Below are 113,989 nucleotides of genomic sequence, written 5' to 3' on the forward strand. Positions count from 1 at the left end.
CCGCCGGCAAGGCAGCGATCTTGTTCTTCACGGGGGACTCCCTTGTTTTTGGTGCCGCGGACTGTAGTCGCGCCGGCAGCAAAAACAAACTCGTTTTTTGTCGCGCAAATCTTGCGAGTGCCTCCGTGACCATGATCCCGTGCAGGCGCCGCATGCGATCGAACGCGAAGCGCTCTTCATCCCGCCGGCCCGGACCGACAGGCAACAAGTCCGCTTGCATCAAGGAAGCAGCGCGTACCGCCCAGTTCACGCGTGTCGACGCCGCCGCCCTTTGCGCGTATGCTACAAAAGTTCCTGCTTGTTGATCGCAAGACGCTCACCATCCCTTGTCGGCCCAGAAGAGCCGACGCGGCTGGAGCGATCCTTGCGCTGGGAGGGCGACTGCCGGTTCAACGCTCATCGATACATCCAAAACGGAGGTGGCATGGAGCTAAGGACGGAGCAACTGGCTGAGGGCATCGAGAAGATCAGCCTGATCGGGCGCCTGGACAGCGCCGGCACCCAAGAGATCGACATGCGCTTCTCCGCGCTCGTCGCGACCCGCAAACTTTTCGCCGTCGTCGACATGTCCGAGGTGTCGTTCCTGGCATCCATCGGCATCCGCACGCTGATCACCAACGCGAGAGCCCAGAAGCAGCGCGGCGGCGAAATGGCCTTGGCGAGCCCCCAGCCGCTGGTGGAGGACGTGCTCAAGGTGGCGGGCATCGACACGATCATCCCGCTGTACCCCGACGTCGATACCGCCTTCAGCGCGCTGAAGGCGGGAGCGGAGTGAGGCCCGGATGTCCTCCAGCGACAGGGAGCGGCAGGCCTCCCTGATCGTCGGCTCCGAGTTGCGCGAGCTTTCGCGCGTGAGCGCGTGGGTGCGCGACTGGGCGCAGCGCCAAAGCCTTCCCACCCGGGTCGCGCAGCACCTCGATCTTTGCTCGACCGAGGCGGTGACCAACATCATGACCCATGGCAGCGGCGATGCGGCGACGCACGGCAGCATCTTCCTGCGCCTGGGCTGGCAAGGCGAGGACGTGGCGCTGGAAGTCGAGGACGAGGGATGTCCCTTCGACCCGTTGCAGACGCCGGGGCCGGTGCCTGCGGGCAGCCTCCAGGAGGCGCACGTCGGCGGCTGGGGCATTCCCATCGTTCGCCGCTTCTCCGACGGCATGCAATACCGCCGCGAAGACGGCCGCAATTGCCTGACCCTTCTTTTCCGGCCGACGGTGCCGCCCTGAACGAACGAGCCGCCCGACGCCAGCCTTCCCGCGGGCGCCGTCCCCACGGCGCCACCTTTCACAAGCATCACTACGAGGAAATCACGCCATGGGAACTGCAGCCAAAACCCTCCCCACCATCGACACCCAGAGCGCATTGGCCGCGCAGGCGGCCCTTGCGGCCCAGCCCAACGGCGCCAATGGCCCCAGCGAGGCCTCGGGGGTCGACAAGATGCGCGAGTTGCTGTTCGGCAACCAGATGCAGGACTACGACAAGCGCTTCTCCGTGCTCGAGGATCGTTTCCAGCAAAGATTGCGCGACCAGGAGTCGGAGTCCTCCCGCAGCCTGACCAGCCTCGAAGCGACCATCAAGAAACAGCTCGAGTCGGTCGCCGGCCAATTCCGCGAGGAGAAGGACCTGCGCAGCGACGCCGACAAGGAGCTGGAGCGAAACCTGCGTGAGCAGACCCAGACGCTGGAAAAGCGTCTCGCCCAGGTCTCCGACCAGCTCGCGCGCCAGGGCCGCGAATTCACCGACAGCCTGGGCCATGAGATCCAGGGCCTGCGCGACGAGATGCGCCGGCGCCAGGACGACACCCGCGCCACCATCGAGCGGATGTTCGCCGAGCTCAGCAACGTGAAGACCGATCGCAACCTGCTCGCGGGACTGTTCGTCGAGATCGCCAAATGCCTGAACCAGGACATGTCGCCCAAGGGCGGCGGCAACGGCGAGCGGGCTTGATCGCCGCGGGGCCGCGGCCGCACGCCGGGACGGGGGACGCGCCGTGACAGCGCGCCTGCCGCTGGCCGCGACGAGCGGGACCGGCGGTGCCGACGAAGAAAACCCAAGCCGCCGGCTCGCCGGCCTGCTTCTGGAACTGGCCCGCTGCGTCAACCCCGACGTGGTCGTGCCGCTGCCGCAGCCGCCGCGCCCCGAGGCCGATCGCCGGCTCGAGGCGCTGCGTGATGTGCTGCTCGAACGAGAGCAGGTGGCGCTGGCGCGGCTGCAGCGCAAGTTCGACGATCCGCGCGAGTTCGCCGATGCGGTAGGCGCGGTGTTGCCGGCCGCGTTCGAGCTGGCGGCGCAGGACGAGCGGCTCGGCCAGGTGATCGCCCCCACGGTCGAAAAGGCCACCCAGGCATCGATCCGGAAGAACCCGGACACCATGGTCGACATCCTGTATCCCGTCATGGGCCCGGCCATCCGCAAGGCCATCGCCGAGACCCTGGAAGGCAAGCTGCAGTCGCTGAATCAGGCGCTCAAGCACAGCCTGTCATGGCGCGGCCTCAAGTGGCGCCTGGAGGCCTGGCGCAGCGGCAGCCCCTTCGCCGAGGTGGTGCTGCGGCACACCGCCGTGTTCCGTGTCGAGCACCTGTTCCTCGTGCATCGAAAGACCGGCCTGCTGCTGGCGCACGAGGCCGCGGACGACGCGACCTCGCGCGACCCGCAGCTGGTGTCGGCCATGCTCTCCGCGATCCAGGATTTCGTGCGCGATTCCTTCGACGAATCCGCCGAGGGCGGCGCCAAGGGCCGCAGCATCGACAGCCTGCGGCTGGGCGATCTGCTGCTGTGGTGCGAGGAAGGTCCCTCGGCCTTTCTCGCGGCGGTGATCCATGGCAACCCGCCCCCGGCGCTGCGTGTGGCGCTCGGGGAGACGCTGGGCGCCATCCATGAGGACTGGCGCACGGCGCTCGATGAATTCCAAGGCGACACCGCGCCCTTCGAAGAGACCGCCCAGCAGCGGCTGCGGCCCACGCTGTGGTCCCAGGCGGCCGAGTCGAAGAGAAGGCTGTCGCCCCTGCTCTGGGCCGTTCCCCTGGTCCTGCTGCTGCTGCTCGCCGGATGGATCGCGCAGCGGCTCATCGAGGGTCAGCGTGTCGACGACTACGTGGAGGCGCTGCGCGAGCAGCCCGGCATCGTCGTGATGGGCGCCGACCGCCACGACGGCAAGTGGTGGGTGTCCGGCCTGCGCGACCCGCTGGCAGCGCAGCCGGAGACCCTGCTCGACCCGGCGAAGCTCGACCCGGCGCGCATCGTCGGCCGCTGGGAACCCTACCAGGCGCTGCATCCGGCCATCGTGCTGAAGCGCCTGCAAGCGACATTGAATCCACCGCCGACTGTCCGCCTCTCGGAGGATGCGAACGGCATCCGCGCCGACGGCAGCGCCCCGCAGCATTGGGTGGACAAGGCGCGCGCCTTCGCGAACAGCCTGCCCGCCGGCGCGCCGCGGGTGGATCTCAGCGCCCTGAAGGACGTGCAGGACCCGGATTACATCCGCCTGCGCGACGCCCTCCAGGCCCACGTCATCCCGTTCGAGAACAACGCGCCGCGGCCGACCGCCGAGCAAGGCCTCGAGCTCGACACCGTTGCCGAGGAACTGCGCGAGCTGGTGCGGGTGGCCCGCGGCCTGGGCTTTTCGGTGCGCGTCACGATCGTCGGCCATGCCGATGCCACCGGCAAGGACACGGCCAACCTCGCCCTCAGCCTGGGGCGCGCCGAGGTCGTGCGCTCCATGCTGCGGGCACGCGGTATCGACCCGGCCCTGCTCTCCGTACGTGGCGCCGGCCCGCTGGAGCCGCTGCGACCCGGCGCCAGCGAGGAAGAGCTGTCGATGAACCGGCGCGTGTCCTTCGTCGTCGGCACCAGCGATTAGGAAACCCTGCATGCTGCAAAAGAAGATCTGTCTGCTCGGCGCCTTCGGGGTCGGAAAGACCAGCCTGGTGCGCCGGTTCGTCGACACCATCTTCTCGGATGCCTACCTCACCACCGTCGGCGTCAAGATCGACAAGAAGGTACTGACCGTCGGCACCGAGCAGCAGGCGCTGATCCTCTGGGACATTGCCGGCGAGGACGAAATGTCGGCCGTCCGGCTGAGCTACCTGCGCGGTGCGGCCGGCTACTTGCTGGTGGTGGACGGCACGCGCCCCGAAACCCTGGAAACCGCGGCGTCGATCCAGACCCGGGTCGTCGCGCAAGCCGGCCGCGTTCCCTTCCTGGCCCTGCTCAACAAGGCGGACCTCCAGGAGGAGTGGGCCCTTCCGCCGCAGCGGCTGGAGGCACTGGAGGCAGGTGGATGGCTTTTCCGCCGCACCAGTGCCAAGACCGGCGAGGGCGTCGAGGCGAGCTTCCAGGACCTGGCGGCGCTTCTCGCGCGGTAGCCATGCTGGACCTGCCGGCGCAGATTTCCGACTCGCTCATGCTGCTGGTCCACGGCCAGCGCGTGCTCGCGCACCTGGCCGTCGACGACGCACAGACGCTGGTGCATGCCGGCGGCGATCTGGCGCACTACGGCCTGGACGGCATCCGGCCCGGCGACGCCGCGAGCGACCAGATCTCCTTCCTCGAGGGCCTGTTGCCGCTGCCGGAGAGTCCCTTTCTTCTACGCTCCATGGAGATGCCCAGCGGGCGGGTGGCGGACGTCCATTTCTTCGCCGATGGCGGCACCGTCTGGATCGTCCTGCTCGATGTGACGGCGGAGCACGACGAAGCGCAGCGGGTGCAGCAGAAGGCCTACGACATGACCCTGCTCAGCCAGCGCGAGGCCCGGCTGATCGAGCAGCTCGAGGCGGCCAACCAGGAACTGAGGCGCGCCCACAGCGAGCTCGCCGCATCGCGCGAAGCGCTGCAGCGTACCCACGACCGGCTGCAGCACGAACTGCGGGACGCCGAGCGCTACGTTCGCAGCATCCTGCCGGCCCCGCTGTCCGAACCCCTCGTGGTCGACTGGCGCTTCGTGCCCTCGACCGAGCTGGGCGGCGATTCCTTCGGCTACCACTGGGTGGACGACGAGCACTTCGCGCTCTACCTGATCGATGTCTGCGGCCACGGCGTGGGCGCCGCCCTGCTCTCCGTTGCCGTCGCCGACACTTTGCGTTCCGAGGCCCTGCCGCGGACCGACTTCCGCCGCCCCGCCGACGTGCTCGCCGCGCTCAACCAGGCCTACCAGATGGAGCGCCACGGCGAGCTGTTCTGCACCGTCTGGTACGGGGTCTATCACCGCGCCACGGGCGGGCTGCGCTATGCCTCGGCCGGCCATCCGCCGGCCATGCTGGTGAGCGGCGCGCCCGAAGCCGCGGGTGAATGCCGTGCCTTGAAGGCCAGCGGCCCCAGCATCGGCATCTCGCCGGCCGCCCGCTATGCCGAAGAGCACTGCAGCTTGCAATCGCCCGCCCGGCTGTTCGTGTTCAGCGACGGGACCTACGAGATCACCCGGCCGGACGGCTCCATGCTGGCGTTCTCCGACCTCGCCGAAGCGCTCGCGCGGCCTGTGCGCCACGGAGAGTCCGAACTCGACCGGCTGCTGGACTTCGCGCGGGAGATGCACGGGGCCGGGCCGCTCGAGGACGACTTCACGATCATCGAGATGGTGCTGTGAGCGCGGGCACTGTCTTGGGCGCCCTGGCCCCCGAGCTTCGCAGCGGGAGCTAGCTACTCACCCGCCCCAGCTGCAGCTCCCGCAGCCGCTTCACATCCCGCACCGGCGGCGATCCGAAGAAGCGGCTGTACTCGCGGTTGAACTGCGACTGGCTTTCATAGCCCACGCGATGCCCCGCCGTGGCGGCGTCCACGTGCTCGCTGATCATGATGCGCCGCGCCTCCTGGAGGCGCAGCTGCTTCTGGAACTGCAGCGGACTCATCGCGGTGACCGCCTTGAAGTGGTGGTGCAGCGAGGACACGCTCATGTGGACCTCTTCCGCCAGCGCTTCGACACGCAGCGGCTCCTGGAAGCGCCGCGCGAGCACGCTGATGGCCTGGGTGATGCGCTGGCTTTGGCTGTCCACCATGGCCATCTGGGCCAGGCGCCAGCCCTCGGGCGACTTCAGCAGGCGGTAGAGGATCTCGCGGACGATCAGCGGCGCCAGCGCGGGCACGTCCTCTGGCGAAGCCAGCAGCTTCACGAGGCGCAGCACCGGGTCCAGCACGGCCGTGGAGAGCTCGCCCGTGTAGATCCCGCGCGGCGAAGCCCGCGCAGGCCCGGCCTCGGCGTAGCTGAACTCCAGCGCCGCCGCGGCAATGTCCTTGACGTCGAAGCTCAGCTTGAGGCCGAGGTAGGGCGCCTCGGGCGAGGCGTCGATCACCTGGCCCGACACGGGCAAGTTCTGCGCGACCACCAGGTACTGGCCGCTGTCGTAGATGTAGACCTCGTCGGCCAGCAGCACCCGCTTGCTGCCCTGCGCGAGCACGCAGAAGGCCGGATCGTGGATCGCATGCACGGGATGCTGGGGCGCATGGGCGACCCGCGCGAGCGACAGGCGCGGGACGGCCGTGGGATGGATGCCGTCGGCCCCGCCGGTGAGCCGGTCGATCAGGGCGGCGAGCTCGGCTCGCAAGACGGTGACCTGCACTTGCTCCGATGAGCGGTCGTCCTGCGGGGCTTTCTGGAGGGATGTCAGCATGCGCCGAAGCTTAAGCAGCTTGGCGCCGCTTGTCTCGTCCCCGGCTCCCCGGTTGCAGGATCGTGCAAACATGCGCAAGGATCGCGCAAGGTGCCCCTTCCATCGCTCGACCCCAAGCGCCGGCGGGCACGGCGCAGCGACGACAATGCCGGAACCCGGCCGAAGCTTCCGCTCGCCCACAGGCCTGCTTCGCTGCTGCATCCGCATGAACATTCCGACATCCATCGCGAGGCGCCTGCGCACAGCCGCTTGGCATGCTTCGACATGAAGGCGCTCGACACCCTGCGGATCTTCGTGATCACGCTTCGCAAAGGCAGCCTCTCGGCGGCGGCGCGCAGCCTGAGCCTGTCCCCCGCCACCATCTCGCGCCGCATCAGCGCGCTGGAGGAGGAACTGGGGGCGCAGCTGGTGGACCGCACCAGCCGCAAGCTGAAGGCCACCGAGGCCGGGCGGGCCTTCCTGGAGCGCGCCGAGGTGGTGCTGGAGGCGATGGCCGAGGCGGAGGAAGCCGCGCGCAACTCCAAGCTGCGGCCCGAAGGGCGGCTGCGCATCCATTCGCGCACGCAGGTCGGCCTGCGCGTGATCGCGCCGCTGCTGCCGCGCTTCGCCGAGCAGTACCGCGACATCCAGGTGGAGATCGAGCTTTCCGAGCATCCGGTGAACCTGGTGGAGCAGGACTTCGACATCGACATCCGCACCGGCGAGTCCAACGATTCGAGCTTCGTGATCAAGCGGCTGCTCAGCAGCGACGAGGTGCTGGTGGCCAGCCCCGCCTTCGTCAAGGCGCACCCGCGCATCCGGCATCCGCGCGACCTGACGCAGGTGCGATGCCTCACCTACCGCCGCGAGCGGGAGACCACGACCTGGAAATACATTGACGAGCAGGGCGAGCCCCAGGAACTCGCGATTCAGGGCGTGCTGAGCTCGAACAACGGCGAGCTGCTGCGGCTGGCCGCGATCGGTGGCATGGGGATCGCACTGCTGTCCGAGCCCACCATCCGCAGCTGCATCGTGGACGGCTCGCTGGTGCGGCTCCTGCCCGAATACCGGTTCGCGGTGCGGGCCTTCTCCAACGGCATCTACGCGGTGTTCCGCCAGAGCCGCACGCTGCCGCTGAAGGTGCGCGCCTTCGTCGACTTCATCGCTGACGCGCTGCGGGAGAGCGGCGCGCGCTGAGGCCGTCCGCGACGCGTTGCCGCGCGCCTTGCAAAGCAGCTTTGCACGGGCCGCTGTCCGATCGCCGCCGCGCGCTCCTAGAGTCTGCGCATGAACGAACGAGCCGCTCCTCCCCCACCCCTGCAAGGCATCCGCGTCATCGAACTTGGCAACTACATCGCAGGGCCCGGCACCGCGATGACGCTCGGCGACCTCGGCGCCGAGGTGGTGAAGATCGAATCGATGGAAGGCGACATGGCGCGCCACACCGGCCACTTCGGCCACGCCATGCTGCGCGCCTACAACCGCAGCAAGAAGTCGATCGCGCTCGATCTGCGCCAGCCGCGCGGCAAGGAGATCGCGCGCCGCCTGATCGCGGGCGCCGACGTGCTGGTGCAGAACCTGCGGCCGGGCGCCGCCGAGGCGCTGGGCCTGGGCGCCGAGGCCTTGCGCGCGCAGCACCCCGGCCTGGTCCACGTGTCGATCGCCGGCTTCCCGGCCGAGGCGCCCTCCCGGGACCGGCCCGGCTACGACATCGCGGCGCAGGCGGAAAGCGGAATGATGTCGGTCACCGGCGAGCCCGGCGGGCTGCCGCAGAAGGTGGGCGCGACCATCATCGACGCCGCGACGGTGCAGGTGGGGGCCCAGGCCACCCTCGCGGCGCTGTTCCGGCGCGAGCGCACAGGCATCGGCGAGACCATCCGCGTCTCGCTGCTGGAGGTGGCGCTGAACCTGCAGTTGCCGAACTGGAGCGACTACATGGTGCGCGGCGTGGAGCCCAGCCGCAGCGGCGACGGCCAGCCGATGAACGCCCCCGCGGCGGACATCTTCCGCACTCGCGACGGCATGGTGGTGGTCTCGGCCTACGTGCAGTCGCACTGGGTGCGGCTGTGCGAGGCGATCGGCTCGCCGGCACTGGCGACGGACGCACGCTTCCTCACCAACGAGCTGCGCGTCGCCAACCGGCCCGCCATGAAGGAGGCGGTGAGCGCGCGGCTGTCGCAGTGCAGTACGCAGGCGTGCGTGGAACTGCTCACGCGCAACAGCATCGTGGTCGGCGTGGTGCGCAGCTACAGCGAGGCCCTGGCAGGCGAGGACTTCCGTTCGAGCCGCATGGTGATCGACGTGGCGCCGAACGGCGAGCGGCCCGGCTACCCCAGCTTCGGCCTGCCCTACGAGCTGGCCGACACGCCGCGCCGGCCGACCCAGGCTGCGCCGGCGCACGGCGCGCACACCGAGGAGGTGCTGCGCGAGGCGGGGTTCGGGCCGGAGGAAATCGCGGCGCTGAAGGCCGAGGGGGTCGTCAGGGCCGCGCCTGTCGACCCATCCGCGCGGCCAGGGTGAAGCGGGCGCGCCCGGCCCGCGTGCACGGCATACAAAGCTGCTTTTCATTCCTTGCACGTCGGCGTGGCCGGTCCCGTCCTAGACTGGCCCAGCGCGCCGGCTCGGTCGGACATCGCCGCCACGGCGCAGGCCAGGGCCAGCATCCAGAGGCCCTGTGAGCGTCAATCAGGAGACAAAAGTGAGCTTCAGCAAATTCATTTCCGGCGTGCTGTTCGGGCTGGTCGCGGCGCTGGGGCCGGCCCAGGCGCAGCAGCCCATCCGCATCGTCGTTCCCTTCGCCGCGGGCGGCGGCACCGACCAGTACGTGCGCCTCCTGGCGGCCGAGCTCGGCAAGCGGGGGACGCAGGTCATCGTCGACAACAAGCCCGGCGCGAGCGGCATCGTCGCCGCGGACTACGTGGCCCGGTCCCGCCCGGACGGGAACACGGTGCTCGTGTCGTCGCTGGGCACGCTCGCCAACAACACCATCCTGTTCGACAAGCTGCCCTACGATCCCAAGAAGGACTTCGCGCCGGTCTCGCAGATCGCCTACCAGCCCGCGATCGTCGTCGGTCGGGTCGACCTGCCCTACAAGAACATCCGCGAGATGGTCGCGTATGCCAAGGCCCATCCCGGCAAGATCAACCGGGGTTCGCCCGGCGCGGCCATCCTGACCAACCTGGCGCCCCTGAGCTTCGAGAAGAGCAACGGCTTCAGCACCACGCACATCCCTTTCAACGGCGATGCGCCCGCGATCCAGGCGCTGCTGAGCGGGGAGATCGACATCCACGGCACCTCCATCACCGGCTCGCTGCCCTTTGTCCGCAGCGGCAAGCTCCGGGTCCTGGGGGTGATGGACAGCAAGAGGATGCCGCAGGTGCCGGACGCACCGACCTTCAAGGAACAGGGCTACGACCTCGAGGCACTCCTGTGGTATTCGCTCTCGGTGCCCTCCGGCACGCCCAAGGAGGCGATCGAACGGCTGAACCGCGCCGTCAACCAGGTGATCGCCGATCCGGACTTCGTCGAGCGCGCACGGGCCGTCGGCATGGAGCCGCGTGGCGGCACGCCGGAGGAACTGGCGGCCTTCGTCAACACCGAGTTCAATCGCTGGGTGCCGATGCTGCAGAGCCTGAACCTGCCGAAGCAGACGCACTGAGGAAGGCGGCGATGCGCGCCGCGCGCGCCAACGGGCAGGGCCGACGCTTGTCCTTGAAAACGGCTTCAGTGGTGCGCATGCGCAGGTGCGGGTAGTCTCGCGCCATCCAAATTGCGTTGGAGGCGACCGACATGTACATGGAACAAGGCGGCGAAGGGCCGGACCTGCTGCTCATGCTGCATGGGTTGGGCGCGACCGGGGCGGTGTGGTCGCCCCTGTGCGCCGGGGCGGGCCGTCGATGGGCCGGCCGCTGGGTCGTCCTGGACCTGCCCGGCCACGGCCGGTCCGAAAGCCAGGACGCCTACGCCATCGGCCAGACGGCCGCGACGGTCGCACGCGCCGTCCTGCCGCATGTCGATCCGACGGGCCGGCTGGTGGTGCTGGGGCACTCGCTGGGCGGCGTGATCGGGCTCGCATTGGGGACGGGCTGGTTCGGCGTCATCCCGCACCAGGTCTTCGGTGCCGGCATCAAGGTCGCGTGGAGCGACGATGAACTGCGCCGCATGGACGCCCTGGCCGCCCAGCCCGCCAGGCGCTTCTCCACCGAGCAGGACGCGTGGGAGCGGTACCTGAAGGTCTCCGGCCTCGCCGGGATCGCCGGCGCGGCGGCACCTGTGGCCGCGCGAGGCATCCGGCGCAGCGATGACGGCTGGTGTCTCGCCATGGATCCTCGAGCCCATGGGGTCGGCAAGCCGCCGATGTCCGAGCTGATGGCACTGGCCCGTTGCCCGGTCCATCTGGGGCGCGGCCGCGACGACGCCCTGGTGACGACGGAGCAGCTTCGCGCACTCGATCCCGATGCCTCGGAGCTGGGGGCGCATGGCCACAACGTGATGGTCGAAGCGCCCGAGCGGGTCTGGGACTGGGTCGCCTCCTTCACATGAGGCCGGTGCGGCTGGCGAGTCCGCGGCCGGCATCTTCGCCACCCGATTTGCGCGCCAGGCACCTGTAGGTGAACGCTGGCAGATCCAAGGGGAAGCCCCTTGCATGGCGATGAGGGACGGCGCTACCGATGACCCCGGGGTGAGGGTTCAGCCTTTGCAGACCCTCAACCCTTCAACAGGAGACATCATGGACGAGCGCAATGTGCCCACGGGCAATGACAAGGATTCGCACCCCGTCGCCACGGGCGCCGGTGCCGTCATCGGCGGCGCGGCGGGCGGCGTGGCCGGCGGAGCGGCAGCGGGTGCGGCGGTGGGTGGCGTGACCGGCCCGGTCGGTGCAGCGATCGGCGCCGCCGCTGGTGCGGTGGTCGGCGCCCTGGCCGGAAAGGGCATTGCAAATGCCGTCGACCCCGCCGCCGAAGATGCGTACTGGCGCGACAACTACACGAGCCGTCCCTACGTGGCAGGCGGCTCTTATGACGACTACGGTCCGGCTTACATGTACGGCGTGGATGCGTACACGCGCTACCCGAACCGTCCGTTCGACGAGGTGGAACCCGACCTGAGCAACCGCTGGGCCAGCGCTCGAGGTCGCTCCTCCCTCGAATGGAGCCAGGCCAAGCATGCCAGTCGAGACGCATGGCAACGGGTGAGCGACACCGTGGAGCGTGCGATACCGGGGGACTCGGACCGGGACGGTCGATGAGCAGACCCGCGAGGCGCTTGCGGTGACGACCGCGAGCGCCTTGTCCGGTTCCCGGCCACCGACACGAATCCGCGGACAGGAGCCCGACGTGGCAGCGACAGCGCAATCCGACAGCCTCACTCCGCCACCGCGGGACGATGCGGATGGGCCGTCCACGATGGGCGTGGTCATCGATCGCAACATCGCCGCGCTCATCAAGCACAGACAGGACATGCGTGCCGTCACCGGCGTGCAGGACCGGGTCGCCGACGCGATCACAGGCTTCGCGGGCAGCATGAACTTCGTGTACCTGCATCTGGTCCTCTACGGCGGCTGGATCGTCGTGAACCTGGGCTGGATCGGCTTCATTCCAAAATTCGATCCGACCTTCGTGATCCTGGCGATGGTGGCCTCGGTCGAGGCCATCTTCATTTCCACCTTCGTGATGATCAGTCAGAACAGGATGGTCAAGGTGGCAGACGAGCGCGCCGATCTGGATCTGCAGATCAGCCTGCTGGCCGAGCACGAGATCACCCGCGTGGTGACCCTGGTCACGGAAATCGCAAGGCGCATGGACGTGCCCGAGGCGCACGACCCCGAGCTCGAGGAACTGTCCAAGGACATTGCGCCGGAGCGCGTGCTCGACCGCATTCAGGACACCGAGCGCAAGATGGAACAGGCCAGCGGGTGAGCGCGGTCCGCCCGGAGGGCTGCGCGGCCGCCACCCCATGGATGCCGTGCATCAAGGCGCCGATGCGAAGCCGATGACGACACCTTCGTACGGCGCGAGGAGCAGCGGTGCATTCTCCACGGACCCGGCGCGCGTGGGATGCGTCGATGCCAGCACGATCGATCCGGCCGGCAGCAGTGTGGGCTCCCATGCGGCCTCGCCCGCGCCGAAGTTCAACAGCACCACCACCCGCTGCGCCTCGAACCGGCGTGCGTACGCCAGCACGTCGCCCTCGCATTCGAGCGCCTCGTAGTCGCCCCGGTTCAGCGCCGGCTGCGCGCGGCGCAGCGCGATCAGCTGCCGGTAGAGCGTCAGCATCGATGCGGGGTCGCGCGCCTGCGCTTCGACGTTGCGCTCGGACCAGTCGTCCGCCAGCCGCAGCCACGGCGTGCCGGTCGTGAAGCCGGCCTGCGGCGCGTCGCTCCACTGCATCGGCGTGCGCTGCGGATCGCGGCCCAGGCCCCTGCCCGGCACGCGCTTCTCGAAGGGATCCTGGACTTCCTCTGGCGTGATGGCGACGTCGGTCATGCCGATCTCGTCGCCGTAGTAGAGCGTGGGCGTGCCGCGCAAGGTGAGCAGCAACATGGCCGCCAGCCGCGCCAGCTGCGGGCCGACGCGGCTCGCGATGCGGGGCTTGTCGTGGTTGCCCAGGACCCAGTTCGGCGCGGCACCCGCGGGCAAGGCGGCTTCGTAGTCGCGCACCAGGCGGTCGATGCTGCGCGCCTGCCACTGCGCCGCGATCAGTTGAAAGTTGAAGGGCAGCTGCACGCCTTCGAGCACGCCTGCGTCGTTGCGCCCGTAATAGGCGACCAGGCGCGAGAGCGGCAGGTAGAGCTCGCCGATCAGAACGCGCGAGGACGCCGCATCGCTGAAGGCGTCGACCACGCGCCGCATCTCGGCCACGACCTGCGGCATCTCGGGCCGGTCGGTGCTGTAGAGCGGCAGCCAGCGGTGCGCCGGGTCCTGGCCAGCGACGAAGGCCGGGTTGGGCGGGTTGTCGCGGAACTGCGCGTCCTTGATGAGGTCGGAGAGCACGTCGACGCGAAAGCCGTCCACGCCGCGCCGCAGCCAGAAGCGCAGCACCTCATGCATCGCGGCGCGCACCTCGGGGTTGCGCCAGTTGAGGTCGGGCTGCTCCTTCAGGAAGGAATGGCAGTAGTACTGTCCGGTTGCAGGATCGAGCGTCCAGGCCGGGCCGCCGAAGTTGCTGAGCCAGTTGTTGGGCGGACCGCCGTCGGGTGCCGGGTCGCGCCACAGGTACCAGTCGCGCCGCGGATTGCCGCGCGCGCTGCGGCTCTGCATGAACCAGGGATGCCGGTCAGAGGTGTGGTTGGGCACGAAGTCCAGGACCAGCTTGAGTCCGCGCGCATGCGCCTCGCTGACCAGGGTATCGAAACCCGCCAGCGTGCCGAAGCACGGATCGATGTCGCAATAGTCGGAAATGTCGTACCCGAAATCGGCCATCGGCGACGGATAGATCGGCGAGATCCAGACGGCGTCGACGCCGAGCGCGACCAGATGGTCGAGCCGCGCACGGATGCCGTCCAGGTCGCCGATGCCGTCGCCGTTGCTGTCCTGAAAAGACCTTGGGTAGATCTGATAGAAGATTCCGTGCCGCCACCAGTCGTCTGCTGACATCCGCATCCTTTCAGTTTTCGCCGACGCCGTGCTGCTCGGCGATGCCAGGGTTTCAACACAGCTCGATGGTCTGGCGCAGCAACCCTGTCGGGTCGGCGCTCGCCCCGACGAGGATCTCGACCTCGCCAGCCTCGAACAAGGGCTGCAGGTCCGGCCCGAGGTAGCGCAACTCGGCCGCCGGCAGCGCCAGCGTCACCGAGCCCGCTTGGCCGGGCTTCAATCGCAGCTTCGCGTAGCCCTTGAGCTCCAGCAGCGGCCGCGTGACGCGGCCCAGCTTGCCGCGAACGAACAGGAAGACGGTCTCTTCGGCCTCGCGCGTGCCGGCATTGCGCAGGCTGACGCCGATCTTCAGCGTGTCCTGCTCGCGCACGCGCCGAGGTTCGACCCGAAGCTCGTCGTACGAAAACCGGCCGTAGGTCAGGCCGTGGCCGAAGGCGAACAGCGGCGTGTTGTCGACGTCCTGGTACTTGCTCGTGAAGTAGTCGGCGGGATTCATCGGCCGGCCGGTGGGTCGCTGGCCGAACCAGATCGGCACCTGGCCGATGGCGCGCGGCCAGCTCATCGGCGTGCGCCCGCTGGGCGACACGCGGCCGGTGACGACGTCGGCAATCCCGTGGCCGGCCTCCACCCCGAGGAACCATGCAGCGAGCAAGGCATCGGCGTGCTCGGACAGCCAGGGCACGACGAGCGGGCGGCCCGAAAACAGGATCGCGACGACGGGGATGCCGAGCGCGCGTGCGCGGGCGGTGACAGCCTCGGCCAGCGCCTGCTGCCGTCCGGGAAGTGCGGGCGTGGCGCGGCTCGCCGCCTCGCCGCTCATCGTCGCGCGCTCGCCCAGGCACAGCAGGACGGCGTCGGCGCCCTCGCACAGCGCGACGGCCGCTTCGATGCCGCTGTCGTCGCCGCCCTCGATGGCGACGCCGGGCGCATGGCGCAGGTCGGTGTGCGGCAGCGCGGCGCGCAGGCCGGCGAGCACGCTGACCGCCGGCTCGTGTTCGCCGGCGCCCCACCACGGGCCTTTCATCTCGGTGCTCGCGTCCGCGAGCGGGCCGATGACGCACAGCGCCTTGGCCGCCGCAGGCAAGGGCAGCGCGTCGCGCTCGTTCTTCAGCAGGACGATGGCCTTGCCGGCCACCTCGCGCGCCAGCGCGCGCCGCTCGGCGACCGCTGCCGGGCGCTCCGGGGTCGCACCGCGGCGGTAGGGGTCGTCGAACAGGCCGAGCTGCTCCTTGAGCCGCAGCACGCGGCGCACGCACGCATCGATGTCTTCGATCGTCACCCGGCCACGCTCGAGCGCGATCGGCAGACCCTTGCGATACGCGTCCGCCATCATGTCGATGTCGACGCCAGCCTTCAGCGCCAGCGCCGCGGCATCGGCCAGGTCCGCGGCGACCCCGTGCTTGATCAACTCCGCGATCGCGTTGTAATCGCTCACGATGACGCCGTCGAAGCCCATCTCGCCGCGCAGCCAGTCGCGCAGCAAGGGGATGTGGGCCGTCATCGGCTCGCCGTTGAGGTCGGTGAAGGCCGGCATCAGCGTTGCGACCCCGGCGCGGACCGCGGCTGCGAAGCCGGGCAGGTAGACCTCGCGCAAGGTGCGCTCGGAGATGTCCACGGCGGCGTACTCCCGGCCCGCGGTGACGGCGCCGTAGGCGACGAAATGCTTCGCGCAGGCGGCCAATGCTTCGGCCGACGACAGATCGCTCCCCTGGAACCCACGCACCTTCGCCTGCGCGATGCGCGCGTTGAGCCACGCGTCTTCGCCCGGGCCCTCCGCCGTGCGGCCCCAGCGGGGATCGCGCGATACGTCGAGCATCGGCGCGAAGGTCATCGCCAGGCCGTCGGCCGCGCCTTCGCGCGCGGCCTCGCGCGCCGTGCGCTCCCACAGGCTTTCGTCGAACAGGCCCGCCTCCGCGAGCGGGATCGGAAAGAGCGTGCGATGGCCGTGGATGATGTCCAGGCCGATCAGCAGCGGAATGCCGAGCCGGGACTTCTCGATGGCCAGCCGCTGCACCTCGTGCGTGGGCCCGGCGCCGACCATGTTCAGCAGATTGCCCACGGTGCCGTCGATGATCGACTGCGTGGAGTCGCCCGCCAGCACCGGCCCGGTGACCGTGTAGCCGGAGGCAACCATCGTCAGCTGGCCCAGCTTTTCGGACAGCGTCATCCGGGCCATGAGGGTGTCGATACGACTCATCGAAGACTCCAAAGCGGAACCCAAGGGGGCTCAATAATGGCATGCTGCGGGGGACGATCGGCCGCGTGGCGCCGGCGACTCGATGAAACCAAACGTGACACACCCGTCGACGAGAGGAGCTGTTCGTGTTGAAGGATGACAGGAACCCGAGGGCACTGGCGGCCCTGCCCGATGACGCATTGATCGAGGCCGTGCAACGCCAGACCTTCCGCTATTTCTGGGACGGTGCGGACGCGGCCAGCGGCCTGGCGCTCGACCGCCGCACGCTCGTGGGCCCCACGCGCGAAGACAAGGCCGATGACAAGGTCGCGATCGGCGGCACGGGCTTCGGCATCATGGCCCTGATCGTCGCGGTCGAGCGCGGCTGGGTCACGCGCGACGAAGCCCTGGCTCGCCTGGGGCGCATGCGCGATGCCCTGTTGCGCGCCACGCGCTACCACGGCGCCTTCCCGCACTTCCTGGACGGCGCGAGCGGCGCGACGATCCCCATGAGCCCCAAGGACGACGCGGCCGATCTGGTCGAGACCGCCTACCTCATCATGGGCCTGCTGTGCGCGCGCCAGTACTTCAGCGAGGACACGCCCGACGCGCGCCGCCTGCGCGGCGACATCGACACGCTGTGGCACGAGGTCGAATGGGACTGGTTCACTCAGGGTGGCCGGGACGTGCTGTACTGGCACTGGAGCCCGAACCACGGCTGGGCGATGAACCATGAAGTGCGCGGCTGGAACGAGTGCCTCATCACCTATGTGCTGGCCGCGGCCGCGCCGCGCCACGCGGTCGATCCGCGGGTCTACCACCGCGGCTTCGCGGTCGGCCCCGACTTCGCCAATGGGCGCTCGTACCACGGCATCGAGCTGCCGCTCGGCCCGCCGTTCGGCGGACCGCTGTTCTTCGCGCACTACACGTTCTGCGGCCTCGATCCGCGCGGCCTGAAGGATCGCTATGCCGACTACTGGGATCTCAATTGCCGCCACGTGCAGATCAACCGCGCGCACTGCATCGCCAACCCCCAAGGCCATCCGGGCTACGGCGAATCGTGCTGGGGCCTGACCGCCAGCGACGACCCCGACGGCTACCTCGCGCATGCGCCCGACATCGACAACGGCACCATCTCGCCGACGGCCGCGCTTGCCAGCCTGCCGTATGCACCCGCCGAGGTCATGCAGGTGGCGCGGCATTTCCTCGCCGCGCATGGCGCGCGCGTGTGGCGGGACTACGGCTTCGTCGATGCGTTCTGCGAACGGCGCGGCTGGTTCGCCGACACCTTTCTCGCCATCGACCAGGGCCCGATCGTCGTGATGATGGAGAACCATCGGACGGGCCTCCTGTGGAAGCTGTTCATGAGCGTGCCCGAAGTGCAGGCCGGGCTGCGCCGCCTCGATTTCAGCAGCCCGCATCTCGCACCGTCCACGCATGACCTCTAGCGCGGGGAACGTGCAAGACCCGGCGTTCGAGTCCTGGCTCGAAAGACAGCTGCGCCATTCGGCGAGCGAGATGGTGCGCAGCATTTCGCCGGTGTCGATCGTCAAGCACCGGCCGGGCTTCGGTCAGACCGTGCGGCCGATCCCCGGCGCCATCGTCGCCTCGCCCGTGCTCGCGGGCTACGACCCGGACCCGGACTACTTCTTCCATTGGTTCCGCGATTCCGCCGTCATCGTCGATGCGCTGCGCCTGCTCTACGTCGACGGGCGCGTCGGCGACGAAGCCTTGCAGCATGTGCGCGATTTCACCCGCTTCAGCCTGGCCTTGAACCGGCTCGACGGGCGCGCGGCTGCCGCGGTGCAGGGCCGCAGCGCGTGCGTGGTCCCCGAGTTCCTCCAGTACCTGCGCGAGGATGACGACCTTGCGAGCGCCTACGGCGATGCAGTGGTCGCCGAGACGCGGGTGAACCCCGACGGCACGCTCGACATCTGCCGCTGGACGCGCCCCCAGCACGACGGGGCGCCGCTGCGCGCACTGGCGCTGCTGCGCTGGGTGGCGGGCGGGCACCTCGACGCCGGGCTGCTGGCAGAAGTCTCCGACCTGATCCGCTTCGACCTCGGCTTCACGCTGCGTCACTGGCGTGAGCCGTCGTACGACATCTGGGAGGAGGAAAGCGGCCATCACTACTACACCCTGCGCGTCTCCGCGGCCGCGCTGGCCGAAGGCGCGGCATGGCTGCATGGCCTGGGCGAGACGGCGCAGGCGCAGCACTGCCGCGAGGAATCGCAGGCCGTGCTCGGCCTGCTCGACGGCTACTGGGTCCACGAAGGAATGGACGATCGCCATGCGACGCGCGGCTACTACCGTTCACGCGTGCTGGCGGACGGCGAGCCCGGCCCCAAGGCGCTGGACATCGCGGTGATCCTGTCGGCGATCCATAGCCTCGGCATCGAAACCCCGCAGCGCGCGGCCGATGCACGCAAGCCTGCCGCGCACGGCCCCGGCGACCCACGCATGCAGGCGACGCTGGCGCGGCTCGACGCGCTGTTCGATGCGGCCTATGCGATCAACCACGGCCGTGCCGCAGGCCATGGGACGGCGATGGGCCGGTACGCCGGCGACGTGTACTACTCGGGCGGCGCGTACTACTTCTCGACGCTCGGCGCCGCCGAACTGTGCTTCCACGCCGCCGCGCTGGGCGGCAGCGACGCACGCCATTGGTTCGAACGCGGCGAGGCCTACCTCGCCACCGTCCGCGCCTACACGCCGGCCAGCGGCGATCTGTCGGAGCAGTTCGATCAGCGCAGCGGCGCGCAGACCTCGGCGAAGCACCTGGCCTGGAGCTACGCCGCCTTTATTTCCTGTGTCTCGGCGCGCCGCATCGCGGCCGCATGCCAGGTGCCGCAGCCCCAATGACAGCGTCGTCGCCGAGCCACGCGGAGCCGGCGGTGAGGACCGGTGTCGTCCGCCAGGTCGGCGAGCTGCTCGGCGCCTTGCGCGTGTCCACGGTCAGGAGAACGCTGGCCGCGCTGGCGGCCGGGATCATCGTGATCGTCGCGTTGACGGCGTACGGGCAGATCGAGCTCAACAGCTGGAACAAGCCGTTCTACGACGCGATCTCGCGCCGCGACCTGCGCGACTTCATCATGCAGCTCGGCATCTTCGCGGTGATTGCAGGCGTGCTGCTGGTCTTGAACGTCGCGCAGCGGTGGCTGACCGAAACCTTGCAGCTGAAGCTGCGCGAGGCCCTGGTCGCCGACCTCGTGGGGCTGTGGCTGCAGCCGCGCCGGGCGTTCTGGCTCCAGGGCAGCGGCCCGATGGGCGCCCACCCGGACCAGCGCATGCACGACGACACGCTGAAGCTGTGCGATCTGTCGGTCATCCTCGGCGTGGGCCTGCTGCAGGCAGCGATGCTGTTCGGCAGCTTCGCGGGCGTGCTGTGGGTGCTCTCCAAGGACTTCAGCATCTTCTACGACGGTCAGGACCATGCCTTGCCGGGCTTCATGCTGTGGGCCGCGATCGTCTATGCGATCGCCGGCTCGCTGATGACCTACTGGGTCGGCAACGGGCTGATCTCGCGCAACGCGGAGCGCTATGCGCGCGAAGGCGAATTGCGCTTCTCGCTGACGCGCATCAACGAGCATCTCGACGGCATCTCGCTGGCCGGCGGCGAGGCCGACGAGAAGCGCCGCGTCGCCGTGCATCTCGGCGAGGTCTTGCACGCCACGTCGCGCGTAGTGCTCGGGCTGACCAACCTGACCTGGGTCACCGCGGGCTTCGGCTGGGTCACCGTCATCGCACCGATCCTGGTGGCCGCGCCGCTGTACTTCTCGGGGAAGGTTTCGTTCGGCGGCCTGATGATGGCGGCCGCCGCTTTCACGCAGGCGCAATCGTCGCTGCGCTGGTTCGTCGACAACTTCAGCAGTATTGCGGACTGGCGAGCCACGCTGCTGCGCGTCGCGGGCCTGCGCCAGGTGCTGGCGTCGGATCTGGAGGCACGACCGGGCGGCAGCCGCATCGCCTACGTGGAGAGCGAACCCGGAACCCTCGCGATCGAAGCGCTCGAGGTCCGCGCCTGGACCGGCCACGATCGGCTGGACACCGCGGATCTCGTCCTGCATGCCGGTCAGCGCCTGCTGATCCTCGGCGCGCCCGGCGCCGAGAAGACTTTGCTGTTCCGGGCGCTTGCAGGCCTCTGGCCCTGGGGTTCGGGCACCGTGCGGCGGCCCCGCGGCGAGACGATCCACTACATGCCGCGCGGCACGCCCTACCTTCCCCGCGGCACGCTGGCCGAAGCGCTGTCGTATGCGATGGAGCCGTCGGACTACCCGAAGGAGGCCATGGTGGCCGCGCTGGCGAGCGTGGGCCTCCAGCGGCTGGAGGCATTGCTGGACACGACGGGGCGCTGGGAGCACGAGCTCAGCATGGACGAGCAGCTGCGGCTGGGCTTCGCCCGCGTGGTGCTGCAGACGCCGTCGTGGCTGGTGATGGACGAAGCCTTCGGCGCGTTCGACGACGACACGCTCGAACTCATCATCGACGTGCTGAACGGCAAGCTCGCGCAGACGGGCATCATCCACATCGGCTCGGCCGGAGAGGCGCACGACCGGCTGTTCACGCAGGTGGTGCGTCTGGTCAAGGCGCCGGACGCCGCCTCGGAGGATTTGCCATGAGCGGCGCTTGCACCGCGGTGCGCAGCACGGAGGTGGACATGATCTTTCGTGTGCTTCGTGCACTCGTGCTGCTGGTGCTCGCGCTGCCGGCTTGGGCGCAGGATTTCGGCTTCCGGCCGCCGCGCGATCCCGACGATGCCGCAGCGGTGGAACTGATGCGAGACCTGGCGCAGCGCATCGTGCCGGTCTACAAGGAAGCCGACACGGATGTCTTCCTGGCCAACATGACCGCGCTGCAGATCGTCAGCGGCACCTACCGTGCGGCCTACGACAGCAGCAGGTCGCTGCGCGGCCGCCAGCAAGGCAAGCCGTTCGACGCCCTGGCGGAACGCGCGATCCTCGACAGCATCTATGCGCGTGCGCGCTTGATCGACGCGAACGAGCGAATCGGCTTTGCCAAGGCCTACGCGCGCTCGTTCCAGGAGCTGGTGGCGCCGCTCGACAATGCGCAAGCCGCGGCCCTGATGGCGCAGCTCGAAGGGCCGCTGGCGCAGTACAGGGAGCCGGTGCGGCAAGCCTTCGATCGCTGGCGCGCAAGGGGCAGCGTTCCGCAGGCCGACGCCGTGGCGCTCGTGCGCGCCTGGCTTGCGTACGAGTCCCGCCGCAGCGTCGCTGCGCTGGTGCCCGAGCTGATCGCGGCTGAAAACCGCAGCCGCTACCTGGCGGAGGCCGACGTCCGGATTCCGGTGCGTGGCGGTGTCGTCATTCACGCCAGCATCGTGCGGCCCGCCCGCGCGGGTGACGCCCTGCCGACGCTGCTGCGCTTCACGCTCGATCCCGCCGAGGACGACGCGCAGCGCAGCGCCGTCAAGGGCTACGTCGGCGTCACGGCGTACGTGCGCGGGCGCACGCCCGACGGCAAGGGCGCCGTGTGGCCGTTCGTGCGCGACGGCGAAGACGCCGCGGCGGTCATCGACTGGATCGCTCGGCAGCCGTGGAGCGACGGCCGGGTCGGCATGCTCGGCGACGGCTATTCCGGCTATGCCGCCTGGGCCGCGGCGCGCAGGAAACCGCCGGCACTCAAGGCCATTGCCACGATCGCGCCGATGGCGCCGGGCATCGACTTCCCGATGGCGGGGCAGATCTACCGCAATGCCATGGTCCGCTGGGCCCAGGAACACGCGATGGCCGCGCCGCCGCGCGCAGACGCCGCGGCCGACGCCGCCCGGGACGCGAGATGGCGGGCACTCGACGCACGCTGGTACCGAGGCCATCGCCCTTACTGGGACGTGGACCGCGTCTTGCTGGGCAAGCGCAACAAGTTGATCCGCACCTGGCTGACGCACCCCAGCCACGATCGCTACTGGCGCAAGTTCCTGCCCACCCCGCAGCAGTTTGCGCAGATCGACATCCCGGTGCTCGGCATCGCCGGCTACTACGGCGCCGAGGCCGGCGCGTTGTACTTCCACCGCGAGCATCGTCGCCATCGGCCGCAGGCCGACACGACACTGCTGCTCGGCCCGTACGACGCCGCATCGATCCGTCTCGGCACCGCGGGGCAGCTCCGCGGCTACGCGCTCGACCCGGTCGCGCGCGTCGATCTGCCCGAGTTGCGCTACCAATGGCTCGACCACGTCTTCAAGCGCGCGAAGAAGCCCGCGCTGCTGCAGGATCGTGTCAACTACGAGGTGATGGGCGCCGATGAGTGGCGCCATGTGCCGACGCTGGACGCGCCGGATCGCGCCCCGCTGCGCCTGTACCTCGACACCCGTGAGCGCGATGGCTTGCATCGTCTTGCGCCGTCGCCGTCGCCATCGGAAAGCGGTGGCAGCACGCGGCTCTCGGTCGATCTCGCCGATCGCAGCGATGTCCACCTCCCCGGGCCCGACGCACTGCGCCTGAAGCAACTGCCGATGCGCGACAGCATCGCCTTCGTCAGCGATCCATTGCCGAAGGACACCGAGATCGACGGCAGCTTGCGCGGGGAGTTCGACATCACGCCGTCGCGGCAGGACATGGACTTCAACGTCTCGCTGTACGAGCAGACGGCGAGCGGCGAATACCAGCTGCTGTTCGAGCCCTACGACTTCCGCGCCAGCTACGCCGGCCATCGCGTGTATCGGCGGCTCCTCCGAGCCGGCGAGCGCCAGCTGCTGGCGTTCACCGCGGAGCGCGTGACCGCGCGCAAGCTTGCGGCGGGCAGCCGCATCGTGCTGCTGATCAGCCTCAACAAGCGCCCCGACCGGCAGATCAACTATGGCAGCGGCAAGGACGTGAACTCGGAGACCATCGCCGACGCGAAGCGCCCGGTGCGCGTGCGCTGGCATGAGCGCAGCCATGTCGAGATCCAGACCGGCAGGCCCTGAGCGCGACTCCGTGCCGCCCTCCATGGAGCACATCCACACCCGTCCAGAAAGCGCAGCCCCATGATCAACGACCTTTGGTACAAGAACGCCGTCGTGTACTGCCTGTCGGTGGAGACCTTCATGGACGCCAACGGCGATGGCTGCGGGGACTTCGAAGGCCTGACGCGACGATTGGACTATCTCCACGGACTCGGCATCACCACCCTCTGGCTGATGCCCTTCCAGACTTCGCCGGGGCGCGACGACGGCTACGACGTGTCCGACTACTACAACGTCGATCCACGCTTCGGCACGCTCGGCGACTTCGTCGAGTTCACGCATGCGGCCAGCCAGCGCGGCATGCGCGTGCTGATCGATCTCGTCGTCAACCACACCTCCGACCAGCACCCCTGGTTCCAGGCGGCGCGCAAGGACCCCGATTCGCCCTACCGCGACTGGTACGTGTGGGCCGACAAGAAGCCGGCCAATGCGGGCGAGGGCATGGTCTTTCCGGGCGTGCAGAAATCGACCTGGAGCTTCGACAAGGTGGCGAAGTGCTGGTACTTCCATCGCTTCTACGATTTCCAGCCCGACCTGAACACCAGCAATCGGCACGTGCAGGCGGAGATCCTGAAGATCATGGGCTTCTGGACGCAGCTCGGCGTGTCGGGCTTCCGCATGGATGCCGTGCCCTTCGTGATCTCCAGGAAGGGCGCGGACGTCGCGCGGCCGGCGCCGCAGTACGACATGCTGCGCGAGTTCCGCGAACTGCTGCAATGGCGCCAGGGCCAGGCCATCATCATCGGCGAGGCCAACGTGCTGCCCCGGATCAACATGCAGTACTTCGGCGACGAAGGCGAGCGCATCCACATGATGTTCAACTTCCATGTGAACCAGCACCTGTTCTATGCGCTGGCGAGCGGCGACTCACGCCCCCTGGTCAAGGCCCTGGAAGCCACCCGGCCCCGGCCTGCCACGTCGCAGTGGGGCCTGTTCCTTCGCAACCACGACGAGCTCGATCTCGGCCGGCTGACAGCCGCCCAGCGCGAACAGGTCTTCGCCGCGTTCGCCCCGGACAAGCACATGCAGCTCTATGACCGCGGCATCCGCCGCCGCCTCGCACCGATGCTCGGCAGCGACCGGCGCCGGCTCGAGCTGGCGTACAGCCTGTTGTTGACGCTGCCCGGAACGCCGGTACTGCGCTACGGCGACGAGATCGGCATGGGCGACGACCTGTCGCTGCCCGAGCGCAACTGCGCACGCACGCCGATGCAGTGGTCGACCGAGCCGCACGCCGGTTTCACGGCGGCCGGCAAGCCCGTGCGGCCCGTCATCTCCGGGGGTGCCTACGGTTACGAGCACGTCAATGTCGCGGCTCAGCGGCGCGACCCGGACTCGTTGCTCAACTGGACGGAGCGGGCCCTGCGGATGCGCCAGGAGATTCCGGAGGTCAGCTGGGGCAGCTTCAAGGTGCTGCCGCAGGCCAAGTCGTCGGTGCTGGTGATGCGCTACGACTGGCGCAACAACTTCGTGCTCTTCGTGCACAACCTCGTTGCAGACCCGCTGGAGATCGAGCTGGCCGCCGGCACCATCGGGGAAGGCGGCGAGCATCTCATCAACCTTCTCTCGGAGGACCACAGCGAGGCAGAGGCCAGCGGACGGCACTGCATCCTGCTCGAGCCCTACGGCTACCGCTGGTTCCGCGTCGGCGGGCTCGACTATCTGCTCAAGCGCAGCGAGGTGTGAAGCGGGGGCAGCCGGCCCGTGGCGGCGGCGCGGCCGGAAGCCAGCCGGGCCATCGTGACGCGCGTCAGGCCTGCGCCCGGGGGTGTTGCGGCGTCTCGGGCAGCGGGCCCACATAGCGCCCGCGCGGGCGAATCACTTGCGCCACCTCCAGTTGTTCCAGGCTGTGCGCCAGCAGCCCGACACTGCGCGCGATGGCAAACAGGCCAAAGGCCGCATCGGCCGGCAGTCGATGGCTCGCGACCAGAGCGGCGAGGGCCACGTCGATGTTGGGCTGCAAGCCGGTCAGGCTCGTCACTTTCCGGATGAAGCGCGCGATCACCTTCGACGGCTCGAACAGCGCCAGCAAGGCGGCTGCGCGAGGATCACCTTCGGGATAGAGGTGGTGGCCGAATCCGGCCACTGGCAGCCCGGTCGACAGATGGTGCGCCACCACCTGCTCCTCGCCCAGCCGTTCCACCTCGCTGAACAGTGCCTGGACGCGGCCCGAGGCGTCGCCATGCAGGGGGCCGGAGAGCGTGGTCAGACCGGCCAGCAGGCATGCCGGCAGCGAGGCCCCGGTCGATGCCGCAATGCGGGCGACAAACGCCGAGCTGGTCAACTCGTGATCCGCCAGCAGCACCATGGCGGTTCGCAGCAACTCCGCCGCCTTGGGCGACTGCTTCCAACCTTGCGCAATGCGCAGGTGCAGCGGCTGGCGTCCTGGCTGGGCGCCGAACGCGTCGGCCAATCGCCCCACCAGGCCCTGGCTCTCGGTGTGCAGCACCCGGGTCAGGCGTCCACGGGTGGAGTGTCCGGTGGCAGCCAGGCCGGCCAAGGCCGTGAAAGCGGCGGCCCGGCCAGGCTTGGCCGAGCGCGTCGGGCTCGACGATGAAAAATCTGCAGCTTGGCCGGCGCCCCACAACAGTTGCGCCACCTCTTCCAGGCTGGCCGTTCGGGCCAGGCTCACGGCATCCTGGCCGCGGTAGTACGGGCGCCCGCGAAAGAACGCGCACAGCGATGTGGGAATGCTGGGTTCCGACCCGAAGAGCGTATTGGCAGCCACGGTCTCGTGCTTGCGGCCGGCCTGTTTGCGCTTTGCCAGGCCGGACACATCCTCGGCGCGGTAAAGGCTGCGACGCGTATCGGCCGGGTCCGCCATCACCTCCAGCTTGCCGCGGCTGACGTACGCGTAGATCGTCTGGGGCCGCACCCCGAGGAGGCGGCACGCCTCGTCCATCGAAATCCAGGAAGCCATGGTCGGATGCAGGAAAAGCTAAATATATTGATTCTATTGATCAAGATTGACGATTGCATCAAGCATTTACTAGCATGCATCCATTCCTGAAGGCGCCAGCCTCGAAACCCATGAGGCCGCCGTGCCGTTGAACCACCTCCCTATGAAACCCCAGGTTCTGCAACTCAATCCGATCCTGATCCCTGCGATCAACGACCAGCTCGCCGCGCGCTACACCGTGCACCCATGCTTCGAGGCATCGACGCGGGAGGCCTGGCTGCGTGAACATGGCGCATCGATCGACGCAGTGATCACCGGGGGGCACACCGGCATTTCGCGCGGCATGCTGGAACAGCTGCCTGCCCTCAAGGTCGTGGCGATCAACGGCGTCGGCACCGATGCCGTGGACCTGGCGTACTGTCGCGCCCGTGGTCTGCCCGTCACGGCAACCTTGGGAGCGCTGACCGAGGACGTGGCCGATCTCGCGATCGGACTGCTGATCGCCACTTGCCGAAACCTGTGCGCCGGGGACCGCTTCGTGCGCGACGGCCAGTGGGAGCGCTTCCCCCAGCCGGGCGCCATTCCGCTGGCCCGGCGCTTCAGCGGCATGCGCGTGGGCATCGTCGGCATGGGCCGTGTGGGGCGTGCCGTCGCCGCGCGGGCCGCGGCCTTCGGCTGCCCGATCGCCTACACCGACTTGCGCGCGATGGACGACGTTGCTCACAGCTTTGTGCCGAACCTGCTGGACCTTGCGCGGAACTCCGACGCGCTGGTGCTGTGTGCAGCGGCGGACACGGCCCAAGGCATCGTCAACGCGGCCGTGCTCGAGGCCCTGGGACCACGCGGTTTCCTGGTCAACGTCGCGCGCGGCCGCCTGGTCGACGAGGACGACCTGACCAAGGCGCTGACGGCCGGCCGCATTGCCGGTGCGGGGCTGGACGTGTTCGTCGACGAACCCAGGGTCCCCCTGGCGCTGCGGCAGTCCGACCGCGTGACCCTTCAGGCCCACCGCGCCAGCGCCACCTGGGAGACCCGGACCGCGATGGGCGAGATGGTGCTCGAAAGCATCGCGCAGGCGCTGGCTGGAGAACGCCCGGCGATGAGCCTCACCACCTGAGGCCCGTGCGAGTGCGCGCCATGGTCCGCGATGAGCGCGCCACGGCTTCATGACGATTCACCTACCGACAAGAGAGACACCCATGCAACTCGCAACCCTGTTCAAGACCCTGGCCTTCTCGGCATCCCTGGCCGTGATGCCGAACTTCGCGTCCGCCCAGGCGTACCCGACCCACGCCATCAAGATCATCGTGCCGGCCCCGCCGGGCGGCGCCATCGACACCATCGCCCGCGTCGTCGGAGACAAGCTGGCGGTGTCGATGGGTCAGCCGGTGGTCGTCGACAACCGGCCCGGTGCGTCCAACAACCTCGGCACGGACGTGCTCGCGAAGTCAGCGCCCGATGGCTACACGATCGGCATCGTGGGCGGCAGCCACAACATCAACAAGTTCCTGTTCAAGAACCTCGGCTGGGACCCGGAGAAGAGCTTCGAGCCCATCGTGTACACCCACGAGGTTCCACTGGTGTTCGCCATCTACCCGCAAATACCCGCCAGGACACTGCCCGAGTTCGTGGCCTGGATGAAGGCCCATCCCGACGAGGCCAAGGTCGCCACCTCCGGCCGCGGCAGCGCACAGGAAATGGCGGCCGAGATGTTCCGCATGGCGAGCGGCGTGCAGATGCTGCTGGTGCCGTACAAGGGCTCCGCCGCCGCCCATCCCGATCTTCTGGCCGGACGCACCGCGCTCTACATCGACACGATCAGCGCCATCCAGTCGCAAGTGAAGGCCGGCAATGCGCGCGCGATCGCGGTGTCGACCCGCAAGCGAACGACGTCGCTGCCGGACGTACCGACGGCGGACGAACAGGGCTTCAAAGGCTACGACGCCAATACGAACGGCGGGTTTCTGGCGCCCGCCGGCACGCCCTCGGCGATCGTCGCCAAGCTCAACGCCGAAATCAACGCTGCGCTGAAGCTGCCCGATGTGCGGTCCAAGCTGGAGGCTGCCGGCATCGAGATCCAGGGCGGAACGCCGCAGGAGTACGCCGCGCTGATCAAGTCCGACCTCGCCAAGTGGGGCAAGGTCGTCAAGCAGGCGGGCATTCAACCGGAATGAGGCCAGCCGGCCATCGCCGCTCCGCCTCGCGCCGATTCACCCGCGCGCCACGTCGATCACGGCCTTGGCGAAGGCCTCGGGCGCTTCCTGCGGCAGGTTGTGGCCGATGCCACCGCTGACCAGGCGATGCTCGTAGCGCCCCGTGAACTTCTTCGCATAGGCGGCGGGTTCGGGATGGGGCGCACCGTTGGCATCGCCTTCGAGCGTGATCGTCGGCACGCCGATCGCCGGTGCCTTGGCCAGCCGGCGCTCGAGCGCCTCGTACTTCGCCTCACCGTCGGCAAGGCCGAGGCGCCAGCGGTAGTTGTGGACCGTGATGGCGACGTGGTCGGGGTTGTCGAACGCCACGGCGCTGCGCTCGAAGGTGGCCGCATCGAAGTTCCACTTCGGCGATGCGAGCTGCCAGATGAGCTTGGCGAAGTCGTGGCGGTTCTTCTCGTAGCCCGCGCGGCCGCGCTCGGTCGCGAAGTAGTACTGGTACCACCATTGCAACTCGGCCTGCGGCGGCAGCGGGGTCTTGCCGGCCTCCTGGCTGCCGATCAGGTAGCCGCTGACCGACACCAGCGCCTTCACGCGCTCCGGCCACAGCGCGGCCATGATGCACGCCGTGCGCGCGCCCCAGTCGCAACCGGCGACGGTGGCGACCTGGATCTTCAGCGCATCCATCAGCGCGAGGATGTCGGCGGCGACCACCGACTGCTGCCCGTTGCGCGGCGTCTCGGCCGACAGGAAGCGTGTGCTTCCGTACCCGCGCAGATACGGCACGATGACGCGGAAGCCCGCGGCGGCCAGCCGCGGTGCGACGTCGACGAACATGTGGATGTCGTAGGGCCAGCCGTGAAGAAGGATCACGGGGGCACCATCGGCCGGCCCTGCCTCGAAATACCCGATGCTGAGGCTGCCGGCCTCGATGTTCTTGAGCGGCTCGAGGCGCTTGGCGTTGCCTGTCGCGGCCGATTGCGCGAAAGCGGGCACGATTGAAGTCAGCTGGGCGGCGGCAATGCCGAGCGCCGCCTTGCCGAGGAACGAACGGCGGGGCAGCTGTCGGGAAGCGGTCATTGAGATCTCCTGAAATCCGAAGTGTTGGTCGTCAGCCGGACCGCGTGCGCTTTCCGAACCGACCGCGCGATTGTTCTGCGCGAAGGCGGCCTGGCGACCGGCTTGCGTATGCCTCTGTATCCGGGCCGGCTTCGTTAACACTAAATTTCAATCGCGGCGCCCGGCAGGCCGAAGCTCAGCGATCTCACGAAGACGGCCACGCTGTCATGGGAACGCCAGTCGGCGCCACCGGCCCTATTCCTCGCTTCGAAGCGGAGGTGGCGTTTTCAATCGCGAGCACAGCGGCAAAGCAAGGGCCGGCAGCAGCGCCATCAGCAGGAAGGCGCCGGCTCCGAGCCGCGCATACAGGACGCCGGATGACAGCGTCAGCAACGCTGTGAGCAGCGCCGGTCCGAGTGCATAGATGGCCTGTCCTGTAGCGGCAAGATGCCGAGGCACGGCAGTGCCTATCAGGCGCATACAAGCAAGGTGCAGAAGTGCAAAGGTCAGTCCATGCAAGGGCTGAACGATCGCAAGCGCTGCAGGATGGGTCGAGGACCCCACCACGAGCCATCGCAGAACAGCCGCTGCGCACGCAATGGCGGCTGCACCGCTCGGGCCGAGCGCATCGACCCATCGAGGTCCGATCAGGACGAAGACCACCACCTCCGCAATGACGGCCTCCGACCACAGGAGACTGATCGTGGTCGAACTCACGCCGGCCGCATTCCACCGGATGACCGCGAATGCGTCATGCATCGCATGGCTGCCGTAAACCAGGGCCGCGATGAGGACCATGCGCCGGAACGCGACGATCCCGATGAGCTGTCCGATGGCTCTGGCGGATGATGGTTCAGAGGCTGCCTTGACGTGGTTGTGCGGCGTGGGCAGCAGGATGGTGCTTGCTGCTGCGAGCAGAAGCAGGGCGCCATGCATCCATGCAATGGATGTGAGTGTCGCCCAGCCGATCACCTGGCCGGCGGCAAGCGTTCCGAACACGAAGGCAGCCGATGCCGAACCTCGTACCCAGCCATAATCGAAGGCCTTTCCTGGAGCGCGCGATTTCGAAGCATCCAACGCCAGGGCATCGGCAAGCGAGGTGGTTGGCGTCAGCGCAGCGCCATGGCACAGGTGGACGATCAGAAAAATCCAGAACCCGCCGATCCAAGGAAGGCCGAACGCAAGGCAGGCGGCAAGGGCGGCAGACGCGGCCAGTACCTGACGCAATCGCTGCCACCGATCGGCCATGCGCCCCGCGACCGGTCCGGCAATCAGACGTACGACGGTGCCCAGCCCCAGGAGAACCCCGATCTGCTCGGGTGACATCCCTCGCGTTTCAAAAAAACGAGGCCAGAAAGGCGACGCCACGCCAAATGAAGCGTACATCAGCACATAGAGAAGGATGAATGCGCGCAAGGCGTGAGGCTGGGGCATTCGCATGGTGGCATGTATACGCTCGAGGGCGCCGTGGGTCCACGCAATGCCCTGCTTTGCTTGACGCGCTATCCATCATCATGGATATTCTGTCCACCATGAAGGAATCGCCCCCCGAGGAACTCGCAGCGCGCATCGCGCGCCGCGTCCGGGATCTGCGCGCGGCCCGCGGTCTGTCACTGGATGCATTGGCGGCGCACTGCGGTGTGAGCCGTTCGATGATCTCGCTCATCGAACGCGGCGAGAGCAGCCCCACGGCCGTGCTGCTTGAAAGGTTGGCGACCGGGCTGGGCGTGGCGCTGGCCGCCCTGTTCGACGCGCCCGAGCCTGGCCCGGAGCCGGTGGCGCGCCTGGCCGACCAGCCCGAGTGGCGCGACCCCCATTCCGGCTATGTGCGGAGAAATGTATCCCCCAGCGGCGTGGCCTCGCCGATCCAGATCGTCGAGGTGTTCTTTCCGCCCAAGGCGCGCGTGGCCTACGAGTCCGGCGCGCGCGAGACGCGCATCGACCAGCAGGTCTGGGTGCTGGACGGCACCATCGAGATCACCGTCGGCGAGGACCTGCACCGACTCGGCACGGGCGACTGCTTGGCGCTGGTGCTGGACCGGCCGGTGAGCTACCACAATCCGACGCGCAAGGCAGCGCGCTATGCCGTCGTGATCACCAGCCAGCCTGTGCTGAGGAGATGAGATGCCCATGAACACCCCTGCTGCCGGCGTGCGCCGCCTCGAGTCCCCGACCGAGGCCCAACTGCAGGCATTGGCGGCGCTGCTGATCGATTGCGTGGAAAGCGGCGCTTCGGTAAGTTTCATGCAGCCCCTGCCCGCGCCGAAGGCGCTCGCCTTCTGGCGTGGCGTGGCCGAAAGCGTGGCACGCGGCGAACGCGCGCTGCTGGTGGCCGAAGACGCCGACGGCATCGTCGGCACGGTCCAGTTGGTGCTCGCGCTGCCGGAGAATCAGCCGCACCGCGCGGAGATCGCAAAGATGCTGGTGCATTCCAGGGCTCGGCGCCGCGGCTGGGGCGATGCGCTGATGCAGGCGGCCGAGCAGGTGGCGCGCGCGTGCGGCAAATCGCTGCTGGTGCTCGACACTTCGAGCAGCGACGCCGAGCGGCTCTATGCACGCTGCGGCTGGCAGCGCTGCGGAACGATTCCGGGATACGCCCTGCTGCCGCAGGGTGGGCACTGCGACACCACCTTCTTCTACCGCGTGCTGCAAGACTGAAAGCGCATGGCTCCATGGACAGGGCTGATCGTCATGGCCCGTCCCCAAGCAGACTGAGCTGCAACCGCGCCAGCCTGCGGGTGATGCCCCAACGTGCGTTCCACCGCATGAGCCGTGTGTAGGTCCGCGAGTTGAGGCGCGAGCGGCCGAACACCAGGCGGCGCAGCAGCGGGTTCTGGGCGCCGACATTCTTCGAGCACCAGAACCAATCGGTGTCCCAGCGCCAGATGTAGTCGCGCACCGCCAAGTGGTCGACCGGCGTGTCGAGCAGCGGGCGGTAATAGATGCGCTCGAAGCCATAGTCGCTGAGCGAAGGCGCCTGCGCCTCGTCGATGAAGCGCGCGAGGTTGAGCACCAGCGCATGCGAATCGAAAACCACGCCGTCGATGAAGTCCGCATCGCCTGCGCAGTGCTGCTCCAGCGCGGCGAAGAAAGTATCGGCTTGCCCGAAGCGCAGGTGCTCGACTCGCACGCAGGGCTTCACCGGCACCGTCTCGAGCACCAGCCGCAGTGCATAGCCCAGGGAACCGTACGAATTGGGAAAGCCGAAGAAGAGATCCCGGTGCTCGTTGTCCGGCGTGCAGGTGACGATACTGCCGTCGGGCAGCAGCACGTCGAGTTCGCGCAGGGTGTGGTGCACCAGCCCTTGGCCAAATGAGGTGGCTTCGATGCCGACGCCGGCCACTGCACCGCCGGCCGTGATGGCATCCCATCGCTGTTCGAAGCGCTCAACCCAGGCGTCCAGCGTGGGGGCGTAGTGCCGCCGCAGGTTTTCGATGTCCACGACCTCCAGACCGGCGCGCTCCAACGCGAGGCTGGGAATCCAGAGCTTCGCTCCGAGGCCACGGCGCACGATCTCCGCGCGCAACCATTCGACCTGCGAAGTAGGCCTCCATCAGTCCGATATGGCCCCGCGTCGCAGTGGCCAGCAGCGCCGGTTCGGTCCGGAACACGATCGTGAACATGGGCTCCCGGGGACCGACCGCCAGACCACTGCCATCGGGCAGGCGCACCGAGAACGAGGCGCCGGCGCGCACGCTGATGTCCTCGAGCATGCCACGCAGGGCGAGGGAAATCATCATGGCGGATGCGCTTCTTCTTCGGTGCCGTGGCCGCTGCCGCCGCGCCGGCGCCGGGCCTGCCGCACCGCATCTTCGACCTGGCGCTTCATGCCGTCGAACGCATCGCGCAAGGCGATATAGACATCCTCATCGTTGACGCGGCTGATGTTCAATTCCCGCCCCGGCATCGTGACATCGATGCGCACGGCGAAGCGGCGGCCCTGTTGGTGGTGCTTGTCCATCAGTTCGATGCTCAACTTGCACGCGATGATGTCGGCACAGAACTGATCGAGCTTCAGCGCCTTCACGCGCGCCACCGACGCGACGGCCGGGGACGCTTCCATGCCGAGGAACATGATCTCGAGGGGTTGTTTCATCGGACGCCTTCCTCAGAGCTTCGCATAGCCGACGGTCTGCGCCAGGGTGATGCGCTGGTTGATCGGCAGGCCGAGCGCATGCGCGAGACGCCGTCGATCGATCAGCGCACGCACCACCGTCGCCAGGCCCGCCGCGGCGCAATAGAGATACACGTTCTGTGCGATGCAGCCGGCATCGGCGCCGGCCAGGAAGGGCCGATCCTCCTCCCGGACTTCCACCATGCGCGCGAGATCCGCGACGTAGACGAGATTGACTGGCGCGGCCGCGACGAAATCCTGCGTGCCCGCGCACTTGCGCACGTCTTCGGCCCTGACCAGGAGCAGGCGGTGCATGCGAGGCTCGTATCTGTAAGCGCCTTCGGCCAACACCACGTAGATATCGATCTCCTTCCAGCCGTGTGCCGATGGCGCGGTGCGCCCCCCCTGCTGTTCCCGATTGACGCCGAACGCGGCCCAGAGCAAGGCGGACATCGCGTCCAGCGTCAACGTGTCATCCAGGAACGCGCGCGTGCTGCACCGCTTCTTGAATGCCTGATCGAGGGAAAGGTGTTGCGACAGGGCTGGATAAGGCAGCACCACGATATCGCTTTCTAGATTCAATGGAATGGTGGACATCGAGTGACTCCTCGGAACACTGGCTGCATGCGCGGACATCTCACCGGTTCGCCATCTGATGCCCGAGTGGGCGATCAGGATCGCGCAAGGCGGCGGCCCATACCTTGATGCAGCGCAACTGCTTCGCAGTTTCCGGCGAATGAGCAGCCGCGTGGCCGTGACTTGCGCACGATCAAGTCGCGGCGCGCCCGGTGGGCTTACCGTTCGGCTCCTGAAAGCCAAGGGCGACATGTCGTCGCGACCACTGGAGATCCAGCATGACAGCCAAGAAGTTGCTTTTTCGGGAAGACGCCCGTGAAAAGATCCGGCGCGGCGTGGATACGCTCGCCGACGCGGTGAAGGTGACTCTGGGACCCCGGGGACGCACCGTGATCATCGACAACGAGTACGGCGCGCCCCAGATCGTCAATTCGGGCGTGGTCGTCGCCAAGTCGATCGAACTGGAAGACCGCTTTGAGAACATGGGTGCCCAGCTGCTGCGAGAGGTCGCGGCGCGCACCAGCGAAATGGCGGGCGACGGCACCACGACCGCCACCGTGCTCGCGCACGCCATGATCCAGGAGGGCCTGAAGTATCTCGCCGCCGGCATGAATCCGATGGACCTGAAGCGCGGCATCGATCTCGCCGTCGAGAAAGTCGTGCGCGAGCTGAAGGCGATCTCCCAACCCAGCACGACCTCCCAGGAGATCGCGCACGTGGCAGCCATCTCCGCCAACAACGATCGCTCCATCGGCGATCTCATCGCCAACGCGATGGACAAAGTGGGCCGTGATGGTGCCGTTTCGATCGAGGATGGTTCCGGACTCGTCAGCGAGTTGGAGGTCGTCGAGGGACTTCAGTTCGACCGCGGCTATCTGTCGCCCTACTTCGTCAACAACGCCGAGAAGCAGGCGGCAGTGCTGGAGGATGCGCTGATCGTGCTGTGCGACCACAAGCTCTCGAGCTTCAACGACCTGGTGCCGCTGCTCGAAGCGACGGCGAAGTCGGGAGCGCCGCTGCTGGTGATCGCCGAGGACGTGGACGCCGACGCGCTGGCCACGCTGGTCGTCAACAGCGTTCGCGGCGTCGTGAAGACCTGCGCCGTGAAGGCGCCCGGCTTCGGCGACCGTCGCAAGGCGATGCTGCAGGACATGGGCGTCCTGACCGGCGGGCAGGTCATCTCGAACGAACTCGGGCTGACCCTCGCGAAGGCGACGATCGACAACCTGGGCCGTGCGCGCCGCGTGGTGATCGAGAAGGAAAGCACGACGATCATCGGTGGTGCGGGTGATGCGCAAGCCATTCGCGATCGCGTCGCCGCCATCCGCAAGGAGCGCGACGCGCAGACCAGCGAGTACGACCGCAAGCAGCTGGACGAGCGCATCGCCAAGCTCTCGGGTGGCGTGGCATTGATCAAGGTTGGCGCAGCGACCGAGACCGAGCTGAAGGAACGCAAGCTTCGCGTCGAGGATGCGCTGCACGCGACGCGTGCCGCCGTCGAGGAGGGCATCGTTCCGGGCGGCGGCGTCGCGCTGCTGCGCGCGCGGCACGAACTGGCGGATCTGCCGGCTCCCAACCTGGACCAGGCCTCGGGCATCAAGATCGTGCAGCGCGCGCTCGAGGAACCGTTGAGACGCATCGTCGGCAACGCGGCCGATGAACCGTCCATCGTGCTGGACAAGGTCGATGCTTCGACGCTGCGAAGCTACGGCTACAACGCCGCGACGCGCCAGTACGGCGATATGCTGGAGATGGGCGTCATCGACCCTGCCAAGGTGACACGCCTGGCGCTGCAGAACGCCGCGTCGATCGCCAGCCTGGTGCTGACCACGGACTGCATGGTGGCGAACGCGCCCAAGAAGGCGCCGGCAGACGCGCGCCAGGGTCTTGACCCCGATCTGTACTGACCCACCCGCATCTCCGGCCTCGCCACCGTGCTGCTCCCGGCACGCAACCTCAAGGATCTGCGCGACGTGCCCGAGAGCGTGCGCGCCACCCTGCAGTTCGTCGCGCTGGTGGACGACGCGGTGCGCGCAGCACTGGCCGAAGCCGGCGCGCGCAGGCCGGCACCCGAAGTCAACCTGGTCTGAATCTCGGAGCCGACGATGCCCTGGACACCCGATCGTTATCCCGTCTCGATGCGCAGACTGCCGCCCGCGGTGCGCTTGAAGGCCATCGAGATCGCGAATGCACTGCTCGCCGAGGGCTGCGACGACGGCAAGGCCATCCGGATCGGAATCGCGAAGGCGAAGAAATGGGCGCAGCACCTTGAGACGAGGTACCGGCGATGACTGCCCTCCTGACCGATCTGAACCAGCTCCCATGCTGCACGAGCACCTGGGCTCCGCCGATGCGATGCGGGTGGCGACGGGCTCGGGCTGAAGACTCGCCCCCACCCGTCACAGCCCGAACGGATAGGTTTCCGGCAGCCCTTCGATGGTCTCCGTATCCAGGGGCTTGACGGCGCGGGTCTGGTCGAACCAGATGTACTCGTCGAACTGGCGCGGCAGGACCGCCTGGAAATAATGGCTCTGCAGTTCGGTCTGGGGACGGTACAGGACGCCGATGGCCCGTTCCAGCCGCGGCTGCGAAAGGCTGTCCAGCAGGGCCGCGGACGCAGGGCCGCGCAGCGGAAGGATGAAGTTCGCGACCTCCGCCTCGTGGCACAGGCGTTCGTAGCTGCCCGCGACCGAGGGCCGGATCGTCTTGACCTCCATCGGCCCATCCCAGTCGCTGGCTGCCGCCACCGTGCCGCTGTCCGTGCCGAAGCCGATCAGGCAGGCCGCACTCCCGAATGCCTGCCGGCACAGCTGGCCGATGTTGTGCTCGCCGCGTCGCGACATCTCGGTGGCCCTCGCATCGCCGACGTGGGAGTTGTGCGCCCAGACGATGGCCTTGCTGGCCGGGCCATGAAAACTCAGGAGATCCTCGAGCGTCTCGAACATATGGCTGTCGCGCAGGTTCCACGACGCGCGCGAGCCGTAGTACATCGTCCGGTAGTAGCGCTCCGCGTCGGCGACGAGCCGCGCGTTCTGCACCGCATCGAGAAAGCGCTCGCCGTCGTGTCCCGTGTAGATCGGCTGCCGGTGCAGCAGATCGCCGAGCATCGAGACCACCTCCTGCTCGCAGCTTCGGTACCTCGCGTTCAGCGCTGCGTAGCCGTAGCTGGCGGGGTCGGACTGCCACGGCGTCAGGCAGCCGTAGCGCTGCCGCGCGATGCCGGCGGTCGGGGGATCGATCTCTTCCAGGTAGCCGACCACCGAATGGATCGAGTTGTACAGGCTGTAGAGGTCGAGGCCATGGAATGCCACCCGTTCGGCTGTGCCGAGGCCTGCATTGTGCTCACGCAGCCAGTCGACGAAGCCGCGCACCTCCTGGTTGCGCCACATCCACGCCGGGAAGCGGGCGAACGCCGTCCATCTCGCCGGACGGTGCCGTCCGTGGCGCACGTAGCGGTCGATCCGCGCGGCGTCGGGCCAGTCGCCTTCGATGGCGATGAAGTTGAAGTTCTTGCGCACGATCAGCTCGCGCGAGATGCGTTCGCGCATGCGATAGAACTCCGACGTGCCGTGCGTCGCCTCGCCCATGAGCACCACGCGGGCGTTGCCGATACGCTCCAGCAGCGGGCCAAGCTCCACCGAGTCGACCGTGTCGAACCGTTCGCAGCCCGCCGCGACCGCCTTCGCCAGTCGCATGTCCGGCGAGCCGCGCGCGCCGCCTCTGTTTCGACGGGTCGAGATCCGCAACGATCCGGCGGCCGAAACGGCGACGCGGATGTCCGCCAGGTCCTCGGTCCGGAATTCGCTCTCCGACACCCGCGTCACGCGGACCAGTTCCCGAACGGCCGGGTCGATGCCCACGGACATGACCAGCCGCCCCCCGATCGCCAATTGCTGCCCGAGCGCTTGCGGCACGTGCGGGCCGGGGGCATTGACCATGATGGCGTCGAAGGGCGCGTGCTGAGCGAAACGGTGGCTCTCGTCGCCATGGAGGAAGTGGACGTTGGTGCAGCCCAGCGCCAGGAGTGCGTTCGCCGCCCTGGCCGCCGTCGCGGCGCTGGTCTCTACGGTACAGACGCTGCGGGCCAGCCGCGAAAGCACCGCGGTCGTGTAGCCCGTGCCGGTGCCGATCTCCAGCACGTTCGCGCGAATGCCGATCGAGAGGGCCTCCGTCATCACAGCGACGAGGTAGGGCTGCGGGATCGTCTGCTCTGCATCGACCTGAAGCGCCGAGTCCTCGTAGGCAAACTCGCGCAGCGGTTCCGGCACGAAGATCTCTCGAGGCACTACGCGCATCACCTCCAGGACCTTCGGGTCCCGCACGCCCCGCCCTGCGATCTGGTCGTCGACCATGGCGACTCGAAGCTGATTGAAGTCGATCGGCATCATGAAACCTCTCCATCGCTTTGGTTTCCTGCGTGAGACGGGCCTGGGTGCCGAGGGCCGTGCGCTCCGGGCCTGGCTGCCGTCACAGCAAGTCCTCAGGGGCAAACCTGCCCAGCAACTCGGCGATGAGCCGGCGCCAGCCGGCGGCCAACGGCTCGCTGGCATAGCGCACCGGCCTGCCGTCCACGAGGCCATGCCAGACGACCTGCGCGGCGTCGCCGGCGCCGGGCTCCGCAAGTTCGACGCGGTATGCCAGGCCGAGGGCCGTCGACTCCTCGAAAAGGATTCCGAGTTCCTGTCCCAGCGCTTCGCTCTCGATCAGCGCGGCGATCTCCGTGTTCGCAGACCGGGAGCGCGGGTCCAGGTTCATGGAGCCGATCAGCACCCAGCGCTGGTCGACCACGATGGTCTTGGCGTGCAGGCTGGCCCCGGACGACAGGCCTGGGCGTGCGCTGCCCGCCGCCCTGAGGGCGGGGAGGTATTCGTGCAGCTCGACCCCGCATGCCAACAGTCGCGGCCGGTAGCGGGCGTAGCCCGAATGAACGAGCGGGACATCGGTGGAAGCCAGTGAATTGGTGAGCACCCTCACGCGCACCGACCTCCGCGCCAGTCCGCAAAGGACTGCAACGCCTCGCTCGCTGGGGATGAAATACGGCGAAACGAGGAGCACCTCTTGGCGCGCTCCCTCGACGATCGGCCGCATTCCGGCAGCGATCTGCCCGCCCTCCGTGGCTGCGTCGTTTCCCTTGCCCGGTGCGTCGTAGAGAACCGTTCCTGGCGCGGCGACGAGCGCCAGCCTGCCGCCGCGCACCTCCCGCCAGAAATCCATGGCACGCAACCGCTGCACATAGTCCGTCTGGCGAAAACGCTCCGCATGCGCGGCCATTTCCGCGTACAGCCGATGGGCCTCGCCGGCCGCCGGCGGATCGCCCAGGAATGCCGCGATCGGGATGGCCCATTCGCTGTTCCAGTACTCGTCGAAACTGCGCGACACCTGCGCCACCACAGGCCCGGCAGCCAGCACGTCGAGGTCCGCGAAGCCGCCGGAGCTGCGCACGTTGAAGTAGGCGTCGCCCAGGTTCCGCCCGCCCTGCACGGCCACCGCGTTGTCGGCGATCCAAAGCTTGTTGTGCATGCGACGGTTCAGGCGCGCCCCGTCGCCGAGGAAGTCCAGCCACTGCAGCATCCCAAAGGAACCGCGGTGGGGAAAGGGATTGAACACCCTGACCTGCACGTTGGGATGTGCCGCCAGCGTGGCGAGATCGCGATCCCGGCCGGCCGCATACAAATCATCCAGGAGCAGGCGGACCCGCACGCCGCGCTGCGCCGCGCGCAGGGCACGGTAGAGGAGCATCGTGGCCGTCGTGTCCCGGGCAACGACGTAGTACTGCAGGTCCAGCGAGCGCTGCGCCGCCTCCGCAAGCGCCGCGCGCGCCGCGAAGGCCTCTTCGCCCGACACGAGCAGGCGGAAACCCGATTCACCGGCCGGGAGCTGGTCGGCGAATGCGCGTCCCAGGAATGTCTGCTCCGGACGGTCGATCGCATACGAGGCAGGCCGCGGCGCCTCCATCGGCAGCAGTGCACAACCGCCCAGCAGCACGCCGAGGGCGAACGTGACCATTCGACCGACCCACCCCGGTCTTGCGCAAGGGCGCTCCATGGGCTGCATGCTTGCACCGCCCGGCGCGCCGCGCCTTGCGCTGCGTCAAGGCATTCGCAGGCGCGGCGCCAGGGCGATTGCGACCCCTGTCCATGGGCACCGTGTTTCCCGTCGAAGCGCTCCGTTGTTGATCTGGCGCAACCGCGCGCGGACTCCTTGTCCCAAGAATGGCGCCACATGGAACCCGGAGGACATCCCCCATGAACATTCGCAGATCCGCCCTCCTCGTCGCTGCCGCGCTGGTGACGCTGCAAGCTTCATCGCAATCCGCGCCCGCCGCCCTGCTACCCGTGCTCGCGCCCGGCTCGCATTCCAGCGGAGGCATCAGCGACGAAGGCCAACAGGAAATGCAGTCGAAGCAGGGCTTGTACAACCTGCGCCTGACCTTCGCCGAGGCCCAGACCGGCGCCTATCTCGCGGGTGTCACCGTCACCATCGAGCCCGAGGGGCGGAGCGCGCCCTGGGGCCCATTCGCGGATTGCGGTCCCCTGTTCTACGTGGCGCTGAGTCCGGGCGTCTACCGCGTCGTGGCGACCTATGCGGGGCTCACGCGCACCAAGACCCTTCGCGTCGGCAAGGGCGCCACCCAGGCCACCCTCTATTGGCCCGCCGCCGGCGAGCCCTGAAACGACGATCGCCCCGTCCCACCCCTTCGGGAGAAACGCATGAACATCGGTTCCATCTGCACGCGCCGCATGATCGCCTTGGACAGCAACAGCACGCTCGCCCAGGCCGCCGGCCTGATGCGGGAACACCACGTCGGCGCCCTGATCGTCACCAGCCAGACGCCGGCAGGCCCCTCGGTGAGCGGCATCGTCACCGACCGCGACCTTGTGATCGACGTGCTGGCGCGCGGGCTGGAGACTGCCGGCATCAAGATCGGCGACCTGGCGAGCGAGAATATCGCCAGCGTCCCTGAAGAAGCCGACATGGCCGGCGCCATGGCCGTGATGCAGGCCTATGGCGTACGGCGCGTGCTGGTCACCGACGCCGAGAAGCGCGTGACCGGCATCGTCTCGCTCGACGACCTGATGGACGCAAGCGCAAAGGAACTGGCCAGCCTCGTCGCAGTGATTCGCAGCGGCATCGAGCGCGAGGTCGCCGAAACCAAAGGCGCCCCGCAGCCGCCCCAGCCGATGCCCTTGCGCGTTCCGGCCGTCGGCACCGCAGGCTGGACGAAGTGACGGAATGACGGCCGGCTCCGGTTTCGGGAAAGCTTCATGAAGATCACGATCCAGATCTCGGGAAGAAGAGCCTGCGAGGTGCAGGTCGGCACGACGCATCATCCCTACGCGGGACCATTTCCGAAAGTCGGACAGACCCTCGTGATCCCCGAGGATGCCGACGTCGAGCACGAGGCCAAGGGCAAGGCGAAGATCATCAAGATCCTCTGGCACTACAACCCCCGGTCGAGCGCGCTCTGGCCGGAGATCGTGTGCAAGAGGTCGTAGTCGCCGCGAACAGGCCGGCAATGACGCACCCGCTCGCCTACCGGAACGAGGAATTCCTGAACAGCGAAGCTGCGCGCCCGCTGCGGATCCTGGCCGAATACCTGGGGCCGATGCAGGCGTTTCAGCGTCAACGGATCGCTGACACGATCGTGTTCTTCGGTTCCGCGCGGCTGGCCGCAGCCGGGCCGCTGGGTCATTACTACGAAGCGGCGCGAGAGCTCGCGCGGCTGGTCACCACTTGGTCGAAGGACTTGGCATCGCACGGGCGCCGGTATGTCGTGTGCACCGGGGGCGGCGGCGGCATCATGGAGGCGGCGAACCGCGGCGCCTCGGAGGCAGGTGGCCGGACCATTGGCCTCAACATCGGCCTGCCGCACGAGCAGCGGCCCAATCGATACGTCACCCGCGAATTGAGCCTCGAGTTCCACTACTTCTTCATGCGCAAGCTCTGGTTTGCGCATCTCGCGCGCGCCCTGGTGGTCTTCCCCGGGGGCTTCGGTACCCTCGACGAACTGACCGAAATCCTGACGCTCACGCAGACCGGGAAGATCGAGCGGCCCATCCCGGTGGTGCTCTACGGCTCCAGCTACTGGAAGGAAGTCATCAACTTCGAGGCGCTGGTGCGCCACGGCATGATCGCTCAGGGCGACCTCGCGCTGTTCCAGTTCGCCGACGATCCTGCCGGCGCGCTCGCGCTGCTGCAGGCGGGCATCGCGGCAGAGGTCGAAGCCGGGACGCCGGCCATCGCCCATTCGCGCACGTGCCGCCGCTGATGCGCGCCGTTCCCCCGCGCAGGGAGCTACTGGAGCCTCCCGCCCGGGCGGCTGATGGAGCAATTGCGGGCGGCGGTGTGCTCGGCGTGGCCTCGCGCACGGCGCTCGCGCTGCCGTACCTGCCGTTCGTAGCCGTCTTGGGTTTCGTGCCGCTGCCCGCAGCGGTGGTGATTGCGATGATCGTCCTGACCCTGGCCTATGTCGCGGCGGCCGAGGTGGCCAAGCGGTTCTTCTATGTGCGACGCTAGCCGGTGGCTCGCCGCGCCCTTCCGCTTGCTGCGCAAGGCGAGTCCGTTCGTCGGGATCGTCGTCTTCGCGCTTTCGCTGTGGGTGCTCCATGATTGGCTGCGTGCGCAGCGTCACTACGATCTGCTCGGTGTCTTGTCGGCCATGCCGGCAGCGTCGCTGGGGTGGGCCGCCACGCTGACCGTGGTCGGCTACGCGGTGCTGAGCGGCTACGACCTGCTGGCCATGCGATTCATCAACCGCCGCGTGCCCCCGGGCGTCGATTGCAGCGACGGCATTCATCTCCAACGCCCTGGGCAACAACTTCGGCAACACGCTGATCACCGGAGCCGCGGTGCGCTACTGGATATACACCTCGGCCGGCCTCGAGGGTCTGCGCCGCTACAAGGCGAAGTTCGATCCGGTCTGGACGCCGCTGTACCCGGCTTCGCCGGGCGGCGTCGCGTTGCCGGCGATCCTCGTCGATGTCACTGCGCTGATGGTCGGCAGCGTGGCTGGCATCGTCTCCAGGCACGGCTCTCGCGGCTTCACGAGGCGCAGCGATGAATCCCAAGTCGGCATTTCGCTCGAGCCTTGTGGGACCGTCACGCAAAGGATGCGCGCACGACGGATGCACAACTTTTCTCGTCGCTCGATGTCGGGCCGGTGGACTCAAGGCGATGGTTCGTCGCACTGAACGCTTCGCACGAGCCTTGCAACCTGACGGGGCTCGGCCTCCTCGCCGGGATGGCATGTCGTCCCGCCTGCCTCGACCTGCAGCTTCGGGACCACCGTCACGATCCGCGTACCCTTGCCGGGGCACGACACCACTCGCAGCTGACCGCCGCAGGCCGCTATCCTTTGCCGCATGCCTGCCAGACCTTGACCAGGATTCGTCCGCGCCACGTCGAAGCCCACGCCGTTGTCGAAGACCATGACGACCGCACTGCGACCGGCGTCGAGGAGGCTCACCTCGATCCTGCTGGCACCGGCGTACTTCCCGATGTTGGTCAAGCACTCCTGCACCAGCCGGTAGACGGCAAGCTGAGTCGGAGGGGCCAGGGCGACGTCGCACCAGGTGCAGGTGGCCGGAATGGCGGCGCCCTGGCTGAAGTCCCGCACGAGGGCGGCCAGCGACGCCTGCAGTCCCATTCTCGCGAGCGAGGAAGGACACAGGCCCTCCACGATCCGGCTCTTCAATGCCAGCCCGCTGTTGAGCGTCGCGTTGAGATGCTCGAAGCGTTGGTTGATCTCGCTGCCCGTCGGTCCGAACCGCGTTCGCAGGCAGGCGAGTTCCAGCTTGGCGGCAGTGAGAATGGCACCGAGCTCGTCATGGAGTTCGCGTGCCAGGTGGGCGCGCTCGCTATCCCGCGCGCGCTGGAGATGCACCGCGAGATCGCGCGATGGCATGGCGCGCTGCCGCGCGCTCCGGGCGTCTGTCGTCATCGAATCCCTTCTGGCCGGGCAGTCAGGCATGCACGACGGCCATGAACGTTTGACTCTGACGCTTGCGCGAGTTCGCACCAATGATCTCGATCAAGGTTTCTCGCAATATTCGACCGACGTCCGTCGTCGTGTACGCGCCGCGGCGTGTCTGTCAATACATCAGATAGCGTTCGCGGCGCGCACGGAACTCGTCCAGCCGCGGCTGCCAATGGGTTTCGACGTCCGCAAGGCTGGCCCCTGCCCGCAGTTCACGCAGTGTTTGCTCCGACCCGACGAGCGCCAGCGTGCGATCGGCCTCGAAGGATCCGGGCCACAGCTGGGCCAGCGTGCGTATCAGCAGCGCGCCCAGCATGGAAGGGTTCACCAGGTTGCGGTCGGTCACGCGAATCTGCACACCATGGCAGGGTCGTCCACGGTACGGTCCGGCAGCCGGGGTGAAATCGACGGGCTCGAATCGCAGGCCCGGCAGGGCTGCCGCGTTCAGCGCATCGGCGAAGCGCAGCGCGCCGATCCATGGTGCCCCGAGCCACTCGAACGGATGCTCGGTGCCGCGGCCGACACTGACATTGGCACCCTCGACCCATGCGACGCCGGCGTACAGCACGGCCGTCCTCGGTGTCCGCAGATTCGGCGAGGGCGGTACCCAGTCGAGCCCCGTCTGATCGAACCACATCGCACGCCGGTAGCCCCGCAGCGCAACGACCTGCAAATCGACATCGAGCCCTCGTCGTGCACGGATCTCGTCGCGAAACCACTGTGCCAGTTCGCCTGCTGTCATGCCGTGCTGCACCGGCAGGCCGGCGGGGCCCGTGAATGACTGTCGCCCATCGTCCAGCACCGGTCCCCCGACGCGGTCGGCGCGGATCGGGTTCGGCCGATCAAGCACAACGAAGCGCACACCGTGTTCCGCGGCGGCTTCCATGGCCTCGGCCATCGTCGAGATGTAGGTGAAGAAGCGCGCGCCTGCGTCCTGCGTATCGAACACCAGCGTGTCGATACCCTGCAACATCGCCCCATCGGGACGCCGCGTCGAGCCGTACAGGCTCACAAGCGGCAGCCCGCTGAAAGGCTCCGTGCCCGACGCGATGGCGCCTTCGGCGTCGCCATACAGGCCATGCTCGGGGCTGAACACCTTGACCAGCGTGAGTCCGGGTGCCCAGCGCAGCCGGTCCAGTGTTCGCCAGCCCTGACTATCGATCGCGGCGAGGTGCGTGATCAGGCCGATACGGCGCCCTGCCAGCGACGCGTAACCCTCGGCGCGCAGCACATCGATGCCGGTCGCGACGCGCGGCGGCTCCGGCGGCTGCGCGCGCGCGGGCGCGTCCAGCGGAGGCGAGAGGCTGGCCAGCAGCGCCAGCACCTGCCGCCGCAACGGCTGCGCATCGCCGCGACCGTCCGGGTGCACGCGATTGCTCAGCAGAACGACGAAGCGGCCCTGCACGAAGTCGATCCACAACCCGGTGCCGGTGTAGCCGGTATGGCCGACCGCGCCGAGCGGCGCCAGTTCGTCCCTGTTGGCGACCAACGGCGCCTGCAGCTGCCAACCTAGGCCGCGCCAGTCGGCGGAGTCGACCGACTCCGGCAGCCGCATCGCATCGATTGACGCGGACGAGAGAACGCCCCTGCGCCGCAACAAGGCTTGCGCGAACAGGGCCAGGTCGCCGGCCGTGCCGAACAGGCCGGCGTGGCCGGCAATGCCCCCCATGCGGCGTGCCGTCGGATCGTGCACGGTGCCGCGCAGCGGCTGACCCGCCAGCATCTCCGTCGGTGCGACGCGCCGCCGCGTGCTTCGCGATGGCCTGAAGCCGGTGTCGTGCATGCCCAAGGGCTCGAAGATGTGCCGGCGCGCATAGACCTCGAGCGGCAGACCGGAAACGCGCCGCACCAGTTCGCCGAGAACGATGAAGTTGATGTCGCTGTACAGCGTGCCGGTGCCGGGTGGGACGACAGGCGCCTCCTCAAGGATTCGAAGCAGTGCCTGTGGCCGTCCGGTCCAATCGTCGGCCAGGTCCAGGTCGGCGCGCAGCCCGGAGCGGTGCGACAGCAGTTCGCGCAACGTGATGGCCTCCTTGCCATTCGCGCCGAAATCGGGCCAGTAGCGCGCTGCCGGGGCATCGAGCTCCAGCTGCCCGTGCTCGACCAGTTGCAGGACGGCGGTCGTGGTGGCGACCACCTTGGTCAACGAAGCGAGATCGAAGATGGTTTCGACCATCATCGCTTCGGTCTGCGGTTCCCGTGCGCGCGCGCCCCACGCGCGGCGCAGCCAGACGTGTTCCGCATCGCCGAACACCAGCACCGCGCCGGGCAGCCTGTCCGCGGCGATCTGTGCCCGGACCGCCGCATCGATCGGTGTCCAGTCCTGCAAAGCCGGATCGCCGGCCAGCGCGATGCGGGGCACCAGGAGCAACACGCCCAGCATCGACCACGCACGAAGCCAGGCGGTCTTCATGGCGTCGAGCGCAAGGGCTCGGGATCGAGCCCCTCGTCGCCGTATCGGTTGTGCGGGTTCCACAGCATCCATCCGTCGGTGGCCGCGGCATCGGCCGCCTCGATCTGCTGGCGAATCTCGCGCTCTCCGAAGGCGCGACGGTCGAACGCATAGTCGCGAAAGACCTGCAGCCACGGCCGGAATCGAACGCCCGGGAGCCCGGTGCGCTGTTGGGCCCGCTCGAGGCTGTGCCGCACGATGTCGTAGGGAGCCGCGACGGGATCGCGGTGGCCCGGTATGCCGAAGGTGAAGCCAGACGGATAGAGCATCGGCGAGAGGTAGTCCACGTGCTGGGCGATCGATTCGAGCTGCTGGCCGATGTGCGTGTCGTTGCTGTTCCAGGCGACGTAGCCGAAGATATCGGCGGCGACGAAGACGTTGTAGCGCAAGAGGCGTCGCCGTGCCGCATCGAGGAAACCGTCGATCGCGGCGACGCGCGCCGCCTCGGTGTCGGGCTCGGAGAACACGAGGCCCGTCGCATCCGGAAAGCGCAGGTAGTCGAACTGGATCTCGTCGAAGCCGAGTCGCGCCGCCTCCTCGGCCAGCGCGAGGCTTCGCTCCCACGCCTCGCGGCGGAACGGGTCGATCCAGGGCAGTCCCTCGCGGTCCTTCCAGACGGCGCCATGCGTGTCGTGCACGGCCCATTGCGGGTGCGACATCGCCAGCGGCTCGTCCTTGAACACCACGATCCGCGCGATCAGGTACAGGCCGCGTTCCTGCAGGCTCTGCATGAGCGCGGGCATATCGGCGACCGTGACGATCGTTTGCGCCAGGCCTGACGACGCCAGCGCGGCGCTGCGATAGGGAACCAGGCCCCGGTCTCCCTTGACGTCGATGACCAGCGCATTCAACTCCGTCTCTTCGATCAGCTTCAGCGCGTCGCGACGCAAGGCCGCGCTTCCCACGCCGTACACCGACAAGTACAAGGCCTTCGGCCGCAGCGGCGTCAGCACGAGCTCGAGGGGAACGACGCCTTGGACCGCCTGGTGGTTTCGCACGTAGCCGACTGCGCGCGCCGAGACGGTGGCCGCGTCGAAGCCCGCACCGAAATCGAATCGACCCCGGCCGTCCGTACTTCGAAGTTCGTCATCCGCAACCACGCTGGCGTTGGCGATGGGCCGACCGGTGGCGGCGTCGCGCACCACACCTTCGAGCGCGCAGGCCCCAAATACCACGCTCCACAAGCCCACGAGGACGAGCACGCGCAGCAACAGATTGTTCACGACGCATCTCCGCTCTTGAACGCCGCTTCCAGCAGGTCTGTGAGCTGGCGTTCGTCGACGCTGTCGACGATCAGATGGCGAGGTACGGCGAAGATCGGGTCTCGTCTCGAGGCCGATCGGTTGCCGAGGGAGAACGCAGCCTGGTAGCCGCGATCGGCGGCCTGCGCCCAGAGACCCTCATCGCTCAGGCCGAAGGGCCAGGCCAGCAACGAGACGGTTCGAGACAAGCGCTGTTGAAGGGTGTCGCGGGATCGTTGCAGCTGATCGGCGGCGAAGCGTCGGAAGGCATCCGGCGACATTCGGTCGCGCTCCTTGAGCAGGTTCGGATGCCAGTATGTGTGCGATTGAACCGCGAAGCCCGGCTCGGCAAGCAACTCGCGCAGTTGCGGCCAGGTCATCGCGTAGCTTGCGTTGGAGATTGCGGACGGATAAACGAACAACGTCACCGGCCATCCGCAGGCGTGCAGCAGCGGTGCCATCACCTCGAACTGCGAGCGATGGCCGTCGTCGGCGGTGAGCACGACTGCACGCGGTGGCAGGGAATCGCGTTCGCCGCGCCGCCACGCGACCCAGTCGCTCAGCGGGATGACATTGCATGCCAGGTTCTCCAGCACCTTCAACTGGGCCTGAAACCTGGCGACACGCACAGTCATGCTGTCGATCGCGGCAGCCGCGAATCGATGGAAGACGAGGATGGGCACCTTGCTCTGCACGCCGTTTGCCGCGGCGGTTCCCGCCAGCGGAGAACAAAGCAGGCCGCGCAATAGCGCTCGCCGCTTCGGGGAGACGGGGGCGGCCCCGGGTCTCCATGGCGCACATGCTCGGGCTTCCGGTCTCACTCGATCTTCAATGTGCGGGCGGCGCTGCCTTCGCGCTTGGGCAGCGTGAGGCGCAGCACGCCGTCTTCCAGCTTGGCGACGGCCGTCTTCTCGTCGACGTCGCTGCCCAGCGTGAAGCCGCGCGACACACTGCCGTGATAGGTTTCCTTGGTCAGCGTGCGCCCGTGTTTCTCCTCCTGCTCCTTCTTGATGTCGGCGGCGATGGAAACGTAGTTGCCGTCGATCGAGACGCGGATGTCCTCCTTCTTCGCACCGGGGATCTCGGCGCTGACCAGGTACTCCTTGTCGTTCTCGCTGATGTCGACACGAATGTCGGCGGGCACGTTGATGTCATCGAGCATCTGGAGCGGGCGGGCCCAGCGGCGCATCATTTCGGGAAACAGGTTGTCGATTCGTTCGAGGCGGGTCAAGGCATTCATGTGAATTTCTCCAGGATTGGGCTGAACATTGCATCGAGCCCGGCCCCACCGAATGGCGCTCCGGCACATCGACAGCCCCACTCTAGAAGGCTCCCCCGACCCGTGCCTTGCGCTTCATCAAGGGAAGGACGGGTCGCTGCGAAGGATCGCGAAGAAGCTGGAAGACCGGATCGTTCCCCAGGATGGCCGGGAGGACGCGTCGATGCAGCGCCTGGCTGCAGGATGCGCAGATGAAGTCCCTGGCATGAACCGTTGCCTTCTCATGTCAGTGAACGTCGGCGGTCGCCTGGCGGGCGGAATCTGGCGACGCGATGGCAGCCAGGGCAGCCGGCACGTCGGAATCCGCATAGAGCAGCGCGAGGAGCTCCGCTTCCTCCAGCGTCTCCTTGGCCATCAACACGTGCACACATCGGTCGAGTGCCGCGCGGCGCGCGCGCAGCAACTCGGTCGCGCGTTCCAAGGCGTCCTTCAGCAAGGCCTGCACGGCGCTATCGATCTGCCGTGCCGTCTGTTCGCTCGCCCCGTAGGATCCCAGCACGGATCTTGGGTGAGCCGAGGGCTCCAGGAAAGCCGATGGCTGCTCGCCGTAGGCGACCGGGCCCAGGCCGCCATCCATGCCGTAGCGCAGCACCATGTCGCGTGCCAGGTCCGTGGCCTTGACCAGATCGTCGGCCGCGCCGGTGGAAGGCTCGTCGAACACCAGCATCTCGGCGGCGCGCCCGCCCAGCAGCACCACCAGCTTGTCGAGCAACTCCGCGCGTCGCAGCAGATGACGGTCCTCCGAAGGCCGCTGCAGCGTGTAGCCGAGCGCGCCGATGCCGTGCGGCACGATCGACACCTTGTGCACCTTGTCGGCGCCGGGCAGTGCCAGCGCGGTCAGTGCATGGCCCAGTTCATGAGTGGCCACCAGCCTGCGCTCTTGCGGGCCAAGAATGCGGTTCTTCTTCTCGATCCCGGCAACGATGCGCTCGATGGCCCGGGTGAAATCGGACATCGTCACCGCGCTCCCCTTGCGTCGCGTGGCCACCAACGCGGCCTCGTTGACCACGTTGGCAAGATCCGCACCCGCAAATCCCACCGTGATGGCGGCAACCTGATCGAGATCCACATCCGGAGACAGGCTGATCTTTCTTGCGTGCACTTTCAGGATCGCTGCACGCCCGATGCGGTCCGGTCGATCGACCAGCACCTGACGATCGAAGCGACCGGCACGCAGGAGGGCCGGGTCCAGCGTCTCGGGGCGGTTGGTGGCGGCCAGCAGTACGACGCCGACGCTCGGATCGAAGCCGTCAAGCTCGACCAGGAGCTGATTGAGCGTCTGCTCGCGCTCGTCCTGCCCGCCGGCCACCGGGTAGGCGGCGCGGGCCTTGCCGAGCGCGTCGAGCTCATCGATGAAGATGATGGCGGGCGCGTTCGCGCGCGCCTGTTCGAAAAGATCGCGCACGCGCGCTGCCCCGACACCGACGAACATCTCGATGAACTCGGAGCCGCTGATCGAGAAGAAGACCACGCCCGCCTCGCCTGCCACTGCGCGCGCGAGCAGGGTCTTGCCGGTGCCGGTCGGCCCCATCAGGAGCACGCCCTTGGGAATGCGCGCGCCCAGTCGGCCATGCTCTTTCGGGTTCTTCAGGAAATCGACGATCTCCTGCAATTCCTCCTTGGCTTCGTCCACCCCGGCCACGTCATCGAAGCGCACGCCGGTGCTTTTCTCCATGTAGACCTTGGCCTTGCTCTTGCCGATGCCCAACAGGCCGCCACCCATTCCGCCTCCAGCGCGGCGTGCCAGGAAACTCCATACTCCGAACACCAGCAGGGTGGGAAGAAGCCAGGACAACAGGTTCTGCAGCCAGGTCGAACTGTGAACTCTCTGATACGGCACGTTGAAGGATGAGAGCCGCTGCGCGATCTGCGGCTCCACCATCGTCGAAGCAACGAGCTCCTTGCCCGCGGGGTCGCGCTCCTTGAGCCGACCCGTGATCACGGTGTCGCCGATGGTCACTTCGGCGATCTTGCCGTCCTGGAGCTGGCGCTCGAAGGCGCTGTAGGGGAGCATCTCGACGCTTCTGCCCTGCATCCAATACTCCCAAACCAGGAAGCCGAGCGCCATCGCGAACCATACGGCTCCAACGTTCAGGTTCGTCCACTTCCATTTTTTCATGCTGGCCTCGATTGATAGGGAGGATTGAGGCACGACGGCCAGCAGGCGGCCTTGACGCAGAGCAAACCTCACGCGTCGGGATGTATAGGATTCGAACGGATCGCCGCACCGGTCTCTTGCGCTGGCGCAAATGCGGCGGCCGTGAGGACGCGCAAGATGCGAACACCACCCCAGGAGCCTGCCCATGAAAGATCAATGGATTCTTGTCGCCAACGCTTCCATGGCACGCCTGTTCAGGCGCGGTTCGGCCACGGAGCCGTTGTCCCCGGTGGCGACGATGACGCATCGACAAAGCCGCCTCAAGGGCGTCGAGCTGGCAACAGACCGCCCAGGCCGCGAAGCCACCGACAACAGCCGCGGTGCCAACAGCTTCGAGCCTCGCAGCGATGTTCGGCGCAAGGAGCATCTGCGCTTCGCGCACGAGATCTCCGTGCGTCTGGACAAGGGCCTCGCCAACGGCGAGTTCGGCTCGCTGCTGATCTTCGCATCGAACCCCTTCCTGGGTGAATTGCGGGCTCTGCTGAGCGAAGCGGTCGAGAAGCGCGTGAGGCTGTCGCTCGACAATGATCTCACCGCACTGGGCCTCGCCGAGATCGAAGCCCGATTGCCAGGGCCTTGGGTCGAAGCGACGTGATGGCAACGAACGCTCTGCGGTCCATCGTTGTTCATGCACGATGACGCACGATGCAGGCGACGCTGCTCGTCACCGCCTGATCTGGGCGGCAATCACGCGTTGCACCTTGCCGGTGTGGCCTGCAAGGGCGGCTTCGCCGCTGCGGCAGCGGATGTGCACCCCAGCCGCGCCCTGCGTCTGGAGAAAGGCGCCGAGCACGTGGCGGGCACGCTGCAAGGCGAGGTCGGCCTCGATGCCGCGCAGGCCGGTGCGAAGCAACAGCGCGCAGGGTCCCTCCTGCACGAGCTGGAAGTCGAACAGGCCCGCTTCTTCCTCCAGCACGGTGGCCAGCGCGAGCGGCAGCACGTCCACCGCGCCCGAGCTCGCGCGGCCGAGCCGCAGCGTATCGTCGCTGCGGCCCCGCACCTCGATGACGGGCAAGGATGAGCCGCATGCACAGGCTCGCGCATGTTGCGTGACGCAATCGCCCAGGTCGTAGCGGATCACGGGCTGCACGCGATTTGCCAGATTGGTCAGCAGCGTCGTGGCGCCGGCATGGCCGGGCGAGACCGGATTGCCTCTCCGGTCCACGGCCTCGAGAATCGCCCAGTCGCTGTTGAGGTGCAGGTGGCCGTGCTCGCATTCGAACGCAAGCGACAGAAACTCCGATGCACCGTAGCTGTTGGTGACGGGGCAGTCAAAGGCCCATTGCACCAACACACGCTTGGCCGTCGACAGGTCTTCACCGCCGGTCCACAACTCGCCCAGCGACACCCGCAGCCGCCCGGCCGTCCGCTCCTGAGCGAGCAAAACCGCCGCGCTCGGATAAGTGGCAATGACGGTCGGAGCAAAGGCGTTCAGCTGCGCAACCATGGCCTCGACGGGTTGCAGGAACGAGATGCCATGCAGCCGTCCCGACAGAGCCGGATTGAGGCGCCGCAGACGCTCGATCGACACCGTGCTCGCGAAGTGGCCTCCGGTTGCGCCGACGAAGGCGATGCGCTCCCCGATGCACCAGGGATCCAGCAGCCGCCGCAGCGGACGCAGCAGAGGCCGGCGCAAGGCCTCGAGTGCGTCGTAGACCGCCATCGCAGCCGGGTCCTGCACGAAGATGCCCGGCTCGCCGCTGCTGCCCGAGCTTTCCCACACCACGTAGCGCCCGAGGAACGGCTGTGCGATGAGGTCTTTGTCTGCCACGAACCGGCGAAGTGCGTCGAGGCGCAGCCGCGGGTCAGCGACCCATTCGTCGAAGCGCTGCACCAGCTCGGTCTTGCGCATGACCGGCAGGTCCTCCAGACGCAGTGACGCCGGGTTGCGCCCCTTGAGCAGGCGCCGGTACAGCGGCGAATCCTGCCCAGCCGAGGCAAGCAGTTCGGCGAGTCGTCGCGCGCGACGGGCGGCCAGTGCATCGGCACCGGCATGCGCGGCGAGCGCCACGTCGAGCGCGGTCGCACCCGCCAACCAGGGGTCGAAATCCCCGCCGCTGCCGACGACGCGATCAGGCTCGCCCCAGGACACGCGGTTCGCACTCATGGCTGAGCGTCGATGTGGACGACCGGCAGTTGCGACCGCACAAAGCTCAGGGCGTATTGCAGGGCACCCAGGCTCTCTGCATGCAGCGTGAACAAGGGTTGCCCGAGATCGACACTTTCGTGCAGGCGCACGTGCATCGTGGCGCCCGCGGCCGCATCGCGCGGCGCACCGGCCAGCTTCGCCGCGCGCGCCAGCAGGCGCGTGTCGATGGCTGACACGACACCGGCGGCCGGCGCAGGCACCTCGTGGGCATGGGCGGCCCTGGGTGGCACGCGCAAGCCGCCCTGTGCTTCGCAGATCGCGATGAACTTGGCCAGCGCGCGGCCGTCGAGCAAGACCGCGCGAGCCAGCGCCTGCCCCGCGCCGGGTTCGCTTCGGCCCGCCATCTCCAGAATCTCTCCCGCGAGCAGCACCGCCCGCTCGCGCAGATCGGACGGAGCATCGCTGCCGCGCTCGAGCACGGCCATCACGTCCATGGCCTCCAGGGCCGGACCGATGCCGCGGCCGACCGGCTGCGTGCCGTCGGTGAGCTGGGTCCGGACCTGAAGGCCCAGCGCTGCCCCCACCGCCATGAGGCTGCGCGAGAGCAGCTCGGCGGCTGCCGTGCTGCGCACCTTGGCCACCGGACCGACCGGAAGATCGATCAAGACGCGCTGCGAGCCCACCGCGATCTTCTTGGACAGGATGGACGCCACCAGCAGGCCCTCGCTGTCGAGGTTCAGCGGGCGCTCCACGCGGATCAGCATGTCGTCGGCGGGGCTGATGCGCGTGGCGCCACCCCACGCGATGCAGCCGCCTTCGCGCTCGACGACGCGGCGCATGGCGACCAGGTCCAGGTCGACCGGCGCAAGCGTTTCCATCGCGTCGGCCGTGCCGGCCGCCGAGGTGATCGCGCGCGAGGAGGTCTTGGGCATCAACACGCCGCATGCGGCGACGATGGGCACCACCAGCAGCGAGGTGCGGTTGCCGGGCAGGCCGCCGATGCAGTGCTTGTCCATCACCGGCGACACGCCCCAGTCGATGCGCTCTCCGACATCGACCATGGCCCGCGTCAGCGCCACCATCTCGTCGAAGTCAAGGCCTCCGCCGGCACAGACGGTCACGAAGGCCGCGAGGTGAATGTCGGAGACACGGCCGTGGCTGACGTCCTCCATCAGCGCGCGCAGGGCCGCATGGTCGAGCCTGCCGCCATGAACCTTGGTCCGCAGGTGCGCGAGCGAATCCAGCACCGGCGGGTGGCGCACCTCCACCTCGTCCCCGTTTGCCGCGCCAAGCATCGTCCAGCCGGCTTCCGACAGGGCGATCTCGTCCTGCCGCAGCCAGTCGCTGTCGACGTGATGCAGGATCGCCAGCAAATGGCGGCCTCCGGCGATCACCTCGATCTGTGCCTGCGACTGGAAGCCCTCGGCCCGGCAGACATGGCCATCGCTGCGCAGATAGACCACCGGTTGCTGGTAAGTGTCGATGCCGGCGCGGCGGGCCAAGAGGCGGTGGGTCGACATGGGGAGGGGACGGTCAGAGCGCTCGGGATTCGCGGTAGACCGGCACGGTGGTCGACCAAGCATGGCGTTCCTCGATGGCCAGTCGCAGCGCGTCGGCCGCCACGGGCTCCCCGTGCGTGACGAAGACGCGGCGCGGCGCGCGCAGCCTTCCGAGCCAGGCCAGCAGCTGCTCGCGGTCGGCATGGGCCGACAAGGTATCGAGATTGGCCACCTCGGCGCGCACCGGCACGTAGGCACCGTGGATCTTGATCGACTCCGCGCCGGCCAACAGCGCCGCGCCACGCGTGCCCGCGGCCTGGAAGCCCGCGAACAGGATCGTGTTCCTCGCATCCGGCGCATAGGCTTTCAAGTGGTGGAGCACGCGACCGCCCGTCGCCATGCCGCTGGCGGACACGATGATCGAGGGAAAGCTCAGGTTGTTGAGCCGCTTCGAATCATCCACGGTGTTGACGATGGTGACTTCCTTGCTCATGGCCGCGCATTCCTCGGCGCTCAGCCGATGCTCGTCCAGGTGACGCCGGTAGATGCGCGTGACGTCGGCCGCCATCGGACTGTTCAGGTAAACCGGCATGTCTGGGATGCGCCGCGCCTTCTTGAGGCGCTGGATGCAATGCAACACAGTCTGCGCGCGACCGACGGCAAAGGAAGGAATGACGACAATGCCGCCGCGCGCCGCCGTCCGGTTGATCACCTCGGCGAGCGCGACGAGGGTGTCCACGTCGCGATGCCGGCGGTCGCCGTAGGTGGACTCCACCACGACATAGTCCGCGGATTCGGGCGCCTCCGGCGGCCGCATCACGAGATCGTCGCTGCGCCCCAGGTCGCCGGAGAAAAGAATGCTCCCGCCCGTCCATGCGACATGCACGCTGGCTGCGCCGAGGATGTGCCCCGCGCGTCTCAGGCGCCAGGACCACCCCGGCCATGGCGAATGTTCCTGGTCGAAGGAGATGACTTCAAAGCGCTTCAAAGCCGATCGGGCATCCTGTTCCGTGTAGAGCGGCAACGCGGGCTTGTGCTTCGAGAAGCCGTGGCGGTTGGCGAATTCGGCTTCCTCCTCCTGCAGCCGGCCCGAATCCGGCAACAGCAGCTCGCACAGCTCGCGCGTGGCTTCGGTGCAGTAGACCGGCCCCTCGAAGCCGAGCTGAACCAGGCGTGGCACGAAGCCGCTGTGATCGAGATGCGCGTGCGTCAGCAGCACCGCGTCGATCTTGGAGCCCTCGATCGGCAAGGGATCCCAGTTGCGCAGGCGCAGCTGCTTCAAGCCCTGGAACAGGCCGCAGTCGACCAGCAGCCGGCGCCCGTCATGCTCCAGCAGGTATTTCGATCCGGTGACGGTCTCCGTACCGCCGAGGAATTCGATGCGCATGATTTCTCCTTGCCGACCCGCAGAGCTTGGCAGGTATCGCACGCCTGGGATTGATGCGCATCAAGGCAAGGTGGCGGTCATCCTCTTCGAATCACTCACCTCTTCGAGGCCTGAATCCATGTGGTGGCCTATTCAACGCACTCCGGTACTAGGGCGGCCAGATAGGTCGGCGCGCTGAGTAAACCCGTGCCGAGGGTGGCCTCAATCGGTAGACCGTCCATGCGCCTGAGCCCAAGACCTGGAGCAGGTGCCGGAGCTTGTTGTGAAGCAAGGATGCTCAGTGCACCCATTCCGGCCTGGGGGGGCGAGGGTGCCTGCGTCAGGCTCCAGCGTACCGTCCCACGCCTTGCACGGCATCCCTGCTTCAATCACCGCGACCAGCTCTGGCATGCCTCCCGAATGGGGTCCGTACGCGCTGGACATCGAAGGCCGCGACATTCCCCAGCCCGTGAGTTCGGGCCGCAGTTCGACTTGCGCCACCTCGCCGGCTCGTCCCCATTCCCGGTCCACGACAGCGCGGCCACGTGATGGGTCTTTGCAATCGGAAGACCTATCCGAAGGCACACCTCACGGATGCATCAAAGGCAGAGCTTGTTCGAGCCATGTGGGTGTTTGCGCTTGCGCGCCACGGGTTCCTGATGGCCAAACGCTCGGCCACCACGGCGGTAGCTTCCTTGCGGGCCACCATAGTCGCGCCGACATCCTCAATCAGGCCCTGCGCCTGATCGACAGTCACGGCATCGGAGCACCTTACAGCCGCCCAGCTCGTTCAGCTGCGCGCCGAGCTGAAGGCGATTGGTGAGGTCCCTCGGGGCATGGACTGGGAGGAGTTCACGGCCGGCCTCTCCCCTCACGTAGATTCCCTGAAGTTCTGGCCATTTTTTGCCTCGAGATCGTGCACGGGCTCGCGATCGGCGGGGCGTTCCGCGTCCTCAGAGCGTCGGAGCTCGATAGACACGCAGCGTGTTTCGTCGGTAGTTGAGCCTCAGGCGGGAACTGATTTCTTGAAACCAAGACGCCAGGACAGCTGTCTAGCTGCCGCCCGCAGCGCTGTGGCTACAGGTCCGTTCCAGTCCGGATCCAGCAAATCAGCTCGGTTCATCACGGTTAGTGCCAACACCATGTCGCCCTTGGCGTTGACGATCGGAGCGCTCAATGCATTCACCGTCGCCTTGTGGCGCTCCGAAGGCGTGACGCCGATTGTCCGGGCCAAGCCTCGTGACCGCGCCTCTGCGAGTCGGCCCATCAAGACCCCGATCTTCGGCCCGCTCATACCAGCATCAGCCGCGAGGTCACGGGCGAGTTCCGGCTGGATTGTGTCGGCGTCGTAGAACGCGGCAAAGGCCAGCCCAGTCGCGGCGCGAGTGAGGCTCACCACGACGCCCGTCTGCAATTGCCGGCTGACCGGACGACCTGAGGGTTCCCAGCGCACGATAGTCGGGCCATGGTTGCCCCAGGCCCCCAAGCACGCGGTGTGCTGACCGACCTGCTCACAGATTTCCGGCATCGCCGCGCTGGCCAAGCGCACCGCCTCGATCGTCGCCGAGAAGCCAAGAGCGTCCTCCGATACGATGGCACCGTCGAGTTCTTGCGCGAAGGTGACCATGTAGCAGCCCTCGCCAAAGGCCAAGGCCTTGCGTGGCGCACGGTGGATCTTTTCCACACGGCCAAGATAGACGACGTGATCGCCGCCAGGCCATGCCGCAACCTTGACACATTCCAGATGGGCTGCACTTCCCTCGATGATTGGCATGCCACCGATACCCTCGGAGGTGGCGATTCCGGCGAACTTGTCTTCGGCTGCTTTTGCAAACTGGTTGGACACGTGCGCCTGGTCATGCGCCATGATGTTCACCACGAAGCGCTCCCCGTCACGGAATGCCGGATAGCTCCTCGAGTTCAGCGACTGGCTCCAAAGGATCAAGGGCGGGTCGAGCGAGACCGAACTGAAGGAGTTAGCAGTAACGCCATGGCGCTTACCGTTGGCATCGACGGTGGTCACCACTGTCACGCCGGTAGTGAACGCGCCGAGTGTCGTGCGAAGGTCACGGCTGTCGAAGTTGTTCATGAGATGCTCATGGCGCGATAGGTTTCGACCAGCAAAACGGTGCGGAGGATAGCGAGCGAATGGGTCATGGCGTGTGTCCACCCCATCACCGGTGATCGGAGCACCCGGGGTACGAAGCCCGAGAAGTACGGCCCCGCCAACGCCCGCCACCCTCCCTGTACCGTTTGGCCACCGTTGACATCGCCGTATTCGCGGGTCACATCTGAGCGCCGATCATCCAGGGAACGGTTTCCTCGTTGCCCACGCCCAGCTGCTCGCTCTTCGACTTTTCGCCGGACGCGACGGCCAGCATCTTCTCGAAGATTTCCCTTCCCTTTTGCTCGAGCGTGGCGTCGCCATCCATGATGTCGCCGCAGTTGATGTCCATGTCGTCGCGCATGCGGACATACATCGTTGAATTGGTGGCGAGCTTGATGGAAGGCGCAGGCTTCGAACCAAAGCAGGAACCGCGGCCTGTCGTGAAAGCAACCAGGTTCGCCCCACTGGCAATCTGGCCCGTAGCGCCCATCGGGTCATAGCCCGGCGCATCCATGAACACCAGCCCGCGGGCGGTGATCGGTTCCGCGTACCGATAGACCCCCATCAGGGCCGACGAGCCACTCTTTGCAACGGCGCCCAATGACTTCTCGAGAATGGTCGTCAGTCCGCCCGCCTTGTTGCCGGGCGTCGGGTTGTTGTCGATGCTGCCCTTCTCCCGGTCGGCGTACTCTTCCCACCACTTGATCAGGTCGACGATGCCTTGTCCGACCGCTGGCGAGACCGCGCGTCGCGTAAGCAGATGCTCTGCACCATAGATCTCCGGAGTCTCGCTCAAGATCGCCGTGCCGCCGTGGGCGACGAGCAGATCGACCGCAACGCCGAGCGCCGGATTCGCCGTGATGCCGGAGTAGCCGTCGGAGCCACCGCACTGCAACGCAACCGTCAGGTGGGCGGCGGACACTGGCACTCTCGTGCATTGGTTGGCCGCAGGAAGCATCTGTTCTATGGCTGCAATCGCCGCGTCAGCGGTCTTGCGCGTGCCGCCCAGGTCCTGGATCACCAACGGAACGGTCGTGCGGCCCGGTTCAATTCCTTGCGCCAGGAACATGGCCCCCATCTGATTGGCTTCGCAGCCCAACCCGATGACCACCACGCCTGCGAAATTCGCATGTTTCACATAGCCGCCCAGCGTTCGGCGCAACTGATTCACTCCGTCGCCGTTATGGTCGATGCAACACCCGAAGCTGTGCGTGACGGGCACCACGCCGTCGACGTTCGGATAGGCATCGAGCATGCCTGCCTTGGAAAAATGCTCGACGACGAGCTTGGTGACGGAAGACGAGCAATTGACAGTGCTCACAACGCCAATGTAGTTGCGCGTCGCTACCCGGCCGTCCGGCCGCATGAAGCCCAGGAACGTTGCGGGCTCCGCCGCGGCTTCAGGTAGCCGGGCGTCGGCTCCGAAGGCGTGGTCGCGTTGGAACGAACCCATTGCCACGTTGTGCGTGTGCACGTGTTCGCCCCGTTGAATCGGTTGGGTGGCAAACCCGATGATCTGCCCATATCGCCGGACCGGTTCGGACTGCTCGATATCAGCGATCGCAACCTTGTGTGCCGCCGGTATGTCCGTGCCGACGACTACGCCTGAGTACTCCGACAGGACGCTGCCGCGCGAAAGCGTGTTCCGGGCGATCGCCACGTTGTCGTTCGGATCCAGCCTGAGAGCCAGGGATTTACCAGTGATCATGAAAGTCCTCACTCGAGCTTGACGCCGGCTTCCTTGATCACGGAAGCCCACTTGTTCATCTCGGACTTCAACGTGCTTCGGAATTCCTCGGGCGAGCTGGGCGTCAGATCGAGTCCCTGGTCGCCGAGCTGTTTCTTCACCTCCGCGCGCGCTAGCACCTTGCGCAACGACGTGTTGATGGTCTCCACCACGTCCTTGGGCATGTCACGCGGCCCGACAATCCCGAACCAGGCGGTGGTCTCGAAACCCGGGAGACCGGATTCGGAGACCGTGGGCACGCCGGGCATCGCGGGCGAACGCTTGGCACTGGTGACTGCCAAGGCGCGGACTCGCCCCGACTTCACATGCGGCACGGCGGTGGCCATCTGGTCGAACAACAGCTCGATCTGGCCGCCCATGACGTCGGTCATGGCCATTGCATTGCCCTTGTAGGGCACGTGCCTGATGTCCACCTTGGCCGTGCTCTTGAACAATTCGCAGGCCAGGTGCTGGGAGGTGCCGCTGCCGGCCGATCCGCAATTCAGGGAGCCGGGCTTGGCTTTCGCCAGCGCCACCAGTTCGCTGATGTTCTTCGCCGGAAAGCTATTGCTGCTGACGATCATCAGCGGCGACGAGGCGAGCATGGAGATCGGCGTGAAGTCTTCGATCGGGTCGAACGGCACCTTGGCGAACAGGCTCGGGTTGGTGACGTGCGTGATCGGGACCACCATGAGCGTGTAGCCATCCGCCGGCTGCCGGGCGACGTACTGCGATCCGATGATGCCGCTCGCGCCCGCCCGGTTCTCGACGATGACGCTCTGCTTCCAGGCTTCGCCGAGCTTCGCGGCCAGCACGCGAGAGATCAAGTCGGCCGTGCCGCCCGGCGGGAATGCAACGACGATGGTGACCGGTTTGGCCGGATAAGCCGGTTCTGCAAGCACCGGGGGGCTGGCGCCCATCCACAGGGTGGCTGCTGCGGCGGCCAGGAATGAAAGAACCTTCATGACGACAATCCTTTGCTTGTGGGTTTGACCAAGGGTCAGGCGGCCTGTGGCATGAGCTTTTCGGCGGCCGAGCCCACGTCGATGCCTTGCTTCCCCAGGACGTACTGCAGCTGGTGCACGTCGAGCGCCGCGGGCGTGATGCCCTGCTCAGCCGCCAGCGCTGCGCCGATTCCGGCAATCTGGCCGGTCACCAGGCAGCAGTACTGACCACGGGTCCACATGTCGGCTTCGTGCGTGACGGACAGCACGCGGCCACTCACGGTCATGCCGTCGACCTTGTTCGGCGTGAACACGCGCCAGGGGATCTCGAACCACGTCAGGTCGGTGGTCACCGTGCGGTAGACGGCGTCATTCGGCGCGCCCTCGCCGCCCTCGGCCTTGTGCCAGTCGCGCCCTGCTGCCATGTGTCGCCAGACGCGGATCACGCTGTCGTCGAATGTGCGTTGTGCGACCAGATCCTCCTGCGGCAGCACGTAGGGGCCGCGCACCCGGCGTGTTTCGCGCACGCCGACCGTCGGCGACGAGTCGATTACAAAGGCATTCTCGAAGCCGGGGATGTACTTGCGGATAACGTTCTTCAACTGCCGGTTCTGCAGCCGCGCCTGAGTGTCGGCGCGTGAGATGTCCCAGGCGTTGGTGCCGTCGACGCCGTAGACGCGCGAGTTGTTCACGGTGACGATGCCGTGTGCAACGTCGATGCCCTCGAACCGGAGGTAATGGATCTCTTCCGGGAGTTCGCCAGCCGCGCGGGCCTTGTCGGCGATATGGAAGAAGCCAGACAGCCGAACGAGCCCCTTTTCGGGCTGGATGATGTGAAAGTTGGGATCGGCTGTGAAGTACTCTTTCGGTTGGTTGCGGCAGTACTCGATCACTTTGCCCAAGTCGACACCCCCGAGCCTGAAGAGCACGCTCATCGGGCGCATCTTGTTGTCTGTCTCACGCCCCTTGATGTACTCGGCGCCGGCTGCAGCGGCGACGTCGGCATCACCCGTGGCGTCGACAACGGTTTTCGCCAGAATCGCCTGGCGGCCGGACTTGTTCTGGATGATCACGCCCTTGATGCGTGAGCCTTCCATGATGGCGTCCTCGATCCAGGTGTAGTTCAGTACTTCGACGTTGGCCCGCTGAAGCAGGTCGACGGCGGCCTGCTTGAATCCCTCGGGGTCGAACGGAAAGGTCGGCCCCGTGATGTTGCCTTCCCCGCGCTCGGCCAGCGTCAGCGCGATTTCACGGGCGACGCCGGTCATGCGTGACACCGGCACGTTCCAGGTGTTCATGAGGACCGCGGTGGCGGCGCCGCCCAGGAACGCGTTTTTCTCGATCACCATGGTCTTGGCGCCGGCGCGGGCAGCGCCGAGCGCCGCACCGATGCCGGAGACGCCGCCGCCGCACACCAGCACATCGACCTCGCGGACGATTGGCGTGTTGCGGGGTGGCTCGACGAGGAAGTGCTCCTGGCCGTTGATGGAAGTGGCTTGCATGGGTAGTTTGCTCCTGGGTTGGACCGGGCCGCTCAGCCGATGGCTGCAGGTCGGCTCTGGTATGAAAAAAGGGTCGCCTCGTAAGAAGACCGCACGTGTTCGCGGGCGCGCGCTTCGGCGTCCGCGGCGTTGCGCGCCTTCACGGCATCGAGGATGGCGCGGTGTTCGCGGGTCGCTGCGTCGCGCCGTTGCGCGTCGGCGCGCAAGACTGAGCGGCGTGAGTGGACGATCTGCCCGTTGAGCGAATCGAGGATGTTGGCCAGGCGCTGGTTGCGGGCCGCGGCAACCAGGAGGTTGTGAAAGTCCGTTCCGATTTGCACCCACCGATGCCAGTCCTGCTCGTTCTCATAGCGCACGCACAAAGCCTCGAGTTCAGCGAGTTCCGCGTCGGTTGCGCGCTGCGCCGCGCAGCGCGCGGCAGTGCCCTCCAGGGACTCGCGCAGGTCAAACAGATCGCGCAGGTCATCCATTGATCGGTGGGGAACGATGTAGCCGCGCGCCGGCACGACCTGCACAAAGCCATCGCGAGCCAGCACTTTCAGCGCTTCGCGCACCGGTGTGCGGCTCATGCCCATCCGTGACGCCAAATGCACCTCGAACAGCGGTGACCCCGGCGCGATTTCGCCCTGAAGGATCGCCTCGCGCACCTTCTGGTAGGCATGGGTCGCCAGGTCTTCATTCTTGAAATTCAGCATGTGTGGACTCAGTGTGGACTGTGTGTATACACGGTGTACGCATCATAAGACCGGGATGCGGCGGCACACCAGCACTTTGAAGTAGGTGGATACCCTAGTGACGCGTGGTTGAGCAAGGTCGCTTGAACGGTAGGCAGGAAGCACGCAGCCAATCGCGTGTCTTCTGCCTCGGCTTCGACGACGACGACAAGCCGTCGCAGGCGGCCCTACTGCGATCGTTCGCCGGCCCTGAGGAGAGGCCAAAGGTGGGTAGGTGCGGAGACCGCGATTCGGATCCTGTTCCAGCAGAAGCAGGCCGACGAGCTCTTTACGGCCGACGGACAGGTGCGAATTTACGAAGCGCTGGCGAGCCCGGAGAAACAACCAGGGATGGTCTGCAGAACGCGCGCGGCGCGGACGATTGAATGAATGAGGCGATGCCGATGCATCCGATGTTCTCCATTGAGCGTGGCGTCGAGATCTGCGCCGTGTTCTTCGCTAGCCCTCGGTTGGGCACCTTGGTGAAGCCGAACTGCTGCTTGATCACACGGAACGGGTGCTTGGCTCGTCGGCTCCTGATCGCTGGAGCGACCTACTCGACCGTCACACTCTTCGCCAGGTTCCTGGGCTTGTCCACATCCGTCCCGCGCGCGCAGGCCGTGTGGTAGGCCAACAGCTGCAGAGGCACGACGTGCAGCATCGGCGACAGCGCTCCGTAGTGCTCGGGCATGCGGATCACGTGCAGGCCCTCACCGCTTTCGATGTGGGTGTCGCCGTCGGCCAGCACGTAGAGCACGCCGCCGCGCGCGCGCACTTCCTGCAGGTTGCTCTTGAGCTTTTCCAGCAACGCATCGTTGGGCGCCACCGCCACCACCGGCATCTCGCTGGTCACCAGTGCCAGTGGGCCGTGCTTGAGCTCGCCGGCGGCGTAGGCCTCGGCGTGGATGTAGGTCACTTCCTTGAGCTTGAGCGCGCCCTCGAGCGCAATCGGGTAGTGCAGGCCACGGCCCAGGAAGAGCGCGTTTTCCTTGCGCGCGAAGTCCTCGGCCCAGCTGATGAGCTGCGGCTCCAACGCCAGCACCGACTGCAGCGCGACGGGCAGGTGCCGCATCTCTTTCAGGTAGCGCGCCTCGTCCGCTTCGCCCAGATGCTCCTTGGCTTGCGCCAACGCAAGCGTCAGCAGGAACAGTCCGGCGAGTTGCGCAGTGAAGGCCTTGGTGGAGGCCACGCCGATCTCGACGCCGGCACGCGTGATGTAGGCCAGCTTGCACTCGCGCACCATCGCACTGGTCGCGACGTTGCAGATGGTCAGTGTGTGTTCCATGCCCAGCGCGCGTGCGTGCTTGAGTGCCGCCAGCGTGTCGGCAGTCTCGCCCGACTGGCTGATGGTCACCACGAGCGTCTTCGGATCGGGCACGGAGTCGCGGTAGCGGTACTCGCTCGCGATCTCGACCTGGGTCGGGATTTTCGCGATGCCCTCCAGCCAGTACTTGGCGGTGCAGCCGCTGTAGTAGCTGGTGCCGCAGGCCAGGATCAGCACCTTGTCGATTTCCTTGAACACCCGCCAGGCGGCGGCACCCGGCGTGCCGTCCTGGGCCACGCCGTCGAAGAGCTCGGGCACGATGCCTTCGATGCCCTCCAGCGTGTCGGCGATGGCGCGCGGCTGCTCGAAGATCTCCTTCTGCATGTAGTGCCGGTACGGGCCCAACTCGGCGGCGCCGCTGTGCGCGAGCACGGTGCGCACGGGCCGCTCGACCGCCTTGTGAGTCCGGTCCACGATCCAGTAGCGGCCCGGCTGGATGTCGACGAGATCGCCCTCCTCGAGGTAGACGATCTGGTCCGTCACGCCGGCCAGCGCCATGGCATCGCTGGCCAGGAAGTTCTCGCCGCCGTCCTGCCCGACGCCGAGGATCAGCGGCGAGCCCGCGCGCGCACCCACCACGCGGTGCGGCTCGTCGCGGCAGATCGCCGCGATCGCATAGGCGCCCTGCAGCTGCAGCACGCTGGCCTTCAGCGCCTCGAACAGGTCGCCGTCGTAGTGGCTGTCGACCAGGTGGGCGATGACCTCGGTGTCGGTCTGGCTCGCGAAGACATAGCCCTTGGACTGCAGCTTCGCGCGCAGCGCTTCGTGGTTCTCGATGATGCCGTTGTGCACGAGCCCCACGCGGCTGGGGCGGCTCGTCTCGGCGCCGACACCGGGGCCATGGCTGAAATGCGGGTGCGCGTTGTGCACGGCCGGCGCGCCGTGCGTCGCCCAACGCGTGTGGGCAATGCCCGTGCTGCCTTCGATCCGGTCGTCGCGCACCTGGGCCAGGAGGTCAGCCACGCGGGCCGTGGTACGGGCGCGCGCGAGGCCGCCCGCATGGACGGCCACGCCGCAGGAGTCATAGCCGCGGTATTCGAGACGCTGCAAGCCCTGCACAAGGATGGGGACGATGTTGCGGGCGGAGACGGCGCCGACGATGCCACACATGGGGAGCTCCTGCTGATGAAAAGTCCGAGGATGGTAGGCGGGGTTGGGTGAAATTTGCAGTCAAATTTTGAGAAGGCAGCGATCAAATATTGCACTTTTTATTGTGATTGCAATCCCATTTCATTAAACTTTCGATTGTGAAATCAGAAGACCTGAATACTGTCGACCTGCAGCTCCTCGATGCGCTCCAGGAAAACGCCTCCCAGAGCAACCAGTCACTGGCCGAGCGCTTCGGCCTCTCGCCCGCCACCTGCCTGCGGCGGGTGCGCCGGTTGCGCGAGTCAGGCTGGATCTCGCGCGAAGTCGCGATCCTCGACCCCGAGCATGTGGGCACCCTGCTGACCGCGGTGATCGAGATCTCCCTGGATCGCCAGGACGCCGCCGCCCTCGAAACTTTCGAGGCACGGGTGGTCGCTGACGAGGCGGTGCAACAGTGCTACCGCGTCTCGCCCGGGCCGGACTTCGTGCTGATCGCCACCGTGCGCGACATGCCCGGCTACCAGGCGCTCGCGCAGCGCCTGTTCACCACCGATGCCAATGTGCGCAACGTGAAGGCCTTCTTCAGCGTCAAGCGCGCGAAGTTCGATCCGCGGGTGCCTTTGCCTAGGCCTTCGGGGTCTTCTTCGGTCGCTTCCAGTTCGGGTAGCTGACCTGTCGGCCCCGTGAGATGGTGAGCACGCCAGGCTCGGTGCTCTTGGTCACGGTCGAGCCAGCGCCGACCGTGCCGCCCGCGCCGATGGTGATCGGCGCCACCAGCACGCAGTTGCTGCCCACGTGCACGTCGTCGCCGATCACGGTGCGGTGCTTGTTGGCCCCGTCGTAGTTGGCCGTGATGCTGCCGGCGCCGTAGTTGACGCGCTCGCCGACGCTGGCATCGCCCAGGTAGGCCAGGTGATTGGCCTTGGCGCCGGCGGCCAGCGTGGCGTTCTTGACCTCGACGAAGTTGCCGATGTGCACCTCGGCGCCCAGCCGCGCGCCGGGGCGCAGCCGCGCGAAGGGGCCGATGCGCGCGCCCACGCCGACGGTCACGCCGGTGTTCTCGCCGTCGATGTGGGTGAAAGGATGGATCACTGCGCCGGTCTCGATGCGCGCGTTGGCGATCACGCAGTTGGCCCCGACGCGCACGCCGGCACCCAGCGAGACGGCGCCCTCGAAAACGCAGTTGACGTCGATCTCGACGTCGGCCTCGCAAGCCAGGCTGCCGCGCACGTCGATGCGCGCCGGGTCGGCGAGGCGCACGCCCTGCGCCATCAGCGCATCGGCCTGGCGCCGCTGGTAGGCGCGCTCGAGCGCCGCCAGCTGAGCCGGCGTGTTGATGCCCGCCACCTCCAAAGGGTCCTCGACGCGGTGCGCCACGACCGGCACGCCATCGATGGTGGCCAGGCCCACCACGTCGGTCAGGTAGTACTCGCCCTGCGCATTCTTGTTGTCCAGCCGCGCCAGCCACGGCTTCAGCAACTGGACCGGCACTGCCATCACGCCGCTGTAGGTCTCGCGGATGGCACGCTGCGCTTCGCTCGCGTCCTTCTCCTCGACGATCGCCTGAACTTCGCCCTCGCCCTCGGCGGCGGGTGCCCGCACGATGCGGCCGTAGCCTGTGGGGTCATCGACGCAGATGGTGAGCAGCGCGAGCCGGCGGCCGCCGCTCTGCGCGACGAGGGCGCGCAGGGTAGCGTCGCCGATCAGGGGGACGTCGCCCGAGAGCACGACGACCGTGCCGTCGTCGGGCAGCAGCGGCGCCGCCTGCTGCATCGCATGGCCGGTGCCCAGCTGCGGCACCTGGCGCGCAAACTGCGGCACGAGGCCCGCAGCCCCGTCGGTGAGCGCGGCCTCGACGTCGGTGGCGCCGTGGCCGGTGACCACCACCACCTTGCGCGCGCCGAGGCGCGCCGCCGCGTCCACGACATGCGCCACCAGCGCGCGGCCGCCCAAACGATGCAACACTTTGGGCAGGCTGCTTTTCATGCGCGTGCCCTTGCCCGCCGCCATGATGACGACATCGACCGCTTTCAGATCGTCCTGCGGAGTCTTGTTCATGCCACTTTCTCGAATGCGTTGGATCTGGTTGGCGCGAATTATCGGCGTGCTGCCCGCGGGTGCCGCGCCTGTTCGCCGTGCATGATTCCTTCGCGCCTTTCGGGACGCATGTCACGCGGACTTGTAGAACATTTGTTTACACTCGGCCGCAACGCTCCGACAACCTCCATGAACATCACGCTCTGCACGCTCTTCGAGAAAAACTACCACTACGGCGTGGCGGCGCTGGCGAATTCGCTGATCGCCGCGGGCTACGAGGGCGAGCTGTGGGTGGGCTACCGCGGTGCCCTGCCCGGCTGGATCGCCGACGCACCGGCCTTCGACCGCGCCGGCGGCCGGCTGCAAGTCGCGCCCCGGCTCACGCTGCGCATGCTGGAGCTGGACACGCCGCTGCACTTCACCTACTACAAGCCCACCTTCATCCGCGAGATGCTGGAGAAGCACTCCCCGCAGTCCGACATGTGCGCCTACATCGACCCGGACATCGTGGTGAAGTGCGAATGGCCGGCACTCGCCGGCTGGTTCACCGAGGACGGCATCTCGCTGGCGGAGGACGTCAACTGGTGCTTCCCGGCGCGGCATCCCAAGCGCCTGCTCTGGGCCCGTTTCTTCGCGCCGCACGGCGCAGTGCCGCGGCGCGGACTGGACCGCTACTACAACGCCGGCTTCATTGCGGTCTCGCGCGCGCACTTCGACTTCCTGGATCTGTGGCGCCGGCTCTGCGATCTGGTGGTGGATTACAACGAGGGCGCCAAGCAGCTCAAGGCCGGCGGCTCGGCGGCGCTCTTCCATTCGACGGACCAGGATGCGCTGAACTTCGCGCTGACCGTGTGCGAAGCGCCTCTGAACACCGCAGGGCCGGAGGCCATGGACTTCGCGCCGGGCGGCTACTACCTGTCGCATGCGATCGGCTCGGTCAAGCCATGGCATGGCGGCTTCATCGGCCAGGCCTTGCGTGGACGACCGCCCTCCGCCGCGAGCAAGTGGTACTGGCGCTATGCCAACGCACCGATCCGGGTGTATTCGGACGGCGAGCTGCGCAAGAGCCAGATGGCGCTGAAGATCGCGGCGGCGATCGGGCGGGTCTACAAGCGCGCCTGAGAGTCCGCGAAGACCGGCCGGTCCTTGCGCCATTCCATCCAGCGCACGGCCAGCAGCGCGTACTGGTAGCCGAAGTTCGCCATGCTGGTCGCGATGCCGAAGCCCAGCACCGAGCGCAGGTCGCTCACGCCCACCAGCCACAGGTAAAGCACCTGGGTGATCAGCGTCACCGGGATGCTGTAGGTCTGGCCTGCCGTCGCGCCGCGAACCGACAGCGTGCGAAAGGCGAAGCCCGAGGCATTCATCACGATGGAAGCCAGGAAGACCATCCACACCACCGAGGTCATGCTCTCGTACTGCTTGCCCAGCAGCAGGATCCAGTACTGCGGGAAGACGAAGGCCGTCAGCAGCACCGCCGCCCCCATCGAGAAATAGGCGAGATGGGCCTGCGCCACGATCGCGCCCAGACGCGGGCCCATGGGCGCGCGCGCGATGGCCGGGAACAGCAGCACGTTGGTCACGCGGTCCACCACGATCAGCACCATGGCAAGCCGGCCGAAGGCGCCCACCTCGGCCAGCATGCTGGCGGTGCCGAACAGCGACACCAGAAACACGGTGATGACGCCCTGCACCTGGTAGAACACGCCCGGCAGCACCAGCGGCTTGGCGATGCGCAGGATGTCGGCATCCACCTTCTTCGAGGTGCCGGCGTCGAGGTGCGCATCCACGATCTGCTGCGTGCGGAAGGCCTTGCGGTAGAGCAGCACGCTCACGAAGCTGGCCGCGGCCGTGGCCGCCACGATCCCGACCATCGACCAGGAGGTGCTCGGCAGCAGCAGCACCACGCCCACGAAGGCGATGCGCACGCTGTGCGAAGCGACGGCGATACGGTTCAGCGTTCCGATCTGGCTGAGGATCAGCAGCACCGTGCTGGCGTAGTGCTCCCGCAGCGCGAGCAGCACCACCGCCACCATCAGCAGCGAGGCGACCAGGTAGGCCGCGCCGGACCAGCCGTGCTGCTGCGAGCTGAAGTACCAGTAGGGCCCGACCACCACCAGCCCCAGCCCCAGCAGCACCCAGCGCTTGCGGAAGACCTGGTGGCACACGCCCACGACCCAGGGCTGCTCGTTCGCGCGCTGGCCCACGATGGGCATCGTGCAATGGGCCAGGCCCAGATCGCTCACCCCCAGGATCAGGGTCATGCACGCGACCAGGAAGGTATAGGCGGCGTACTGGTCTTTCGGCAGCACGTTGACGATGAGCAGGCCGGCAATGCCGCCGACGGCCACGCCAAGAGTTTCGACGCTGCCGACCATGGCAATCTGGCGCAGACGGGGGAGGAGCTTCACGGATGAGCGGCGACGGTCAATGGGGTTGGCCGGCGGCTGCCGGGCGAGGCTTCGTCCACGCGGGACGGACAAAGGCTCTACGATACGCGATGGCGGTGACGGCACGGCGCTTCCGGACCCGTGAACGAGTCCGGCATCAGGGGTTCGGTCACGTTTTCTTCAGATCAGGGGCGTGGGCAGCAGCGGCCGCTCGAAGTAGTCGCCCAGCGTCTGGAGCGCATGCGGATCGAGGATGCGCAGCCATCCGCCATCGAGCTTGTACAGGCGCAACTGCTGCAGCCGCCGCAGGGTCTTGTTGGTGTGCACCAGCGACAAGCCCAGCGCATCGGCGATGTGCTGCTGGGTGAAGGGGAACTGCACCCAACCCTCGCGCGCCATGCCGATGCGCTCGGCGCGTCGATAGAGGTGCATCAGGAGCATCGCGACCCGCTCGGCCGCATTGCGGCGGCCGGCGGTCACCAGGTTGTCGTCCACCATTTTCTCCTCGCGTGCCGCCAGCCAGGTGATGTGGTAGCCCAGCTTCGGCTGGCCATGGAACAGCTCCCACAGCCGGTCGCGGGCGAAGCTGCAGAGCGTGACGTCGGTCACCGCCTCGACGCCGTGCGTGTGGCTCTCGGCGAACTCGTCCTGCAGCCCGACGAAGTCGCCCGCCAGCAGGAAGCTCAGGATCTGGCGCCGGCCGTCGCTCAGCGTCTTGTAGCGGAAAGCCCAGCCCGAATAGATCGTGTAGAGCTGCGGACTGGGGCGATCTTCCTCGATCACCGGCCGGCCGGCCTCGACGGCGCGGGTGCCGGTGCGGAAGGCCTCGATGATGTGCAGCTCCTCGGTCGTGACGGGCAGGAAGGCCGGGTTGCAGCGCAGCAGGCAGCGGTCGCACGGATTCGGACCGGTCGGCGGATGGCTCAACGCTGGATAGTCACGGGTCACCTTCGGACTATAGGCGGGCGATTCATGTCTTTTCACATTTCGCCGGCCGCAGGGCGCTCCTAAACTGAGGACGTTCCCCCGATTCAGACCGAATGACCGAACTCCACGAGATCCTTTACTTCAGCCAACTGGCGCCGCACCAGCCCACCCACGTGGTGGGGCAGATCGTCGCCCGGGCGCGCGCCCGCAACGCCAGGGAGGGGATCACCGGCCTGCTGGTCTTCGACGGCATGCGTTTCTGCCAGCATCTCGAAGGGCCGCGCTCGAATGTGCTGCAGCTGATGGAACGGCTCGAGACCGATCCCAGGCACGTGCAGATGCGCGTGGTGCACGAAGGGGAGCTCTTGCAGCGCCGCTACCACACCTTCGACCTGGGCCTCGCCCAGGTCGAGGACAGCGAGGACATCGCCGTCGTCCAGCAGTTCGACGGGCTGGAGGCGGTAGCGCGCTTTCTGGCGCTGCGCCCCCGGCTGGACATCTGATCGGCCTTCAGGCGCGATCGACGGCCGACGCGAGGTCCCAGCTGTAGGTGGCGCCTTGGCTGTCCCACGGCTCCATCACGATGCGCTCGCCGGGCTCGACCCGCAGCGACTCTCCCGGTGCCAGCACCAGGTCCTCGCTGCCCCACTGGTCCGTGGCGTCGCGCGTGACCCAGACCCGGCCCTGGCGGACGCGCAGGATGCTCGCCCCGGATGCCTTGAGACTGGTCGCCTCGCCAGCGCCCAGCTGCCATGCACCGCGGCGAACCGCCGGCGGTACGGCGGCCGGACGCTCGGTCAGGACCGGGGACGACGGGAAGGTGGAGGTGGTGCAAGCGGCGGACATACGAGGCTCCTGGAAGGGGTTTCTCCATCAGCGCAATTTCGCGCTTCGGGAATGAATGATCGGCGCTCCTTCCTTAGCGGTCCAATGAAAACGCGGTACCCTACTGATTCCGCTTTCGCATCAATCCGTCCTCCTCGGGTTCGACCCTCATGCAGCATTCCCAGACCCACCTGCGCTCCCGCCCGATCTCGGCCGGCCACCTGCGCGCCTTCGAGGCCGTGGCCCGCCACCTGAACTTCCGCGCCGCCGCCGAGGAGATGGCGCTGACCCAGTCCGCCGTCAGCCGCCAGATCCAGTCGCTGGAAGAAGAAGTGGGGGTGGGCCTGTTCCTGCGCCACACGCGCGCGGTCGAGCTCACCAGCGCGGGCGCCCAGTTGCTGCTCGCGGTTCAGCAGGCGCTCCCGCGCATCGATGGGGCGGTACGGCAGATCCGGCAGAGCGCAGGGCGCAAGAGCGTCTCGCTCACCACCTTCGCCTCCTTCGCCTCGATGTGGCTGATCCCGCGGCTGGAGGCCTTCCAGCGCGACAACCCCGACATCGACATCCGAATCGACGCCACCGATACCGCGCTGGACATGGACCTCGCGGACATCGACATCGCCCTGCGCTACGGTCCCGGCGAGAGCATGCCGGCCGGCTCGATCCGCCTGTTCGGCGAGACGCTGACGCCGGTGGCCAGCCCCTGGCTGATCAAGAGCAACCCGCCGATCAAGGTGCCGGCCGATATCGCGCGCTTCACCTTGATCGAGGCGGGCGACGCGCACCGCTCCCACCTGGAATGGCTGACCTGGCGGCGCTGGTTCGAGGTGAACGACCTGCAGCGCGCGCAGCCCAAGCGCTGGCTCTATTTCAACTACGCCTACCAGATGGTGCAGGCCGCCCTTACCGGCCAGGGCCTGGTGCTGGCGCGCAGCTCGCTGATCGCCGAGAGCCTGGCCAACGGCGACCTGGTCGAGGTGCTGCCGCAGCACCGCATGGATTCACCGATGGCCTACTGGCTGATCGTCGGCCCGCGCAGTGCGCCGCGGGCGGAGATCCAGGCCTTTCGCGACTGGCTGGAGGCGCAGGCGGCCATCACGCGGGAGACCATCGGCGAGGTGCCCGATCCGGATACCGTGGATCAGCTCGACTGAAGCGGGTAACCGCGATCCTGAACGGCCAGCCCGCTTCCGAAGGCTTCCGATTCAACCCACCGGCCAGACCACGCCGTTGTCGTTCAGGATGGCGTCCAGCGGCAGATCGTGCTCCTCAGGCTCGAAGTCCTCGAGGAAGCCGTTGGTGAAGCCCAACCCCACCGTGAAGGGCCGCGGCTCGAGCGAGGCCAGGGTGCGGTCGTAGAATCCGCCGCCATAGCCCAGCCGGTAGCCGCCGGCGCTGTAGCCCACGCAGGGGACGAACAGCAGCGTGGGCACGATCACCTCGGTGTCCTTGGGCTTGGGGATGTCGTAGGCGTCCGGCTCCATCGGACAGCCGGGATGCCAGGCGTGGAAGGTCAGCGTCTTGTGCACCTTGTCCATCACCGGCAGGCCGATGCGCCGGCGCTGGGGCTCGCCCTGCAACTCGCCGTCTTCCTTCCATCGATGCAGCGCGGGCAGCGGATCGAACTCGCCCTTGATCGGCCAGTAGGCGCCGATCACCGTGTCGGGGCGGCCCACCAGCCAGATGCGCATCACGCGCTGCAGCAGGTCGGCGCGCGCGAGGCGGTCGGGCATCGCAAGGCGTTGCGCAATCAGTGCGGAACGTAGCTGTTGCTTGAGAAAGTTGGCAGTTGCCGAGGTGTCGGCACCCTTTGAGTTGTCCATAATCCCCCGATGCAGTTCGCAAGCATTTTGGCACCTGCGCGCGGCCTTCTTCGCGCGCCCTCTCCCTCCCTCCTTTTCTCCCTCGTCCTCGCTGCCACTGCACTGTTGCAGCCGGCCCGCGCGCAGAACGGCAACGACGACGTGATCGTGCAGATGAAGCAGGCCGCGCAGCGCGGCGACAAGGCACGCCTGGCCGTGCTGCTGCCGCAGGCGCGCGGCCATCTGCTCGAACCCTGGGCCGCCTACTGGGAGCTCAAGGCCAGGCTCGGGGAAGCCAGCGCCTCGGAGGTGGAGGACTTCCTCTCGCGCTACGCCGGCACGTACCAGGAAGACCGCCTGCGCAACGACTGGCTCGTCCTGCTCGGCCAGCGCCGCGACTGGGACGGCTTCGCGAGCCTGCACCCGGCTTTCCGCATGAACGACGATCCCCAGGTGCGCTGCTATGCGGTGCTGGTCGACGCCTTGCGCTCGGGCAGCCCCACGGCCGCGCAGGCCGCGGAGGTTCGCCGCAGCTGGCTCGGCCAGCGCGAGCTCGACGACGGCTGCCTGACCGCCGCCGACCGCCTGATCTCGGCGCGCATGATGTCGCCCAACGACGCGTGGAAGAAGGCGCGCCTTGCGATCGAGGCCAACCGCCCACAGGCGGCGCGCGCCGCGGTGATGCTGGTCGCGCCCGATGCCGTTCCGCAGTTCGACGAGATCAACGCCAGTGTCGCGAAATTCCTGGCAGGCCGGGGCGTCGCCCCCGGCAAGGCGAGGCGCGAGCTGGTGGTGCTGGCGCTGATCAAGATGGTCATCGCCGACCCCGACCTGGCCGCCTCCCAGCTCGAGAACAAGTGGAGCGTGATGCTCTCGCCCGAGGAGCGCAACTGGGTGTGGGGCGCAATCGGCCGCCAGTACGCGGTCAAGCTCTCGCCGGCCGCGGGCGGCGCCTTCGCCAACGTCACCAAGAACGCCGATCTGTCCGACGACATGCTGGCCTGGAAGGCCCGAGCCGCCCTGCGCATCGGCAACTGGAAGGAAGTGCGCGCCGCCATCGCGAGCATGAGCGAGTCGACGCAGGAAGACCCGACCTGGACCTACTGGAAGGCCCGTGCCCTGCAGGCGCAGGGCGGCGACGATCGCCGGGCCGAGGCGCGCACCCTGTTCGAGGGCATCGCAGGCACCCGCGGCTTCTACGAGCTGCTGGCGCTCGAGGAGCTGGGCCAGCGGGCCAGCGTGCCCACCCGGCCCGCGCCGCTCACGCCCGAGGAGAAGGCGGCGGCGCGCAGCAATCCCTCGCTCGCCCGCGCGCTGTACGCCATCGAGATCGGCCTGCGCCCCGAGGGCGTACGCGAGTGGAACTACGCGACCAACCTGCACGACAAGGGGGGCATGGGCGACCGCGAGCTGCTGGCCGCGGCCGACCTCGCCTGCCAGCGCGAGGTCTGGGACCGCTGCATCAACACCAGCGAGCGCACCAAGGGCATGATCGACGTCGAGCAGCGCTTCCCCATGCCCTTTCGCGAGGCGGTGGTCGCCAAGAGCGAGGAGATCGGCCTCGACCCGGCCTACGTCTACGGCCTGATCCGCCAGGAGAGCCGCTTCGTCATGGACGCGCGCTCCGGGGTCGGCGCTTCGGGCCTGATGCAGGTGATGCCCGCTACCGCGCGCTGGACCGCGCGCAAGATCGGCCTCGCCGGCTTCACGCCCGGCCAGATCAACGACCGCGACACCAACATCACCATCGGCACCAACTACCTCAAGCTGGCGCTCGACGACTTCGACGGCTCCATGGCGCTGGCCGCCGCGGCCTACAACGCCGGCCCGGGCCGGCCGCGCAGCTGGCGCAACGGTCCGGTGCTGGAGGCCGCGATCTGGGCCGAGAACGTGCCCTTCAGCGAGACCCGCGACTACGTCAAGAAGGTGCTGGCCAACACCACCAACTATGCGGCCCTGATCAGCGGCCGGCCGCAATCGCTGAAAGACCGCCTCGGCAGCGTGGGCCCGCGCGACGCCGCCGAGCCGGAGCCCAGCAAGGACCTGCCCTGATGAGGACCGGGTGGGACCAGGTCACCGCCACGGTCGCCGCCGAATTCTCGGATGTGGGCGACATCGCCCAGCTCACCCGCATCGCAGTTCGCCTCCTGCTCGCGGCCTTGCTCGGCTTCGCCCTCGGATTCGAGCGCGAGCAGCACGGCAAGGCCGCCGGCGTGCGCACCCACATGCTGGTGGCGATCGGTTCCGCGCTCTTCGTGCTCGTCCCGCAGCAGGCCGGCACCGGGCCGGCCGACATGAGCCGGGTGATCCAGGGCCTGGTGGCGGGCATCGGCTTTCTGTGCGCGGGCACCATCCTGAAGCGCGGCCGCGACGAGCAGCACGTGCAGGGCCTCACCACCGCCGCCGGTCTCTGGATGACGGCCGCCATCGGCATGGCCTGCGGCCTGGGCCGCGAGCTCACGGCGGTGCTCAGCGCGCTGCTGGCGCTGGCCGTGCTCGCGCTGGTGCCGCATTTCGTACGGGCCACGGAGCAAGTGGTCGGCTCGACGGACGGCAACGACAAGCAGCGCGCGGCCGTTCCTGCGGACGACGAAGACGACGCACACAAGCGCTGAGCATCAATCCGGCGCGCCTTCGGCATCAATCGCGCGGCGGCCCGGCGCTAGCATCGAAGGCTTTCCCTGCGAGGCTACGGAGATCGCGATGCTCAAGCTCTATATCGGCAACAAGAATTACTCGTCCTGGTCGATGCGGCCCTGGGTGCTCATGAAGCAGGCCGGCATCGCCTTCGAGGAGGTGATGGTGCCCTTCGATTCCTTCGGTGCCGATTCGCACTTCAAGAAGACCATCGAGCCCCTCAACCCGGCTGGCCGGGTGCCCGTGCTGGTCGACGGTGCGATCGTCGTCTACGACACCCTGGCCATCTGCGAGTACCTCGCCGAGACCCACCCTGACAAGGCCCTCTGGCCGCGCGACAAGGCCCGGCGCGCCCATGCGCGCAGCGTCTGCGCCGAGATGCATGCGGGCTTCGCCGCACTGCGCACGCATTGCGGCATGAACATCGAGGCCGATCTGCGGGTCCAGGGCAAGATCATCCTGCGCGACCAGCCCGAGGTGCGCGCCGAGCTGGCGCGCATCGTGCAGATGTGGAGCGGCCTCCTGGAGGCCCATGGCGGCCCGATGCTGTTCGGCGAATTCGGCATCGCCGACGCGTACTTCGCGCCGGTCGGGGTGCGCATCAGGACCTACGGCCTGCCCGTGCCCGGCGAGATCACCGCCTACATTGCGCGCGTGCAGCAACTCCCCGGCGTGAAGGCCTGGATCGACGACGCGTTGGTCGAGAAGCGTTTTGTGGTCGTTGACGAGCCTTACCGCATCGAGGGCTGAGACGGGCCCGGACACCTCCGCTGCGGCTCAGGTGGGAGCACCTAAACTGCGGCGGATGCAAACCTACCTCGTCGGCGGCGCCATCCGCGATGCATTGCTGGGCCGGCCCGGCAGCGATCGCGACTGGGTGGTGGTCGGTGCCACGCCCGAAGAGATGAGCGACCAGGGCTACCTGCCGGTGGGACGCGACTTCCCCGTCTTCCTGCATCCGCAGACGCGCGAGGAATACGCGCTGGCGCGCACCGAGCGCAAGAGCGCGCCGGGCTACCGTGGCTTCGTCGTCCATGCCTCGCCCGAGGTCACGCTGGAGCAGGACCTCGCGCGGCGCGACCTCACGGTCAATGCCATCGCGCTGCCGGCCGAACACACCGGCGCCGCACCCGACCTCACGCACCTGGTCGACCCCTTCCACGGCCGGCGCGATCTGCAGGACAAGGTGCTGCGCCACGTGACCGACGCCTTCCGCGAAGACCCGGTGCGCATCCTGCGCGTCGCACGGTTCGCCGCCCGCTTTTCCGACTTCAGCATCGCGCCCGAAACCCTGGCGCTGATGCGCGAGATGGTGGCCGCCGGCGAGGCCGATGCGCTGGTGCCCGAGCGCGTCTGGCAGGAGCTCGCGCGCGGGCTCATGGAAGCCAGGCCCTCGCGCATGTTCGAGCTGCTGCGCGAATGCGGCGCGCTCGCCGTGCTGCTGCCGGAGGTGGACCGCCTGTGGGGCGTGCCCCAACCCGAGGCCCATCATCCCGAGATCGACACCGGCCGGCACCTGATGCTGGTGCTGGACATGGCGGCGCGCCTCGATGCGCCGCTCACGGTGCGCTTCGCCTGCCTGGTGCACGACCTCGGCAAGGGCACCACGCCGGCGGAGGTGCTGCCCCGCCACATCGGCCACGAGCAGCGCAGCGTGCGACTGCTGCGCGAGGTCTGCGAACGCTGGCGCGTGCCGGTGGAGCTGCGTGAGCTGGCCGAGGTGGTGGCGCGCGAGCACGGCAACATTCATCGCAGCGCCGGCCTCGGCGCACAGGCGCTGGTGCGGCTGCTCGAGCGCTGCGACGCCTTTCGCAAGCCGGCTCGCTTCGAGCAGGCGCTGCTGGCCTGCGAGTGCGACGCCAGAGGACGCCTGGGCATGGAAGAGCGGCCTTATCCGGAACGCCAGCGCCTGCTGGACGCACTGGCGGCCGCCCGGTCCGTGCAGACCGAGACCGTCGCCCATGCGGCACAGCAGGCGGGCGCGACAGGGCCCCGCATCGGCGAAGCGATCGCGCGTGCGAGGGTGGCAGCCGTCGCCGCCATGCTGCCGCCGCGATCGGCATAGAGACAAAAACCGATTGACGGATTTGACCGACGTGCTCGGGCACCCGAGTCTGCTATGGTTTTCCCCATGCAGACGCCTCCCCGCCTCACCCACGACGCTGCGCTCTTCCTCGACTTCGACGGCACGCTGGTGGCGATCGCCGAAACCCCGGAGGCGATCGAGGTGCCGAGCGCACTGGTCCCGCTGCTCGGTGACCTGCGGGACCTGCTGGGCGGGGCGCTGGCGGTGGTGTCGGGCCGGCAGATCGACGTGCTCGACCGCTTCCTCGCGCCGCTGCGCCTGCCGGCCGCCGGCGAGCACGGCGTGCAGCGCCGCAATGCCGAAGGCGAGATGCAGGAGCAGCGGCCGCCGGACCTCATCGAAGTGCTGGACACGGCCAACGAACTGGCCCGCGTGTACGAGGGCCTGCTGGTGGAGCGCAAGCATGCGGCCATCGCCCTGCACTACCGGCTCGCGCCTCAGCTGGAAGCAGTGTGCCGCGACGCGCTGCTGCGCACCATCAGCGACCAGCCGCAGCTGGAGCTGATGCACGGCAAGTTCGTGTTCGAAGTCAAGCCCGCCGGCATCAACAAGGGGATCGCGATCGACGCCTTCATGCGGGAGGCGCCCTTCGCTGGCCGCATGCCGGTGTTCGCCGGCGACGACACCACCGACGAGAGCGGCTTCGCAGTGGTGCAGCCGCGCGGGGGCGTGGCGGTCAAGGTCGGATCGGGCCCCAGCCAGGCGCTGCACCGGCTGGATTCCCCGCTCGCCGTGTTCGAATGGCTGGTCGAGGCACGCAAACTGCTCGCCGGATCGCCATCCGACGCCAAAGGAAAACCCGCATGACGAAAAACCCCAAAGAGATCACGAGGACGGAGGAAGAACAGGGGCAGCAAAGCCGCGCCGGCGATTCGATCGCCGCTGCCGCCAGCGCCAGCGACAAGCCCGCCGCCCAACCGGAAGCCGTGACCCGGCCGGCCGCGCAAGGCGGCTTCGGTCCGCCGGCCGAACCCTCGCTCAATCTCGGCGTCATCGGCAACTGCTCGTACAGCGCGCTGATCGACGCGCGCGGCCGCGTGGTGTGGTGCTGCCTGCCGCGCTTCGACGGCGAGCCCGTGTTCAATGCGCTGCTGCACACTGGCGAGGACGCGAGCGCCTGGGCCATCGAGATCGAGGACTTCGCCTCCAGCAAGCAGTGGTACGAGCCGAACACCGCCGTGCTGCGCACCCAGCTCTTCGACAGCGCGGGCCAGGGCCTCGAAATCACGGACTTCGCGCCGCGCTTCCACAGCCGGTCGCGCTACTTCCGGCCGCTCACCATGGTGCGCAGGGTGAAGCCGATCCAAGGCACGCCACGCGTGCGCGTCTCGCTGGCGCCGCGCTTCCAATGGGGCAGCACGCCGCCGCAGATCACGCGCGGCAGCAACCACATCCGCTACGTGGGCCCGGACTTCGCACTGCGCCTCAACACGGACGCGCCGGTCTCGCACGTGCTCTCGAAGCAGCCCTTCGTGCTGTCGCGGGAGCACAACTTCGTGCTCGGCGCCGACGAGACGCTGATGGACGGCATCGCCGACACGGCGCGCCATTTCGAGCAGGAAACCATCGCCTACTGGCGGACCTGGAGCAAGCGCCTGGCGATCCCCTTCGAATGGCAGGACGCGGTGATCCGCGCCGCCATCACGCTCAAGCTCTCGCTCTACGAAGACACCGGCGCCATCGTGGCCGCCATGACGACCAGCATCCCCGAGGCACCGGGCAGCCAGCGCAACTGGGACTACCGCTACTGCTGGCTGCGCGACGCCTTCTTCGTGGTGCGGGCGCTCAACAGCCTCTCCGAAGTCGGGACCATGGAGGACTATCTGCGCTGGCTCGCCAACGTGGTGATCGGCTCTCACGGCAAGCACATCCAGCCGCTCTACGGCATCGGCCTGGAACGCGAACTGCCCGAGGCCTTCGTCGAGGGCCTGACGGGCTACCGCGGCATGGGTCCGGTGCGCGTGGGCAACCAGGCGCAGGAGCATTTTCAGCACGACGTCTACGGCAACATCGTGCTGGGCGCCTCCCAGGCCTTCCACGACCACCGACTGCTCAGCCGCGGCGGCGTGGCCGAGTTTCCGCACCTGGAGGCGGTGGGCGAGCAGGCGATCCGCGTCTATGGCACGCCCGACGCCGGCATGTGGGAGCTGCGCACGCGGGCCCGGGTCCACACCAGCTCGGCGCTGATGAGCTGGGCCGCCTGCGACCGGCTCGCCAAGGTGGCGCGCTCCCTGGGGCTGGCGGAGCGCGCGGCCTACTGGCACGACCACTCCTCGCGCATGCGAGAGGAGATCCTGGCCAAGTCCTGGTGCGAGGAGCGCCAGGCCTTCGCCGAGAGCTTCGGCGGCCACGAGCTCGATGCGAGCATCCTGCTGATGACCGAGGTCGGACTGATCGACGCGCGCGACCCGCGCTTCATCTCTACCGTCGAGGCGATGGAGAAGTCGCTGTGCGATGGTCCCTACATGCGGCGCTACGAGGCAGCCGACGACTTCGGCAAGCCCGAGACCGCCTTCAACATCTGCACCTTCTGGCGCATCGACGCGCTGGCCAAGATCGGCCGCAAGGCCGAGGCACGGCAGATCTTCGAGACCATGCTGGCCGCGCGCAATCCACTGGGCCTGCTCTCCGAAGACACCCATCCCGTCACGGGCGAGATGTGGGGCAACTTCCCGCAGACCTACTCGATGGTGGGGATCATCAACGCGGCGGTACGGCTGTCGGCGCCCTGGGACTCCTGCATATGAAGGGCGACTGCTCGGGAAAGCGGACCTCCGTGAGCGGAGAACGCAAAGGCCACGATCCGCTTCCCGCAGCCTCCGAATACACCACCCATTCATGAGCCGTCTCGTCGTCATCTCCAACCGCGTCGCCGACCCCCGCAAGCCCGCTGCCGGCGGGCTCGCCGTTGCGCTCGGCGAAAGCCTCCAGCAGACTGGAGGCCTCTGGTTCGGCTGGAGCGGGAACATCGTGGAAGACGGGCCCACCGGCGAAGGCGAGCTGCGCATCCAGCAGGCCGGCAAGGTCACGCTGGCCACCATCGACCTGAGCCGGGACGACCACGACAGCTACTACCTCGGCTACAGCAATGACGTGCTGTGGCCGGTGTTCCACGATCGGCTGGACCTGGCGAACTTCGATGCCGGCTTCATCGGCGGCTACCGGCGCGTGAACCAGCTGTTCGCGCGCAAGCTGCTGCCGCTGCTGAAGAGCGACGACATCATCTGGGTCCACGACTACCACCTGATCCCGCTGGCGGCCGAGCTGCGCGCCATCGGCTGCCGCCAGCGCATCGGCTTCTTCCTGCACATTCCGCTGCCCCCGCACATCATCATGGCGGCGATCCCGCAGCACGAGTGGCTGATGCGCTCGCTGTTCGCCTACGACCTGATCGGCTTCCAGGCGCGGCAGGACGTGCAGCACTTCGAGCAGTACGTGAGCAACGAGGCCACCGGCGAAGCCCTCGGCCGCGACCTCTACCGTGCCTTCGGCCAGACTGTGCGCTGCAGCGCCTTCCCCATCGGCATCGACGTCGACGAGTTCGCGGCGCTCACCCACGCCAAGGAATCGCGCGACATGTACGAGACCATGCGGCGCGAATACGCCAGCCGGCGCCTGCTGCTGGGCATCGACCGGCTCGACTACACCAAGGGCATCCCGAACCGGGTGCGCTCGTTCCGCGAGCTGCTGGCCAACTACCCCGAGAACCGCCGCAGCGCGACGCTGATCCAGATCGCCTCCCCCACCCGCGAGACGGTGGACGCCTACGCCGACATCCGGCGCGAGCTCGAGTCGCTGTGCGGCGCGATCAACGGCGACTATGGCGAGCTCGACTGGATGCCGGTGCGCTACATCCATCGCATGGTGGCGCGCAAGCGCGTGCCGGGCCTGTGCCGCGCGGCAGCGGTCGGGCTGGTGACGCCGCTGCGCGACGGCATGAACCTCGTGGCCAAGGAATACATCGCGGCCCAGGACCCGGCCGATCCGGGCGTGCTGGTGCTTTCGCGCTTCGCGGGCGCGGCCGAGCAGTTGAAGGAAGCCCTGCTGGTCAACCCCTACGACACCCACGGCACCGCCGAGACCGTGCAGCAGGCACTGCAGATGCCGCTGGAGGAGCGGCGCGAGCGCCACCAGAAGCTGCTGTCGCGCATCCGCGCCCAGGATGTCCACTGGTGGCAGCGCACCTTCCTCGCCGCGCTGCGCGAGGCGGAGAGCGTGCGCTAGGCGGGCTAGGCGAGCAGCAGGCGCAACACCCGCGCCACGGGTGAAGGCTGCAGCGCCCCGCGCGGCGCCGGCTGCGGCAAGCCGCAAACCCGCGATGGCGCCAGCGCCTCGACCTCGATCCAGCCGCCGCGTTCGGCAACGTAGACCTCCCCCTCCAGGTAGTCGTTCTTCACGGTGAATGGGGCCTCGCCGAACCACGAGGGTGGCGAGACCACGCGCACGCGGCCTTCCAGCACCATCAGCGAAGTGCCCGCATCGAGCGCAACGCGCCAGGATTGGCCGGGCAGGAGGGTGGCAGGGGAAGAGAAATCGGTAGGGATCATGGCGGGCCTTCGCGCTGGGTGGATGCCCAAATCGTAGGCAGCAGGCCGATCGAAAAACAGGCACAGGCAGAGATGTTCGAAGGCACAACAGCCTGGCCGACGGAGCATCTGTTATGGTGGCTTTCGCCGCCATCTGCATCTGTTGCGATGGTCGGCCTTCCCGCAGCATCGCCCCATGGACGCCACCCCGCTCTACCGCCAGTTGGCTGCGCATTACCTGGATGCGATCCGCGCCGGCTCGCTCAAGCCGGGCGACAAGCTGCCCTCGCTGCGCCACCTGATGCGGCAGCACGGCATCAGCCTGTCGACCGCGCTGCAGCTGTGCCGCTCGATGGAAGGCGAAGGTTGGGTCGAGGCGCGCGAGCGCTCGGGCTACTTCGTGCGCCGGCCGCGCCGCCTGTCGATGGCACCCATGGACGAGCCCGCCGCCGACCGGGCGCCCGACCCGGCGCAGTACGTGGGCATCCACGCCAAGGTGTCGGATTTCGTGGCGCGCCGGCGGCAGGTGACCGAGAAGATCGACCTCTCCATCGCACGCGGCGCGCCGGAGCTCTATCCCGCCGAGGCGCTGCGCAATGCCATGACGCGCCTGCTGCGCCGGCGGCCCGGCATGCTGGCGGTCGCCGCGCCGCTCAAAGGCCAGCGCCAGTTCCGCGAGGTGCTCGCCCAGCGCAGCCTGCGGGCCGGCATGACCCTTTCGCCGGAGGAGATCCTGGTCACCAATGGCTGCATCGAGGCGCTGAACCTGGCGCTGCGTGCGGTCGCGCAGCCGGGCGACACGGTGGCGGTGGAGTCGCCCACTTTCTATGGCCTGCTGCAGGTGCTCGAGAGCCTGGGGCTGCAGGCGCTGGAGATCCCGACCAGCCCGCAGACCGGCCTGTCGATCGAGGCCCTGGACCTCGCCATCCACACCTACGACAACATCAAGGCCGTCGTGGTGGTGCCGCACCTGCAGAACCCGCTGGGCAGCGTGATGCCCGACGCCCACAAGGCGCGGCTCGCGCACTTGTGCGAGCAGCATGCGATCCCGCTCATCGAGGACGACACCTACAGCGAACTGCTCGACGCGCCGGTGCCGCCGCGCGCCCTCAAGTCCTTCGACGCATCGGGCAACGTGATCTATTGCGCGTCGCTGCACAAGATCCTGGCACCGGGCCTGCGGCTGGGCTGGATCACGGCCGGCCGCTGGCAGGCCCGGGTGGAAATGCTCAAGTTCGCGCAGACCCGCAACAACGAGGCGCTCTCGCAGGCCGCGGCCGGCGAGTTCATGGCGACCGGCGGCTTCGAGCGCCACCTGCGGCACCTGCGCGGATGCCTGAAGGCGCAGCGCGAGCAGACCGCCGATGCGATCGCCGGTTTCTTTCCGTCGGGCACGCGCATCAACCTGCCGCCCGGCGGGCTGCAGCTGTGGGTCGAATTGCCCGAACGCCTGTCCTCGTGGCGAGTCTTCGAGGCCGCCCTTGCCGAGCACATCGTGGTGGCGCCCGGCGCGCTGTTCTCCAACTCCTCGCGCTTCGACCACTACCTGCGCATCAACTGCGGCTGGCCCTATGGCGAGGCGGTGGATGCGTCGCTGCGACGCCTGGGCGCCATCGCGACCGAGCTGTGCCGCGCGCTTCCTGGCGCAGCAAGAGCTCCGACGGCTGCGCCAGCCGCTCCGGCACGCCCTGCATCCGACGGGACAGGTGCTGCCGCTTCGAACAGAGCATCAACGGTGTCGGCCGAGCCGTCGTCTGCGGCGTGACCTCGTCCTGCAGCCCCCGCTCGATGTTCCTCTAGTCGAGCAGCGCCAGTGCCGCGTAATCGCCGACCTTGTCGCCCAGCCCCGCGGGCACCAGCACCGCGCCGCCCGTCAACGCGAGCAGCTTGCCGTCGATCTCTGCCTGCAGCCGCGGCAGCAGGAAATCGCGGTTGTGCCAAAAAACGCTGCCGCCCAGGCTGATGCGCTGGAGGTCGAGCGTGGCGATCAGGTTGTAGAGCATGCGGCCCATCACCCGGCACAGCGCCTCGGTGGTGGCCAGGGCCTGCGGTTCGCCCGCCGCGGCAGCGGCGAACAGCGCGGGCGGCGGCTGGCCGAAGCGGCGAGCGATGGAGTTTCCGGCGACCAGGGCCTCGACGTCGCCGACGTTGCCGCAGCCGCACAGCGCGCCGCTGTCGTCGTCGACCACGAAGCTGTGGCCGGCGTGGCCCGCGTTGCCGTTCTTGCCGTGCAGGATGCGGCCGTCGACGCACAAGCCCACGCCGACACCGGTGCTCCAGGTCACGTAGGCGCAGTGGTCCGTTCCCTTCAGCGCGCCCCAGGTGCGCTCGGCCTCGAGCGCGGCCACCGCATCGTTCTCCACCCGCACATTGGCGAAGCGCTGCCTGAGCGGCGCCTCGACGATGGCGGTCATCCAGTCGTTGGGCAGGCCGCGCGCCGGGCCCGCGATGCCGCCGCAGATGTTGGGCGTGGCCAGTTCGACCAGCCCGTCGCGCAACACGAAAGGACCGGCCGAGGAGACGCCGACGCGCTCGATGGATGTGGCGTCGATGCCTTGCTCGGCGCTGATCTCGTCGATGAGCCGCAGGATCTGCCGCGCCACCGCATCGTTGTTGCCGGTCTTGGCGGTCGGCTCGCTCCGCCGTCCGATCAGCGGCGAGTTGCTGTCGGCGGACAGGCTCACGGCCACCTTGGTGCCGCCGATGTCGACGCAGGCTCTCATGAAATCAGCGCCGGACGCCGCCTCGTGCTGGCGGCGTCGCCACCACGGGCGGGGACGCCTCGGGGGCAGGGGGCGGCGGCGCATTGAAGGCCAGCGGCCGTGTCGGCAGCTGCAGCGTGAAGGCCGGCGCCGCGTCGACGCTCGCACCCAGCGAGGCAGCGCGGGCGGTGACGGAATGCAGCACGTAGCCATCGGCCACCTTCGCGCCGACCCGGAAGGGCCGTGGCGGCTTGCCATCCACGGAGAGCAGTGCCGCGCCCTGTTGATCGGCATCGGCAACCACGCCCAGCAGCTGAAAGCGGCTGGCCGCATCCGGCGTGGCCACGACCGCGGCCTGGCTAGGCACCACACCAAGAATCTGCGCGACTGCCGCCGGATCCACGGTCGCCGCCGCGTTGCTGCTGAGCGCGGGCGGAGCGAGGGCATCGGACGGCGACATCAGCCGCAGTCCCCAGAAGACGACGCTTGCGGCGGCCAGCGCCCACAAGGCGGTCGTCGCGGTGGCCGCAGGCCAGCGGGCGGGGGCGTAGGAAGCTGCCATGGGGCCGGATTATCATGCAGCCAGGCGCCAACGCGCATTCCTCCGGCCCCCTCTTCAACACCTCCATGCCCCTTCCTCACCGCCCTCTCGCGCGCGCCGTGCAGCGCGGCTTCACGCTGATCGAGCTGATGGTCGTGCTGGTCATCATCGGCGTGCTCGCAGCGCTGATCGTGCCCAACGTGATCGAGCGTGCCGACGACGCGCGCGTGACCGCCGCCCGGACCGACGTCAACAACCTGATGCAGGCACTCAAGCTCTACCGGCTCGACAACCAGCGCTATCCGACGGCCGAGCAGGGACTGCAGGCCTTGCTCACGCGGCCGACCACGGGTCCCGCTGCGCCCAACTGGAAGCCCTACGTCGAGAAGCTGCCCAACGACCCGTGGGGCCGCCCTTACCAGTACATGAATCCGGGCCTCAAGGGCGAGATCGACGTGTTTTCGCTCGGCGCCGACGGCCAGCCCGGTGGCGAAGGCAAGAATGCCGATATCGGCAGCTGGCAATAGGCGCGTCGCTTCCCGCCTCGACAGCGCCCGTCGTCGCAGACCCGGCGGCTTCACCCTGATCGAGCTGCTGGTGGTGATCGCGATCATCGCGATTGCCACCGCGGGCGTCGGGTTGGCGATGCGCGACACGGGCCAGGAAAGCCTGGACCGCGAAGCCGAGCGTCTTTCGGCCCTGCTCGAAGCAGCGCGCGCCCAGTCGCGCGCCAGCGGGATGGCGGTGCGGTGGCGCGCCACGCCGCAGGAGGCGGCCAACTTCAGCTTCGACGGCCTGCCGGCCGGCACCCTGCCCACCCACTGGCTTTCACCCGGCATCACGGCGCAGCCGCTGATGGCGGACGGCTCCCCCGTGGCAGCGCTGCAACTGGGCCCCGATCCGATCATCCCCGCGCAGCAGGTGCTGCTCACTGCGGAGGGCCCCCCGGCGCGCACCCTGCGCATCGGGACCGATGGCCTGCGGCCCTTTGCGGTGGTGGCGCCATGAAGCGCAGCGCCGGCCGCGGCTTCACGCTGATCGAGGTGCTGGTCGCGCTCGGCATCATCGCGATCGCGCTGGCCGCCGGCACGCAGGCCACGAACGCGCTCACGCGGAATGCCCAGCGCCAGTCGGACCTGTTGCTGGCTCAGCTCTGTGCCGAGAACGAGCTGATCAAGGCCCGCCTCGCACGCCAGATGCCGGCGATCGGCGATGCCGGCCTGGTCTGCACCCAGGCCAACACCAGCTTCGCCGTCACCGTCTCCACCACGCCCACGCTGAATCCGAACTTCCGCCGGGTCGACGTGCAGGTGCGCGACGCGTTCGATTCACCGGTGCTGCGGCTTTCCACCGTCGTGGGGCGCTTCTGATGAGAACGACGCGCGCCACCCGCGGCTTCACCCTGATCGAACTGCTGGTCGCGATCGCCGTCATGGCGCTGCTCGCGCTGGTCAGCTGGCAGGGCCTCGAAGGCATGGCGCGTGCCCAGGCCATCAACCGGGAGCGCGGCGACGCCGTGCTCACGCTGCAGACGGCGCTGTCGCAATGGACGGCGGACCTCGACGCGACGGTAAGCTTGTCGCAGACCCGCCCCATGGACTGGGATGGCCGCGTGCTGCGCCTCACGCGGCGCAGCACCGACACCGCCCTGCCCACGGTCTACGTGGTGGCCTGGACCGTTCGGGCCGATGCCACCGGCGTGGCGCGCTGGTATCGCTGGCAATCGCCCGGCCTCACGACCCGGCCCGAGTGGCAGCAGGCCTGGGACCGGGCTGCCGCCTGGGGCCAGGACAACGGCGGCAGCGGCAACGAGCAGCTCCGCGGCACCGAGCTCGGCCTGGTGCCGCTGGAAGCGTGGCAGCTCTTCTATTTCCGCAACGACGCGTGGGGCCCGGCGGTCGGCGCCGCGGCGCTCGGCGCGAACGCGCCGCTGCCCGATGGCGTCCGCCTGGTGCTGAGCCTGCCGCCCGGCCCGGCGCTCGCCGGCCTGCTCACGCGCGACTGGCTGCGGCCCACCGCCTCGGCGGCCAAGTCCCTATGAAGCCGCCTGCCCGCCCCGCATCACGACGGTCCCGCGGGGTGGCGCTGCTGACGGCCATGCTGACCGTCACGCTGGTCGCCACCTTCGCCGCTGCGGCCCTCTGGCAGCAGTGGCGCGCCTCCGAAGTCGAAGCCGCAGAGCGAGCACGGGTGCAATCGGCCTGGGTGCTGATCGGCGCGCTGGACTGGTCGCGCCTGATCCTGCGCGAGGACGCCCGCGCCACCGCAGCCGCCGGCGGCGGTGCGGACCACCTGGCCGAGCCCTGGGCCGTGCCGCTGGAAGAGGCCAAGCTGTCGAGCTTTCTCGCGGCCGACAAGAACATCTCCAGCGATGCGCTCGAAGGCCTGCCCGAGGCCTTCCTGCAGGGCCGCATCGTCGATGCCCAGTCCAAGCTCAACGTGATGAACCTGGTGGTGAACGGCATCCCGGTGCCCGCGGAGATTGCCGCCTTCACCAAGCTGTTCGAACTGCTGGGCCTGCCCGTGCAGGAGGTGCAGGTGCTCGCGACCCAGCTCAGACGTGCCGTGCCCCCGGCCGCCGCCGCCGGTACAGGCACTGGCGCGGGAACGGGAACGGCGACGGCGACCAACACCACCGGCACGACCGTCACCACCCCCGGCACCACGACCGGCACCGGCACCGGCACCGGCACCGGCACTGGCACTGGCCCACAGGCCACGGCGGACAGCTCGGCCTCCGGCCCGCTGTTGCCGCAGCGGACCGCCCAACTGGTCTGGCTGGGGCTGTCGCCCTCCACCGTCGCCGCACTGGAGCCCTACGTCACCATCCTTCCCGAACGCAAGCCGCTCAACATCAACACGGCCAGCGCCGAAGCGATGGCGGCGACCGTGCCTGCGCTCGACCTGGCCAGCGCCAAGCGCGTGGTCGCGCAGCGGGCGTCGCGCTACTTCCGCACCCTGGAAGACGCCAACAAGGTGATCGCCCAAGGCGCCGGCCAGTTCAACAGCACGCAACACAGCGTGGCCACCAGTTATTTCGAGGTCCAGGGCCGGCTGCGGCTGGACAATGCCTGGGTCGAGGAGCACTCGCTGCTGCGGCGCGACAACCTCGAACTGCGCATCATCTGGCGCGAACGTGGTGCCGGCGCCACGTCGACCACTCCCAAGTCTTGAAGCGAAACCCTTGGTCACGCTTATCGGATTAAATGCATCGGAGCGCCCACGCCACGTGCTGAAGACGCTATCAACTTTGTAGCATCGGATGTGAACCATCCACCTACAATGGCGACCCCTTATCGAACATGCCCCTGCTGCTCGTCACTGCCCCTCTCCCTCCTGCGCCTGCCGGCGGCGACTATGCCTGGGCGGTGTGGTCCAGCGACGGCCGCAAGCTGCGTTCCCAGGGCAGCGCGCCCCCGGCGCTGCTGCCGAGCGGCGACGAGCTGACCCTGGGCGTGCCGGCCGCCGCGCTGTCCTGGCATCAGGTCACGCTGCCGCAGGGGAGCATGAGCGGCGGCGTGCGTCTGCGCTCGGTGCTCAACGGCCTGCTCGAAGACCGCTTGCTCGATGACCCCGAGCAACTGCACTTCGCGCTGGAGCCCGACGCGCGCGCGGGCGTTCCCGTGTGGGTCGCGGCCTGCAACCGAGCCTGGCTGCGCGGCGTGGTGCAGGCGCTCGAAAGCGCGGGTCGCCGTGTCACGCGCATCGTTCCGGAGTTCGCGCCGCAGCCGAAGGGCGCGCCGCCGATGATCTTCGCCATCGGCGAGCCCGGCACCGCACAGCTGGTGGTGTGCGACACCGAAGGCGTCACCCCTTTGCCGCTCGACGCCGCCGGTGCCGCGCTGGTCGGCACGGTGCCCGAAGGCACGGCCATGCTGGCCGAGCCGGCCGTGGCAGAGCTCGCCGAAAGCCTGCTCGGGCGGCGCGTGCCGATCGTCAAGCCGGCCGCGCGCTGGCTGCAGGCCAGCCGCTCCCCCTGGGACCTCGCGCAATTCGACCTCGCCTCCACCGGCCGCGCCCGCGCCAGCAAGAAGCTGGCGGCCATTTGGCGCGCAGCGTGGCACGGCCCCGAATGGCGGCTCGCGCGCTGGGGCGCATTGGTGCTGGTGCTGGCGCAGCTCGTCGGGCTCAACGCCTGGGCCTGGAAGGAGCGCAGCGCACTCGACAGCAAGCGGGCCGCCGTGAACAACATCCTCAAGCAGACCTTCCCGTCGGTGCAGCTGGTGGTCGATGCACCGGCGCAGATGGTGCGCGAGGTGGCGACGCTGCAGCAGGCCACGGGCGGCGTGTCTGCCATCGACTTCGAGCCCATGCTGGGCGCCGTCGCCACCAGCCTTCCGCCGGGCCGGGTTCCCAGCGCCATCGACTACACCGCCGGCCAGCTGCGGCTGCGCGGCCTGGGCCTGCAGCCCTCGGAGGCCGGCAACGTCGCGGCCACGCTGTCGGCGCGCGGCTACCACGCCCGCAGCGAGGGCGACCTGCTGCTGGTCCAGGCGGAGACACCGCGATGAACTGGCTCGAATCCCTCGAAGCGCGCTGGCAAGCCTGGTGGCCCGAGCTGGAACCGCGCGAACAGCGCCTGATCGGCGCGGCAGCCGCACTGGTCCTGCTGGCCCTGCTGTGGTGGCTGGCACTGGCCCCGGCCCTGCGCACGCTGTCCGCGGCGCCGGCCGAGCACGCCAGGCTCGATGCCCAGCTGCAGCAGATGACCACTCTGCAGACCCAGGCCAAGGCGCTGCAGGCCCAGCCGCGCGCCAGCCGCGACGACGCGGTGCGTGCGCTCGAAAGCTCGGTGCGACAGAGCCTCGGGGCCAATGCGCAGCTGCAGCCTGCCGCTTCGGGCGATGGCGTCACCGTCGCGGTGCGCACGGTTCCAGCCGACACCCTCGCCCAATGGCTGGCCCAGGCCCGCAGCAATGCACGGGCCGTGCCGCGCGAGGCGCACCTCGCGCGCAGCGCGCCAGGCGCGGCGGCCGCAAGCGGCGCTGCCGCGGCAGGCGCGAAGAGCGGCGAACCTCCAGCCGTGCGTTGGGACGGCACGCTGGTCATGGGCCTGCCGGCCCGTTGAGCACGTTCGATGGCCACGCGAAGCGACCCCTCCGCCCGCAGCGCAGCCGTCGGTCGCGCCTGGGCCGTGCTCGGCGTGCTGCTGGGTGCGCTGCTGGCGTTCGCGCTCTACGCGCCGGCGCGCTGGATGGCCAGCGGCCTGGCAAGCTGGAGCGACGGCCATCTGCAGCTGGTCAACGCGCGCGGCACGATCTGGAACGGCACCGCGGGCGTGGTGTTCTCCAGCGGCGCCGGCGGCGCCGAATCGATCTCCCTGCCCGGCACGCTCGCCTGGACGCTGCGCCCGCGCTGGGACGGCGTGGCGGCGGCGCTGCAGATCCCGTGCTGCGCTCCCCAGCCGCTGCAGTTCAGGGCGCGGCCGCGCCCCAGCGGGCTGCAGCTGTCCTGGGAGGACGGCCGCTCGCGCTGGCCGGCCGCGCTGCTCAGCGGCTTCGGCGCGCCGTGGAACACGCTCAAGCCCGAAGGCGTGCTCGACCTGTCGATGCAGGGCTTCGCGATGCAGTTCGACGGCCCGCAGCTGCGGCTGGCCGGCCGCGCCACGCTCGATGCCACCGACATCTCCTCCAGCCTGTCGACCCTGAAGCCGATGGGCAGCTACCGCATCACCATCGAAGGCGGACCCTCGCCCACCCTGCTGCTGACCACGCGCGAGGGCAGTCTGCAGCTCAATGGCAGCGGCCGCTGGAATGGCCACGCCCTGCGCTTCGATGGCGAAGCCAGCGCGGCGCCGGGGCGCGAGGACGCGCTGTCGAACTTGTTGAACATCATCGGGCGACGCGAGGGCGCGCGCTCGATCATCACACTGGGTTGACCATGAAATCACCATCTCCCTGCGCCACGCGCCTCTGCACCGTCGCCCTCGCGGTGCATCTGCTGGCCGCCGGCTGCATGCCGGCCGCCTTCGCGCAGGAAGCCGCCGCGCCGCCGCGCCGAGGCGAGCCGATCACGCTGAACTTCACGAATGCCGAGATCGAATCGGTGGCGCGCACCATGGCGGTGGTGACCGGACGCGACGTGGTGGTCGACCCGCGCGTCAAGGGGACGATCAACCTCCAGACAGATCGCCCGATTTCACCCAATGCCGCGTTCAACCAGTTCGCCGCGGCCTTGCGCCTGCAAGGCTTCGCGATCGTGCAGTCCGAGGGGCTCTACAAGGTGGTGCCCGAGGCCGACGCCAAGCTGCAGAGCAATGCGGTGACCACCTCCACGTCCGCCACTGCCAGCCTCTCCGGCAACCAGATCGTCACCCAGGTCTTCAGGCTCAACTACGAGTCGGCCAACAACCTGCTGCCGGTGCTGCGGCCGCTGATCGCGCCCAACAACACGATCAACGTGAATCCCGGCAACAACTCGCTCGTGATCACCGACTACGCCGAGAACATGCGCCGCCTGGCGCGCATCATCGCGGCGCTGGACGTGCCCAACGCGTCCGAGGTCGAGGTCATCCCGCTCAAGCACTCGGTGGCCACCGACCTGGTGCCGGTGATCACGCGCCTGGCCGAAGGCGGCTCCAGCACCACCCCGGGGCAGCCAGCCGCCGCGCCGGGCACCACCGATGCCTCCTTCCGCACCACCCTGCTGGCCGAGCCGCGCAGCAACTCGATCATCCTGCGCGCATCCAACCCGGCGCGCTCCCAGCTGATCCGCACCCTGATCGAGCGGCTCGACCGTCCGCCCATCGACACCGGCAACGGCGCCGCCGGCAACATCTACGTGGTCTACCTCAAGAACGCGGACGCCGTGCGGATGGCCACCACGCTGCGCGCCGCCCTCGCGAGCTCGCAGATCGGCAATCTGAGCGCGCAGGGCACGGCCGGCGCCAATCCCATCACCGCGGGGACGCAGCCGCAGCAACCGCAGCAGCAGCTCAGCCAGATGACCAGCACAGGCGGCGGACTGAGCGCCGCCACCACGCCGGTCAGCACCACCGCGCCGCCCTCCACCGGGGGTCAGATCCAGGCCGATCCGGCCACCAACTCGCTGATCATCAGCGCGCCCGAACCCCTCTACCGGCAGCTGCGCGCCGTGATCGACCGGCTCGACAGCCGCCGCGCGCAGGTGCTGATCGAGAGCCTGATCGTCGAGGTCAATGCCGACAAAGCCGCCGAGTTCGGCATCCAGTGGCAGACCGGCATCGGCAACACCGGCAACCGCAACGTCGGCGTGATCGGCACCAACTCCAGCCTGGGCGGCGCCAACATCATCGACCTGGCCGTGGGCCTGGCGACCGGCAACGCCGCGACCCGGCCCTCCAGCGGCTTCAACTTCGGCATCGGCCACCGTTATGGCGACAACGGCCAGTACGTGCTGGGCTTCCTGGCCCGTTTCCTGGCCAGCAACGGCGAGGGCAACGTGCTGTCCACGCCGAACCTGCTGACACTGGACAACGAAGAAGCGAAAATCGTGGTCGGCCAGAACGTGCCCTTCGTCACCGGCCAGTACACCAACACCGGCAGCAACACCAACACGGTCAACCCGTTTCAAACCATAGAGCGCAAGGACGTGGGCCTGACACTGCGCGTGCGCCCGCAGATCAGCGAAACCGGCACGGTCAAGATGCAGATCTTCCAGGAGGTCTCCAGCGTGGTCGCCTCCACGGTCAACAACGTCAACGGCCCGACCACGACCAAACGCTCGATCGAATCGAACGTGCTGGTCGACGATGGCAACATCATCGTGCTGGGCGGCCTGCTGTCCGACGAGTACTCGAACTCCCAGGAGAAGGTCCCCGGCCTGGGTGACGTGCCCGTGCTCGGCAACCTGTTCAAGAGCGAGGTGCGCAGCCGCCGCAAGACCAACCTGATGGTGTTCCTGCGGCCTTCGGTGGTGCGCGATCAGCTCTCCAGCGACGCCCTCACCGCAGACCGCTACGACGCATTGCGCGCGCTGCAGCAGACCACGCAGCAGCCATCGACCGACAATCCCATGCTCAACGCGGTGCGCGACTCGGCGATCCTGCCGCCGCTGCAGGACATCAAGCAGGGCGATCCGTCGCGCCGCATCGAGGGCACCCAGCTGATCCCGCCGCCCCTGCCGCCGCAGCACGTGCCGTTGCCGGGCGGTCCGCTCAGGGGCGCGCTGCCGCCCACCGCCGACCCCTCCACGTCGCGCGAACTGCCCTGAGGTCCGAGCCGTGCGCTACCCCCTGCCCTATGCCTTTGCACGAAGCCAGCAACTGCTGCTGGAAGAAGCGGACGACGGCGCGCTCACGCTCTGGATGCCGCAGACGCCGCCCAAGAGCGCACTCAGCGAAGTGGTGCGCAAGTACCCCGTCAAGGCCTTCGAGGCACTGACCCCCGTCGAACTGGCCCAACGTATCTCGGCCGCCTACGCGAAGGGCGAATCGAACGCCGCCGCCGTGGTCAGCGAAGTACAGAGCGACGCCGACCTGTCGCGCATGATGCAGGAGCTGCCGGCGGTCGAAGACCTGCTGGAAAGCGCCGGCGACGCGCCCATCATCCGCATGCTCAACGCGCTGCTCACGCAGGCGGCGCGCGACGGCGCGAGCGACATCCACATCGAGCCCTACGAGCGCACGTCGTCGGTGCGCTTTCGCATCGACGGGACGCTGCGCGAGGTGGTGCAGCCCAACCGGGCGCTGCATGCGGCGCTGATCTCGCGCCTGAAAATCATGGCCGACCTCGACATTGCCGAGAAGCGGCTGCCGCAGGACGGGCGCATCAGCCTGCGCATCGGCACCCGCGCGGTCGACGTGCGGGTCTCGACCCTGCCCTCGGCGCACGGCGAGCGCGCCGTGCTGCGCCTGCTGGACAAGTCCGAGAGCAAACTCACGCTGGAATCCGTGGGCATGCAGGGCGACACGCTGGCGCGTTTTCTGCACCTGATCAGCCAGCCGCACGGCATCATCCTGGTCACCGGTCCGACCGGCTCGGGCAAGACCACCACCCTCTATGCCGCGCTGGGGCGACTGGACAACGCCCGCAGCAACATCATGACGGTGGAAGACCCGATCGAGTACGAGCTGCCCGGCGTCGGCCAGACCCAGGTCAACGCCAAGATCGATCTCACCTTCGCCAAGGCCCTGCGCGCCATCCTGCGGCAGGACCCGGACGTGATCATGATCGGCGAGATCCGCGATTTCGAGACCGCGCAGATCGCGATCCAGGCCTCGCTCACCGGCCACCTAGTGCTGGCCACGCTGCACACCAACGACTCGGTCAGCGCGGTGACGCGGCTGACCGACATGGGGGTGGAGCCCTTCCTGCTGAGCTCGTCGCTGCTGGGCGTGCTGGCGCAGCGGCTGGTGCGGCGCCTCTGCCCCGTGTGCGCCGTGGCCACCGCGGCCGGTGACGAGGCCGAGCCCGTGGGCTGCGAAGCCTGCGGTCAGACCGGCTACCAGGGCCGCACCGGCATCTTCGAGCTGCTGGTGGCCGACGACACGGTGCGATCGCTGGTGCACAACCGCGCGCCCGAAAGCCAGATCTTCGTGGCGGCCGAGCGCGGCGGATTGCGATCGATGCGCGAGGATGGGGAGCGGCTGGTCAAGACCGGGGTGACCTCGCGGGCCGAGCTGCTGCGCGTCACGCGGGACTGATCGCTCTCGTCATGCCCTTGGTCACGCGGGCCGACTTGATGGCCTCGCGGATCTTGGAGCGAGCGCAGAGGCACGAAGCGGCATGACGACTCCTCGGTTTGATGTTGTGAAGGCCGCGTGACGAAAAGGCAGCGCCAAACGTCGACAATGCGGACTCGCGCATTTTGCCGCCAGTCCCCATGCCCGCCTACTCGTTCGAAGCCATAGACCAACAGGGCCAGCCCCGCAAGGGCGTGCTCGAAGCCGATACCGCGCGCAGCGCGCGCGGCTTGCTGCGGGCGCAGGCCCTGATCCCGCTGTCGGTGACGGTGGTCGGCAGCGCCGAAGGCGGCGCGACCCCCACGGGCGGCTGGCGCCGCCTGATGCCCGGCAAGCGCATCTTCAATTCCACGACGCTCGCCGTCTGGACCCGGCAGCTCGCGGGGCTGGTCTCCTCGGGCCTGCCGCTGGAACGCGCGCTCACCGCGCTGACCGATGAAGCCGAGACCGAGGAGCAGCGCAACCTGGTCGCCTCGCTCAGGGCGGAGGTCAACGCCGGCTCGCCCTTCGGGCGCGCACTGTCGCAGCATCCGCGCGAGTTCTCGCCGATCTACACCGCGGTGATCGGCGCCGGCGAGCAGAGCGGCAACCTGGGCCTGGTGCTGGAGCGCCTCGCCGACGACCTCGAGCAGCGCCAGGCGCTGCAGCAGAAGCTGGTCGGCGCGGCCCTCTATCCCGCGATCGTCACGCTGGTCGCGATCGTGATCGTGGTCTTCCTGGTCAGCTATGTCGTGCCGCAGGTGGCCAACGTGTTCGCCGGCACCAAGCGCGCGCTGCCGATCCTGACCGTGATCATGCTGAAGATGAGCGACTTCGTGCGCAACTACGGCTGGCTGATGCTGGGCGTGGTCGTGCTGGTGGTCATCGGTACACGGATGGCGCTGGCGCGGGCGGCCTTCCGCGAACGCTTCGATGCTGCCTGGCTCGACCTGCCGCTGGTGGGCCGCCTCTCGCGCGGCTACAACGCGGCGCGCTTCGCCAGCACGCTGGCGATGCTGGCCACCGCCGGCGTGCCCATCCTGCGTGCGCTTCAGGCCGCCTCCGAGACGCTGGGAAACCGCGCGATGCGCGCGGACGCGCTCGATGCGCTGGTGCTGGTGCGCGAGGGCGCGCCGCTGGCCTCGGCGCTCGCGCAGAAGAAGCGCTTCCCCGGCATCGTTTCGATGTTCGCGCGCCTGGGCGAGCAGACCGGCACACTGCCCCTGATGCTGCAGCGCGCCGCCGCCCAGCTGGGTGCCGAAGTGCAGCGCCGTGCCATGCACCTGGCCACCATCCTCGAGCCCCTGCTGATCGTCGCGATGGGTGCGGTGGTCATGCTGATCGTGCTGGCGGTGCTGATGCCGATCATCCAGCTCAACCAATTCGTGAAGTAGCCCCCGATGCCGGTTTCACTCGACGACAAATTGGTGGTCGCGATCTCGTCGCGCGCCCTGTTCAACCTCGAGGAAGAGAATCGCCTGTTCGACGCCGGCGAACCCGACGCCTACATGCGGCTGCAGCTCGAGCGGCTCGACGTGCCTGCGGCGCCCGGCATTGCCTATTCGATGATCCGCAAGCTGCTGCGCTTCAACGACGACGGCATCCAGCGCGTCGAGGTCGTGATCCTGTCGCGCAACGACCCTGTCTCCGGCATGCGCATCTTCAACTCCGGCGCGGCGGCGGAACTGCGCGTGCAGCGCGGCGTGTTCACGCAGGGACGGCCGCCCTATCGCTACCTCCGGCCGCTCAACGCCGACATCTTCCTGTCGGCCAACGCATCGGACGTGCGCGAGGCGCTCGCCGCCGGTTTTCCCGCCGCGCACGTGCGCGTCGATGGCGCCCTGGCCAGCGCCCTGCATCCGGACGAAGTGCGCATCGCCTTCGACGGCGATGCGGTCCTCTTCTCCGACGAGGCGGAGAAGGTGTTCCAGCTGGAAGGCCTGGACGCCTTCCAGGCGCACGAGACCCGCAAAGCCGCCGTGCCGCTCGGTGCCGGCCCGTTCAAGCCCTTCCTCGTGGCCCTGCACCGCCTGCAGCAGGCATCGAGCACCGGCATGCGGGTTCGAACCGCGCTGGTCACGGCGCGCGGCGCGCCCGCCCACCGCCGCGCGATCCAGACCCTGATGAACTGGAACATCCGCGTGGACGAGGCCATGTTCCTCGGCGGCCTGTCCAAGGGCGAGTTCCTGCGCGAGTTCGAGCCCGACTTCTTCTTCGACGACCAGACGGGCCATGTCGATGCGGCCGCCCGGCATGTGCCGGCGGGGCATGTGGCCAGCGGAATCAGCAACGGGCCCTGATCGCCTGCACGAGCGCTCGGCCGGCAACCTGCTTCAGTCACGCTTAAGACGCCGGCGGCTACGATCCGGCTTCCGCGATCGAACGCGCCACCATGGCACGAAGGCCTCTCATGTCGACTTCCGCAGCAGACTCCAAGCCATCCCTCCTCGACACCCTCAGGCGCATCCTCGCGCTGGCAGCCCCGTACTTTCGCTCGGAGGACAAGTGGAAGGCGCGCGGGATGCTGCTGGCGGTGGTCCTGCTCAATCTCGGCACGGTCTACGTGACGGTGCTGATCAACGACTGGAGCCGTGTCTTCTACGACGCGATCCAGAACAAGGACCAGGCCGTGTTCTGGGCGCAGCTCCTGCGTTTCACCTATATCGCGATGGCCGGCATCCTGGTCGCCGTCCTCAAGTTCTACATCACGCAGCTGCTGCAGGTGCGTTGGCGCGCATGGATGACGCGCAGCTACCTGGCCCGCTGGCTGGCCGACCGCACGTTCTACCGGCTCGAGCTGGCGCGCTACTCGCAACAGCCGGGCCTTGCGGCCAACCAGCCGGGGCAACCCGCCAACCCGGACAACCCGGACCAGCGCATCCAGGAAGACATGCAGCTGTTCACCGACTACACGGTCACGCTGTCGATGGGGATCCTGAACTCGGTGGTCACGCTGGTCACCTTCATCGGCATCCTCTGGACGCTCTCGGGGCCCCTGTCGTTCACGCTGATGGGCCATGCGGTGTCGATCCCGGGCTACATGGTGTGGGTCGCCGTGCTGTACTGCGCCGCGGGCACCGCCATCACGCACTTCATCGGGCGGCCGCTGATCGGCCTCAACTTCCGTCAGCAGCGCTTCGAGGCCGACTTCCGCCATCACCTGATCCGGGTGCGCGAGAACAGCGAGGCGATCGCACTGGACCGTGGCGAGTCCGTGGAGCACACGCAGCTCGACACCCGCTTCTCGTCCGTGCTGCGCAACTATCTTTCCCTGATCCGCCAGCAGAAGAACCTGGTGGCATTCACAGCCTCCTTCGCGCAGCTCTCGGTGGTGTTTCCCTTCTTTCTCGCAGCACCGCGCTATTTCAGCGGCGCGATCCAGTTCGGCGAGCTGATGCAGATCTCGCGCACCTTCAACACCGTGCAGGACGCGCTGTCCTGGTTCGTCGACAACTACGACCGGGTCGCGGTCTGGCGCGCGACGGCGGACCGCCTCACCAGCTTCGATGAAGCCATGGCAGCCCAGTCCGCAACCCGGTCGGAGCTCGACCGCGCCGAGGCTCCCGCGTTGCATACCCGCGATCTCGACATCGCCCTGCCCGACGGCACCACGCTGCTCGACAACACCGTACTCTCGGTCGAGCCGGGTGAAAGCGTGCTTCTCCAGGGGCCTTCGGGCAGCGGCAAGTCGACCCTCTTCCGCTCGTTCGCAGGCATCTGGCCGTTCGCGCGCGGACACGTGGCGTTGCCGCGCAATGCGATGTTCATACCGCAGCGACCGTACGTGCCGGACGGCAGCCTGCGCGACGCACTGGCCTATCCGGACCCCGCGTCCAGCTACTCCGACGCCCAGCTGGTGCAGGCGCTCGAGGAGGCCATGCTGCCCCAATTGGCCGGCCGGCTGGACGACTCCGACGCATGGAGCCAGAAGCTCTCGGGCGGCGAGCAGCAGCGCCTTGCCATCGCGCGCGTGTTGCTGAAGAAGCCGGCGTGGGTCTTCGCCGACGAAGCGACGAGCGCGCTCGACGCCCCGACGGAAGAGAAGCTCTATCGCAAGCTCGTCGATGGCGTGCGCACGGCCGGCGGCGCGATGGTGTCCATCGCCCACCGCGCCTCGGCCGCGGCCTTCCACGACAAGCGATGGACCCTGGTCCCGCAGCCCGAAGGCAACGGCGCCCGCTACCGCCTCGAAGCCGCGTAGCGTTCCCAGCCGCGCGCGCGCAGCTCGCAGGCCGGACAGTTGCCGCAGCCATAGCCCCAGGCGTGGCGTTGGTTGCGATCGCCGAGGTAGCAGGTGTGCGTGTCCTCGATGATCAGCGCGAGCAGCGCCTCGCCGCCGAGCCGATGCGCCATCGCCCAGGTCGCGGCCTTGTCGATCCACATCAGTGGCGTCTCGATCACGAAGCGCCGGTCCATGCCGAGCGAAAGCGCGAGCTGCATCGCCTTCATGGTGTCGTCGCGGCAGTCGGGATAGCCCGAGAAGTCGGTCTCGCACACGCCGGTGACGATCACCTCCAGCCCGCGCCGGTAGGCCAGCGCGCCGGCCAGCGTGAGGAACAGGAGGTTGCGGCCCGGCACGAAAGTGTTGGGCAAGCCGTTGGCCTGCATCTCGAAGGCGATGTCCTGCGTCAGCGAGGAACTGCTGACCTGGGCCAGCACATCGACCTTCAGCAGATGGTCTTCGCCCAGCCGCGGTGCCCAGTGCGGGAAGCGATCGCGCAGATGCGCGAGCACGGTGCCGCGGGCCTCCAGCTCGACGCGGTGGCGCTGGCCGTAGTCGAAGCCGAGGGTCTCGACGCGCTCGTACTTGGCCAACGCCTCGGCGAGGCAGGTGGTGGAGTCCTGGCCGCCGGAAAAGAGGACGAGGGCGGAGGTGTGCATGACGCCTGGGCCTACAGAAATCGTTCCAGCAGCCTGCGCGATGCCCGATCGAGCGCCTTCGCATCCGGAATCCGAAACTGCACGCCGTGGGCGCTCGCGATCAGCAGCGCACCATCTTCGAGGCGGCGGATGTCTTCCTCGGCCTTGAGCACGAACTGCGTGTCGCCGCGGTCGGTGCTCACGGTCCAGGTGCTGGGCACGCCGAAGCTCGACACCTTGTGCAGCTTCAGCAGCGTCGGCGCGAAGTCGCGCGCGGCCAGGTCTTCGGCGAGCAGTGCGCGGATCGGCTCGGGCAGGTCGGCCACGCGGTCGATCCAGACCAGCTCGCGGCCTTCGCTGCCGACCAGCGACAGGCTCTCGCCGGGTGCGCTGAGCGGGAAGGCACGCACAGGCACCACGCCGACGTGACGGACCCCTTCGGCCTCGATCAGGACGAGGTGGCCGAAGCCATCGCGTTCCAGCTTGAAACTGCCGCTCATCACGCCTCTCCCGCCGGATGCGCCGCGTGTCCGCCGAACGCCAGGGCGGCGCCGGCCCGCTCGTCGACGGAGCCGGGGCTCTCGTCGTCGGCCTGGCGCAGCTGCGCCTGGTAGAGCCGCCAGTAGGCACCCTGCTTTTCCATCAGCACATCGTGCGGCCCGACCTCGACGATCTCGCCGCGGTCCATCACCACCAGCCGGTCGGCCTTGCGCAGCGTCGAGAGCCGGTGCGCGATGGCGATCGTGGTGCGGCCCTGCACCAGGTTGTCCAGCGCCTTCTGGATCTCCTTCTCGGTCTCGGTGTCCACCGCCGAGGTGGCCTCGTCCAGGATCAGGATGCGCGGGTCGATCAGCAGCGCGCGCGCGATGCTGATGCGCTGGCGCTCGCCGCCCGACAGCCCCTGGCCGCGTTCGCCCACCAGCGAGTCGTAGCCGTGCGGCAGCCGCAGGATGAAGTCGTGCGCGTGGGCTGCCCGCGCGGCGGCGACGATCTCTTCGCGCGTCGCTTCAGGTTTGCCGTAGGCGATGTTCTGGGCGATGGTGCCGAAGAACAGGAAGGGCTCCTGCAGAACCAGGCCCACGTGGCGCCGGTAGTCGGCCACGGCGAAGCGACGGATGTCGGTGCCGTCGACCAGGATGGCGCCGTCGGTCACGTCGTAGAAGCGGCAGATCAGGTTGACCAGCGTGCTCTTGCCGGAGCCGCTGTGGCCGACCAGGCCGATCATCTCGCCCGGCTCGATCACCAGGTCGAGGTCGCGGATCACGGCGCGGCTGCCGTAGCGGAATCCCACGTCGCGCATCTGGATGCGGCCCTGCACGCGCTCGATCTTCACCGGGTCGGCCGGCTCGGGCACGTTGCTCACGTGATCGAGGATGTCGAAGATGCGCTTGGCCCCGGCGGCCGCCTTCTGCGTGACCGAGACGATGCGGCTCATCGAATCGAGCCGCGTGTAGAAGCGCCCGATGTAGGCGATGAAGGCGGTCAGCACACCCACCGTGATGTTGTGGCGCGCCACCTGCCAGATGCCGAAGGCCCAGACCACCAGCAGCCCGATCTCGGTCAGCAGCGACACGCTGGGCGTGAACAGCGACCAGGTCTTGTTGAGCTTGTCGTTGACCTGGAGGTTGTACAGGTTGGCGGCGCGGAACCGGTCGGCCTCGCGTCTTTCCTGCGCGAAGGCCTTGACCACGCGGATGCCGGGGATGGTGTCGGCCAGCACGTTGGTCACCTCGCTCCAGACGCGGTCGATCTTCTCGAAGCCGGTGCGCAGCCGGTCGCGCACCACGTGGATCATCCACGCGATGAAGGGCAGCGGCACGAGCGTGACCACCGCCAGCAGGGGGTTGATGGAGACCAGGATGACCGCGGTCATCGCGATCATCAGAACGTCGGTCAGGAAATCGAGCGCGTGCAACGACAGGAAGACGTTGATGCGGTCCGTCTCCGAGCCGATGCGCGCCATCAGGTCGCCGGTGCGCTTGCCGCCGAAGTAGTCGAGCGGCAAGGTCAGCAGGTGCTCGTAGGTGGTGGTGCGCAGGTCAGCGCCGATGCGCTCCGAGACCAGGGCCAGCAGGTAGGTGCGGGCCCAGCCCAGTGCCCAGCCCGCAAGTGCGGCGAGCAGCAGGAGGCCCAGGAACAACGCGACCTTCTCGACCGCGATCTGCTGCCCGTTCTGGAACGGGATCAGGATGTCGTCCATCAGCGGGATGGTCAGGTAGGGCGGCACGAGGGTGGCCGCGGTCGAGGCCAGCGTCAGCAGGAAGCCGGCGATCAGCTGCTTGCGATAGGGCCCGGCGAAGCGGCCCAGGCGCAGGAGCACCCAGGTGGAGGGCGGGGTCTGAAGCTCCGGCTCGGCCAGCGGGGTTTCGTCGGCATCGGCTTCTGTCGCCTGCGCGACACCCGCGGCCTGCTGGGCGAAGAGCTTCTGCAACCGCAGGGCCGCCGCCTGGTGGGCCAGGGTATAGCGCCAGCGTGCCAGCCGGGCGCGGCCGTCCAGCAGGTCCAGCGTGCCGATCCCGGCATGGTCGGCCAGCTGCAGCGCCAGTCCCGGGTGGGCCAGCGGCCATTCGGCCCAAACCCCCTCGGCATCGCGCCCCAGCAGGCGCCGATCGGTCAGCGCGAGCAGTCCGGTGCTAAACCGAAGTTCTCCATCAAGGTCAACCGTGACCGTCGCCAGGACGTTCTCGGCAGCTCCGAGCCGGCTTTTCAGGGCAACCGAAGCCTCCTCTTCTTCGCCCCCCGGGGCCTCGACTGGATCGTGATGTTGCATTGTGTTTCTGTCTGTCTGGCCCGCCGCGGGCCGCCTCATGGCGCATGCCGGGCGCCGATTCTGACCGATGCCCATGGGCGCGCTTGAGGGCGCCGCAGTGCTCGGCCAAAGCACAACGAACGTTTGCATGACCCGTTTCGACGACATTCGCCTGCTGCGCGTCAACTATCTGCGCGGCCCGAACCTCTGGACCTACCGCCCCGTACTCGAAGTCTGGCTCGACCTCGGCGCGCTGGAGGACCACCCCTCGAACAAGATCGGCGGCTTCACCGAGCGCCTGACCACGCTGCTGCCGGCGCTGATCGAGCACCACTGCGGCGTGGGCGAGCGCGGCGGCTTCATCCAGCGCCTGAACGAAGGCACTTGGGCTGGCCACGTGCTGGAGCACGTGGTGATCGAGCTGCTCAACCTGGCCGGCATGCCCACCGGCTTCGGCCAGACCCGCAGCACCTCGCAGCATGGCGTCTACCGCATGGTCTTCCGGGCGCGCGACGAACAGGTCGCCCGGGTTGCGCTGGCCGAGGGCCACCGCCTGCTGATGGCGACCATCAACAATGCCCCCTTCGACGCGGCCGACGTGCAGCGCGCGGTCGACGCGGTCAAGGCCAAGGTCGAGGACTGCTACCTCGGCCCGAGCACCGCCTGCATCGTCGGCGCCGCCACCGATCGCGGCATTCCGCACATGCGCCTGAACAGCGGCAACCTGGTGCAGCTGGGCTATGGCGCCAACCAGCAGCGCATCTGGACGGCCGAGACGGACTACACCAGCGCCATCGGCGAGTCGATCGCCAGCGACAAGGAACTCACGAAGACGCTGCTGTCCGGCTGCGGCGTGCCGGTGCCCGAAGGCCAGGTGGTCGCCAGCGCCCAGGAGGCCTGGGAAGCCGCCGAGGACATCGGCCTGCCGGTGGTGGTCAAGCCTTCCGATGCCAACCACGGCCGCGGCGTCTCGCTCGAGCTGAACACCCGCGAAGAGGTCGAGGCCGCCTACGCGGTGGCCGAGCCCGAGGGCAGCGACGTGATGGTCGAGCGCTTCATCCGCGGCCACGAGCACCGCCTGCTGGTGGTGGGCGGCCAGGTGGTGGCGGCTGCCCGCGGCGAGATCATCACGGTCACGGCCGATGGCGAGGCGACCGTTGCTCAGCTGATCGACAGCCAGCTCAACAGCGACCCGCGCCGAGGGGCGGAAGAAGAATTCCCGCTCGACCTGCTGGACCTCGCGACCGACGCCAAGCTGCAGCTCGAACTCAAGCGCCAGGGCCTGGACGCCGCCTCGGTGGCCGAGGCCGGGCGCGTGATCACCATCCAGCGCAACGGCAACATGGCCATCGACTGCACCGACCAGGTCCACCCCGAAGTCGCGCATGCCGCGGTGCTGGCCGCGCGTGTCGTCGGGCTGGACATCGCCGGCGTCGACCTGGTGGCGCAGGACATCGCCCGCCCGCTGGCGGTGCAGGGCGGCGCCATCGTCGAGGTCAATGCCGGCCCCGGCCTGCTGATGCACCTGAAGCCCGCGGTGGGCTCGCCGCGGCCGGTGGGCCGCGCGATCTGCGACCACCTGTTCCCCGATGACGCGCCCGGCCGCATCCCGGTGGTGGGCGTGGCCGGCTCGCGCGGCACCGCCGTGCTGGCGCGGCTGGTCGCCTGGCTCGTGGGCCTGGGCGGCCGCCACACCGGGCTGGCCTGCCGCGACGGCCTGTTCCTCGAGCGCCGCCGCGTCGATGCGCGCGACAGCGCCAACTGGGACGCCGGCCACCGCCTGCTGATGAACCGTGCGGTGCAAGCCGTGGTGATCGAGAACGGCGCCGAAACCATCCTGCGCCACGGCCTGGCCTACGATCGCTGCGAGATCGGCATCGTGACCGACCTGGAAGGCGCCGAAGACCTGGCGGAGTTCGACATCACCGAAAGCGATCAGATGGTCAAGGTGCTGCGCACCCAGGTCGACGTGGTGCTGCCGGAAGGCACGGCCATCCTCAACGCCGCGGACCCGCGCGTGGCCGGCCTGGCGCCGCTGTGCGACGGCGACGTGATTCTCTATTCGGCAGATCCGCAGGCCGAGGCGCTCACCAAGCATCAGCAGACGGGCGGCAAGGCCGTGCTGGTGCGGCAGGACCGCGTGGTGCTGGCCAACGGCAGCAGCGAATCCTTCCTGCCCGGGCTCGGCCGGCTGACCATCTGGCGCGCCACCCACGCGGGCGTCGGACTCGAAAGCCTGCTGGCCGCGGTCGCGGCCGCCTGGGCCATGGGCATCCCGCTGAGCCTGATCGGCGCCGGCGTGGAAGCTTTCGAAGCCGACCTGCAGGCTGCACTGGCCTCGCTGCAGCTGTCCCAGACCCTCCTTTCGCCCCAGCAGCAACTGGCATGACCGCTGCACACCGCCAAGCCTGCCCCGGTGGCCAATAAAACCATGGACGTCACACGCATTCGCGCGCTGCGCGGGCCCAATCTCTGGAGCCGCCACACCTGCATAGAGGCCATCGTCAGCTGCAGCGGCGACGAGAACGCCGTCGGGCGGCTGCCCGGCTTCGAAAGCCGCCTGCGCGCGCTCTTCCCCACCATCGGCGAGCTGCACCCCATCGTGCTCGGCCAGCCGCTGGCGCTGGCCCATGTGCTGGAGAACGCCGCCGTCGCGTTGCAGGCCCAGGCCGGCTGCGCAGTGAACTTCGGCCATACCGCGCGCACCGTCGATGACGGTGTCTACCAGGTCACCTTCCAGTACAGCGAGGAGGCCGTCGGCCGGCGTGCGCTGGAGCTCGCCGGGCAGCTGATCGCCGCGGCCCAGGGGGGCACCGCCTTCGACGCCCATGCCGCCATCACCGAGCTGCGCGACCTCGACGAATCGGAGCGCCTGGGCCCGAGCACCGGCTCGATCGTCGATGCCGCCGTGGCACGCGGCATCCCCTACCGCCGCCTCACCAGCGGCAGCCTGGTGCAGTTCGGCTGGGGCTCGAAGCAGCGTCGCATCCAGGCCGCGGAAGTCGACAGCACCAGCGGCGTGGCCGAGGCCATCGCGCAGGACAAGGAGCTCACCAAGCAGCTGCTCAACGCGGCCGGTGTGCCGGTTCCGCTGGGCCGCCCGGTTGCCAGTGTCGAGGACGGCTGGGCCGCGGCGCAGGAAATCGGCCTGCCGGTGGTGGTGAAGCCGCAGGACGGCAACCAGGGCAAGGGCGTCACCGTCAACATCGGCACGCGCGAACAGCTGGCCGCGGCCTACCACTCGGCTGCGGCCCACGGCGAGGTGATGGTCGAGAAGTTCCTGCCGGGCTTCGACTTCCGCCTGCTGGTGGTCGGTGACCGGCTGGTCGCCGCCGCGCGCCGCGATCCGCCGCAGGTGATCGGCGACGGCAGGCACACCGTGCGCCAGCTCGTCGACCTGGTCAACCAGGACCCGCGCCGTGGCGAAGGCCATGCGACCTCGCTGACCAAGATCCGGCTCGACGACATCGCCCTCGGCCGCCTCGAGGCGCAGGCGCTCGCGCCCGACAGCGTGCCCGCGCTGGGCCAGCGCGTGGTGCTGCGCAACAACGCCAACCTCTCGACCGGTGGCACCGCCACCGATGTGACCGACACCGTGCACCCCGAAGTGGCGGCGCGCGCCGTCGATGCGGCCCAGATGGTCGGCCTGCACATCTGCGGCGTCGACATGGTCTGCGAGAACGTGCTGCGCCCACTCGAGGAACAGCACGGCGGCGTGGTCGAAGTCAACGCCGCGCCCGGGCTGCGCATGCATATCTCGCCCTCCTTCGGCCGCGGCCGCGCGGTCGGCGAGGCGGTGATGGACACCCTGTTCGCCCCTGGCGACGACGGCCGCATCCCGGTGGTGGCCGTGACCGGCACCAACGGCAAGACCACCACCGCGCGCCTGATCAACCATCTGCTTGCCGGCAGCGGCCTGCGTACCGGCATGACCAACACCGACGGCGTGTACGTCGACGGCCGGCAGACCGACAGCGGCGACTGCAGCGGCCCCAAGAGCGCACGCAACGTGCTGCTGCATCCGGACGTCGATGCCGCCGTGTTCGAGGTCGCGCGCGGCGGCGTGCTTCGCGAGGGTCTGGGCTTCGACCGTTGCCAGGTGGCGGTGGTGACCAACATCGGCAGCGGCGACCACCTCGGCCTGAACTACATCACCACGGTGGAAGACCTCGCAGTGCTCAAGCGCGTGGTCGTGCGCAACGTGGCCCCTCATGGCTATGCGGTGCTCAATGCCGCCGACCCCAACGTCGCTGCCATGGCCGCCAGCTGCCCCGGCAGCGTGATCTTCTTCACCCGCGACCGGCAGCACCCGGTGATGGCCACGCACCGTGCGCAAGGCAAGCGCACCGTCTACGTCGACCAGGACACCCTCGTCGCAGCCGAAGGCTCGTGGCGCGAACGCATCGCGCTGCGCGACGTGCAGATCACGCGCAACGGCACCATCGGCTTCCAGGTCGACAACGTGATGGCCGCCGTGGCCGCCGCCTGGGCCATCGGCCTGGACTGGGACACGATCCGCAGCGGCCTGGCCAGCTTCAAGACCGACCCGGCCGGGGTGCCGGGCCGCTTCAACGTGATGGACTACCGCGGCGCTACCGTGATCGCCGACTACGGCCACAACACCGACGCCATGCGCGCCTTGGTGGCCGCCGTCGACACCATGCCCGCGAAGAAGCGATCGGTGGTGATCAGCGGCGCCGGCGACCGCCGCGACTGCGACATCCGCGACCAGACCGCGATCCTCGGCCAGGCCTTCGATGACGTGATCCTCTACCAGGACGCGGCCCAGCGCGGCCGCGCCGACGGCGAGGTCATGGCCCTGCTGCGCCAAGGCCTCGAAGGCGCCACCCGCACCCGCGCCATCGACGAGATCCGCGGCGAGTTCATCGCCATCGACACCGCGCTCGAACGGCTGCAGCCGGGCGACCTGTCGCTGATCCTCGTGGACCAGGTCGAGGAAGCGCTCGCTCACCTGGCGAAGCGCATCGCCGAAGGCTGAAACGCCCAAGGCTGGCCGCATTTCCAGCAACCCTGACAGACCTGTCCGACAAGAAGCCGCGGCCCGGGTGCCGGGCGGCGAACCACGCTGTCCCACAGTCCGGGAGGCCGTTGTCGCCCGACACTGCCTCACCGGGTGGTGCACGCTGCGCCGCCCCGAAAGGAGTGCCTTCATGAACAGGACCATTCGTTCGACCCTTGCACTGCTGCTCGGAGCCTGTAGCCTCGCTGCGCCGGTCTTGGCCAGCGCCCAGGGAGCCGACCCCATCTACATGCGCGAACGCGCCGTCTGCGACGGTATCCAGCAGGATCGCACCGCCTGCCTGCGCGAAGCCGGTGCGGCGCGCCAGGAAGCTCAGCGCGGCGGCCTCACCAGCGCGCCGCCGACGACCTACCAGCAAAACGCGCTCGCCCGCTGTGCGCTTCAGCCGCCAAGCGATCGCGCCGCCTGCGAGGCACGGGTCCTCGGCACCGGCATGACCTCGGTCGAGGGCAGTGTGCTCGGCGGCGGCGTGATCCGCGAGACCGTGACGCCGATTCCTGCACCGGCTCAGTGAGCCCGTCCAGCGACAACTTAAGACCTATGCCGTCACGCGACTGTCACAAAAGGGTAGGTAGGTCTGGCTATAGTTCCGGGTCCATCTGAAGGAACTCAGCCATGAACGCCATCAAGGTCGCCCGCCGCTTCATCGAGACGGACCCGGCCAACGAATCGGCCCAGATCCTCGCCCGCCTGGTCCTGGCGCTCGAATCCGAACGGAGCTTCGAGCTCGTCACGCTCTATGAGCTGGACTACAAGAGCTTCCAGCTGGCAATGGACATCCTGAAGGAATGGCGTCTCGACCGCTACTACGCGAGCAAGTCCAAGCTCTTCGACTTGTCGCTGCAGGTCAGCGAGCTGCCAGGCTGAGTCGGCCCGGCCGGGGTTGCCGTCCGAAGCCGTGACCGAATTCGAACTCAAGTTTCAGGTCGACCCGCAATACCGGGCTGCCGTCGAAAGCGCGGTGGCGCGTGGCAGTTCGCGGCGCGAACGCCTCCAGGCCCGCTACTACGACACCGCCGATGGCGCATTGGCGGCCCAACGCATCATCCTGCGCATCCGCAAGGAAGGACGGCGTTGGGTGCAGACCGCCAAGGCACCGGGCGGTCATCCGCTGGAGCGCCACGAGCACAACGTCGACATCGCCACGCCCAAGACCAGCGATGTGCCGCCGCCGCGCCTGGAGCGCCATGCGGGCACGCCCATCGGCACGCTGATCGACAAAGCGCTGCGGGCCGCCGGACAGGACCCGGCCGAGGCCCAGCTCATGCCGCTCTACGCCACCGACATCCGCCGCACCACGCGCGAGATGCGCACCGGCGATGCGCGGATCGAACTCGCCTTCGACCGCGGCGAGGTGCGCGCGGGCAATCGCTCGTATCCGGTCTGCGAACTCGAGCTCGAACTCAAGAGCGGCAGCCCGCGATCCATGCTCGAGCTGGCGCGGCGCTGGCGCATCCGCTACGGGCTCTGGCTGGACACGGTGTCCAAGTCGGCGCGCGGCGAGCGCCTAGCGAAGGGCATCGAGTACGGCGAGGCCGTCAAGGCCGAGCCGCCCTCGGTGCACGGAGACATGGATGGCCCGCAGGTCTTCCGTGCAGTGATCGGCGCGTGCCTGGCGCAGATGCTCCCCAATGCCAGCGAAGTGGCGGCCGGCAGCCTCGAGGCCGAGCATGTGCATCAGCTGCGCGTCGGCATCCGCCGTCTGCGCACCGCGCTGCGTGAGATGGCAGACCTCGCGCCGGCCATCGACTCCGTCTGGGAGCCCGCCCTGGTGGACGCCTTCCGCGCGCTGGGGCGCCAGCGCGACCGCGAACACCTGCAGAAGACGGTGCAGCCGCAGATCGAAGCGGCCGGCGGTCCGCCGGTGGCCTGGGCCGAACCGGCCGAGCCGGAGCCGGCGCCGGCTGCCGTGGTTCGCGATCGGACCTTCCAGCTCGTGCTGATGAGCCTGATCGCCGCTTCGCTCCCGCCCGACGAAGACGCCGCCGACGCGCCGCCCTCGAAGCAAAAATCCGAGCTGGCCCGCAAGCCGTTGCGCGCGCGCCTGAACAAGCTGCACCGCAAGGTGGTGCGCGACGGCCGGCATTTCGAAACGCTGGAACCGGAGGCGCAGCACCGGGTCCGCAAGCGGCTCAAGCGGCTGCGCTACCTGGGCGAGTTCGTCGCTCCCATCTTCGGCGAAGCCCGCGCCGCACGCTATCTGCAGGAACTGCGGCCGGCCCAGGACGCGCTCGGCGAGCACAACGACGCGGCCGTGGCGATCGACGCCTACCGCAAGGCAGCTGACCATGATGGCAGCGCCTGGTTCGCGGTCGGCTGGCTCTCGGCGCGGCAGGCGCAGAGCGCCATCGCATGCCGGGACGCATTGGACAAGGTGGCGCAGGCGCGCCGCTTCTGGAAATCTTCGTGATGGCCTGTCGAAGGCCGCCCCTGCTGAACGCATGCGCTGCGGCGCCCTGACGACGCCGAGCCACGCCAGGCGAGACGCCCTGTAGCGCCCGAGCGCCGCCCCGAAAAGTTCCGCTTCATTGTTTCCAGCGCGTGAACACCGTGATTCGATTTATCCGGGTTTCCACCTAGTTGGCCGCGGCAAACTCGACACCTATCCAAAGCCACTTCAACAAGGAACGCAAAAATGAACACCTCCAAGATCCTCGCCGCCGCTGCACTGTCCCTGCTGGCCGCTGCCGGCGCCCAGGCCGAGACCTATGAAGGCGTGCAAGCGCCCGTGTCGACGTACAGCCGTGCCGAAGTGAACGCACAAGCCACCGAGGCCGCACGTGCCGCCAATCCCTATGCCGACGGCGCTGCCGCCGGCGTCGCACCGGTCGTCGCCAGCGTGCGTGACCGCTCCGCCGTCGCGGCCGAGGCCGTCGCCACCGCTCACGATTCGACCCAGAACCTGGACCGCAAGGCCTTCGTGAACAGCGTGATCCCGGCGCAGTACAAGATCGAGCGCACCAACACGCGCCAAGCCGGCCTGTAAGCAGCCGCCAGATCCTTCCGAAAAATCGGGCCTCGCGCAAGCGGGGCCCGATTTTTTTTGCCGCTGCACGACCAAGACGCGTCGCTGTCCGACAGCCTGAAGCGCGGACGCCGGCATTGCCGCCGCACCGCCGCGCCTTTACAAAGGGCGGTTCAGGCCCATCCGGCCGTGCTTTCTGCACGGGCCGCGGCCACGAACGCCCAAGGACGCCCGCAGTGCCCCTCACCTCCACCGCCTTCGATGCCCAGGACCGCTACTTCTTCGGCGAGGGCACGCACTCCCGTCTCTACGATCAACTGGGCTGCCACCTGCAAGCCGAAGGCGGCGCCCGATTCGCGGTGTGGGCGCCCAACGCGGCATCGGTCTCGGTGGTGGGGGACTGGAACGGCTGGAATGGCGATGCCCATCCGCTGCAGCCGCAGGACGACAGCGGGATCTGGACCGGCAGCGCCTGTGAGGTTGCGCCCGGCCAGGCCTACAAATACCGCATCCGCTCGCGCCACCACGGCTACCAGGTCGACAAGGCCGATCCCTTCGCCTTCTTCTGCGAGACGCCGCCGGCCACCGCTTCGCGCGCCTGGTCGCTCAACTACGCCTGGGGCGACGACGAGTGGATGGCCACGCGCGCCCCGCGCAATGCGCTGGATGCGCCCATGTCCATCTACGAGCTGCACCTCGGCTCCTGGCGGCGGCGCAATGGACTGTTCCTCGGCTACCGCGAGCTCGCGCACGTGCTGGCCGACTACATCTGCGAGATGGGCTTCACCCACGTGGAGCTGATGCCCGTCACCGAGCATCCCTTCTACGGCTCCTGGGGTTACCAGACCACCGCCTACTTCGCGCCCACCTCGCGCTACGGCACGCCGCAGGATTTCATGTACTTCATCGATCACCTGCACCAGCGCGGCATCGGCGTGCTGCTGGACTGGGTGCCCTCGCATTTCCCCACCGACGAGCACGGCCTCGGCTACTTCGACGGCACCCATCTCTACGAGCATGCCGACCCGAGGCAGGGCTTCCATCCGGATTGGAAGTCGAGCATCTTCAACTACGGGCGCCACGAGGTGCGCAGCTTCCTGATCTCTTCCGGGCTGTTCTGGCTGGAGAAGTACCACATCGACGGCCTGCGGGTCGACGCGGTCGCTTCCATGCTCTACCTCGACTACGGCCGCGCGCACGGCGAATGGATTCCCAACCGCCACGGCGGACGCGAGAACCTCGAAGCCATCGAGTTCCTGCAGACGCTCAATCGCACCGTCTACCGCGAGCACCCCGACACACTCACGATCGCCGAAGAGTCCACCGCCTGGCCGCGCGTCTCCCGCCCCACCGACATGGACGGGCTGGGCTTCGGCATGAAGTGGAACATGGGCTGGATGCACGACAGCCTGGCCTACATGCACGAGGACCCGGTGCATCGCCGGTATCACCACCACGGCATGACTTTCTCGCTGGTCTATGCCTTCAGCGAGAACTTCGTGCTGCCGCTCTCGCATGACGAGGTCGTGTACGGCAAGGGCTCCCTGCTCGGCAAGATGCCGGGCGACAGCTGGCAGCAGTTCGCCAATCTGCGCGCGCTCTTCGGCTTCATGTGGGGCCATCCGGGCAAGAAGCTGCTGTTCATGGGCGGCGAGTTCGGCCAGCGCCGCGAATGGACCCACGATGGCGAGCTCGAATGGTGGGTCGCCGCATTGGAGGGCCATGCGGGGCTGCAGCGCTTCATGGCGCAACTCAATCGGGTCTACCGGGCGACGCCGGCGCTGTACGAGCTCGACTTCTCCGGCGAAGGCTTCGAATGGATCGTGGCCGACGATGCGGAGCACAGCGTGTTCGCCTTCCTGCGCAAGCCTCGCCAAGGCCCACCCCTGCTGGTCGTCAGCAACATGACGCCGGTGCCGCGCCCCAACTACCTGCTGGGCGTGCCCAAAGGCGGCTTCTGGCGCGAGCGCCTCAACAGCGATGCCAGCGAATTCGGCGGCGCGGGCTGGGGCAATTTCGGCGGCGTCGAAGCCGCGCCCGTTCGTGCGCACGGCCGCATGCACTCCCTGTGCCTGACCCTGCCGCCCCTCTCCACCTTGATCCTGGAGCACGACTCCCATGCCTAAGGCCGCCGCATCGCCCGCTCCGAAGATCGAACGCGCGGACGGCGAGGACGGCCGCGTGCGCGCCGTCATCGATGCCGTGCTGCCCAGCGTCGATGGCGGCCGCTTCCCCGTGAAGCGCGTGGCCGGCGAGGCCCTGCGCGTGCAGGCCCACTGCTTCGCCGACGGCCACGACGTGCTGCGCGTGCTGCTGCGCTGGCGCGCCGAAGCCGATGCGGACTGGGCCGAGCTGCCGATGAAGCCGCTGGGCAACGACGTCTGGGAAGCCGAGTTCGCGCCGCCCGCCGTCGGCCGCTACCGCTACACCGTGACCGCCTGGGTCGATGCCTTCGAGTCCTGGCGCCATGACATGGCGCGCCGCATCGACCCGGAGGACATCCGCATCGCCTCGCAGATGGGTGCGCAGGAAATCGCCGCTGCTGCCGGACGCGCGAAGGGCGCCGACGCCCAGGCGCTGGCACGCTGGAGCAGCGAGCTGAAGACCGCGGCGATCGAAAACAGCATGGAGGCACCGGCGCTCAAGGCCCTCGCGCTGGACGAGCCCCTCTGCGCGCTG

General features: G+C 68.3%; 102 protein-coding genes and 1 pseudogene (1 of these 103 cut by a window edge). 64 read left to right on the forward strand and 39 right to left on the reverse strand.

Annotated features, from left to right (window positions below):
* Positions 1-223, reverse strand: a 223-nt coding sequence (locus tag J2739_RS24260; RefSeq protein ID WP_309906485.1) for a hypothetical protein, incomplete at its 3' end; no start/stop codon positions are given.
* Positions 224-364: 141 nt separating this feature from the next.
* On the opposite strand from J2739_RS24260, the gene J2739_RS24265 reads away from it, so the two are divergent.
* The 6 genes from J2739_RS24265 to J2739_RS24290 all read left to right on the forward strand — a co-directional run bounded on the left by J2739_RS24265 (position 365) and on the right by J2739_RS24290 (position 5,581).
* Complete coding sequence (locus J2739_RS24265; RefSeq protein WP_309906487.1) at positions 365-775, forward strand: STAS domain-containing protein; 411 nt, start codon at positions 365-367, stop codon at positions 773-775.
* 7 nt (positions 776-782) lie between these two features.
* Positions 783-1,226: an ATP-binding protein gene (locus J2739_RS24270; RefSeq protein WP_309906488.1), complete on the forward strand. Its 444-nt coding sequence runs from the start codon at positions 783-785 to the stop codon at positions 1,224-1,226.
* Between the two features lie 88 nt (positions 1,227-1,314).
* Entirely contained in the window at positions 1,315-1,947 is a 633-nt protein-coding gene (locus tag J2739_RS24275; RefSeq protein WP_309906490.1) for a hypothetical protein, read from the forward strand.
* A gap of 43 nt (positions 1,948-1,990) precedes the next feature.
* On the forward strand, positions 1,991-3,859 hold the full coding sequence (locus J2739_RS24280) for an OmpA family protein (protein WP_309906492.1): 1,869 nt from the start codon (positions 1,991-1,993) through the stop codon (positions 3,857-3,859).
* A gap of 10 nt (positions 3,860-3,869) precedes the next feature.
* Positions 3,870-4,364 (forward strand): Rab family GTPase, encoded by a 495-nt coding sequence (locus tag J2739_RS24285; protein WP_309906494.1) that lies wholly within the window; start codon positions 3,870-3,872, stop codon positions 4,362-4,364.
* Between the two features lie 2 nt (positions 4,365-4,366).
* Positions 4,367-5,581 carry a PP2C family protein-serine/threonine phosphatase gene (locus tag J2739_RS24290; RefSeq protein WP_309906497.1) on the forward strand — a complete coding sequence of 405 codons (1,215 nt, stop codon included), beginning with the start codon at positions 4,367-4,369 and terminating at the stop codon, positions 5,579-5,581.
* A gap of 49 nt (positions 5,582-5,630) precedes the next feature.
* Here J2739_RS24290 and J2739_RS24295 read toward each other — a convergent pair whose 3' ends face one another.
* Positions 5,631-6,602, reverse strand: coding sequence for an AraC family transcriptional regulator (locus J2739_RS24295; protein WP_309906499.1), 972 nt, complete (start codon positions 6,600-6,602; stop codon positions 5,631-5,633).
* A 90-nt stretch (positions 6,603-6,692) separates the two neighbouring features.
* Here J2739_RS24295 and J2739_RS24300 point away from each other — a divergent pair, with 90 nt between their 5' ends.
* The 6 genes from J2739_RS24300 to J2739_RS24325 all read left to right on the forward strand — a co-directional run bounded on the left by J2739_RS24300 (position 6,693) and on the right by J2739_RS24325 (position 12,499).
* On the forward strand, positions 6,693-7,778 hold the full coding sequence (locus tag J2739_RS24300; protein WP_309906501.1) for a LysR family transcriptional regulator: 1,086 nt from the start codon (positions 6,693-6,695) through the stop codon (positions 7,776-7,778).
* 90 nt (positions 7,779-7,868) lie between these two features.
* The gene (locus J2739_RS24305; protein ID WP_309906503.1) at positions 7,869-9,101 is read left to right on the forward strand and encodes a CaiB/BaiF CoA transferase family protein; all 1,233 of its coding nucleotides are present in this window, start codon (positions 7,869-7,871) and stop codon (positions 9,099-9,101) included.
* 178 nt (positions 9,102-9,279) lie between these two features.
* The gene (locus tag J2739_RS24310; protein ID WP_309906505.1) at positions 9,280-10,239 is read left to right on the forward strand and encodes a Bug family tripartite tricarboxylate transporter substrate binding protein; all 960 of its coding nucleotides are present in this window, start codon (positions 9,280-9,282) and stop codon (positions 10,237-10,239) included.
* A gap of 131 nt (positions 10,240-10,370) precedes the next feature.
* Positions 10,371-11,123, forward strand: coding sequence for an alpha/beta fold hydrolase (locus J2739_RS24315; protein WP_309906507.1), 753 nt, complete (start codon positions 10,371-10,373; stop codon positions 11,121-11,123).
* 187 nt (positions 11,124-11,310) lie between these two features.
* The gene (locus tag J2739_RS24320; protein WP_309906509.1) at positions 11,311-11,829 is read left to right on the forward strand and encodes a hypothetical protein; all 519 of its coding nucleotides are present in this window, start codon (positions 11,311-11,313) and stop codon (positions 11,827-11,829) included.
* A gap of 88 nt (positions 11,830-11,917) precedes the next feature.
* Positions 11,918-12,499: a DUF1003 domain-containing protein gene (locus J2739_RS24325; RefSeq protein ID WP_309906511.1), complete on the forward strand. Its 582-nt coding sequence runs from the start codon at positions 11,918-11,920 to the stop codon at positions 12,497-12,499.
* A 51-nt stretch (positions 12,500-12,550) separates the two neighbouring features.
* Here J2739_RS24325 and J2739_RS24330 read toward each other — a convergent pair whose 3' ends face one another.
* Both J2739_RS24330 and J2739_RS24335 read right to left on the reverse strand, forming a co-directional pair.
* Positions 12,551-14,176 (reverse strand): alpha-amylase family glycosyl hydrolase, encoded by a 1,626-nt coding sequence (locus J2739_RS24330; protein WP_309906513.1) that lies wholly within the window; start codon positions 14,174-14,176, stop codon positions 12,551-12,553.
* Between the two features lie 52 nt (positions 14,177-14,228).
* The gene (locus J2739_RS24335) at positions 14,229-16,373 is read right to left on the reverse strand and encodes a glycoside hydrolase family 3 N-terminal domain-containing protein (RefSeq protein ID WP_309906515.1); all 2,145 of its coding nucleotides are present in this window, start codon (positions 16,371-16,373) and stop codon (positions 14,229-14,231) included.
* Positions 16,374-16,498: 125 nt separating this feature from the next.
* On the opposite strand from J2739_RS24335, the gene J2739_RS24340 reads away from it, so the two are divergent.
* From J2739_RS24340 to J2739_RS24360, 5 genes are read left to right on the forward strand one after another with little or no spacing between them, the layout of a single operon-like run.
* Positions 16,499-17,800 (forward strand): glucoamylase family protein, encoded by a 1,302-nt coding sequence (locus tag J2739_RS24340; RefSeq protein WP_309906517.1) that lies wholly within the window; start codon positions 16,499-16,501, stop codon positions 17,798-17,800.
* Entirely contained in the window at positions 17,790-19,214 is a 1,425-nt protein-coding gene (locus J2739_RS24345) for a glycoside hydrolase family 15 protein (RefSeq protein ID WP_309906519.1), read from the forward strand. Before J2739_RS24340 ends, J2739_RS24345 begins: the two co-directional genes overlap by 11 nt.
* Positions 19,215-19,246: 32 nt before the next feature.
* Positions 19,247-20,971 carry an ABC transporter ATP-binding protein/permease gene (locus J2739_RS24350; RefSeq protein ID WP_309906521.1) on the forward strand — a complete coding sequence of 575 codons (1,725 nt, stop codon included), beginning with the start codon at positions 19,247-19,249 and terminating at the stop codon, positions 20,969-20,971.
* The gene (locus tag J2739_RS24355; protein WP_309906523.1) at positions 20,968-23,277 is read left to right on the forward strand and encodes a CocE/NonD family hydrolase; all 2,310 of its coding nucleotides are present in this window, start codon (positions 20,968-20,970) and stop codon (positions 23,275-23,277) included. The genes J2739_RS24350 and J2739_RS24355 overlap by 4 nt, the downstream gene beginning before the upstream one ends.
* Before the next feature lie 60 nt (positions 23,278-23,337).
* Complete coding sequence (locus J2739_RS24360; RefSeq protein ID WP_309906525.1) at positions 23,338-25,002, forward strand: alpha-amylase family protein; 1,665 nt, start codon at positions 23,338-23,340, stop codon at positions 25,000-25,002.
* A gap of 64 nt (positions 25,003-25,066) precedes the next feature.
* Here the strand turns inward: J2739_RS24360 and J2739_RS24365 are convergent, their stop codons facing one another.
* A complete protein-coding gene (locus J2739_RS24365; protein WP_309906527.1) occupies positions 25,067-26,236 on the reverse strand; it encodes a citrate synthase family protein in 1,170 nt (389 codons plus the stop codon).
* A gap of 142 nt (positions 26,237-26,378) precedes the next feature.
* Here J2739_RS24365 and J2739_RS24370 point away from each other — a divergent pair, with 142 nt between their 5' ends.
* Both J2739_RS24370 and J2739_RS24375 read left to right on the forward strand, forming a co-directional pair.
* Entirely contained in the window at positions 26,379-27,332 is a 954-nt protein-coding gene (locus J2739_RS24370) for a 2-hydroxyacid dehydrogenase (RefSeq protein WP_309906529.1), read from the forward strand.
* Between the two features lie 82 nt (positions 27,333-27,414).
* Positions 27,415-28,389, forward strand: coding sequence for a Bug family tripartite tricarboxylate transporter substrate binding protein (locus J2739_RS24375; protein ID WP_309906532.1), 975 nt, complete (start codon positions 27,415-27,417; stop codon positions 28,387-28,389).
* A gap of 36 nt (positions 28,390-28,425) precedes the next feature.
* Here the strand turns inward: J2739_RS24375 and J2739_RS24380 are convergent, their stop codons facing one another.
* Together J2739_RS24380 and J2739_RS24385 are read right to left on the reverse strand one after the other, a co-directional pair.
* On the reverse strand, positions 28,426-29,448 hold the full coding sequence (locus tag J2739_RS24380) for an alpha/beta fold hydrolase (RefSeq protein WP_309906533.1): 1,023 nt from the start codon (positions 29,446-29,448) through the stop codon (positions 28,426-28,428).
* Positions 29,449-29,682: 234 nt separating this feature from the next.
* Complete coding sequence (locus J2739_RS24385; protein ID WP_309906535.1) at positions 29,683-30,843, reverse strand: MFS transporter; 1,161 nt, start codon at positions 30,841-30,843, stop codon at positions 29,683-29,685.
* A gap of 98 nt (positions 30,844-30,941) precedes the next feature.
* Between J2739_RS24385 and J2739_RS24390 the strand changes: the two genes are divergently transcribed.
* Both J2739_RS24390 and J2739_RS24395 read left to right on the forward strand, forming a co-directional pair.
* The gene (locus J2739_RS24390; protein WP_309906537.1) at positions 30,942-31,550 is read left to right on the forward strand and encodes a helix-turn-helix domain-containing protein; all 609 of its coding nucleotides are present in this window, start codon (positions 30,942-30,944) and stop codon (positions 31,548-31,550) included.
* A 1-nt stretch (position 31,551) separates the two neighbouring features.
* A complete protein-coding gene (locus J2739_RS24395; RefSeq protein ID WP_309906539.1) occupies positions 31,552-32,085 on the forward strand; it encodes a GNAT family N-acetyltransferase in 534 nt (177 codons plus the stop codon).
* Between the two features lie 31 nt (positions 32,086-32,116).
* Here J2739_RS24395 and J2739_RS24400 read toward each other — a convergent pair whose 3' ends face one another.
* The 3 genes from J2739_RS24400 to J2739_RS24410 all read right to left on the reverse strand — a co-directional run bounded on the left by J2739_RS24400 (position 32,117) and on the right by J2739_RS24410 (position 34,138).
* On the reverse strand, positions 32,117-32,953 hold the full coding sequence (locus J2739_RS24400; RefSeq protein WP_309906541.1) for a class I SAM-dependent methyltransferase: 837 nt from the start codon (positions 32,951-32,953) through the stop codon (positions 32,117-32,119).
* A gap of 210 nt (positions 32,954-33,163) precedes the next feature.
* A complete protein-coding gene (locus J2739_RS24405; RefSeq protein ID WP_309906543.1) occupies positions 33,164-33,502 on the reverse strand; it encodes an HPF/RaiA family ribosome-associated protein in 339 nt (112 codons plus the stop codon).
* Between the two features lie 33 nt (positions 33,503-33,535).
* Positions 33,536-34,138, reverse strand: coding sequence for a nitroreductase family protein (locus J2739_RS24410; protein WP_309906545.1), 603 nt, complete (start codon positions 34,136-34,138; stop codon positions 33,536-33,538).
* Positions 34,139-34,395: 257 nt separating this feature from the next.
* Between J2739_RS24410 and groL the strand changes: the two genes are divergently transcribed.
* Genes groL through J2739_RS24425 form a run of 3 tightly spaced genes read left to right on the forward strand, consistent with a single transcriptional unit; the run spans position 34,396 to position 36,408 of the window.
* Positions 34,396-36,024 (forward strand): chaperonin GroEL, encoded by a 1,629-nt coding sequence (groL, locus tag J2739_RS24415; protein ID WP_309906547.1) that lies wholly within the window; start codon positions 34,396-34,398, stop codon positions 36,022-36,024.
* Positions 36,025-36,033: 9 nt separating this feature from the next.
* Positions 36,034-36,207, forward strand: coding sequence for a S16 family serine protease (locus J2739_RS24420; RefSeq protein WP_309906660.1), 174 nt, complete (start codon positions 36,034-36,036; stop codon positions 36,205-36,207).
* A gap of 15 nt (positions 36,208-36,222) precedes the next feature.
* On the forward strand, positions 36,223-36,408 hold the full coding sequence (locus tag J2739_RS24425) for a DUF2188 domain-containing protein (protein WP_309906548.1): 186 nt from the start codon (positions 36,223-36,225) through the stop codon (positions 36,406-36,408).
* Positions 36,409-36,516: 108 nt separating this feature from the next.
* Here the strand turns inward: J2739_RS24425 and pcm are convergent, their stop codons facing one another.
* Positions 36,517-38,505 (reverse strand): protein-L-isoaspartate O-methyltransferase, encoded by a 1,989-nt coding sequence (pcm, locus tag J2739_RS24430; protein WP_309906550.1) that lies wholly within the window; start codon positions 38,503-38,505, stop codon positions 36,517-36,519.
* 79 nt (positions 38,506-38,584) lie between these two features.
* Positions 38,585-40,123 (reverse strand): phospholipase D family protein, encoded by a 1,539-nt coding sequence (locus tag J2739_RS24435; RefSeq protein ID WP_309906551.1) that lies wholly within the window; start codon positions 40,121-40,123, stop codon positions 38,585-38,587.
* A gap of 239 nt (positions 40,124-40,362) precedes the next feature.
* On the opposite strand from J2739_RS24435, the gene J2739_RS24440 reads away from it, so the two are divergent.
* From J2739_RS24440 to J2739_RS24465, 6 genes are read left to right on the forward strand one after another with little or no spacing between them, the layout of a single operon-like run.
* The gene (locus J2739_RS24440) at positions 40,363-40,788 is read left to right on the forward strand and encodes a hypothetical protein (RefSeq protein WP_309906553.1); all 426 of its coding nucleotides are present in this window, start codon (positions 40,363-40,365) and stop codon (positions 40,786-40,788) included.
* A gap of 39 nt (positions 40,789-40,827) precedes the next feature.
* Positions 40,828-41,346, forward strand: a complete 519-nt coding sequence (locus J2739_RS24445; protein WP_309906555.1) for a CBS domain-containing protein — start codon at positions 40,828-40,830, stop codon at positions 41,344-41,346.
* A 36-nt stretch (positions 41,347-41,382) separates the two neighbouring features.
* On the forward strand, positions 41,383-41,613 hold the full coding sequence (locus J2739_RS24450; RefSeq protein WP_309906557.1) for a hypothetical protein: 231 nt from the start codon (positions 41,383-41,385) through the stop codon (positions 41,611-41,613).
* Between the two features lie 20 nt (positions 41,614-41,633).
* Positions 41,634-42,386 carry an LOG family protein gene (locus J2739_RS24455; RefSeq protein WP_309906559.1) on the forward strand — a complete coding sequence of 251 codons (753 nt, stop codon included), beginning with the start codon at positions 41,634-41,636 and terminating at the stop codon, positions 42,384-42,386.
* Positions 42,386-42,634, forward strand: coding sequence for a hypothetical protein (locus tag J2739_RS24460; RefSeq protein ID WP_309906561.1), 249 nt, complete (start codon positions 42,386-42,388; stop codon positions 42,632-42,634). Before J2739_RS24455 ends, J2739_RS24460 begins: the two co-directional genes overlap by 1 nt.
* Before the next feature lie 25 nt (positions 42,635-42,659).
* Positions 42,660-43,178: a hypothetical protein gene (locus J2739_RS24465; RefSeq protein WP_309906563.1), complete on the forward strand. Its 519-nt coding sequence runs from the start codon at positions 42,660-42,662 to the stop codon at positions 43,176-43,178.
* A gap of 105 nt (positions 43,179-43,283) precedes the next feature.
* Here J2739_RS24465 and J2739_RS24470 read toward each other — a convergent pair whose 3' ends face one another.
* The 6 genes from J2739_RS24470 to ftsH form a co-directional block, all read right to left on the reverse strand.
* Positions 43,284-44,057: a sensor histidine kinase gene (locus tag J2739_RS24470; RefSeq protein WP_309906565.1), complete on the reverse strand. Its 774-nt coding sequence runs from the start codon at positions 44,055-44,057 to the stop codon at positions 43,284-43,286.
* 151 nt (positions 44,058-44,208) lie between these two features.
* A complete protein-coding gene (locus J2739_RS24475) occupies positions 44,209-46,506 on the reverse strand; it encodes an exo-beta-N-acetylmuramidase NamZ domain-containing protein (RefSeq protein WP_309906566.1) in 2,298 nt (765 codons plus the stop codon).
* Complete coding sequence (locus J2739_RS24480) at positions 46,503-47,768, reverse strand: putative glycoside hydrolase (RefSeq protein WP_405053942.1); 1,266 nt, start codon at positions 47,766-47,768, stop codon at positions 46,503-46,505. The genes J2739_RS24475 and J2739_RS24480 overlap by 4 nt, the downstream gene beginning before the upstream one ends.
* A complete protein-coding gene (locus tag J2739_RS24485) occupies positions 47,765-48,532 on the reverse strand; it encodes a polysaccharide deacetylase family protein (RefSeq protein WP_309906568.1) in 768 nt (255 codons plus the stop codon). Before J2739_RS24485 ends, J2739_RS24480 begins: the two co-directional genes overlap by 4 nt.
* 71 nt (positions 48,533-48,603) lie before the next feature.
* The gene (locus J2739_RS24490) at positions 48,604-49,026 is read right to left on the reverse strand and encodes an Hsp20/alpha crystallin family protein (protein WP_309906570.1); all 423 of its coding nucleotides are present in this window, start codon (positions 49,024-49,026) and stop codon (positions 48,604-48,606) included.
* A gap of 265 nt (positions 49,027-49,291) precedes the next feature.
* The gene (gene ftsH, locus J2739_RS24495; protein ID WP_309906665.1) at positions 49,292-51,133 is read right to left on the reverse strand and encodes an ATP-dependent zinc metalloprotease FtsH; all 1,842 of its coding nucleotides are present in this window, start codon (positions 51,131-51,133) and stop codon (positions 49,292-49,294) included.
* 235 nt (positions 51,134-51,368) lie between these two features.
* Between ftsH and J2739_RS24500 the strand changes: the two genes are divergently transcribed.
* The gene (locus tag J2739_RS24500) at positions 51,369-51,818 is read left to right on the forward strand and encodes a host attachment protein (protein ID WP_309906571.1); all 450 of its coding nucleotides are present in this window, start codon (positions 51,369-51,371) and stop codon (positions 51,816-51,818) included.
* 69 nt (positions 51,819-51,887) lie between these two features.
* On the opposite strand, the gene J2739_RS24505 is transcribed toward J2739_RS24500, so the two are convergent.
* The 10 genes and pseudogenes from J2739_RS24505 to glmS all read right to left on the reverse strand — a co-directional run bounded on the left by J2739_RS24505 (position 51,888) and on the right by glmS (position 65,603).
* Positions 51,888-53,330, reverse strand: a complete 1,443-nt coding sequence (locus J2739_RS24505) for a phenylacetate--CoA ligase family protein (RefSeq protein WP_309906573.1) — start codon at positions 53,328-53,330, stop codon at positions 51,888-51,890.
* The gene (locus tag J2739_RS24510) at positions 53,327-54,832 is read right to left on the reverse strand and encodes a thymidine phosphorylase family protein (protein ID WP_309906575.1); all 1,506 of its coding nucleotides are present in this window, start codon (positions 54,830-54,832) and stop codon (positions 53,327-53,329) included. Before J2739_RS24510 ends, J2739_RS24505 begins: the two co-directional genes overlap by 4 nt.
* A gap of 13 nt (positions 54,833-54,845) precedes the next feature.
* Positions 54,846-56,198, reverse strand: coding sequence for an MBL fold metallo-hydrolase (locus tag J2739_RS24515; RefSeq protein ID WP_309906577.1), 1,353 nt, complete (start codon positions 56,196-56,198; stop codon positions 54,846-54,848).
* Between the two features lie 985 nt (positions 56,199-57,183).
* On the reverse strand, positions 57,184-58,266 hold the full coding sequence (locus tag J2739_RS24520; protein WP_309906579.1) for a flavin reductase: 1,083 nt from the start codon (positions 58,264-58,266) through the stop codon (positions 57,184-57,186).
* A 196-nt stretch (positions 58,267-58,462) separates the two neighbouring features.
* Positions 58,463-59,992 carry a UxaA family hydrolase gene (locus tag J2739_RS24525; RefSeq protein WP_309906581.1) on the reverse strand — a complete coding sequence of 510 codons (1,530 nt, stop codon included), beginning with the start codon at positions 59,990-59,992 and terminating at the stop codon, positions 58,463-58,465.
* A gap of 8 nt (positions 59,993-60,000) precedes the next feature.
* Positions 60,001-60,975, reverse strand: a complete 975-nt coding sequence (locus J2739_RS24530) for a Bug family tripartite tricarboxylate transporter substrate binding protein (RefSeq protein WP_309906582.1) — start codon at positions 60,973-60,975, stop codon at positions 60,001-60,003.
* Positions 60,976-61,010: 35 nt separating this feature from the next.
* Positions 61,011-62,456, reverse strand: a complete 1,446-nt coding sequence (locus tag J2739_RS24535; protein WP_309906583.1) for an FAD-dependent oxidoreductase — start codon at positions 62,454-62,456, stop codon at positions 61,011-61,013.
* Positions 62,457-62,488: 32 nt separating this feature from the next.
* Positions 62,489-63,151, reverse strand: coding sequence for a GntR family transcriptional regulator (locus J2739_RS24540; RefSeq protein WP_309906584.1), 663 nt, complete (start codon positions 63,149-63,151; stop codon positions 62,489-62,491).
* A gap of 430 nt (positions 63,152-63,581) precedes the next feature.
* A pseudogene (locus tag J2739_RS24545) lies at positions 63,582-63,698 on the reverse strand (IS5/IS1182 family transposase); the annotation flags it as partial.
* A gap of 24 nt (positions 63,699-63,722) precedes the next feature.
* The gene (gene glmS / locus J2739_RS24550; RefSeq protein ID WP_309906585.1) at positions 63,723-65,603 is read right to left on the reverse strand and encodes a glutamine--fructose-6-phosphate transaminase (isomerizing); all 1,881 of its coding nucleotides are present in this window, start codon (positions 65,601-65,603) and stop codon (positions 63,723-63,725) included.
* Between the two features lie 137 nt (positions 65,604-65,740).
* Between glmS and J2739_RS24555 the strand changes: the two genes are divergently transcribed.
* Positions 65,741-66,253 (forward strand): Lrp/AsnC family transcriptional regulator, encoded by a 513-nt coding sequence (locus J2739_RS24555; RefSeq protein ID WP_309906586.1) that lies wholly within the window; start codon positions 65,741-65,743, stop codon positions 66,251-66,253.
* Here J2739_RS24555 and glmU read toward each other — a convergent pair.
* Entirely contained in the window at positions 66,207-67,640 is a 1,434-nt protein-coding gene (gene glmU / locus J2739_RS24560) for a bifunctional UDP-N-acetylglucosamine diphosphorylase/glucosamine-1-phosphate N-acetyltransferase GlmU (protein ID WP_309906587.1), read from the reverse strand. The two genes, J2739_RS24555 and glmU, sit on opposite strands and share 47 nt — an antisense overlap.
* Positions 67,641-67,808: 168 nt before the next feature.
* Between glmU and J2739_RS24565 the strand changes: the two genes are divergently transcribed.
* Positions 67,809-68,741: a hypothetical protein gene (locus J2739_RS24565; RefSeq protein WP_309906588.1), complete on the forward strand. Its 933-nt coding sequence runs from the start codon at positions 67,809-67,811 to the stop codon at positions 68,739-68,741.
* On the opposite strand, the gene J2739_RS24570 is transcribed toward J2739_RS24565, so the two are convergent.
* Together J2739_RS24570 and J2739_RS24575 are read right to left on the reverse strand one after the other, a co-directional pair.
* Entirely contained in the window at positions 68,726-70,030 is a 1,305-nt protein-coding gene (locus J2739_RS24570; protein ID WP_309906589.1) for a polysaccharide biosynthesis protein, read from the reverse strand. The genes J2739_RS24565 and J2739_RS24570 overlap by 16 nt on opposite strands.
* A 159-nt stretch (positions 70,031-70,189) precedes the next feature.
* Positions 70,190-70,957 carry a Crp/Fnr family transcriptional regulator gene (locus J2739_RS24575; RefSeq protein ID WP_405053943.1) on the reverse strand — a complete coding sequence of 256 codons (768 nt, stop codon included), beginning with the start codon at positions 70,955-70,957 and terminating at the stop codon, positions 70,190-70,192.
* A gap of 92 nt (positions 70,958-71,049) precedes the next feature.
* Here J2739_RS24575 and J2739_RS24580 point away from each other — a divergent pair, with 92 nt between their 5' ends.
* Positions 71,050-71,439, forward strand: coding sequence for a BLUF domain-containing protein (locus J2739_RS24580; protein WP_309906590.1), 390 nt, complete (start codon positions 71,050-71,052; stop codon positions 71,437-71,439).
* A gap of 7 nt (positions 71,440-71,446) precedes the next feature.
* Here the strand turns inward: J2739_RS24580 and J2739_RS24585 are convergent, their stop codons facing one another.
* Positions 71,447-71,782: a DUF2917 domain-containing protein gene (locus J2739_RS24585; RefSeq protein WP_309906591.1), complete on the reverse strand. Its 336-nt coding sequence runs from the start codon at positions 71,780-71,782 to the stop codon at positions 71,447-71,449.
* A gap of 149 nt (positions 71,783-71,931) precedes the next feature.
* Here J2739_RS24585 and J2739_RS24590 point away from each other — a divergent pair, with 149 nt between their 5' ends.
* Positions 71,932-72,915, forward strand: coding sequence for a LysR substrate-binding domain-containing protein (locus J2739_RS24590; RefSeq protein ID WP_309906592.1), 984 nt, complete (start codon positions 71,932-71,934; stop codon positions 72,913-72,915).
* A 51-nt stretch (positions 72,916-72,966) separates the two neighbouring features.
* Here the strand turns inward: J2739_RS24590 and J2739_RS24595 are convergent, their stop codons facing one another.
* Positions 72,967-73,584: a 5-formyltetrahydrofolate cyclo-ligase gene (locus J2739_RS24595; protein WP_309906593.1), complete on the reverse strand. Its 618-nt coding sequence runs from the start codon at positions 73,582-73,584 to the stop codon at positions 72,967-72,969.
* A gap of 9 nt (positions 73,585-73,593) precedes the next feature.
* On the opposite strand from J2739_RS24595, the gene J2739_RS24600 reads away from it, so the two are divergent.
* The 7 genes from J2739_RS24600 to otsA all read left to right on the forward strand — a co-directional run bounded on the left by J2739_RS24600 (position 73,594) and on the right by otsA (position 82,510).
* A complete protein-coding gene (locus J2739_RS24600; RefSeq protein WP_309906594.1) occupies positions 73,594-75,615 on the forward strand; it encodes a lytic transglycosylase domain-containing protein in 2,022 nt (673 codons plus the stop codon).
* Positions 75,615-76,178 carry an MgtC/SapB family protein gene (locus tag J2739_RS24605; RefSeq protein WP_309906595.1) on the forward strand — a complete coding sequence of 188 codons (564 nt, stop codon included), beginning with the start codon at positions 75,615-75,617 and terminating at the stop codon, positions 76,176-76,178. The genes J2739_RS24600 and J2739_RS24605 overlap by 1 nt, the downstream gene beginning before the upstream one ends.
* A gap of 88 nt (positions 76,179-76,266) precedes the next feature.
* On the forward strand, positions 76,267-76,950 hold the full coding sequence (locus J2739_RS24610) for a glutathione S-transferase family protein (RefSeq protein ID WP_309906596.1): 684 nt from the start codon (positions 76,267-76,269) through the stop codon (positions 76,948-76,950).
* Between the two features lie 55 nt (positions 76,951-77,005).
* Positions 77,006-78,265 carry a multifunctional CCA addition/repair protein gene (locus tag J2739_RS24615; RefSeq protein WP_309906597.1) on the forward strand — a complete coding sequence of 420 codons (1,260 nt, stop codon included), beginning with the start codon at positions 77,006-77,008 and terminating at the stop codon, positions 78,263-78,265.
* Positions 78,266-78,331: 66 nt separating this feature from the next.
* Positions 78,332-79,093, forward strand: a complete 762-nt coding sequence (gene otsB / locus J2739_RS24620) for a trehalose-phosphatase (RefSeq protein WP_309906598.1) — start codon at positions 78,332-78,334, stop codon at positions 79,091-79,093.
* Entirely contained in the window at positions 79,090-81,033 is a 1,944-nt protein-coding gene (locus J2739_RS24625; RefSeq protein WP_309906599.1) for a glycoside hydrolase family 15 protein, read from the forward strand. Before otsB ends, J2739_RS24625 begins: the two co-directional genes overlap by 4 nt.
* Positions 81,034-81,124: 91 nt before the next feature.
* Positions 81,125-82,510 (forward strand): alpha,alpha-trehalose-phosphate synthase (UDP-forming), encoded by a 1,386-nt coding sequence (otsA, locus tag J2739_RS24630; RefSeq protein ID WP_309906600.1) that lies wholly within the window; start codon positions 81,125-81,127, stop codon positions 82,508-82,510.
* Positions 82,511-82,515: 5 nt separating this feature from the next.
* Here the strand turns inward: otsA and J2739_RS24635 are convergent, their stop codons facing one another.
* On the reverse strand, positions 82,516-82,833 hold the full coding sequence (locus J2739_RS24635; protein ID WP_309906601.1) for a hypothetical protein: 318 nt from the start codon (positions 82,831-82,833) through the stop codon (positions 82,516-82,518).
* Between the two features lie 175 nt (positions 82,834-83,008).
* On the opposite strand from J2739_RS24635, the gene J2739_RS24640 reads away from it, so the two are divergent.
* Positions 83,009-84,577: an aminotransferase-like domain-containing protein gene (locus J2739_RS24640; protein ID WP_309906602.1), complete on the forward strand. Its 1,569-nt coding sequence runs from the start codon at positions 83,009-83,011 to the stop codon at positions 84,575-84,577.
* A 31-nt stretch (positions 84,578-84,608) separates the two neighbouring features.
* Here the strand turns inward: J2739_RS24640 and J2739_RS24645 are convergent, their stop codons facing one another.
* Together J2739_RS24645 and J2739_RS24650 are read right to left on the reverse strand one after the other, a co-directional pair.
* Positions 84,609-85,535: an ROK family protein gene (locus tag J2739_RS24645; protein WP_309906603.1), complete on the reverse strand. Its 927-nt coding sequence runs from the start codon at positions 85,533-85,535 to the stop codon at positions 84,609-84,611.
* Positions 85,536-85,539: 4 nt separating this feature from the next.
* Entirely contained in the window at positions 85,540-86,076 is a 537-nt protein-coding gene (locus J2739_RS24650) for a type II secretion system protein N (protein WP_309906605.1), read from the reverse strand.
* A 65-nt stretch (positions 86,077-86,141) separates the two neighbouring features.
* Between J2739_RS24650 and gspG the strand changes: the two genes are divergently transcribed.
* From gspG to J2739_RS24715, 13 genes are all read left to right on the forward strand, one after another.
* Positions 86,142-86,582, forward strand: coding sequence for a type II secretion system major pseudopilin GspG (gspG, locus tag J2739_RS24655; RefSeq protein WP_309906607.1), 441 nt, complete (start codon positions 86,142-86,144; stop codon positions 86,580-86,582).
* The gene (locus J2739_RS24660) at positions 86,557-87,063 is read left to right on the forward strand and encodes a prepilin-type N-terminal cleavage/methylation domain-containing protein (RefSeq protein WP_309906609.1); all 507 of its coding nucleotides are present in this window, start codon (positions 86,557-86,559) and stop codon (positions 87,061-87,063) included. The genes gspG and J2739_RS24660 overlap by 26 nt, the downstream gene beginning before the upstream one ends.
* Complete coding sequence (gspI, locus tag J2739_RS24665) at positions 87,060-87,425, forward strand: type II secretion system minor pseudopilin GspI (RefSeq protein WP_309906611.1); 366 nt, start codon at positions 87,060-87,062, stop codon at positions 87,423-87,425. Before J2739_RS24660 ends, gspI begins: the two co-directional genes overlap by 4 nt.
* The gene (locus tag J2739_RS24670) at positions 87,425-88,096 is read left to right on the forward strand and encodes a PulJ/GspJ family protein (RefSeq protein ID WP_309906613.1); all 672 of its coding nucleotides are present in this window, start codon (positions 87,425-87,427) and stop codon (positions 88,094-88,096) included. The genes gspI and J2739_RS24670 overlap by 1 nt, the downstream gene beginning before the upstream one ends.
* The gene (gene gspK, locus J2739_RS24675) at positions 88,093-89,229 is read left to right on the forward strand and encodes a type II secretion system minor pseudopilin GspK (protein WP_309906615.1); all 1,137 of its coding nucleotides are present in this window, start codon (positions 88,093-88,095) and stop codon (positions 89,227-89,229) included. Before J2739_RS24670 ends, gspK begins: the two co-directional genes overlap by 4 nt.
* Positions 89,230-89,357: 128 nt before the next feature.
* Positions 89,358-90,566, forward strand: coding sequence for a type II secretion system protein GspL (gene gspL / locus J2739_RS24680; protein ID WP_309906617.1), 1,209 nt, complete (start codon positions 89,358-89,360; stop codon positions 90,564-90,566).
* On the forward strand, positions 90,563-91,123 hold the full coding sequence (gene gspM, locus J2739_RS24685; protein WP_309906619.1) for a type II secretion system protein GspM: 561 nt from the start codon (positions 90,563-90,565) through the stop codon (positions 91,121-91,123). Before gspL ends, gspM begins: the two co-directional genes overlap by 4 nt.
* 9 nt (positions 91,124-91,132) lie before the next feature.
* Positions 91,133-91,933, forward strand: a complete 801-nt coding sequence (gene gspN / locus J2739_RS24690) for a type II secretion system protein N (protein WP_309906621.1) — start codon at positions 91,133-91,135, stop codon at positions 91,931-91,933.
* Between the two features lie 2 nt (positions 91,934-91,935).
* Positions 91,936-94,245, forward strand: a complete 2,310-nt coding sequence (gene gspD, locus J2739_RS24695) for a type II secretion system secretin GspD (protein ID WP_309906623.1) — start codon at positions 91,936-91,938, stop codon at positions 94,243-94,245.
* Between the two features lie 10 nt (positions 94,246-94,255).
* Positions 94,256-95,677, forward strand: coding sequence for a type II secretion system ATPase GspE (gene gspE / locus J2739_RS24700; RefSeq protein WP_309906624.1), 1,422 nt, complete (start codon positions 94,256-94,258; stop codon positions 95,675-95,677).
* Between the two features lie 179 nt (positions 95,678-95,856).
* Positions 95,857-97,089 (forward strand): type II secretion system inner membrane protein GspF, encoded by a 1,233-nt coding sequence (gene gspF / locus J2739_RS24705; protein ID WP_309906626.1) that lies wholly within the window; start codon positions 95,857-95,859, stop codon positions 97,087-97,089.
* Positions 97,090-97,095: 6 nt separating this feature from the next.
* Positions 97,096-97,995, forward strand: a complete 900-nt coding sequence (locus tag J2739_RS24710) for a 5'-nucleotidase (RefSeq protein WP_309906628.1) — start codon at positions 97,096-97,098, stop codon at positions 97,993-97,995.
* 110 nt (positions 97,996-98,105) lie between these two features.
* Positions 98,106-99,896, forward strand: coding sequence for an ABC transporter ATP-binding protein/permease (locus J2739_RS24715; protein ID WP_309906629.1), 1,791 nt, complete (start codon positions 98,106-98,108; stop codon positions 99,894-99,896).
* Here the strand turns inward: J2739_RS24715 and queC are convergent.
* The 3 genes from queC to J2739_RS24730 are packed head-to-tail and all read right to left on the reverse strand — an operon-like array spanning position 99,875 to position 103,325.
* Positions 99,875-100,576: a 7-cyano-7-deazaguanine synthase QueC gene (gene queC, locus J2739_RS24720; RefSeq protein ID WP_309906632.1), complete on the reverse strand. Its 702-nt coding sequence runs from the start codon at positions 100,574-100,576 to the stop codon at positions 99,875-99,877. The genes J2739_RS24715 and queC overlap by 22 nt on opposite strands.
* Before the next feature lie 11 nt (positions 100,577-100,587).
* Positions 100,588-101,055 (reverse strand): cyanophycin metabolism-associated DUF1854 family protein, encoded by a 468-nt coding sequence (locus J2739_RS24725; RefSeq protein WP_309906633.1) that lies wholly within the window; start codon positions 101,053-101,055, stop codon positions 100,588-100,590.
* Positions 101,055-103,325, reverse strand: a complete 2,271-nt coding sequence (locus J2739_RS24730) for a cyanophycin metabolism-associated ABC transporter (protein ID WP_309906635.1) — start codon at positions 103,323-103,325, stop codon at positions 101,055-101,057. Before J2739_RS24730 ends, J2739_RS24725 begins: the two co-directional genes overlap by 1 nt.
* 127 nt (positions 103,326-103,452) lie before the next feature.
* Between J2739_RS24730 and J2739_RS24735 the strand changes: the two genes are divergently transcribed.
* The 8 genes from J2739_RS24735 to J2739_RS24770 all read left to right on the forward strand — a co-directional run.
* Positions 103,453-105,693, forward strand: coding sequence for a cyanophycin synthetase (locus J2739_RS24735; RefSeq protein WP_405053944.1), 2,241 nt, complete (start codon positions 103,453-103,455; stop codon positions 105,691-105,693).
* A gap of 42 nt (positions 105,694-105,735) precedes the next feature.
* Positions 105,736-108,303 carry a cyanophycin synthetase gene (gene cphA, locus J2739_RS24740; RefSeq protein ID WP_309906638.1) on the forward strand — a complete coding sequence of 856 codons (2,568 nt, stop codon included), beginning with the start codon at positions 105,736-105,738 and terminating at the stop codon, positions 108,301-108,303.
* 172 nt (positions 108,304-108,475) lie between these two features.
* Positions 108,476-108,859, forward strand: coding sequence for a hypothetical protein (locus tag J2739_RS24745; protein ID WP_309906640.1), 384 nt, complete (start codon positions 108,476-108,478; stop codon positions 108,857-108,859).
* A gap of 101 nt (positions 108,860-108,960) precedes the next feature.
* Positions 108,961-109,212: a hypothetical protein gene (locus J2739_RS24750; RefSeq protein ID WP_309906642.1), complete on the forward strand. Its 252-nt coding sequence runs from the start codon at positions 108,961-108,963 to the stop codon at positions 109,210-109,212.
* Between the two features lie 31 nt (positions 109,213-109,243).
* Positions 109,244-110,755 carry a CYTH and CHAD domain-containing protein gene (locus J2739_RS24755; protein ID WP_309906644.1) on the forward strand — a complete coding sequence of 504 codons (1,512 nt, stop codon included), beginning with the start codon at positions 109,244-109,246 and terminating at the stop codon, positions 110,753-110,755.
* A gap of 225 nt (positions 110,756-110,980) precedes the next feature.
* Positions 110,981-111,331 (forward strand): alpha/beta hydrolase, encoded by a 351-nt coding sequence (locus J2739_RS24760; RefSeq protein WP_309906646.1) that lies wholly within the window; start codon positions 110,981-110,983, stop codon positions 111,329-111,331.
* A gap of 215 nt (positions 111,332-111,546) precedes the next feature.
* On the forward strand, positions 111,547-113,436 hold the full coding sequence (gene glgB, locus J2739_RS24765) for a 1,4-alpha-glucan branching protein GlgB (protein WP_309906648.1): 1,890 nt from the start codon (positions 111,547-111,549) through the stop codon (positions 113,434-113,436).
* Positions 113,429-113,989 carry the 5' portion of an alpha-1,4-glucan--maltose-1-phosphate maltosyltransferase gene (locus J2739_RS24770; protein ID WP_309906649.1) on the forward strand. 1,485 nt of this gene lie beyond the right edge of the window, so only the first 561 of its 2,046 coding nucleotides appear in the window; its start codon is at positions 113,429-113,431; its stop codon lies off the right edge, out of view. The genes glgB and J2739_RS24770 overlap by 8 nt, the downstream gene beginning before the upstream one ends.

Source organism: Variovorax soli (assembly GCF_031454625.1).
GTDB lineage: Bacteria > Pseudomonadota > Gammaproteobacteria > Burkholderiales > Burkholderiaceae_C > Variovorax > Variovorax soli_A.

Excerpts from the sequence above, each read along its gene's own strand:
- J2739_RS24270 (WP_309906488.1), top strand. The coding sequence starts at position 783 with ATGTCCTCCAGCGACAGGGAGCGGCAGGCCTCCCTGATCGTCGGCTCC.
- J2739_RS24275 (WP_309906490.1), top strand. The coding sequence starts at position 1,315 with ATGGGAACTGCAGCCAAAACCCTCCCCACCATCGACACCCAGAGCGCA.
- J2739_RS24285 (WP_309906494.1), top strand. The coding sequence starts at position 3,870 with ATGCTGCAAAAGAAGATCTGTCTGCTCGGCGCCTTCGGGGTCGGAAAG.
- J2739_RS24290 (WP_309906497.1), top strand. The coding sequence starts at position 4,367 with ATGCTGGACCTGCCGGCGCAGATTTCCGACTCGCTCATGCTGCTGGTC.
- J2739_RS24295 (WP_309906499.1), bottom strand. The coding sequence starts at position 6,602 with ATGCTGACATCCCTCCAGAAAGCCCCGCAGGACGACCGCTCATCGGAG.
- J2739_RS24305 (WP_309906503.1), top strand. The coding sequence starts at position 7,869 with ATGAACGAACGAGCCGCTCCTCCCCCACCCCTGCAAGGCATCCGCGTC.
- J2739_RS24315 (WP_309906507.1), top strand. The coding sequence starts at position 10,371 with ATGTACATGGAACAAGGCGGCGAAGGGCCGGACCTGCTGCTCATGCTG.
- J2739_RS24320 (WP_309906509.1), top strand. The coding sequence starts at position 11,311 with ATGGACGAGCGCAATGTGCCCACGGGCAATGACAAGGATTCGCACCCC.
- J2739_RS24330 (WP_309906513.1), bottom strand. The coding sequence starts at position 14,176 with ATGTCAGCAGACGACTGGTGGCGGCACGGAATCTTCTATCAGATCTAC.
- J2739_RS24335 (WP_309906515.1), bottom strand. The coding sequence starts at position 16,373 with ATGAGTCGTATCGACACCCTCATGGCCCGGATGACGCTGTCCGAAAAG.
- J2739_RS24345 (WP_309906519.1), top strand. The coding sequence starts at position 17,790 with ATGACCTCTAGCGCGGGGAACGTGCAAGACCCGGCGTTCGAGTCCTGG.
- J2739_RS24355 (WP_309906523.1), top strand. The coding sequence starts at position 20,968 with ATGAGCGGCGCTTGCACCGCGGTGCGCAGCACGGAGGTGGACATGATC.
- J2739_RS24360 (WP_309906525.1), top strand. The coding sequence starts at position 23,338 with ATGATCAACGACCTTTGGTACAAGAACGCCGTCGTGTACTGCCTGTCG.
- J2739_RS24365 (WP_309906527.1), bottom strand. The coding sequence starts at position 26,236 with ATGGCTTCCTGGATTTCGATGGACGAGGCGTGCCGCCTCCTCGGGGTG.
- J2739_RS24370 (WP_309906529.1), top strand. The coding sequence starts at position 26,379 with ATGAAACCCCAGGTTCTGCAACTCAATCCGATCCTGATCCCTGCGATC.
- J2739_RS24375 (WP_309906532.1), top strand. The coding sequence starts at position 27,415 with ATGCAACTCGCAACCCTGTTCAAGACCCTGGCCTTCTCGGCATCCCTG.
- J2739_RS24380 (WP_309906533.1), bottom strand. The coding sequence starts at position 29,448 with ATGACCGCTTCCCGACAGCTGCCCCGCCGTTCGTTCCTCGGCAAGGCG.
- J2739_RS24390 (WP_309906537.1), top strand. The coding sequence starts at position 30,942 with ATGGATATTCTGTCCACCATGAAGGAATCGCCCCCCGAGGAACTCGCA.
- J2739_RS24395 (WP_309906539.1), top strand. The coding sequence starts at position 31,552 with ATGCCCATGAACACCCCTGCTGCCGGCGTGCGCCGCCTCGAGTCCCCG.
- J2739_RS24405 (WP_309906543.1), bottom strand. The coding sequence starts at position 33,502 with ATGTTCCTCGGCATGGAAGCGTCCCCGGCCGTCGCGTCGGTGGCGCGC.
- J2739_RS24410 (WP_309906545.1), bottom strand. The coding sequence starts at position 34,138 with ATGTCCACCATTCCATTGAATCTAGAAAGCGATATCGTGGTGCTGCCT.
- groL (WP_309906547.1), top strand. The coding sequence starts at position 34,396 with ATGACAGCCAAGAAGTTGCTTTTTCGGGAAGACGCCCGTGAAAAGATC.
- J2739_RS24425 (WP_309906548.1), top strand. The coding sequence starts at position 36,223 with ATGCCCTGGACACCCGATCGTTATCCCGTCTCGATGCGCAGACTGCCG.
- pcm (WP_309906550.1), bottom strand. The coding sequence starts at position 38,505 with ATGATGCCGATCGACTTCAATCAGCTTCGAGTCGCCATGGTCGACGAC.
- J2739_RS24435 (WP_309906551.1), bottom strand. The coding sequence starts at position 40,123 with ATGGTCACGTTCGCCCTCGGCGTGCTGCTGGGCGGTTGTGCACTGCTG.
- J2739_RS24440 (WP_309906553.1), top strand. The coding sequence starts at position 40,363 with ATGAACATTCGCAGATCCGCCCTCCTCGTCGCTGCCGCGCTGGTGACG.
- J2739_RS24445 (WP_309906555.1), top strand. The coding sequence starts at position 40,828 with ATGAACATCGGTTCCATCTGCACGCGCCGCATGATCGCCTTGGACAGC.
- J2739_RS24450 (WP_309906557.1), top strand. The coding sequence starts at position 41,383 with ATGAAGATCACGATCCAGATCTCGGGAAGAAGAGCCTGCGAGGTGCAG.
- J2739_RS24455 (WP_309906559.1), top strand. The coding sequence starts at position 41,634 with ATGACGCACCCGCTCGCCTACCGGAACGAGGAATTCCTGAACAGCGAA.
- J2739_RS24460 (WP_309906561.1), top strand. The coding sequence starts at position 42,386 with ATGCGCGCCGTTCCCCCGCGCAGGGAGCTACTGGAGCCTCCCGCCCGG.
- J2739_RS24470 (WP_309906565.1), bottom strand. The coding sequence starts at position 44,057 with ATGACGACAGACGCCCGGAGCGCGCGGCAGCGCGCCATGCCATCGCGC.
- J2739_RS24475 (WP_309906566.1), bottom strand. The coding sequence starts at position 46,506 with ATGAAGACCGCCTGGCTTCGTGCGTGGTCGATGCTGGGCGTGTTGCTC.
- J2739_RS24490 (WP_309906570.1), bottom strand. The coding sequence starts at position 49,026 with ATGAATGCCTTGACCCGCCTCGAACGAATCGACAACCTGTTTCCCGAA.
- ftsH (WP_309906665.1), bottom strand. The coding sequence starts at position 51,133 with ATGGCGCTCGGCTTCCTGGTTTGGGAGTATTGGATGCAGGGCAGAAGC.
- J2739_RS24500 (WP_309906571.1), top strand. The coding sequence starts at position 51,369 with ATGAAAGATCAATGGATTCTTGTCGCCAACGCTTCCATGGCACGCCTG.
- J2739_RS24505 (WP_309906573.1), bottom strand. The coding sequence starts at position 53,330 with ATGAGTGCGAACCGCGTGTCCTGGGGCGAGCCTGATCGCGTCGTCGGC.
- J2739_RS24510 (WP_309906575.1), bottom strand. The coding sequence starts at position 54,832 with ATGTCGACCCACCGCCTCTTGGCCCGCCGCGCCGGCATCGACACTTAC.
- J2739_RS24515 (WP_309906577.1), bottom strand. The coding sequence starts at position 56,198 with ATGCGCATCGAATTCCTCGGCGGTACGGAGACCGTCACCGGATCGAAA.
- J2739_RS24520 (WP_309906579.1), bottom strand. The coding sequence starts at position 58,266 with ATGAACAACTTCGACAGCCGTGACCTTCGCACGACACTCGGCGCGTTC.
- J2739_RS24525 (WP_309906581.1), bottom strand. The coding sequence starts at position 59,992 with ATGATCACTGGTAAATCCCTGGCTCTCAGGCTGGATCCGAACGACAAC.
- J2739_RS24530 (WP_309906582.1), bottom strand. The coding sequence starts at position 60,975 with ATGAAGGTTCTTTCATTCCTGGCCGCCGCAGCAGCCACCCTGTGGATG.
- J2739_RS24535 (WP_309906583.1), bottom strand. The coding sequence starts at position 62,456 with ATGCAAGCCACTTCCATCAACGGCCAGGAGCACTTCCTCGTCGAGCCA.
- J2739_RS24540 (WP_309906584.1), bottom strand. The coding sequence starts at position 63,151 with ATGCTGAATTTCAAGAATGAAGACCTGGCGACCCATGCCTACCAGAAG.
- glmS (WP_309906585.1), bottom strand. The coding sequence starts at position 65,603 with ATGTGTGGCATCGTCGGCGCCGTCTCCGCCCGCAACATCGTCCCCATC.
- glmU (WP_309906587.1), bottom strand. The coding sequence starts at position 67,640 with ATGAACAAGACTCCGCAGGACGATCTGAAAGCGGTCGATGTCGTCATC.
- J2739_RS24565 (WP_309906588.1), top strand. The coding sequence starts at position 67,809 with ATGAACATCACGCTCTGCACGCTCTTCGAGAAAAACTACCACTACGGC.
- J2739_RS24580 (WP_309906590.1), top strand. The coding sequence starts at position 71,050 with ATGACCGAACTCCACGAGATCCTTTACTTCAGCCAACTGGCGCCGCAC.
- J2739_RS24585 (WP_309906591.1), bottom strand. The coding sequence starts at position 71,782 with ATGTCCGCCGCTTGCACCACCTCCACCTTCCCGTCGTCCCCGGTCCTG.
- J2739_RS24590 (WP_309906592.1), top strand. The coding sequence starts at position 71,932 with ATGCAGCATTCCCAGACCCACCTGCGCTCCCGCCCGATCTCGGCCGGC.
- J2739_RS24595 (WP_309906593.1), bottom strand. The coding sequence starts at position 73,584 with ATGGACAACTCAAAGGGTGCCGACACCTCGGCAACTGCCAACTTTCTC.
- J2739_RS24600 (WP_309906594.1), top strand. The coding sequence starts at position 73,594 with ATGCAGTTCGCAAGCATTTTGGCACCTGCGCGCGGCCTTCTTCGCGCG.
- J2739_RS24605 (WP_309906595.1), top strand. The coding sequence starts at position 75,615 with ATGAGGACCGGGTGGGACCAGGTCACCGCCACGGTCGCCGCCGAATTC.
- J2739_RS24610 (WP_309906596.1), top strand. The coding sequence starts at position 76,267 with ATGCTCAAGCTCTATATCGGCAACAAGAATTACTCGTCCTGGTCGATG.
- J2739_RS24615 (WP_309906597.1), top strand. The coding sequence starts at position 77,006 with ATGCAAACCTACCTCGTCGGCGGCGCCATCCGCGATGCATTGCTGGGC.
- otsB (WP_309906598.1), top strand. The coding sequence starts at position 78,332 with ATGCAGACGCCTCCCCGCCTCACCCACGACGCTGCGCTCTTCCTCGAC.
- J2739_RS24625 (WP_309906599.1), top strand. The coding sequence starts at position 79,090 with ATGACGAAAAACCCCAAAGAGATCACGAGGACGGAGGAAGAACAGGGG.
- otsA (WP_309906600.1), top strand. The coding sequence starts at position 81,125 with ATGAGCCGTCTCGTCGTCATCTCCAACCGCGTCGCCGACCCCCGCAAG.
- J2739_RS24635 (WP_309906601.1), bottom strand. The coding sequence starts at position 82,833 with ATGATCCCTACCGATTTCTCTTCCCCTGCCACCCTCCTGCCCGGCCAA.
- J2739_RS24640 (WP_309906602.1), top strand. The coding sequence starts at position 83,009 with ATGGACGCCACCCCGCTCTACCGCCAGTTGGCTGCGCATTACCTGGAT.
- J2739_RS24645 (WP_309906603.1), bottom strand. The coding sequence starts at position 85,535 with ATGAGAGCCTGCGTCGACATCGGCGGCACCAAGGTGGCCGTGAGCCTG.
- J2739_RS24650 (WP_309906605.1), bottom strand. The coding sequence starts at position 86,076 with ATGGCAGCTTCCTACGCCCCCGCCCGCTGGCCTGCGGCCACCGCGACG.
- gspG (WP_309906607.1), top strand. The coding sequence starts at position 86,142 with ATGCCCCTTCCTCACCGCCCTCTCGCGCGCGCCGTGCAGCGCGGCTTC.
- J2739_RS24660 (WP_309906609.1), top strand. The coding sequence starts at position 86,557 with ATGCCGATATCGGCAGCTGGCAATAGGCGCGTCGCTTCCCGCCTCGAC.
- gspI (WP_309906611.1), top strand. The coding sequence starts at position 87,060 with ATGAAGCGCAGCGCCGGCCGCGGCTTCACGCTGATCGAGGTGCTGGTC.
- J2739_RS24670 (WP_309906613.1), top strand. The coding sequence starts at position 87,425 with ATGAGAACGACGCGCGCCACCCGCGGCTTCACCCTGATCGAACTGCTG.
- gspK (WP_309906615.1), top strand. The coding sequence starts at position 88,093 with ATGAAGCCGCCTGCCCGCCCCGCATCACGACGGTCCCGCGGGGTGGCG.
- gspL (WP_309906617.1), top strand. The coding sequence starts at position 89,358 with ATGCCCCTGCTGCTCGTCACTGCCCCTCTCCCTCCTGCGCCTGCCGGC.
- gspM (WP_309906619.1), top strand. The coding sequence starts at position 90,563 with ATGAACTGGCTCGAATCCCTCGAAGCGCGCTGGCAAGCCTGGTGGCCC.
- gspN (WP_309906621.1), top strand. The coding sequence starts at position 91,133 with ATGGCCACGCGAAGCGACCCCTCCGCCCGCAGCGCAGCCGTCGGTCGC.
- gspD (WP_309906623.1), top strand. The coding sequence starts at position 91,936 with ATGAAATCACCATCTCCCTGCGCCACGCGCCTCTGCACCGTCGCCCTC.
- gspF (WP_309906626.1), top strand. The coding sequence starts at position 95,857 with ATGCCCGCCTACTCGTTCGAAGCCATAGACCAACAGGGCCAGCCCCGC.
- J2739_RS24710 (WP_309906628.1), top strand. The coding sequence starts at position 97,096 with ATGCCGGTTTCACTCGACGACAAATTGGTGGTCGCGATCTCGTCGCGC.
- J2739_RS24715 (WP_309906629.1), top strand. The coding sequence starts at position 98,106 with ATGTCGACTTCCGCAGCAGACTCCAAGCCATCCCTCCTCGACACCCTC.
- queC (WP_309906632.1), bottom strand. The coding sequence starts at position 100,576 with ATGCACACCTCCGCCCTCGTCCTCTTTTCCGGCGGCCAGGACTCCACC.
- J2739_RS24725 (WP_309906633.1), bottom strand. The coding sequence starts at position 101,055 with ATGAGCGGCAGTTTCAAGCTGGAACGCGATGGCTTCGGCCACCTCGTC.
- J2739_RS24730 (WP_309906635.1), bottom strand. The coding sequence starts at position 103,325 with ATGCAACATCACGATCCAGTCGAGGCCCCGGGGGGCGAAGAAGAGGAG.
- J2739_RS24735 (WP_405053944.1), top strand. The coding sequence starts at position 103,453 with ATGACCCGTTTCGACGACATTCGCCTGCTGCGCGTCAACTATCTGCGC.
- cphA (WP_309906638.1), top strand. The coding sequence starts at position 105,736 with ATGGACGTCACACGCATTCGCGCGCTGCGCGGGCCCAATCTCTGGAGC.
- J2739_RS24745 (WP_309906640.1), top strand. The coding sequence starts at position 108,476 with ATGAACAGGACCATTCGTTCGACCCTTGCACTGCTGCTCGGAGCCTGT.
- J2739_RS24750 (WP_309906642.1), top strand. The coding sequence starts at position 108,961 with ATGAACGCCATCAAGGTCGCCCGCCGCTTCATCGAGACGGACCCGGCC.
- J2739_RS24760 (WP_309906646.1), top strand. The coding sequence starts at position 110,981 with ATGAACACCTCCAAGATCCTCGCCGCCGCTGCACTGTCCCTGCTGGCC.